The 91,486-nt window shown below is 63.5% G+C and carries 94 protein-coding genes and 3 pseudogenes; 42 read left to right on the top strand and 55 right to left on the bottom strand.

Annotated features, from left to right (window positions below):
• On the bottom strand, window positions 1-1,187 hold a 1,187-nt coding region (locus tag X741_RS143080; RefSeq protein WP_023779712.1), incomplete at its 3' end, for an AI-2E family transporter.
• A complete protein-coding gene (locus X741_RS143085; protein WP_031250385.1) occupies window positions 1,159-1,716 on the bottom strand; it encodes a CDP-alcohol phosphatidyltransferase family protein in 558 nt (185 codons plus the stop codon). The genes X741_RS143080 and X741_RS143085, both read right to left, overlap by 29 nt.
• 205 nt (window positions 1,717-1,921) lie before the next feature.
• Between X741_RS143085 and purM the strand changes: the two genes are divergently transcribed.
• The 3 genes from purM to X741_RS143100 are packed head-to-tail and all read left to right on the top strand — an operon-like array spanning window position 1,922 to window position 4,254.
• A complete protein-coding gene (gene purM, locus X741_RS143090; protein WP_023779710.1) occupies window positions 1,922-3,016 on the top strand; it encodes a phosphoribosylformylglycinamidine cyclo-ligase in 1,095 nt (364 codons plus the stop codon).
• Window positions 3,013-3,726 (top strand): phosphoribosylglycinamide formyltransferase, encoded by a 714-nt coding sequence (gene purN / locus X741_RS143095; protein ID WP_023779709.1) that lies wholly within the window; start codon window positions 3,013-3,015, stop codon window positions 3,724-3,726. The genes purM and purN overlap by 4 nt, the downstream gene beginning before the upstream one ends.
• A 15-nt stretch (window positions 3,727-3,741) precedes the next feature.
• Window positions 3,742-4,254 (top strand): histidine phosphatase family protein, encoded by a 513-nt coding sequence (locus X741_RS143100; RefSeq protein ID WP_023779708.1) that lies wholly within the window; start codon window positions 3,742-3,744, stop codon window positions 4,252-4,254.
• Between the two features lie 54 nt (window positions 4,255-4,308).
• Here the strand turns inward: X741_RS143100 and X741_RS143105 are convergent, their stop codons facing one another.
• Together X741_RS143105 and X741_RS143110 are read right to left on the bottom strand one after the other, a co-directional pair.
• Window positions 4,309-4,548 carry a DUF680 domain-containing protein gene (locus X741_RS143105; protein ID WP_031250384.1) on the bottom strand — a complete coding sequence of 80 codons (240 nt, stop codon included), beginning with the start codon at window positions 4,546-4,548 and terminating at the stop codon, window positions 4,309-4,311.
• A gap of 339 nt (window positions 4,549-4,887) precedes the next feature.
• Window positions 4,888-5,115, bottom strand: a complete 228-nt coding sequence (locus X741_RS143110; RefSeq protein ID WP_023779706.1) for a DUF680 domain-containing protein — start codon at window positions 5,113-5,115, stop codon at window positions 4,888-4,890.
• Window positions 5,116-5,614: 499 nt separating this feature from the next.
• Between X741_RS143110 and X741_RS143115 the strand changes: the two genes are divergently transcribed.
• Both X741_RS143115 and X741_RS143120 read left to right on the top strand, forming a co-directional pair.
• Complete coding sequence (locus X741_RS143115; protein WP_013896236.1) at window positions 5,615-6,292, top strand: response regulator; 678 nt, start codon at window positions 5,615-5,617, stop codon at window positions 6,290-6,292.
• Window positions 6,293-6,305: 13 nt separating this feature from the next.
• Entirely contained in the window at window positions 6,306-7,658 is a 1,353-nt protein-coding gene (locus tag X741_RS143120; RefSeq protein ID WP_023779704.1) for a sensor histidine kinase, read from the top strand.
• A 4-nt stretch (window positions 7,659-7,662) separates the two neighbouring features.
• Here the strand turns inward: X741_RS143120 and X741_RS143125 are convergent, their stop codons facing one another.
• From X741_RS143125 to X741_RS143165, 11 genes are all read right to left on the bottom strand, one after another.
• Window positions 7,663-8,541 (bottom strand): ABC transporter permease, encoded by an 879-nt coding sequence (locus X741_RS143125; protein WP_023779703.1) that lies wholly within the window; start codon window positions 8,539-8,541, stop codon window positions 7,663-7,665.
• An 11-nt stretch (window positions 8,542-8,552) separates the two neighbouring features.
• On the bottom strand, window positions 8,553-9,407 hold the full coding sequence (locus X741_RS143130; protein WP_051410503.1) for an ABC transporter ATP-binding protein: 855 nt from the start codon (window positions 9,405-9,407) through the stop codon (window positions 8,553-8,555).
• A 144-nt stretch (window positions 9,408-9,551) separates the two neighbouring features.
• Window positions 9,552-10,565: an ABC transporter substrate-binding protein gene (locus X741_RS143135; protein ID WP_023779702.1), complete on the bottom strand. Its 1,014-nt coding sequence runs from the start codon at window positions 10,563-10,565 to the stop codon at window positions 9,552-9,554.
• Between the two features lie 175 nt (window positions 10,566-10,740).
• Complete coding sequence (locus X741_RS01000000167120) at window positions 10,741-10,998, bottom strand: dihydrodipicolinate reductase C-terminal domain-containing protein (RefSeq protein ID WP_023779701.1); 258 nt, start codon at window positions 10,996-10,998, stop codon at window positions 10,741-10,743.
• A gap of 12 nt (window positions 10,999-11,010) precedes the next feature.
• Entirely contained in the window at window positions 11,011-11,133 is a 123-nt protein-coding gene (locus tag X741_RS1000000171555; protein WP_280940351.1) for a hypothetical protein, read from the bottom strand.
• An 8-nt stretch (window positions 11,134-11,141) separates the two neighbouring features.
• Window positions 11,142-13,235, bottom strand: a complete 2,094-nt coding sequence (locus X741_RS143140; RefSeq protein ID WP_023779699.1) for an ATP-dependent helicase — start codon at window positions 13,233-13,235, stop codon at window positions 11,142-11,144.
• Window positions 13,236-13,306: 71 nt separating this feature from the next.
• Window positions 13,307-13,495 (bottom strand): hypothetical protein, encoded by a 189-nt coding sequence (locus tag X741_RS143145; protein WP_023779698.1) that lies wholly within the window; start codon window positions 13,493-13,495, stop codon window positions 13,307-13,309.
• Window positions 13,496-13,724: 229 nt separating this feature from the next.
• The gene (locus tag X741_RS143150) at window positions 13,725-13,925 is read right to left on the bottom strand and encodes a hypothetical protein (protein WP_023779697.1); all 201 of its coding nucleotides are present in this window, start codon (window positions 13,923-13,925) and stop codon (window positions 13,725-13,727) included.
• A 287-nt stretch (window positions 13,926-14,212) separates the two neighbouring features.
• Complete coding sequence (locus X741_RS143155) at window positions 14,213-15,373, bottom strand: M20 aminoacylase family protein (protein ID WP_023779696.1); 1,161 nt, start codon at window positions 15,371-15,373, stop codon at window positions 14,213-14,215.
• A complete protein-coding gene (locus X741_RS143160) occupies window positions 15,366-16,610 on the bottom strand; it encodes a Zn-dependent hydrolase (RefSeq protein ID WP_023779695.1) in 1,245 nt (414 codons plus the stop codon). Before X741_RS143160 ends, X741_RS143155 begins: the two co-directional genes overlap by 8 nt.
• The gene (locus X741_RS143165; RefSeq protein ID WP_031250381.1) at window positions 16,607-17,851 is read right to left on the bottom strand and encodes a diaminopropionate ammonia-lyase; all 1,245 of its coding nucleotides are present in this window, start codon (window positions 17,849-17,851) and stop codon (window positions 16,607-16,609) included. Before X741_RS143165 ends, X741_RS143160 begins: the two co-directional genes overlap by 4 nt.
• Window positions 17,852-17,954: 103 nt before the next feature.
• Here X741_RS143165 and X741_RS143170 point away from each other — a divergent pair, with 103 nt between their 5' ends.
• Complete coding sequence (locus tag X741_RS143170) at window positions 17,955-18,428, top strand: Lrp/AsnC family transcriptional regulator (RefSeq protein WP_023779692.1); 474 nt, start codon at window positions 17,955-17,957, stop codon at window positions 18,426-18,428.
• An 81-nt stretch (window positions 18,429-18,509) separates the two neighbouring features.
• Window positions 18,510-19,652, top strand: a complete 1,143-nt coding sequence (locus X741_RS143175; protein ID WP_031250380.1) for an NAD(P)/FAD-dependent oxidoreductase — start codon at window positions 18,510-18,512, stop codon at window positions 19,650-19,652.
• A 33-nt stretch (window positions 19,653-19,685) separates the two neighbouring features.
• On the opposite strand, the gene X741_RS143180 is transcribed toward X741_RS143175, so the two are convergent.
• The 6 genes from X741_RS143180 to X741_RS1000000170525 all read right to left on the bottom strand — a co-directional run bounded on the left by X741_RS143180 (window position 19,686) and on the right by X741_RS1000000170525 (window position 26,508).
• Window positions 19,686-21,794, bottom strand: coding sequence for a molybdopterin oxidoreductase family protein (locus tag X741_RS143180; protein WP_023779690.1), 2,109 nt, complete (start codon window positions 21,792-21,794; stop codon window positions 19,686-19,688).
• An 82-nt stretch (window positions 21,795-21,876) separates the two neighbouring features.
• Window positions 21,877-23,754: an ABC-F family ATP-binding cassette domain-containing protein gene (locus X741_RS143185; RefSeq protein ID WP_023779689.1), complete on the bottom strand. Its 1,878-nt coding sequence runs from the start codon at window positions 23,752-23,754 to the stop codon at window positions 21,877-21,879.
• A 139-nt stretch (window positions 23,755-23,893) separates the two neighbouring features.
• Window positions 23,894-24,346 (bottom strand): MucR family transcriptional regulator, encoded by a 453-nt coding sequence (locus tag X741_RS143190; protein ID WP_013896252.1) that lies wholly within the window; start codon window positions 24,344-24,346, stop codon window positions 23,894-23,896.
• Between the two features lie 160 nt (window positions 24,347-24,506).
• Window positions 24,507-24,710: a hypothetical protein gene (locus X741_RS143195; protein WP_013896253.1), complete on the bottom strand. Its 204-nt coding sequence runs from the start codon at window positions 24,708-24,710 to the stop codon at window positions 24,507-24,509.
• Window positions 24,703-25,629, bottom strand: a complete 927-nt coding sequence (locus X741_RS143200; protein ID WP_031250379.1) for a DMT family transporter — start codon at window positions 25,627-25,629, stop codon at window positions 24,703-24,705. Before X741_RS143200 ends, X741_RS143195 begins: the two co-directional genes overlap by 8 nt.
• 45 nt (window positions 25,630-25,674) lie before the next feature.
• Window positions 25,675-26,508: a hypothetical protein gene (locus tag X741_RS1000000170525; RefSeq protein ID WP_023779687.1), complete on the bottom strand. Its 834-nt coding sequence runs from the start codon at window positions 26,506-26,508 to the stop codon at window positions 25,675-25,677.
• A 110-nt stretch (window positions 26,509-26,618) separates the two neighbouring features.
• Between X741_RS1000000170525 and X741_RS143210 the strand changes: the two genes are divergently transcribed.
• Complete coding sequence (locus X741_RS143210) at window positions 26,619-27,578, top strand: LysR substrate-binding domain-containing protein (RefSeq protein WP_023779686.1); 960 nt, start codon at window positions 26,619-26,621, stop codon at window positions 27,576-27,578.
• Between the two features lie 233 nt (window positions 27,579-27,811).
• Here X741_RS143210 and X741_RS143215 read toward each other — a convergent pair whose 3' ends face one another.
• Window positions 27,812-28,324 (bottom strand): DinB family protein, encoded by a 513-nt coding sequence (locus X741_RS143215; RefSeq protein ID WP_023779685.1) that lies wholly within the window; start codon window positions 28,322-28,324, stop codon window positions 27,812-27,814.
• A 67-nt stretch (window positions 28,325-28,391) separates the two neighbouring features.
• Here X741_RS143215 and X741_RS143220 point away from each other — a divergent pair, with 67 nt between their 5' ends.
• Entirely contained in the window at window positions 28,392-29,084 is a 693-nt protein-coding gene (locus tag X741_RS143220) for a glutathione S-transferase family protein (protein ID WP_023779684.1), read from the top strand.
• Window positions 29,085-29,173: 89 nt separating this feature from the next.
• On the opposite strand, the gene X741_RS0135675 is transcribed toward X741_RS143220, so the two are convergent.
• Window positions 29,174-29,419, bottom strand: a complete 246-nt coding sequence (locus X741_RS0135675; protein WP_245272773.1) for a DUF2934 domain-containing protein — start codon at window positions 29,417-29,419, stop codon at window positions 29,174-29,176.
• Between the two features lie 390 nt (window positions 29,420-29,809).
• Between X741_RS0135675 and ndk the strand changes: the two genes are divergently transcribed.
• Complete coding sequence (ndk, locus tag X741_RS143225) at window positions 29,810-30,232, top strand: nucleoside-diphosphate kinase (protein WP_008875017.1); 423 nt, start codon at window positions 29,810-29,812, stop codon at window positions 30,230-30,232.
• 197 nt (window positions 30,233-30,429) lie between these two features.
• Here the strand turns inward: ndk and X741_RS1000000171155 are convergent, their stop codons facing one another.
• The 7 genes and pseudogenes from X741_RS1000000171155 to X741_RS143250 form a co-directional block, all read right to left on the bottom strand.
• The gene (locus tag X741_RS1000000171155) at window positions 30,430-30,792 is read right to left on the bottom strand and encodes an META domain-containing protein (protein WP_245272774.1); all 363 of its coding nucleotides are present in this window, start codon (window positions 30,790-30,792) and stop codon (window positions 30,430-30,432) included.
• 99 nt (window positions 30,793-30,891) lie between these two features.
• A pseudogene (locus tag X741_RS1000000171150) lies at window positions 30,892-31,193 on the bottom strand (YbaY family lipoprotein); the annotation flags it as partial.
• A gap of 118 nt (window positions 31,194-31,311) precedes the next feature.
• Complete coding sequence (locus X741_RS143230) at window positions 31,312-31,788, bottom strand: molybdenum cofactor biosynthesis protein MoaE (RefSeq protein WP_023779679.1); 477 nt, start codon at window positions 31,786-31,788, stop codon at window positions 31,312-31,314.
• A 3-nt stretch (window positions 31,789-31,791) separates the two neighbouring features.
• Entirely contained in the window at window positions 31,792-32,043 is a 252-nt protein-coding gene (gene moaD, locus X741_RS143235; protein ID WP_013896262.1) for a molybdopterin converting factor subunit 1, read from the bottom strand.
• 1 nt (window position 32,044) lies between these two features.
• Complete coding sequence (pgsA, locus tag X741_RS143240; protein ID WP_013896263.1) at window positions 32,045-32,641, bottom strand: CDP-diacylglycerol--glycerol-3-phosphate 3-phosphatidyltransferase; 597 nt, start codon at window positions 32,639-32,641, stop codon at window positions 32,045-32,047.
• A 96-nt stretch (window positions 32,642-32,737) separates the two neighbouring features.
• A complete protein-coding gene (gene uvrC, locus X741_RS143245) occupies window positions 32,738-34,798 on the bottom strand; it encodes an excinuclease ABC subunit UvrC (RefSeq protein WP_031250377.1) in 2,061 nt (686 codons plus the stop codon).
• A complete protein-coding gene (locus tag X741_RS143250) occupies window positions 34,795-35,556 on the bottom strand; it encodes an SDR family oxidoreductase (RefSeq protein WP_023779677.1) in 762 nt (253 codons plus the stop codon). Before X741_RS143250 ends, uvrC begins: the two co-directional genes overlap by 4 nt.
• Before the next feature lie 413 nt (window positions 35,557-35,969).
• On the opposite strand from X741_RS143250, the gene X741_RS143255 reads away from it, so the two are divergent.
• Complete coding sequence (locus tag X741_RS143255) at window positions 35,970-36,629, top strand: outer membrane protein (RefSeq protein ID WP_023768528.1); 660 nt, start codon at window positions 35,970-35,972, stop codon at window positions 36,627-36,629.
• A gap of 170 nt (window positions 36,630-36,799) precedes the next feature.
• Here the strand turns inward: X741_RS143255 and X741_RS143260 are convergent, their stop codons facing one another.
• Both X741_RS143260 and X741_RS1000000168965 read right to left on the bottom strand, forming a co-directional pair.
• On the bottom strand, window positions 36,800-37,396 hold the full coding sequence (locus X741_RS143260) for a glutathione S-transferase (protein ID WP_031250376.1): 597 nt from the start codon (window positions 37,394-37,396) through the stop codon (window positions 36,800-36,802).
• Between the two features lie 419 nt (window positions 37,397-37,815).
• Complete coding sequence (locus X741_RS1000000168965) at window positions 37,816-38,184, bottom strand: hypothetical protein (RefSeq protein WP_198024001.1); 369 nt, start codon at window positions 38,182-38,184, stop codon at window positions 37,816-37,818.
• Between the two features lie 678 nt (window positions 38,185-38,862).
• Here X741_RS1000000168965 and X741_RS143265 point away from each other — a divergent pair.
• Window positions 38,863-39,201 carry a transcriptional regulator gene (locus tag X741_RS143265; RefSeq protein ID WP_023779673.1) on the top strand — a complete coding sequence of 113 codons (339 nt, stop codon included), beginning with the start codon at window positions 38,863-38,865 and terminating at the stop codon, window positions 39,199-39,201.
• A 34-nt stretch (window positions 39,202-39,235) separates the two neighbouring features.
• Here the strand turns inward: X741_RS143265 and X741_RS1000000168960 are convergent.
• The 4 genes and pseudogenes from X741_RS1000000168960 to X741_RS143280 form a co-directional block, all read right to left on the bottom strand.
• Window positions 39,236-39,382 (bottom strand): annotated as a pseudogene (locus X741_RS1000000168960) (LysE family translocator); the annotation flags it as partial.
• A gap of 298 nt (window positions 39,383-39,680) precedes the next feature.
• A complete protein-coding gene (locus X741_RS143270; RefSeq protein ID WP_023779671.1) occupies window positions 39,681-40,136 on the bottom strand; it encodes a hypothetical protein in 456 nt (151 codons plus the stop codon).
• A gap of 97 nt (window positions 40,137-40,233) precedes the next feature.
• Entirely contained in the window at window positions 40,234-41,082 is an 849-nt protein-coding gene (locus X741_RS143275; RefSeq protein ID WP_023779670.1) for a 23S rRNA (adenine(2030)-N(6))-methyltransferase RlmJ, read from the bottom strand.
• Entirely contained in the window at window positions 41,079-41,690 is a 612-nt protein-coding gene (locus tag X741_RS143280; RefSeq protein WP_023779669.1) for a hypothetical protein, read from the bottom strand. The genes X741_RS143275 and X741_RS143280 overlap by 4 nt, the downstream gene beginning before the upstream one ends.
• A gap of 108 nt (window positions 41,691-41,798) precedes the next feature.
• Between X741_RS143280 and X741_RS143285 the strand changes: the two genes are divergently transcribed.
• A complete protein-coding gene (locus tag X741_RS143285; RefSeq protein ID WP_245264319.1) occupies window positions 41,799-42,149 on the top strand; it encodes a carboxymuconolactone decarboxylase family protein in 351 nt (116 codons plus the stop codon).
• 8 nt (window positions 42,150-42,157) lie between these two features.
• On the opposite strand, the gene X741_RS143290 is transcribed toward X741_RS143285, so the two are convergent.
• Both X741_RS143290 and X741_RS143295 read right to left on the bottom strand, forming a co-directional pair.
• Window positions 42,158-42,607, bottom strand: coding sequence for a DNA polymerase III subunit chi (locus X741_RS143290; protein WP_023779667.1), 450 nt, complete (start codon window positions 42,605-42,607; stop codon window positions 42,158-42,160).
• 9 nt (window positions 42,608-42,616) lie between these two features.
• Window positions 42,617-44,128 (bottom strand): leucyl aminopeptidase, encoded by a 1,512-nt coding sequence (locus X741_RS143295; RefSeq protein ID WP_031250373.1) that lies wholly within the window; start codon window positions 44,126-44,128, stop codon window positions 42,617-42,619.
• A 364-nt stretch (window positions 44,129-44,492) separates the two neighbouring features.
• On the opposite strand from X741_RS143295, the gene lptF reads away from it, so the two are divergent.
• From lptF to X741_RS143330, 7 genes are all read left to right on the top strand, one after another.
• Window positions 44,493-45,695: an LPS export ABC transporter permease LptF gene (gene lptF / locus X741_RS143300; protein ID WP_013896289.1), complete on the top strand. Its 1,203-nt coding sequence runs from the start codon at window positions 44,493-44,495 to the stop codon at window positions 45,693-45,695.
• Window positions 45,692-46,777, top strand: a complete 1,086-nt coding sequence (lptG, locus tag X741_RS143305; protein ID WP_031250372.1) for an LPS export ABC transporter permease LptG — start codon at window positions 45,692-45,694, stop codon at window positions 46,775-46,777. The genes lptF and lptG overlap by 4 nt, the downstream gene beginning before the upstream one ends.
• Complete coding sequence (locus X741_RS143310) at window positions 46,777-49,215, top strand: LPS-assembly protein LptD (protein ID WP_023779665.1); 2,439 nt, start codon at window positions 46,777-46,779, stop codon at window positions 49,213-49,215. The genes lptG and X741_RS143310 overlap by 1 nt, the downstream gene beginning before the upstream one ends.
• A 91-nt stretch (window positions 49,216-49,306) precedes the next feature.
• On the top strand, window positions 49,307-50,239 hold the full coding sequence (locus X741_RS143315; RefSeq protein ID WP_023768542.1) for a peptidylprolyl isomerase: 933 nt from the start codon (window positions 49,307-49,309) through the stop codon (window positions 50,237-50,239).
• A gap of 31 nt (window positions 50,240-50,270) precedes the next feature.
• Complete coding sequence (pdxA, locus tag X741_RS143320; protein ID WP_031250371.1) at window positions 50,271-51,299, top strand: 4-hydroxythreonine-4-phosphate dehydrogenase PdxA; 1,029 nt, start codon at window positions 50,271-50,273, stop codon at window positions 51,297-51,299.
• 25 nt (window positions 51,300-51,324) lie between these two features.
• Window positions 51,325-52,149, top strand: a complete 825-nt coding sequence (rsmA, locus tag X741_RS143325; protein ID WP_023779662.1) for a 16S rRNA (adenine(1518)-N(6)/adenine(1519)-N(6))-dimethyltransferase RsmA — start codon at window positions 51,325-51,327, stop codon at window positions 52,147-52,149.
• Window positions 52,150-52,215: 66 nt separating this feature from the next.
• Window positions 52,216-52,509 (top strand): DUF1330 domain-containing protein, encoded by a 294-nt coding sequence (locus tag X741_RS143330; RefSeq protein ID WP_023779661.1) that lies wholly within the window; start codon window positions 52,216-52,218, stop codon window positions 52,507-52,509.
• A gap of 6 nt (window positions 52,510-52,515) precedes the next feature.
• On the opposite strand, the gene gmk is transcribed toward X741_RS143330, so the two are convergent.
• The 3 genes from gmk to mltG all read right to left on the bottom strand — a co-directional run bounded on the left by gmk (window position 52,516) and on the right by mltG (window position 55,315).
• Window positions 52,516-53,172 carry a guanylate kinase gene (gene gmk / locus X741_RS143335; RefSeq protein WP_049802478.1) on the bottom strand — a complete coding sequence of 219 codons (657 nt, stop codon included), beginning with the start codon at window positions 53,170-53,172 and terminating at the stop codon, window positions 52,516-52,518.
• A gap of 21 nt (window positions 53,173-53,193) precedes the next feature.
• The gene (locus X741_RS143340) at window positions 53,194-54,084 is read right to left on the bottom strand and encodes a YicC/YloC family endoribonuclease (RefSeq protein ID WP_023779659.1); all 891 of its coding nucleotides are present in this window, start codon (window positions 54,082-54,084) and stop codon (window positions 53,194-53,196) included.
• Between the two features lie 148 nt (window positions 54,085-54,232).
• Window positions 54,233-55,315, bottom strand: a complete 1,083-nt coding sequence (gene mltG / locus X741_RS143345; RefSeq protein ID WP_245272772.1) for an endolytic transglycosylase MltG — start codon at window positions 55,313-55,315, stop codon at window positions 54,233-54,235.
• On the opposite strand from mltG, the gene X741_RS1000000171145 reads away from it, so the two are divergent.
• Complete coding sequence (locus tag X741_RS1000000171145) at window positions 55,314-55,586, top strand: hypothetical protein (RefSeq protein ID WP_245272771.1); 273 nt, start codon at window positions 55,314-55,316, stop codon at window positions 55,584-55,586. The genes mltG and X741_RS1000000171145 overlap by 2 nt on opposite strands.
• On the opposite strand, the gene fabF is transcribed toward X741_RS1000000171145, so the two are convergent.
• The 4 genes from fabF to fabD form a co-directional block, all read right to left on the bottom strand.
• Entirely contained in the window at window positions 55,574-56,836 is a 1,263-nt protein-coding gene (fabF, locus tag X741_RS143350; protein ID WP_013896299.1) for a beta-ketoacyl-ACP synthase II, read from the bottom strand. The two genes, X741_RS1000000171145 and fabF, sit on opposite strands and share 13 nt — an antisense overlap.
• A gap of 34 nt (window positions 56,837-56,870) precedes the next feature.
• Window positions 56,871-57,107: an acyl carrier protein gene (locus X741_RS143355; protein ID WP_006203723.1), complete on the bottom strand. Its 237-nt coding sequence runs from the start codon at window positions 57,105-57,107 to the stop codon at window positions 56,871-56,873.
• A gap of 211 nt (window positions 57,108-57,318) precedes the next feature.
• A complete protein-coding gene (gene fabG, locus X741_RS143360) occupies window positions 57,319-58,056 on the bottom strand; it encodes a 3-oxoacyl-[acyl-carrier-protein] reductase (protein ID WP_023779657.1) in 738 nt (245 codons plus the stop codon).
• Between the two features lie 60 nt (window positions 58,057-58,116).
• Window positions 58,117-59,058, bottom strand: a complete 942-nt coding sequence (gene fabD / locus X741_RS143365) for an ACP S-malonyltransferase (protein WP_023779656.1) — start codon at window positions 59,056-59,058, stop codon at window positions 58,117-58,119.
• Window positions 59,059-59,301: 243 nt separating this feature from the next.
• Between fabD and X741_RS01000000167105 the strand changes: the two are divergent.
• The 14 genes and pseudogenes from X741_RS01000000167105 to X741_RS0135660 all read left to right on the top strand — a co-directional run bounded on the left by X741_RS01000000167105 (window position 59,302) and on the right by X741_RS0135660 (window position 73,873).
• Window positions 59,302-61,250 (top strand): annotated as a pseudogene (locus X741_RS01000000167105) (LTA synthase family protein).
• A gap of 470 nt (window positions 61,251-61,720) precedes the next feature.
• On the top strand, window positions 61,721-62,212 hold the full coding sequence (rpsF, locus tag X741_RS143370; protein ID WP_031250370.1) for a 30S ribosomal protein S6: 492 nt from the start codon (window positions 61,721-61,723) through the stop codon (window positions 62,210-62,212).
• Window positions 62,212-62,460 carry a 30S ribosomal protein S18 gene (rpsR, locus tag X741_RS143375; protein ID WP_006203718.1) on the top strand — a complete coding sequence of 83 codons (249 nt, stop codon included), beginning with the start codon at window positions 62,212-62,214 and terminating at the stop codon, window positions 62,458-62,460. Before rpsF ends, rpsR begins: the two co-directional genes overlap by 1 nt.
• 264 nt (window positions 62,461-62,724) lie before the next feature.
• A complete protein-coding gene (rplI, locus tag X741_RS143380; RefSeq protein ID WP_013896306.1) occupies window positions 62,725-63,309 on the top strand; it encodes a 50S ribosomal protein L9 in 585 nt (194 codons plus the stop codon).
• Between the two features lie 263 nt (window positions 63,310-63,572).
• Window positions 63,573-64,865 carry a cyclopropane-fatty-acyl-phospholipid synthase family protein gene (locus X741_RS143385; RefSeq protein ID WP_023779652.1) on the top strand — a complete coding sequence of 431 codons (1,293 nt, stop codon included), beginning with the start codon at window positions 63,573-63,575 and terminating at the stop codon, window positions 64,863-64,865.
• Window positions 64,866-64,958: 93 nt separating this feature from the next.
• Window positions 64,959-65,282, top strand: a complete 324-nt coding sequence (locus tag X741_RS143390) for a YnfA family protein (protein ID WP_023768556.1) — start codon at window positions 64,959-64,961, stop codon at window positions 65,280-65,282.
• 2 nt (window positions 65,283-65,284) lie between these two features.
• A complete protein-coding gene (locus tag X741_RS143395) occupies window positions 65,285-66,262 on the top strand; it encodes a small ribosomal subunit Rsm22 family protein (RefSeq protein ID WP_023779651.1) in 978 nt (325 codons plus the stop codon).
• A gap of 219 nt (window positions 66,263-66,481) precedes the next feature.
• On the top strand, window positions 66,482-67,972 hold the full coding sequence (locus X741_RS143400; protein ID WP_013896310.1) for a replicative DNA helicase: 1,491 nt from the start codon (window positions 66,482-66,484) through the stop codon (window positions 67,970-67,972).
• Window positions 67,973-68,235: 263 nt separating this feature from the next.
• Window positions 68,236-69,639 carry a DNA repair protein RadA gene (gene radA, locus X741_RS143405; protein ID WP_013896311.1) on the top strand — a complete coding sequence of 468 codons (1,404 nt, stop codon included), beginning with the start codon at window positions 68,236-68,238 and terminating at the stop codon, window positions 69,637-69,639.
• A 47-nt stretch (window positions 69,640-69,686) separates the two neighbouring features.
• On the top strand, window positions 69,687-70,349 hold the full coding sequence (locus X741_RS143410) for a CvpA family protein (RefSeq protein WP_023779650.1): 663 nt from the start codon (window positions 69,687-69,689) through the stop codon (window positions 70,347-70,349).
• 104 nt (window positions 70,350-70,453) lie between these two features.
• The gene (purF, locus tag X741_RS143415) at window positions 70,454-71,923 is read left to right on the top strand and encodes an amidophosphoribosyltransferase (protein ID WP_023779649.1); all 1,470 of its coding nucleotides are present in this window, start codon (window positions 70,454-70,456) and stop codon (window positions 71,921-71,923) included.
• A gap of 61 nt (window positions 71,924-71,984) precedes the next feature.
• Window positions 71,985-72,725, top strand: coding sequence for an SDR family NAD(P)-dependent oxidoreductase (locus X741_RS143420; protein WP_023779648.1), 741 nt, complete (start codon window positions 71,985-71,987; stop codon window positions 72,723-72,725).
• Window positions 72,726-72,848: 123 nt separating this feature from the next.
• Window positions 72,849-73,487: a hypothetical protein gene (locus X741_RS143425; protein ID WP_023779647.1), complete on the top strand. Its 639-nt coding sequence runs from the start codon at window positions 72,849-72,851 to the stop codon at window positions 73,485-73,487.
• A gap of 167 nt (window positions 73,488-73,654) precedes the next feature.
• On the top strand, window positions 73,655-73,873 hold the full coding sequence (locus X741_RS0135660; RefSeq protein WP_013896316.1) for a hypothetical protein: 219 nt from the start codon (window positions 73,655-73,657) through the stop codon (window positions 73,871-73,873).
• Window positions 73,874-74,015: 142 nt separating this feature from the next.
• Here X741_RS0135660 and X741_RS143430 read toward each other — a convergent pair whose 3' ends face one another.
• Entirely contained in the window at window positions 74,016-74,522 is a 507-nt protein-coding gene (locus X741_RS143430; RefSeq protein WP_031250369.1) for an OsmC family protein, read from the bottom strand.
• A 153-nt stretch (window positions 74,523-74,675) separates the two neighbouring features.
• Between X741_RS143430 and X741_RS143435 the strand changes: the two genes are divergently transcribed.
• From X741_RS143435 to X741_RS143445, 3 genes are all read left to right on the top strand, one after another.
• Window positions 74,676-76,187, top strand: coding sequence for an alpha/beta hydrolase (locus X741_RS143435; RefSeq protein ID WP_023779644.1), 1,512 nt, complete (start codon window positions 74,676-74,678; stop codon window positions 76,185-76,187).
• 171 nt (window positions 76,188-76,358) lie between these two features.
• Window positions 76,359-77,246: a DMT family transporter gene (locus X741_RS143440; protein WP_023779643.1), complete on the top strand. Its 888-nt coding sequence runs from the start codon at window positions 76,359-76,361 to the stop codon at window positions 77,244-77,246.
• Between the two features lie 54 nt (window positions 77,247-77,300).
• Complete coding sequence (locus X741_RS143445) at window positions 77,301-78,209, top strand: DMT family transporter (protein WP_023779642.1); 909 nt, start codon at window positions 77,301-77,303, stop codon at window positions 78,207-78,209.
• A gap of 195 nt (window positions 78,210-78,404) precedes the next feature.
• Here the strand turns inward: X741_RS143445 and X741_RS143450 are convergent, their stop codons facing one another.
• Window positions 78,405-79,268: a LysR substrate-binding domain-containing protein gene (locus X741_RS143450; protein ID WP_023779641.1), complete on the bottom strand. Its 864-nt coding sequence runs from the start codon at window positions 79,266-79,268 to the stop codon at window positions 78,405-78,407.
• A gap of 112 nt (window positions 79,269-79,380) precedes the next feature.
• Between X741_RS143450 and X741_RS143455 the strand changes: the two genes are divergently transcribed.
• Together X741_RS143455 and X741_RS143460 are read left to right on the top strand one after the other, a co-directional pair.
• Complete coding sequence (locus tag X741_RS143455; protein ID WP_023779640.1) at window positions 79,381-79,788, top strand: 4-oxalocrotonate tautomerase family protein; 408 nt, start codon at window positions 79,381-79,383, stop codon at window positions 79,786-79,788.
• Between the two features lie 257 nt (window positions 79,789-80,045).
• Window positions 80,046-82,268, top strand: a complete 2,223-nt coding sequence (locus X741_RS143460; protein ID WP_023779639.1) for an AMP-binding protein — start codon at window positions 80,046-80,048, stop codon at window positions 82,266-82,268.
• 27 nt (window positions 82,269-82,295) lie between these two features.
• On the opposite strand, the gene X741_RS143465 is transcribed toward X741_RS143460, so the two are convergent.
• The 3 genes from X741_RS143465 to X741_RS143475 form a co-directional block, all read right to left on the bottom strand.
• The gene (locus X741_RS143465; protein WP_245264322.1) at window positions 82,296-83,042 is read right to left on the bottom strand and encodes a phosphatidylcholine/phosphatidylserine synthase; all 747 of its coding nucleotides are present in this window, start codon (window positions 83,040-83,042) and stop codon (window positions 82,296-82,298) included.
• Between the two features lie 75 nt (window positions 83,043-83,117).
• On the bottom strand, window positions 83,118-83,816 hold the full coding sequence (locus X741_RS143470; RefSeq protein ID WP_023779638.1) for a phosphatidylserine decarboxylase: 699 nt from the start codon (window positions 83,814-83,816) through the stop codon (window positions 83,118-83,120).
• A gap of 288 nt (window positions 83,817-84,104) precedes the next feature.
• Window positions 84,105-85,370, bottom strand: coding sequence for a DUF4375 domain-containing protein (locus X741_RS143475; protein WP_031250368.1), 1,266 nt, complete (start codon window positions 85,368-85,370; stop codon window positions 84,105-84,107).
• Window positions 85,371-85,548: 178 nt separating this feature from the next.
• Here X741_RS143475 and X741_RS143480 point away from each other — a divergent pair, with 178 nt between their 5' ends.
• Window positions 85,549-86,412, top strand: a complete 864-nt coding sequence (locus tag X741_RS143480) for an SMP-30/gluconolactonase/LRE family protein (RefSeq protein WP_023779636.1) — start codon at window positions 85,549-85,551, stop codon at window positions 86,410-86,412.
• Window positions 86,413-86,414: 2 nt separating this feature from the next.
• On the opposite strand, the gene X741_RS143485 is transcribed toward X741_RS143480, so the two are convergent.
• From X741_RS143485 to X741_RS143495, 4 genes are all read right to left on the bottom strand, one after another.
• The gene (locus X741_RS143485; protein ID WP_023779635.1) at window positions 86,415-86,762 is read right to left on the bottom strand and encodes a hypothetical protein; all 348 of its coding nucleotides are present in this window, start codon (window positions 86,760-86,762) and stop codon (window positions 86,415-86,417) included.
• Between the two features lie 252 nt (window positions 86,763-87,014).
• Window positions 87,015-88,898 (bottom strand): ABC transporter ATP-binding protein/permease, encoded by a 1,884-nt coding sequence (locus X741_RS143490; RefSeq protein WP_023779634.1) that lies wholly within the window; start codon window positions 88,896-88,898, stop codon window positions 87,015-87,017.
• 25 nt (window positions 88,899-88,923) lie between these two features.
• Complete coding sequence (locus X741_RS0135655) at window positions 88,924-89,271, bottom strand: metalloregulator ArsR/SmtB family transcription factor (protein ID WP_031250367.1); 348 nt, start codon at window positions 89,269-89,271, stop codon at window positions 88,924-88,926.
• Window positions 89,272-89,338: 67 nt separating this feature from the next.
• Window positions 89,339-90,271 (bottom strand): LysR family transcriptional regulator, encoded by a 933-nt coding sequence (locus X741_RS143495; RefSeq protein ID WP_031250366.1) that lies wholly within the window; start codon window positions 90,269-90,271, stop codon window positions 89,339-89,341.
• Window positions 90,272-90,364: 93 nt separating this feature from the next.
• Here X741_RS143495 and X741_RS143500 point away from each other — a divergent pair, with 93 nt between their 5' ends.
• Window positions 90,365-91,162 (top strand): NAD(P)H-dependent oxidoreductase, encoded by a 798-nt coding sequence (locus X741_RS143500; protein ID WP_023779631.1) that lies wholly within the window; start codon window positions 90,365-90,367, stop codon window positions 91,160-91,162.
• Between the two features lie 14 nt (window positions 91,163-91,176).
• Here X741_RS143500 and X741_RS0135650 read toward each other — a convergent pair.
• Window positions 91,177-91,486: LysM peptidoglycan-binding domain-containing protein (locus X741_RS0135650; RefSeq protein ID WP_031250365.1), on the bottom strand; the 310-nt coding region annotated here is incomplete at its 5' end.

The following is a 91,486-nucleotide window of genomic DNA, read 5'->3' as shown; positions in this document are numbered from 1 at the left end:
CGGCCGCCGCCACGATCGGCGGGCAGCGGCGGCACGGGCTCTTTCGCATGGCCCTTGTAGAGCGGCGATTCGAGATAGCGGGCAATGGCAAAGCGCACCAGCACGGCGACGGCCGCCGAAGCCGGCACGGCGATCAGCAGGCCCACGAAACCGAACAGCGCGCCGAAGGCAAACAGCGCGAACATCAGCCATACCGGATGCAGGCCGACGCTTTTGCCGACCAGCCGGGGCTGCAGGATGTTGCCTTCGATGAACTGGCCGATGAAGAACACCACGGCGACGGCGACGATCATGGTCCAGTCCGGCCAGAATTGGACGAAGGCAACGCCGACGGCCAGCACCAGGCCGGTCAGTGAACCGACATAGGGAATGAAGGAGATCAGCCCGGCGAAGAGGCCGATGAGGATGGCGAAATTCAAGCCGGTCAGCGTCAGGCCGGTGGCGTACATGGCGCCAAGCACCAGGCAGAGCGTGCCCTGGCCACGCACGAAGCCGGCGGTGGCGGTGTTGATGTCGCGCGCGATGGCGCGCACCGTGGCGACGTTGTCGCGCGGCACCCAGCTGTCGATGACCGCGACCATGCGGTCCCAGTCGAGCAGCATGTAGAAGGCAACCACCGGCGTCACCACGAACAGGCTGACCACCGAGACCAGCGCCATGCCGGAAGTCCACAGCGAGGTGAACACGGTGGTGATCAGGCCAAAGCCGGAAGTCAGCAGCGAATTCAGCCCGTCGCGCAAGCCATTGGCGTTGACGCCGAATTTCTCTTCCAGCCATTTCGGGTCGAACGACGTGATCAGGCTCTGCAGCCGGGTCAGGTACTCCGGCAGTTTGCCGGCGAAGTCGGCCATCTGCGTCGCCAGCACCGGTATCAGAATGACGAATGCCAGCACCAGCACGATCAGGAAGGTGATGAGGATGACCACCGTCGCCATGAAGCGCGACAGGCCAAGCCGCTGCAGCCGGTCGGCGACCGGATCGAGAAAATAGGCAAGCACCATGCCGGCGACGAAGGGCAGCAGTATGTCGCTGAAGACATAGAGGAACAGCGCAAGCACCGCCAATCCGGCCAGCCAGAAGAATATCTGCCGGCGGAACGCCAGAGACGCAGTTTCGCCTGCCGCCGCAGCCTCAGCGGCCGCTTCGATGGATCCTTGGTCAGGTGTCCGGTTTGGAGCTTTCGCCATAGCCGCTCATATGCCTCAGCCAAGCCACGAGATAGGCCGCGGCCGAAGCCACGGTCAAGACCCCGGACAGCAATATGAGGGCCGGCCGCAAAGGGTCGAGTCGCACGGCAAGAGCCAGCTCGCCCAGCACGACCGCCGCCAGGACGATCTGGATGGCGGTGTTGGCCTTCGAGACGAACAGCGGCTTCATCTCGACCGGCTGGGCCATGACGGAAGACAACAGAACCGCGCAAACGATCAGCGCATCGCGCGCCACCATGGTGACGACCAGCCATAGCGGCAACTGTCCGATGAAGCCCATGACGATGAACACCGAAACCAAAAGCAGCTTGTCGGCAATCGGATCGAGATAGACGCCGAGCCTGGACGGCTGGTTGAAACGGCGGGCGATGAAGCCGTCGACACCGTCGGAGACGCCGGCGACGACGAAACCGACGAAGGCCCAGTCCCAGCGCTCCTGCAGCATGGCCAGCACCACGGCAGGCACCAGGAGAAGCCGCAGGCTGGTGATCAGGTTGGGGATCGTCAAAATGCGTGCCTGCCAGTTTGCTTGCTGATAGATGATGGAGACGAAAGCGGGGTGCAAGGGAGAACCGCCAATCCCCTTTGCCGCGCGGACTGGCCGGTGGGGGTCCGCTGTCCACGATTTTGTCACTTTGAACCGCGCCTCCGCCGCCGTTATCCTTGCCCCCCGAAACCATTCATGCGAAGAGCCCGCAAACAGGGAAATTGCGATGAGCAAGCGCGAAACGGGCCAGGACAAAACGGGCAAGCGCAGGAACGGGCTCACTTATGCCGAGGCCGGTGTCGATATCGATGCCGGCAATCTGATGGTCGAGAAGATCAAGCCGCTGGTGCGCGCGACGCGCCGGCCGGGCGCCGATGGCGAGATCGGCGGGTTCGGCGGCCTGTTCGACCTCAAGGCGGCGGGCTTCACCGATCCGGTGCTGGTCGCCGCCAATGACGGCGTTGGAACCAAGCTCAAGATCGCCATCGAAGCCGGCAAACACGACACGATCGGCATCGACCTCGTCGCCATGTGCGTCAACGACATCGTCGTGCAAGGTGCCGAGCCGCTGTTCTTCCTCGACTATTTCGCCACCGGCAAACTCGACCCCGACCAGGGTGCGGCGATCGTCGGCGGCATCGCCCTGGGCTGCCGCCAGGCCGGGTGCGCGCTGATCGGCGGCGAGACCGCGGAAATGCCCGGCATGTACCACGGCAACGACTACGACCTTGCCGGCTTTGCGGTGGGCGCGGCCGAACGCGGCCAGTTGCTGCCGACCGACGATATCGTCGAAGGTGACGTGCTGTTGGGTCTTGCCTCCTCGGGCCTGCATTCGAACGGGTTTTCGCTGGTGCGCCGCATCGTCGGTGTCAGCGGCCTCGCCTGGAGCGATCCGGCGCCATTCAACGACGAGGTGACGCTGGCCGAGGCGCTGCTCGAACCGACCCGCATCTACGTCAAGTCGATCCTCAAGGCGATCCGCAACACGCATGGCATCAAGGCGCTGGCCCACATCACCGGCGGCGGCTTCCCGGAAAACATTCCGCGCGTGCTGCCCAAGGACTTTTCGGCCGAACTCGACCTCGAGGCGATCGACGTGCCCGCGGTGTTCTCCTGGCTGGCCAAGATCGGCGGCGTTGCGCCGGAAGAGATGATGCGCACCTTCAATTGCGGCATCGGCATGATCCTGGCGGTCGCCTCCGGCCAGGCGGCGCAGGTCGCCGCCGTGCTGCAGGAAGCCGGCGAGACGGTGACGCCGATCGGCCGCATCGTGCCGCGCCGCGACGCCGGCGTCATCTATCGGGGCTCGATCGGCCTATGAATATGCAGAAGAAACGCACCGTCGTCCTGATCTCGGGACGTGGATCGAACATGACCGCGCTGATCGCTGCTGCCAGCGATCCGGCCTTCCCGGCGGAGATCGTCGGCGTCATCTCCGACAAGGCGGATGCCGCCGGCCTCGGCATCGCCAAAGCACGCGGTATCGCCACCCGGGTCATTTCCCGTGCCGACCATGGCAGCAAGCAGGCGCATGACGCCGCGATCGACGCCGCACTCACGGCCTTCAACGCCGATATCGTGGCGCTGGCCGGCTATATGCGCATCCTCACCCCCGGCTTCGTGCAGAAATGGCAGGGCCGCATGATCAACATCCACCCTGCCCTGCTGCCCGCCTTCAAGGGGCTTGATACGCATGCGCGCGCACTTGCCGCCGGCATACGCATCCACGGCTGCACGGTGCATTTCGTCACGACCGAAATGGATGACGGCCCGATCATCGCGCAGGCGGCCGTGCCGGTGATGGTCGGCGACAATGCCGACACGCTGGCCGCCCGGGTGCTGAAAGCCGAGCACCGGCTCTATGCGCTGGCGCTGGGACTGGTCGCCGAAGGCAAGGCGCGCATGGAGGCCGGCCGCACCGTGCTTGCCCATTTTGCCGACGATGCCGACAACGGCACGTCGGTGGTGATGGCGCCCGACCCGCTGCGCGAAGAAGCCGATCTGGAGCACCTGGCGCGCATTACGCCTTGAGTTGAGGAGGTGGCGATGAGACAGTTGCTTCTCCTTCGTCACGCAAAATCGAGCCGAGACGACCCTGGTCTCGACGATTTCAACCGGCCGCTCGCCGAGCGCGGGCTGAAGACGGCGCCGCTGATCGGGCGTGAGCTTGCAGCGCATGCCTGGCTGCCGGATCTGGCGCTGGTGTCGCCGGCGCTGCGCACACGCGATACCTGGCGGCTGGTGGCGGCGGAGTTGCCCATGCATCCTCGATCCGTGTTTGCCGAGGCGCTCTATGATGCTTCGGCGGCGGATATTCTGAGCCAGATTCGCCTGGCCGACCCGTCGGACGGTTGCCTCCTGGTGGCCGGCCACAATCCGGGCCTGGAGGATCTTGCGAAACAACTTGCCGGTTCAGGATCGGAAGCGAAAGCGCGCAAGCGGCTCGAGGAAAAGTTCCCAACGGCAGCCCTTGCACGCTTTGTCTTCGACGGCGACTGGTTCGGCCTGACGTCCGCGCGGCTGACGCATTTCCTGCGGCCGAGGGATCTGAGCCAGTAAGCTGATGTTGGCAGGAAGGGCGAGGCGAACCCTCCGCATATCTGCCCACGGACATCAGTTCCCCCAGATGCCCTGGCCGGGTTCGGGCCATTCCTTAGTGGGTTTCATGTTGGTGTCGGCTGCCTTGTGCCCAGCCATATCCGTGTCCCTGACCGCGCCGGTAACGGCGTGATCGACGCCGGCGACCGAGGCAACCGGCTGGTTGGCACCATCGGAGCTATAGTGGTCGCTGCCGGCAAAGGCAGCGCCGACCATAACGAAAATGGCGGCGGTAGCGAGAGCGATCCTGTTCATTTCAATCTCCTGTTTCATCCGTTGGGCGGCGTCTTGGGAGGACGGTTCCGCTAGAGCATTGATGCCGAAAATGTGAAGCAGCTTTCGGACGCCCTCATGCTCTATCTCTTTGATTTAGAGGCGAATTCAGATTTCAAATCATTCGACCTGAAATCATCCGGCTCTATGGACAAGACCCGAGGCCGCCGGGTTTTATTCCTGGAGATGGAAGCTTTTTTCTGGCGAGTGCGAAGACCGACGGCCCAAGACGGTGCCCGTCAGTGCCTGCGCCATGGGCACAAAAACAAGAGCGGCGGGCCAAGCCCACCGCTCTTTGTCGTCATGCAGGGTTTGAAGCTACTAGCGGCCCCAGATGCCCTGGCCCGACTGGGCAGGAACCTTCGCATTGGCGTCGGCCTGCGTCTTGTCGATCTTCAGAATCGAACCGGTGCGGAGCGTGTCGACGTTGGAAGTCGACTGGGTGGCGACCGGCTGGTTGGCATTGTTGGAGCCATAATTGTCGCTGCCGGCGAAAGCGGTGCCCGTGGCAACGAGGATGGCGGCGGCGGTAAGAGCGATCTTGGTCATTTTGGTTACTCCAGTTTGCTAGTCCTGTCCGGTCTAGCGGCGTGTCCTTGGGAGAAATTTCGCGTCGCTCGGACCACCCCGAAGTAGGGAGTGCCTTTTTTGATTGCCAGTCGGGTCGGTTTTACAGTCTTCCGTTATATTATGAACAATGCATATTGCACCGCAGCCAATGCGACTTTATTTCTTCAATTTTTTCAGCAGCTTAAGTTTTCGCCTTCGACGAAAGCGACACCAGTTCGCGAGCTATTGTTCACCGTTTGCAATACAATCCGTCAATCAGAACCGAACCGTTCGGTTCGATTCAATGGGGAAGTGGATGCGGAAATGGATGGATCGAGCCTGCGTAAAACCTTTCGCCGCCGGCCACCTGCCCGCATTTGCCTTGCGTCGAGATCGAGACTATCGCTCATTTCAGGTCTGATTGTCGGATGCGGCGGCCGTTCGAGCTCAGGGCAGCCGCCGAGACCGAGAAAAGACGGACGCAGGAACAGTAACAGACATGCGATTGCTGCTTGTCGAGGACAACCACGAACTGGCGGACTGGCTGGGCAAGACCCTGCGCCAGGCGCATTATGTCGTCGACATCGTGCATGACGGCGAGGATGTCGAGCATGCGCTGGCGGCCGGCGACCATGCGCTCATCATCCTCGACCTCGCGCTGCCGCGCATGGGCGGAATGGAGGTGCTGCGCATGCTGCGGGCGCGCGGCAACCGGGTGCCGGTGATCGTGCTCACCGCAAATGCCAGCCTCGACGGCCGCGTCAAAGGCCTCAACGAAGGCGCGGACGACTATCTGGCCAAGCCTTTCCAGATCGAGGAACTCGAGGCACGTATCCGCGTGCAGTTGCGCCGCGCCAATGACCGCACCGCGCCGATGATCACCTGCGGCGACCTCGTCTTCGACACCAACACAAGGCTGTTTTCGCTCGCGGGCGAAACGCTGGCGCTGACACCGCGCGAACACGCAGTGCTGGAACAGTTGATGGTCAAGGCCGGGCGCACCGTGAGCAAGGCGGCATTGTCGGCCGCGATCTACGATTTCGAGACCGACGCCGATCCCAGCGCCATCGAAATCTACGTGCACCGCGTGCGCAAGAAGCTCGAAGGGTCGCGGGTCCAGATCGCCACCTTGCGTGGTCTCGGCTACCTCTTGCGCCAAGACGATTTGGCGCCGTGACGACCCTGGCGCCATGAGGATCAACAGCCTCCGCCTGCAATTGCTGGCATGGGTGGTGCTGCCGCTTGCCGGGCTCGCGACCATCAACCTGTGGACCAGCCAGCGCAACGCACTGGCGACCGCGGACCTGGTGACCGACCGGATGCTGGTCGGCTCGGCGCGGGCGATAGCCGAGCAGGTCGCCATGGTCGACGGCGTGCTCGATGCCACGGTGCCGCCGGCGGCGATCGAGATGTTCGACACCGGCGACCGCGACAGCGTCTATTATCGCGTCGAGACAGCCGCCGGGCGGCTGCTGACCGGATACCCCGACCTGCCCGAAGCGCCGCGGCATGCCAGCGTCGAGGCCCCCTATCGCGATCATCAATTGCGACTCCTGACCCTTGGCCATGCGGTGATCGGCGCCGGCAACGACTCGCCGATAACGGTCACCGTGGGCGTTACCCTTGCCGGCCATGACGCCATGGTCAAACGGCTTTGGTTCAGCGCCTTTGCCCAGCAACTGGCGCTGGTGGCGATTGCCGGCGTGTTCGTGCTGCTCGGCTTGCGTCGCGGCCTGGCGCCGTTGATCCGTCTTCGCGATGCGGTACGCTCGCCAAACCGCAGCGACCTCGATCCCGTCGAAGTGCCCGGTGCGCAAAGCGAGATTCGCCCGCTGATCGACGCGCTCAACGCCTATATGGAGCGCGTGCGGGCGCAGATGGCGGCGCAACGCCGCTTCATCGCCAATGCGGCGCACCAGCTGCGCACGCCTCTGGCGCTGCTCTCCACACAGGCAAGCTATGCGCTTCGCGAAAGTGCCGCCGATGCTCGCCATGAGGCGCTGGTGGCGCTGCAGGCGAGTTCCGGCAAACTGGCACGGCTGGCCGAACAGCTCTTGACCCTGTCACGCGCCGAGCCAGGCAGCCGGCGGCCGCGCGCCGACCGCATCGACCTGGCCGAAGCCGCCCGCCACGTGCTGGAAACGCAGGCCCCGGCAGCGATCGCCCGCAACATCGATCTCGGCCTCGAGGAGGCCGGTCCCGTGCCGGTCACCGGCGACGGCACCATGCTGCGTGAGATGATCGTCAACCTCGTCGACAACGCGCTGCGTTACTCCCCGGTCGGGGGGCGTGTCACGGTCAGCCTGGCGGCCCTCGATGGCGAGGCCGTGCTGACCGTCGCCGACAACGGACCCGGCATCCCGGCGGACGAACGCGAGCATGTGTTCGAACGCTTCTATCGCGTCGCCGGTTCGAGCGAGCAAGGCAGCGGGCTTGGGCTCGCCATCGTGCGCGAGGTCGTCGAGAACGCCGGCGGCCGCGTCACCCTCGGGGATGGTGCTGCCGGCGGCCTGGTGGTCGAAGTGCGGCTGCCCCTGGCCTGACCGATCACGTTCCCTGCTCGTTGAACGGCGCCGGCCGCCACTTGACGACATAGTTCTCGAAGCGGGTGATGATGAACTCCACCACCAGCGCCATGACAGCCAGGATGATCATCGCGGCGAACACGCCATTGGCGTTGAAGGCGCCCTGTGCGGTCGAGATCAGCAAGCCCATGCCTTGCTTCGCGCCGAGGAACTCGCCGACCACCGCGCCGACCAGCGCGAAGCCGAAGCTGACATGCAGGCTGGCGAGGATCCAGCTCATCGCCGAAGGAATGATGACGGTGCGGGTGATCTGGAACGGCGAGGCGCCAAGGATCTGGGCATTGGCGATCATTGCCCTGTCGGCCTCGCGCACGCCCTGGAAGGCGTTAGCGAAAACAACGAAGAACACCATCACCACGGCAAGCGCCACCTTGGACGCCATGCCGAGGCCGAGCGCGATAATGAACACCGAGCCGAGCACGACGCGCGGCACCGAATTGGCGATCTTGATGTAGATCGAAAAGACATCCGCCAACAGCCGATTGCGGCCCAGGATGATGCCGGCGGCGATGCCGCCAAGGGCACCGATGACAAAGCCGAGGAAGGTTTCCTCCAGCGTCACGTAGATCTGCAGCCAGAGCGGGCCTTGCGAAGTGCCTTCGGTGATCCATGACCAGATCTGCTGCCAGATGCCAGACGGGCTGGCGAAGAAGAACGGGTCGATGATGTTGTAGTCGGCGCCGAGTTCCCACAGGCCAAGGAAGACGACCAGGATCGCCAGGCGCAAGGAGATCACAAGCGCATGGCGGCGGCGCAGCCTTGCCCTCGCCCGGGCTTCGGCAACGGCGATGGAAGCATCGCGGACGGCGGCCCGGTTGGCGGTCGGAGAGATTGCGGTCATGCTGTTTCTCCTCAATGTCCGGTCTGCAAGGTCCGGCTCTGGCCGAGCTGCACTTCCTCGCGCAGATCGTTCCAGATCACCTTGGCGATCTCGACGAAGTTCGGGTCGTAGCGGATGTCGGCCATGACGCGCGGGCGCGGCAGGTCGATGCGGTAGACGCTCTTGACCGTGCCCGGCCCAGCGGTGAGCACATAGACCTTGTCGGCCAGCGCCACCGCCTCCTCGAGGTCGTGGGTGACGAAGACAACCGAGGATTTCTGCTCCGACCACAGACCCAGCAATTCGTCCTGCATGGCGGTGCGCGTCTGCATGTCGAGCGCGCTGAACGGCTCGTCCATCAAAAGGATCTTAGGCTGGTTGATGAAGGTCTGCGCCAACGCGACGCGCTTGCGCATGCCGCCCGAAAGCTGGTGCGGATAGTGTTTTTCGAAGCGGCCGAGGCCGACGCGGGCGATCCAGTCGCGGGCGCGGTCGTAGGCCTGCGCCTTCGGCGTGCCGCGATAGAGTGGACCGGCGGCGACATTGTCGATGACACTGCGCCAGGGAAACAGCGCATCCGCCTGGAAGACAAAGCCGATGTCCCGGCTGATATCGGTGACCGGATTGCCCATGACGCGGACATTGCCGGTCGTCGGTCGCAGCAGGCCGGTGACCAGGTTGAGCGTCGTCGACTTGCCGCAGCCGGTCGGCCCGACGACGCAGGCGAACTCGCCGCGCGCCACGGTCATCGTGAAATCGCGGATCGCCGTCATCATGTGCCCGTCGGGCGTGACGAAACGCAAGGTCACATCATCGATGGCGATCGCGGCGTCGGCTTGTGGCGCGGCCTGAGACAGCTTCTCGGCCGCCATGGGTTGCACTTGCATGGCGCACTCCTGTCGCAATGGGGCAAGGGAGCCCGCGGCAGTGCCACGGACATCTTGCATGTTCGGGGAGGCTGCGCCGCTGCCGTCTTGATTCAAGCAGCCGGCGCAAACCCTTGTTATTCAATGAGTGGCAGGCTGGCGCCGCTATTTGGCGGCGTCGACGAATTCCGTCGTATAGGTCTTCGACAGGTCGATCTGCTTGCCTTGCAGGCTCTTCGAGAATGTCGAGAGAACCTTGAGCACGGTCGGCGGGCCATCGGCCGGCATGCGGCCATCCGGCGTGAACATCGCCTTGCCGCCGGCCAGCCCCTGCACGTAGAGGTCGCGGTTGCCGGCATAATAATCCTTCGGCATCTTGTCGACGATCTCTTCGGCCGAATGCGTGGCGATGAATTTCATCGTCTTGACGAAGGCGTTGGCGAGCTTCTGCGCCTCGTCCTTGTGGCCTTCCAGCCAGGAGGACTGGACATAAAAAGACGCTGCCGGATAGTCGCCGCCCAGCGCTTCCTTGGTCTTTTCGGGCGTGCGCATGTCGACCAGGATGCTTGCCTCGCCGGTCTTGAGCAGTTTGGCGATGGTCGGCTCGGTGGTCATGCCGGCCTGGATCTGGTCCTGCTTGACGGCGGCGATGAAGGTGTTGCCGGCGCCGACCGGCAGCAGCGTGTAGTCGCCGGGCTTCAGGCCGCCGCGCACGGCAAGATACTGGGTCAGGAAATCGGTCGAGGAGCCGAGACCGGTGACGCCGAGCGTGGCGCCCTTGAAGTCGGCGGGCGACTTGATCTCCGGGTGCTTGGCGGAGACCAGCTCGACCTCGCCAGGCGCCTGGCTGAACTGGACGATCGACTGGATGTATTTGCCCTTCGATTGCAGGTCGACGGTGTGATCGTAGAAGCCGACAACGCCCTGGACGGCACCGGCCAGCAGTTCATTTTCGGCCTCGACCCCGGCGCGCGAGTTGAGCAGTTCGACATCGAGCCCTTGGTCCTTGAAGTAGCCGAGCTGCTGGGTGAGCACGGCAGGCAGATAGATCTGCTTTTCCATGCCGCCGACGATGATGGTGATCTTGTCGGCAGCCGAAGCCACCGTGGCGCCTGTGGCCGCGATGGCAAGGGTTAGCGCCGCTGTGCGCAGGGCGCACTTCGAGATGAAACCGGTCACGAAACTTCCTCCACTTGGGCGGTGCGCCTTTAGGCTGCGCCGCATTCCTCCTTACCGGCCGCTCCCGCACCGGTCACACGGCGAACGCCGCAATGACTTCATGGCACGCCCAAGCTTTCAGCTGGCTTTCAGTCGTTTTAGCGGCCGTTGAAATGGAATCGGTTGTGGCTGCTGGTCACGAAGCGCCAAAACCGAGAACGTCGCGCATGTCGTATTCGCCGGGTTGGCGCCCCGCCACCCAGAGCGCGGCGGCGATGGCGCCACGAGCGAACATGATGCGGTCGCCGGCCGCATGCGACAGGGTAACCGTTTCGCCCTCGGTGCAGAAGCCGACGCTGTGCTCGCCGACGATGCTGCCGCCACGCACCACCGCGAAGCCGATTTCGCCAGCGCGACGCGCGCCGGTGACGCCATCGCGAACATACCGCGCCACCCGCGTCGAGTTCTACCTTGCGTCCGCCGGCCAGGCGAGCGCCAGCCGTGGATCGGCCCGCACGGCGTCCGTCATCTGGCGGCCCATGCGGCCGAGCGCGCCGGCGATTGCGATCCTGATCGGCGGCTGCGGCATGGCCTCGGCTATTTCCACATGCCGCGCATGCGTGCGCCGATGTCGACTCGCACGTCCGGCCGGGGCGCCCTGCCCTGCGCGGCCTGCGCGCTTGGCCACGACATCTGTTCGAACGCGGCGAGGATCGAGGCCGGGATGAAGCGGGTGCGCGAGGCATAGAGATGGCGGTCCCCGCGCGCCGCCTGGCCGTGAGGAAAGAAGCGCTGCGGCATGACCAGGTTGAGGTTGTCCTTGGCCCGTGTCATCGCGACGTAGAGCAGCCGGCGCTCCTCCTCGATGTCCTCCTTGGTGCCGACGCCGAGATCGGCCGGGATGCAGCCATCGACAGTATTGAGCACGAAGACATTTTTCCACTCCTGGCCCTTGGCCGAGTGGATGGTCGACAGGATCAGATAATCCTCGTCGCGATGCGGCGGCCCGGCCTGGTCGCTGGTCGCGTCCGGCGGGTCGAGCGTCAGCTCGGTCAGGAAGCGTTCGCGCGAGGCATAACCCGATCCGATCTGCTCGAGCTGCAACAGGTCGGCGCGGCGCGTGATCGCGTCCTCGTGGATGCGCTCCAGATGCGGCTCGTACCACAGCCTGACCTGTTCGAGATCGGCGGGCCATTTGGCGCCGGCCCGCAGGCCCGAATAGAGCGAGACGAAGCTTGGCCAGTCGTCCGCCGCGCGCTGTGGCGGGCGCCATCCGGCCAGGCCCATCGCCTCGTCCAGCGCCGATGTCATCGTCTCGACGACCTGCGCGGCGGCCGAAGGGCCAATCCCCGGCAAAAGCTGCAGCACCCGAAAGCCGGCGACGCGGTCGCGCGGGTTTTCGGCGAAGCGCAGCACCGCCAGCACATCCTTGACATGGGCGGCATCGAGGAACTTCAAGCCGCCGAACTTGACGAAGGGAATGTTGCGCCGCGTCAGCTCGATCTCGAGCGGCCCGCTGTGGTGCGAGGCGCGAAACAGCACCGCCTGGGATTTCAGCGCGGTTCCGGCCTCGCGCTCGGCCAGGATGGCGTCGCAGACGAAGTTCGCCTGCTCGACCTCGTCGCGCACGTTCACCAGTCTCGGCTTGCCCGTGGATTTGCGGTCCGACCACAGGTTCTTGGTGAAGCGTTCCGAGGCCTCGCCGATCACCGCGTTGGCGGCGGCGAGAATGGTCTCGGTCGAGCGGTAGTTGCGCTCCAGCATCACCACATCGGCGGCTTGCGCGAACTGCTTGGGGAAATCGAGAATGTTGCGCACCTCGGCGGCGCGGAACGAATAGATCGACTGCGCATCGTCGCCGACCACCGTCAGCCCGGCACCGTCGGGCTTCAGCGCCATCAGGATCGAAGCCTGCAGCCGGTTTGTGTCCTGGTATTCATCGACGAGCACATGGTCGAAACGCCCGCCCAGATGCGCGGCGATTTCAGGCTCGGCCGCCATCTGCGCCCAATAGAGCAGCAGATCGTCGTAATCGAGCACGTTCTGCGCTTGCTTGGCCTCGACATAGCCCGCGAACAGCTGCTTCAGCTGCTCGGCCCAGCCGGCGCACCACGGAAAGGCCGAACCCAATACTTCGCCCAGCGGAGCCTGCGCGTTGACGGCTCGCGAATAGATGGCGAGGCAGGTGCCCTTGGTCGGAAAGCGCGCCTCCGTCTTCGAGAGGCCGAGTTCATGCCGGACCAGATTCATCAGGTCGGCGGAATCCTCGCGATCATGGATGGTGAAGGCCGGATCGAGGCCGATCTCCAGCGCATAGTCGCGCAGCAGCCGGGCGCCGATGCCATGAAAGGTGCCGGCCCAGGTCAATGCATCCGTGATCACTGCCGCGTCGCGGCCGAGCACCTCGCCGGCGATGCGCTCGACGCGTCTCGCCATTTCGGACGCGGCGCGCCGCGAAAAGGTCATCAGCAGGATGCGGCGCGGGTCGGCGCCCTTGACGATCAGGTGCGCGACGCGATGCGCCAGCGTGTTGGTCTTGCCCGAGCCGGCGCCGGCAATGACCAGCAAGGGCCCCGCGATCTTGCCGTCGCCATGCTCGACGGCCTGGCGCTGGGCGTCGTTCAGCCGGGCGAGATAGGCGGGCGGGACGGTCGATTCCACAAAGGTCGAATCATGGGCGGCGAGGTTCATCGCCCATCAAGCATCGTTTCCGCTTTGTTCGCAACACAGAAGCGGCGCGATAGGGGACGACGGCTTGGGGACTATCGCTTGGGGGACTGCCGTTTCGGATCGACGCCCATCGCCGCCGATTGACGGCGCAGAGCCTCGCGGTCGCTTCTTGGCGCCGGCAGCAACAGCGGGTCGAAATTGTCGGGCACCTCATCGATCATCTTGCGAGCGAGGCGGTATGCGAGAAGGGCAAGGCTGGCTGCCAGAAGCAAACGGATCATGGAGCGGTTCTCCCGTGATCGGGATCAACCAAAGGAATGGCGTTTTGTTCCCTCACGCGAAATTCGCAACCAAACCGGCATCACCTCGTTTTGAGACAGGAGGCGATAGCGATGAACTGCCGCCAACGACAGCTCCCCGCGGCGAACAAAGCCTCGCCAGCAATCCGGTTGTGAACACGGACACCGTCGGCAAGTGAGCCAACGCTCGTGCAACAGGTTCCCGTCGGTTTTAGGGCATCGCCGAGATGCATTCCTCGAGCCGCTCGAGGCGGAACTTGGCATTGCGCAGTTCGTGCCCGGCTTCGTGCCGTTGCTGACGGCTTGGGGACGATGACGCCGCGGTCAGGTTTCGTTCGAGCTCGGCGATACGCGCACGCACCTGCCGCGCTTCGTCCTGACGCAACGCCTTTATCCAGTTCCGCCCGCGCATCTGTCTTCCCGCAAGTCCCCCAAAGACCAGCCGCTTTATGCCAGCAACACACTAACTTCCCGCAAGTGCGAATATTCCAAATTTAATGAGTGCTAATTTAGCAAGGCGGCGCCACGGAGAAGAAGGCCGGCGCCGCTTGGGAGGAGAAAGGCGCCGGCCAAGCGGATAAGAGGTCCGCCGCAAGGAGGAGGCTAGCTGAGTCTTGCCGCTACGTCATGCAGGATCGAGGATTTTGGCTCTTTCCGGGCGTTTTCCCCCGCAAAACGCACAAGAGAGTTATCGGCCCTTCAAACCCCAAGCCGTCGCCTGGCGATGGCGACATGGAAGTTGGCACCGAACAGCAAACCCTCATCATTGAAGTCATAGCTGGAATTATGGAGTGGCGCCGAGGCTTCGCCATTGCCGAGGAAGACAAAACAGCCCGGCACGTGGTCGAGGAAGCGGGCAAAATCCTCCGAGGCTGTCATCGGCTCAGCCGCCACCGCGATGTTGCCGGGTTCGAAGACGTCCCTGGCGGCGGCGAAAGCCGCGTCGACCAGTTCGGCATCGTTGCGCAGCGGCACGAATTCGCGGCTGTAGTCCACTTCGACGGAGACGTTGTAAGCGGCGGCGGTGCCTTCAGCGATTATACGCATCTGGCGTTCGATCCCGGCGCTGACCTCGGGGCGGAAGCTGCGCGCGTCGCCAAGGATGCGTGCCAGGCCGGGCAGCGCATTGCGGGTACCATCGGTGATCAGTTCGGTCACCGAAACCACCGATATGTCGGCCGGGCTCAGCCGGCGCGAGACGATGGTCTGCAGATTGGTGACCAGCGCGCAGGCGGCGACCAGCGTTTCGTTGCCCGAATGCGGCCGCGCCGCGTGGCCGCCGAGCCCGCTCAGTACGATCTCGAAGATGTCCTCGGCCGACATGATCGGGCCGGCGCGGGTCTCGAAATGCCCGATGGGCAGGCCGGGCATGTTGTGCAGCCCAAAGATCTCGTCAAAGGGGAAACGCCGCATCAGGCCATCGTCGAGCATGGCCAGCGCGCCCCTGCCCCATTCCTCCGCCGGCTGGAAGATGAAGCGCACGGTGCCGTCGAAACCACCCTCCGCTGCCAGCCGCTTTGCCGCGCCGAGCAGCATGGCGGTGTGGCCATCATGGCCGCAGGCATGCATGACACCGGGATTGCCGGACCGGTACGAGGCGGTCGATTGCTCCGCGATGCGCAGCGCATCCATGTCGGCTCGCAGTGCAACGGCGCGGTTGCCGCTGCCGCGCTTCAGCGTGCCGACGACCCCAGTGCCGCCGACACCCTCGGTGACATCATCCAGGCCGAATTCGCGCAGCTTGGCGGCGACGAAGGCCGCGGTGCGCTTCTCCTCGAAGCCGAATTCAGGATGCGCGTGCAGGTCGCGCCGCCATCCGATCATTTCCCGCCGCAGCGTTTCAGGATCGAGTTCAGCCATTCCCGCGCTCCTCCATCCCCGCTAGGTCGGCGACCACATCAAGCAGGATGTTGGCGCCGGCGACAAGCTCGGCATCTTCGGTGTGCTCGTGCGGACTGTGGCTGATGCCTCCGGCACTCGGCACGAAGATCATCGCCGCCGGCGCGATGCGCGCGATCATCTGCGCATCATGGCCGGCGCCCGAGGTCATGCGCCTCGAGACGAGCCCGCGCTTGCTCGCGGCGGCCTCGATCAGCTCAACGACCCGGCCGTCGAAAATGACGGGCTCGAAGCGAGCCAGCCTCTCGACCGTCACGGTCATGCTCTCGTCGGCGAGCCGTTCCAGAAAGGCGGCCAGCGCCGCCTCCTCCGCCTGCAAGCGCTGTTCGTCGGGATCGCGCAGGTCGACGGTGAAGACGGCGCGCGATGGAATGACGTTGATGGCGTTCGGCTCCAAGCGCATCGTGCCGACAGTGGCAACGGTTGGCGAATTGGACGCCGCTGCCCGGTCATGCAGGAAGGTGATCACGCGTGCCGCCGCATATCCGGCATCACAGCGCATCGACATCGGCGTGGTGCCGGCGTGGTTGGCGACGCCGTCGATGGTGATGCGCTGCCAGGAGATGCCTTGCAGGGTCTCCACCGCGCCGATCGGGATGCCCTCGCGCTCCAGGACCGGCCCCTGCTCGATGTGCAGCTCGACATAGATGTGCGGCTTGAGAAAACCGGGGGCGCGGTCGCCGGCATAGCCGATGCGGGCCAGTTCCTGGCCGAGCGTGCCGCCGTCGGTCCCGACAGCGGCGAGTGCCGCTTCGACGTCAACACCGCCGGCATGGACCAGCGATCCCATCATGTCGGGAGAGAAGCGCACGCCTTCCTCGTTGGTGAAGGCCGCGACGGCGAGCGGGCGCGATAGCGAAAGGCCTGACGCTTTCAGCGTCTCGATCACCTCCAGTCCGGCGAGCACGCCGTAGCAGCCATCATAAATGCCGGCGTCGATGACCGTGTCGATATGCGAGCCGATGAGCACCGGCGCGTGCCCGTTATTGTCCGCGTCTTGCCAGATGCCGAAGATGTTGCCGATGCGGTCGATAGCGATATCGAGCCCGGCCTGCCGCAGCCAGCCGACGAAGAGGTCGCGGCCGAGCTTGTCGGTGTCGGAAGCGGCCAGCCGGATCAGCCTGCTCTCGGCGTCGCGGCCGACGGCGCCGAGTTCACGGATGCGGCCAAGCAGGCGCTGTGCGTCGATCGCGATCATGGCATGGCCTCGACAGCAAGCTTGGCCTCGACAGCAAGCTTGGCCTCGACAGCAAGCTTGCCGGCCAGCACCTCGGCGGGGCTCATGCCGACGAGACCGGCATAACGGCTTGGGTCGGTGGCGCCTTCGGTGTTGATCACCAGCACGCGGGATTTGCCGTCAAGCCCAAGTTCGGCCTTGTTTTCGGCCACTGCCCGGATCAATCCGGCAAGGCCGACGCCGCCGCTTTCACCGGCGACGATCACAGGGTCGCCGCCGGCCGGCCGCGCCAGCCGCCGCATCACCGTGACGGCGTCATCCTCGTCCACGGTCATGAAGGCGTCGGCAACGCGCGCCAGCACACGCCAGGCGACCGGCGAGGCCTCGTAGCATTCCAGCATGGCCATCACCGTCGGCTCGTCATGCGCCACCTTGACCACGCGCCCGGCCACAGCGGCTGCGACGACGCACGCGGCGCGCGCGGGCTCGACGACAATGAAGGTTGGCCTGGCATCGCCGAGCACGATGGCCAGATGGCCGGCCACCGCGGCGGCAACGCCGCCGACGCCTGCCTGGACAAAGACGTGGGTCGGCGGTTCGCGGAGCTGGCGCAGCGCCTCGCGCACGATTGCGGTATAGCCTTGCATCACCAGGCCGGGAATACGCTCATAGCCCGGCCATGACGTGTCCGACACCACGGTCCAGCCCTTCTCGGCGGCGACCTTTGCGGCTTGCCTGACCGAATCGTCATAATTGCCCTCGACACGAACCATCCGGGCACCATAGCGGGCTATTGCCGCGATCCGCTCGTCGCTGACGCCTGCATGGACAAAGATCACGGCCTTAGCCTCGGCAAGCTCGGCACCTTGCGCAACGGAGCGGCCGTGATTGCCGTCGGTGGCGCAAGCGACCGTCATCGTCGCGGCGACCGAGCGGACATCGGGCCGGTCGAGATCACCGACATCGACCGGGCGGCCGAGCCGCTTTCCTGCCTCCTCCAGAACGAGGCGGAAGACGGCATAGGCGCCGCCCAGCGCCTTGAAGCTGCCGAGGCCGAGACGAAAGCCCTCGTCCTTGACATGCAGCGCACCGAGCCCGAGTTCGCCCGCCAGCGCCGGCAGCGCGTGCAGCGGCGTCACCCTGTGATTGTCGCGATGGGCAAGAAAGCGCTCGACCGTGTCCGCCCCGGCAATCCCGAGGGTTTCGGCATCGGCCGCATCAAGTGGTTGGCGATGCAGGTCATTGCGATTGGGCAGGAACACTGACGGCCTCCTTGGCGATCGGCGAGAATATATTGCAAGACTGGCGCAAAAAGCGCTGTATTTAGGCTCGTAAAATGCAAGTTTGTTTCGCTGGACATCGCCATTGCCTCAACCGTCACTCGACAGTTTCGATCTCGCCATCCTTGCCATCCTGCAGCGGGACAACACCACGCCGCAGCGACTGATCGGCGAAGCGGTGAACCTGTCGGCGCCGGCGGTGCAGCGCCGCATCAAGCGCATGGAGCAGGCCGGGGTCATCGCGGGCAATGTCGCCCTAGTCGAACCGGCGGCCGTCGGCCAGCCCATCACCATCTTCGTCGAGGTGGAGCTGGAGAGCGAGCGCACCGAACTGATCGACGCGGCCAAGCGGCAATTCTCGGCGACGCCCGAAGTGCAGCAATGCTACTACGTCACCGGCGAGGCCGACTTCATTCTCGTCCTCACCGTGGCCGACATGAGCGCCTATGAGGCACTGACGCGAAAACTGTTTTTCGGCAGCAACAATGTCAGAAAATTCCGCACCTTCGTCGCCATGGACCGCGTCAAGGTCGGGCTGACGGTGCCGTTGCCAAGTTGAGTCTTGGCGGCAGGGAGGCTCCAGTCCGGCCTGCCATGCTTTTGACATTCTCCGGACGCGAATTGATTGATGGAGGTGCACTTGGACGACACCACACCAGTAGCGATCATCGGCGCCGGGCCTGCGGGCCTTGCTGTTGCCGCTTGCCTGAGGCAGGCCGGCGTCGACTTCACCATCATCGAAAAAGAGCAGCAGGCCGCACCCGCCTGGCGGCGCCATTACGAGCGCGTCCACCTGCACACGACGAAGCGCTATTCGTCCCTGCCCTTCGTGCCCTTTCCCAAGCATTATCCGCGCTACGTGCCGCGCGCTCTCTTCGTCGACTATCTCGATGCCTATGCGCAACGCTTCGAGCTGCGGCCTCGGTTCGGAGAAACGGTAAAAGCGGTCACTCGGGACGGTCGCGGCTGGCGGGTCGAAGCGACATCCGGTCCGTTGCGCGCCAAGCATGTGGTGATCGCGTCAGGCTACAATGCGGAGCCCTTGCGACCCGAATTTGCAGGCATCGACACCTTCACGGGCAAGACGCTGCACAGTGCCGACTATCGCAATGCCACGGCTTTTGCCGGTCAGTCGGTGCTGGTCATCGGCATGGGCAACACCGGTGCCGAGATCGCGCTCGATCTGGCGGAAAGCGGCGCAAAACCGACGATTTCCGTGCGCGGCGGCGTTCATATCGTGCCGCGCGAACTGTTCGGCGTGCCGATCCAGATTGTCGGCATGGCGGCGCGGCTGGGACCGCAGCGCTTCAACGATGTTCTCTTCCCCATCATCCTCGACCTGGTGCTGGGCAGGCTGGAAAAATACGGGCTCAAACGGCCGGGACAGGGGCTGCTGGAACAGATCGCGATTGCATCGCGCATTCCGGTGATCGACGTCGGCACCATCGGCAAGATCCGCGAAGGCGCGATCAAGGTTGCGCCCGATATTGCCGACATTTCGGAACGCGGCGCCCGTTTTGCCGACGGCAAACACGGCGAATTCGACGCGATCATCTTCGCCACCGGTTACCGCCCGGGCTATGCCAAGTTCCTGGAGCCGGGCATCGAGCCGGACCGCAGCGGCGTTACCGCGCAAGCTTCGGATCTCGGCCTCTACCTTGTTGGTTTCCACAACGCCGTGACCGGCTTGCTGCGCGAAATCGGGATCGAAGCCCAGGCGATCGCCGACGACATCCGTCACCGGCTGAACAGGAAGAAGGCGGCCGAAATCCTGCCGGTGTGATTGGACGCGAGTGGAGCGAAGCTCCGTTCGGCCTCAACTTGCCTTGCGCAGCCACACCTTGTTGTCGTGGAAGGCAGCGCCGCCATAGGGCGCCGGCGCATCGGCGCCGGTCAGCACGTTGATGCCCTCGCCGCGCTCATGCGCGCTGTTCGGCCAGATGCCTTCGGCGATGACGACGCCGCGCTTGATGCCGTCGAACAGCTTGGCGTGCAGCACCACCTCGCCACGCTGGTTGCCGATCTCGACACGGTCGCCGTCGGCCAGCCCAAGGTCCGCCGCATCCTCGCGGTGCAGGAGCAGCACCGGCCTGCCTTCCTTTTCCTTGGACACCGGCGTCTCGGCAAAGGTCGAGTTGAGGAAATTGCGCGCCGGCGAGGTCGCCAGCCGGAACGGATGCGCCTCGTCGGCCACCTCGATCAGGTCGACATGGTCGGGAAATTCCGGCAGCCGGTCCACCGGGCCGAACAGGCCCATGCTCTTCGGCGGCCGGTTGGGGGCAGCCTGTCCGGTCCAGTCGGCGCGGAAGCGGAATTTTCCATCCGCATGGCCAAACCCCTTGATGAAATGTGCGGTCTCGAAATCCGGCTGCAGATCGACCCATTTTTGCTCCTTCAGGCTGTCGAAGCTGCCCAGCTCGCGCTTGCCGAGAATAATGTCGATATGCTGCTGTTCGGTCAGGCCAAAGCCCGGGCGGTCGGCGACCCCCAGGCGCACGGCCAGTTGTTCGATGACGAAATGGTTGGTGAGCGGCCCTTCCGGCGGCTCGATCAGCTTGGGTCCGAGCGTGATGTGCTGGTTGCCGCCGCCCTTGTAGAGATCGTCGTGCTCGAGGAACATCGTTGCCGGCAGCACGACATCGGCGAGTTTTGCGGTGTCGGTCATGAACTGCTCGTGCACGCAAGTGAACAGGTCGTCGCGCAGAAAACCCTGCTTCACCAGCCGCTGCTCGGGCGCGACATTCACCGGATTGGTGTTCTGGATCAGCATCGCCGTCACCGGCGGTCCGCCATAGAGCGCATCCGCCGCTCCGGTCAGCACCGGGCCGATACGCGAATGGTCGAGATGGCGGATCGAGGGATCGCGCATCCTGGTGCCTTCCAGCACCTCCTGGTTGAGCTTGAAGATGCCGGAATTGGAATGGAAGGCGCCGCCGCCCTCATATTGCCAGCTGCCGGCGACCGCGGCGATGCAAGAGGCGGCATGCATGTTGACGGCGCCATTGCGCTGCCGGGCAAAACCATAGCCTAGGCGGAAATAGGTTTTCCTGGTCGTGCCGACGAGGCGGGCGAAGGCCTCGATCTCGCCAATGGTCAAGCCCGTGATACCAGCCGCCCATTCCGGCGTGCGTGTCTTGAGATGCGCTTCGAGCCCCTTCGGGTCGTCGGTGTATTTTTCGAGATAGGCGCGGTCGGCCATGCCTTCCCTGAACAGCACATGCATGACCGCGCAAGCCAGCGCGCCATCGGTGCCGGGCTTGAGCACAAGACCCATGTCGGCCTGCTTCATCGTAGCGTTTTCATAGACGTCGATGACGACGATCTTCGCCCCACGTTCCTTGCGCGCCTTAATGGCATGGGTCATCACATTGACCTGCGTGACCACGGCATTGGTGCCCCAGATCACCACGCAATCGGACTTCGCCATCTCGCGCGGGTCCGGCCCACGCAAGGCGCCCGCCCCCATCATCCAGCCGGTCCAGGCGAGATTGGTGCAGATCGATCCGAAGAAGCCTGAATACTTTTTCGCGTGGCGCAGCCGGTCGATGCCGTCGCGCTGCACCAGACCCATCGTGCCGGCATAGAAATAGGGCCAGACCGTCTCCGAGCCGTATCTTGCCTCGGCCGCGATGAATTTCTCGGCGACGAGGTCGAGCGCTGCCTCCCAGCTCGCCTCCTTCCATGAGCCATCACCCTTGGCGCCGGCGCGGATCAGTGGCTTCAGCAGCCGGTCCGGATGATGGACGCGGTCGGCATAGCGCGCGACCTTGGCGCAGACGACGCCGGCCGTGTAGGTGTTGGCCTTGGCGCCATGGACGCGGCCGATGCGGTTGCCGTCGAGCAGCTCGACCTCGAGCGCGCAGGTCGATGGGCAATCATGCGGACAGGCCGAATGGCCGATGCGGAGCTTGGCGTGCTGGTTCATGGGGTTTGTCTAGCGGGTTTTGGCGTCGGCGTGTAGGGCCAGATGACTAGCCAATCTCCCCCACAAGGGGGAGATTACGCACTCACTCCGCGGTGCCTTCCTCGTACTCCGCCGACATGGTCAGCCATTTTTCCTCATGACCGGCCAGCGTCTGGGCGAGTTGCGAGCGTTCCTTGGCCAGCCGCGTCGCGGTAGACGGGTCCTTTTCATAGATCGCCGGGTTGGCCAGTTCGTCCTCGATGCCGTCGATGCGCTTGCGGATGCGGTCCATCAGCGCCTCGGTGGCGCGGATTTCCTTGGCCAGCGGTTCGAAGGCGGCGCGACGCGCGGCCGCGTCGCGGCGGCGGTCGGCTTTCGACGCCTTGTCGGCCTCGCGCTTGCCGCGCCGGTCGCCGGACACGCCGGTGACCAGCGTCTTGTAGTCCTCCAAATCGCCATCATACGGGTTGACCGCGCCGTCCTTGACCAGCCACAGCCGGTCGGCGGTCGCTTCCAGCAAGTGGCGGTCGTGCGAGATCAGGATGACGGCGCCGGGAAACTCGTTGAGCGCATGGATCAGCGACTCGCGACTGTCGATGTCAAGGTGGTTGGTCGGCTCGTCGAGGATGAACAGGTTCGGGCCCTCGAAGGCCGACAGGCCCATCAACAAACGCGCCTTCTCGCCGCCGGACAGGTCCTTGGCGGGCGTGTTCATCTTCTCGGTGGTGAGGCCGAACTGGGCAACGCGGCCGCGCACCTTGGATTCCGGCGCTTCCGGCATCAGCCGGCGAACATGCTCATAGGCGTTTTCCTCCGGGCGCAGATCGTCGAGCTGGTGCTGGGCAAAGATCGCCACCTTCAGCCCAGGCGCCACCGTCATCGTGCCGCTCTCCTGCTTGAGCCGGCCGGACAGCAATTTGGCGAAGGTCGACTTGCCGTTGCCGTTGGCGCCGAGCAGCGCGATGCGGTCGTCGGCGTCGATGCGCAGCGTCATCTTCTTCAGGATCGGCTGGCCCTCGGTGTAGCCGACATTGACGTTGTTCAAGGCAACGATCGGCGAGGCCACCGTCTTCACCGGTTCGGGAAAAGAGAACGGCCGCACCGAATCGTTTACGATGGCCGCGATCGGCTTCATCTTCTCCAGCGCCTTGATGCGCGACTGCGCCTGCCTGGCCTTCGAGGCCTTGGCGCGGAAGCGTTCGACGAAGGATTCCATATGCTTGCGGGCGGCTTCCTGTTTGACGCGGCCCTTCTCCTGCAATTCCTTCTGCTCGGTATACTGGCGCTCGAACTGATCGTAGCCGCCGCGCCAGAAGGTCAGCTTCTTCTGGTCGAGATGGACAATCGAATTGACGGCGCGGTTGAGCAGGTCGCGATCATGCGAGATCAGAAGCACGGTGTGGGGGTATTTCGAGACGTAGTTTTCCAGCCACAACGTGCCTTCGAGGTCGAGATAGTTGGTCGGCTCATCGAGCAGCAGCAGATCCGGCTCCGAAAACAGCACGGCGGCAAGCGCCACGCGCATGCGCCAGCCGCCGGAGAAGGACGAGGCCGGCCGGCGCTGCGCTACATCGTCGAAGCCGAGGCCGGCCAGGATGGTGGCGGCGCGGGACTCGGCCGAATGCGCGTCGATGTCGGCCAGCCGCATGTGGATGTCGGCGATGCGGTGCGGATCGGTGGCGGTCTTTTCTTCTTCGAGCAGCGCCGTGCGTTCGAGGTCGGCCTTGAGCACGATCTCGATCAGCGGTTCCTCGGTGCCAGGCGCTTCCTGCGCCACCTGGCCGATGCGCGTGTTCTTCGGCAGGCTGATCGAGCCGGTCTCGGAGGGAAAATCGCCGGTGATGGTCTTGAACAGCGTCGTCTTGCCGGTGCCGTTGCGGCCGACAAGGCCGGCTTTGGTACCGGCCGGCAGGGTCAGGGAGGCATGGTCGAGAAGCAGGCGCCCCGCCATGCGCAGCGAGAGGTCATTGATGATAAGCATGGCCGCGCTTTTGCACGGGAGATCAGTGCTTCGCAAGGCCTTGCGGACCAGTTGGTCGCGCAAGGCCTCAAAACGGGCACCCGCAAGTGCCCGTCAGTATCGCAGATCGGTGGCTTTCGTGCCGGCCGAGCCACCGCCCTCAGGCAGTGGCCTTGCCGCGCTTTGCCGTCTTGGCCACCGCGGCCGGTGCCACGGCCGGCTTACGGCCAAGTCCCGTCGACTTCGCCAGCGCCGACCGGGTCGCCGAGTAATTCGGGGCGACCATTGGATAGTCCGGCGGCAGGCTCCACTTGGCCCGATAGTCGTCCGGGCTCAAGCCATAGTCTGTCCTGAGGTGTCGCTTGAGCGACTTGAATTTCTTTCCATCCTCCAGGCAGACGATGTAGTCGGGAAATACCGACTTTTTCGGATTTACGGCAGGAACCAGGCTCGGGCTTTCAACGACAGCCGCACCGGCCAGCTTTCGAACCGAGGCGCTGACGCTGGCAATCAGGTCAGGCAGGCCGGAAGCTGGAAGTGGATTGTTGCCAACATAGGCCGAGACAATATCGGCCGTGAGCTCGATAACGGTCTTATCCTCGATATTTGACAATGCTTTCACCTTATTTGCGACAAAACCATCTACCCCAGTGAAGACTTTTGTCTATGTATCCTTCTAACCGCGCCCCCAACGGACTACCAAGCCCCAAAACGAATCAAGACTTGCCACCAACTATCTTTATGGAAAATGGGCGCCGCGCAAATTAGAAAATCTAATACTTGGTAGCGACAGACTTGGCTGTCCGGCTGTCGGCCAATATCTCAAGAATACGCTTCCAACGGGCACAACGCCCAAAATCCTTCTGTTCAATCGCCTTTTCGGCCTTCATCGCCGCGTATAAGGGCGCCTCGGCGCCGAATTCCTTAAGCAGCCAATGCGCTTCCCGCCTGGCGAGGCGCTCATTTTCATCAAACATAGTTTTCCGCCTCCGAGCGTTCCAGGCCGACCGCGACACAACTGCCGATGACAAGGACGGCTCCGGCAACGGCCGTCATCGTCAGTCGTTCGCCGGACAGGGTCAGCAGCAGCGTCGAAGCAATCGGCGTGAGATAGGCGACGACAGCAACCTTGCCGCTGCCTTCGAGTTTCAGGGCGCGCGACCAGAAATAGTAGCCCAGCCCCATCGGGCCGGCGCCGAGATAGAGCCCGAGAGCAAGGTCCGTGCCGGTGGGCAAGGCAACGCCATCGCGCGCGCACCACGCAAGCGTCAGGGCGACGCCGATCAGCGACGACGGCAGCAAAAGGCGATCCGGCGAGGTGGCGACCCGTCCCACCATCACCGAATAGAATGCCATGCACAGCGCGGACCCGAATGCCGCGCAATAGCCGACGAGATCGCCCTGGAACCAGGTTCTGTCGCGCCCGCCTGAAATCACCAGCGCGACACCTATGAAGCCAAGGGTCGCAGCGAGGCCCAACAGGGCAGGACGACGCGGGTTTTCAAAGATGATCACCACCGCGGCAACCATCAAAGGCCAGGTGTAGGCCACAAGGTTGGCCTCGATCACCGGCATCGAAGCGAAGGCGATGTATTGCAGCACCATGGTGCCGACAAGACCGATGAAACCGACCGCGAGCGGAAGCAGCGCGGCCCTCGCCGCGACCGGCGGAGCGCTCTCCCGGCTCGTGAACCGGATCAGGGCAAAGACCAATGCGGCTCCCGCGAATTGCAGGAACTGCACCTGCGACACCGAATGGTTCGCCAGCAGGGATTTGCCGACAAGGGCATTGGTGGACCACAAAGCCACCGCGCCGACGGCAAAGACCAGCGCGGATATCGAACCTGATCCATGCGGAAAGAACCGGTATGGGGCTCTATCTCCGTGCTTGACCATGATCTCGTCCGAGAACCGGTTCCCACTTTTCGGGATCATGGTTCCTTACCATGATTCCCTGTTTCCGCCCGGTACCGGTGCTTCGGCGGGAGCCGGCGCCGGATGTTCCGCCTCGAACCGGCGATAGGCCGGCAGCTGGTTCGTCCAGACATCCTCGGCCAGTTCGTTGACCCATTCGCGGTCTTGGTCGTTGTCGGCGGCGAGATAGAACATGCGGTTGTCGTCGACATAGGGCTTGGCCACCGAGCGCTGGTTGAGCACCAGCGTCACGCGCTCGCCGAACTGGATCGGCGCCGTGCGATGCAGGACGCCCAGAAACTGCCCGAGCGTGGCGTAGTTCATCTTGTGATCGATGCGCATGATGCGGTTGCGCGGGATCTCGTGGCCGGATTCGAGGATGGCACGGCCGGTTTCCGAGTCGTCGCAATAGATTTCGAGATGGCCGCCAACCAACGGATTGCTGATCGACAGCGGGATGAGCTCGGTGACCGGGACGCCGTCGCAATGCCAGTCCACGGCGCCATCCCTGGGATTCATGAAAGTGACGGTCGAGCCGACGATCGACAGCGGATAGGGCTCAAGCTTGGTGCCCATCATGTCGGACAGACGCTCCAGCCGCAGCTTGTCGTGCAAAAGCTCCTTGATCTCCGGAATATAACGATCGGCGCCGGTGATGAAGGTCAGATCGAGGTGCTTGTGCACGGCATGGCTGGCCTTGAGTTTGAGCGCCGCCTCTTCGATCGCCGCAAGCAGTGCCGGGTCATAGCCGTGCAGATATTGCGCGACGCCGAAGCTCGACACTTTCCAGGCGGTTTCGTGGCCGATGATGGCTTCTCGACTCATCGCATAACGCAGTTCGGGTATCGTATGGGCGTTCATTCTACTTCTCCAGGATGGGGGCAACACTTGGTAAATAGTCGATTAATTCACCCACCCCTGTAAAATTAGGAATGCTGGTGCTAGTGTAAGCCCAGCTTAAGGTCGAAACCGTGCGTCTGCTCAGTCAGGTCAACCTAAATTCGCTCAAGATTGTGGAGAGTGCTGCGAGGCACGGGAACTTCACGCGCGCCGGCGAAGAACAGTTTATCACCGCCTCGGCGGTCAGCCAGCGCGTCAAAAGCCTGGAGGATCAACTCCGCTTCAAGATTTTCCAGCGCGGCGGCAATGCGGTGTCACTGACGCCCGAAGGCGAAACCTATGTCTCGCGCGTTCGCGAAGCGCTGGAGCGTATCGTCGCCGCCAGCATGGAAGCGACCGGGCAGTCACAGGAGCATGTGCTGAAGATATCGGTGCTGCCGACCTTTGCCGCACGCTGGCTGTTTCCGCGCCTGCCGCTGTTCCAGCATCAACATCCCGATATCGTGATGCGGGTTTCGACCTCCTACGCGACACATGAGTTCACGACGTCCGATTTCGATCTCGAAATCCGCTATGGCGACGGCCACTTTCACGGGTTGCAGTCCGATCTGCTGTTCCGGGAGGACCTGACGCCGGTCTGCAGCCGCAAGCTGTTCCATGAGGTTCTCGGCAACAGGCCGCGGTCGACGGTGACGCCGGATGACCTCAAGCACTTCACGCTTCTGCATTCCGACACCTGCACCCAGAACTGGCAATCCTGGCTTGGATTCGCGGGCGCCAGCTTCGTGCTCAGCGAGACCAAGGGCATCTATTTCGATTCCTGCATGATGTCCTACGAGGCGGCCAATGCCGGAATGGGTTTTGCCGTCGCCAACCGCGCCTATATGGCCAGCGATATCCGCGCCGCGAGGCTGATCGCTCCCTTTGCCGTGCATCATCCGAACACGGCCGGCTGGTATTTTGTTTCCCCCCACAAGAGCCTCGCCACACGCAAGGTGCTGCTGTTCAAACAATGGGTGATGGCGGAAGCAGCTCTGACGCAGAGTCAGTTGGACAGTGAAATCAATGACTTGGCTCTTGAGAGCGCCTGAAATTCGGATCAGCTTGTATTATTCCCGATGACCGCCGGCCAGAAAATTGAGAACCATCAGTTAGTGGACGCCCAATCCAGGCAACCCACCCTGGTCGGTGAAATTGTCGAGTTCAAGCCCCTTGAGCCGGAGCATTCCGAGTGGCCTGAAGTGAAGGCCATGCTGCGGCAAAAATGCGACGATAGCCGGCGCGGGCTGCTCGCCTTCGAATCCGGAACGAAACGATCTGGAAATCAGGCGAAGGCCCTGCCCTCCTCGGTGCGCTGGAAATGCGTCAGATCGAGCGATACGGAAGGGCGGCCCAGGACCGTCAGGATCATATGCGCCTGGCCGCGGTGATGGGTCTGGTGGTTGAAGACATGATCCAGCGCCGGCGCCAGGCGCTGCGAGACGGTGCGCATGTCCGATATGGTCATGTAGGTGAAGCGGCCCGACAGCGCTTTGTCGCTCAAGCCGCCAACCCAGTCGACGATCCGCCGGTCTTCCGCCTCGCGCGCCGCCCGAAGGCCGGGCAAGGCCCGGTGAAGGATGACGTCGAGCGCCGTCGGAGCGTCGCCTTCGCCGGTGAAGCGCTTCATCCAGATGCGATCGGCGGCGAGCAGGTGGTTGAGCGTGCCCATCAGCGAGCGGAAGAAGGCGCCGACATCGCGATTGAATTCTTCCTCGTCGAGATCGGCGGCGCAATCATAGATGCGGCCATTGGCCCATTGATTGTATGCCGCAAACATCATGAAGTGTTGTTTCATCTCTTCTCCCGCCGGGCCTGTTTCGGGTATCGGGAGCGATACCTAGACCGCGAGGGAGCCGACGCCAATGACCATTCTGCTTTATGATCTCGTCGGGCATGACGAGAAGCGTCCGTTCAGCCCGCACTGCTGGAAGGCGGCGATGGCTCTGGCCCACAAGGGGCTCGATATCTCGACCGCGCCGACGCGCTTTCTCGATGTGCCCGCCATCGAAGGCGGTGTCTCAAAGACCGTCCCGGTGATCCGCGACGGCGACAAGATCGTCGCCGATTCCTTTGCTATCGCGCTCTATCTCGATGAAGCCTACCCGGATCGGCCGACGCTGTTTGGCGGCGAAGGCGGCAAGGCGATGGCTCGCTTCATCGAGCGCTGGTCGCAACTGACCATCCACCCCTATGTCACCACTGCGGCGATTGTCGACCTCCATGGCATGCAGGACGAGGAGAACGCCGCGTATTTTCGCCAGAGCCGAGAACAACGCTTCGGCAAGCGGCTGGAGGACGTCGTGGCCGCACGTGACACGGGGCTCGCAGCCTTCCGGGTCGCCCTGGAGCCGCTGCGCTCGATGTTGAGCTACCAGCCGTTCATCGGCGGGGCCTCGCCGCTGTTTGCCGACTATATCGTCTTTGGCGCGCTGCAATGGGCGCGCGTGGCTTCGCCCTATCGATTGCTCGAAAGCAGCGACGTGGTGGCGCATTGGTTCGACCGCTGCCTCGACCTGCATGGCGGTCTGGGACGAAAGGTTGAAGCCGCGGCGTGACGCCCTGTTGCCGGCGATGAACCATCACCCGCCCGCGAAAAACCGCCGGCGATAACGCCGCAGGCGATGAACAGCGGCCTACTTGGCCGTCAGCTTTTTGGCTTGCTGGGCTTCTTGGCCGCCTTCGCCTCCTTGGGCGCGGCTTTTGCCTTGTCGGCGCCAGCAGTCTTCTTGGCCGGCTTCTTGGTGACCGATGACGTCCCCGTGGCATGCTCGGCATCCACGTCGGCTGCCGCCTGGTGCCAATGGCGTTCGTGCTGACCGGCCGGTTGCCCTTCCTGCTGCCAGATCTGATGAGCCCGGTTGCGAATGCGTTCCTGACGATCGTCTGCCATGGTCATATTGTCTCCATGCGGGCCGACTTCAGCGCGGCGCCGACACGCGACTATAGCAAGCAAAGCGTTGCTGTGCAGCCATCCGATGTCACCCTGACCCGCACGTTTGCGGTACCGGCCTGACACGGAAACGCCACTGGACCTTTCAATCCGCTCGAAGCCGGACCGGGCTTTCACCGTTCGTCACACGGAAAGCCAAGCAATTGGCTTTCCGTCCGCTTCGAGGACCGGGCCAGCCTTCGCTGGCGATAAAACCGGACAACTCGCGTGCTACCTAATCCGGACAACTCATGTGCTTACGACAGACCCGTTCCTCACCCCTTGGCAATGGGCCGGGCGGCTTGTATAGAGCCCGCCACTCTCAATTCCATTCTCAGACAAGGACGACCCATGGCGCTCGAACGCACCTTTTCCATGATCAAGCCGGACGCAACCCGGCGCAACCTCACCGGCGCCATTACCAAGATGCTCGAAGATGCCGGCCTTCGCGTCATTGCCTCGCGCCGTGTGTGGATGAGCCGCCGCGAGGCGGAAGGCTTCTATGCCGTCCACAAGGACCGCCCGTTCTTCGGCGAACTGGTCGAGTTCATGTCGTCGGCACCGACGATCGTCCAGGTGCTGGAAGGCGAGAACGCCATCGCCAAGAACCGCGAAGTGATGGGCGCCACCAACCCGGCCAATGCCGCCGAAGGCACCATCCGCAAGGTGCATGCGCTGTCGATCGGCGAAAATTCGGTGCACGGCTCCGATGCGCCCGAAACCGCCGCGCAGGAAATCAAGTACTGGTTCTCCGACACCGAGATCGTCGGCTGAGCCGACACCGCCACATCCAATGCGAAGAGGCCGGCGTTTCGCCGGCCTTTTTCGTTGGATCCTCGATCCGGTTTCGTGCCCAACGACGTGACCTGGCGGAACTGCTCTGGAAATGCTGTTTCCAGCCGACGACGAGACCATCGAGATCGTCAAGGTCATGGTGGCGGAAACGGCTGTGACGTGACTGCCCCCGGCAATCAGCTCGCGGCGCTGAAGCGCAGGATTTCGCGGCCGACCTTGTCTGATATGGTGAGTTTGCCGGCTTCGACATTGTATGACGCCGCCCTGGCCAGGGCGTCGAACAGTGCCTTTTCCTCTGCCATCACCTCCGGCGCACAGGCCTTGTAGGTCGAGCCGATGCCGCTGATCGTGATCGCCTCGCCCTCTATCTTGGCGGTGGCGAAATAGCTGTTGCAGGGGCCGCTGCCGCCTGCCTTGCCGGCCTCGCTGACCTGGAAGGTCGCTTGCGGCGCGGCGACGGCGCCGATGCCATCGACATAATCGACGACCCACAGTTGGCCAAAGACGGAAGCTTTCGGCTCGGCGCGCTGCGTGACCATCTTGAGCAGGATGGTTTGCGGCGCGTCGGTCAGCGGATCGAGCTGATGGCGCACATCGGAGATGAACATCAGCCTGTCGTCGACGGTAATCCGGGCCTGCAGCGCGCAGGTCATCCGCGGCTGGATGACGGAGGGGTCAATTTGATCTCGAAACTGATCGGCACCTGGCCGGCCGGCTTGATCCTCTGCTCGCCGATGATCCTGGCGGGCGCGTCGGCCAACGAGACATCGGCAAGCTGGACGGAGAGCACGGCATTGGGCGGCAAGGCGATGCGCTCGCGATAGATCACCTCGCCCCTCACCGCCTTCTCGGCGGCCACGGACAGCTCCGGCACCGCCAGGATGCCGACCACCAGAGGCACGAAACCGAAGACGAGGAATTCCGCGAGCCTGTCCAGCATGACCATCTCCCTTGCCCATGACTTCCGCCAATTGGCCAAAGGAATGCGGTCAATGCATGACTGCTGCGGGGCATGACTGCTGCGGGCATGACTGCTGCGGGCATGACTGCTGCGGGATTTATTCCGGCGACTTCCAGCGTCCCGCCGCCCGGGCGTCGGTTTCCTTGGCCTCGACCCAGCCGCCCTCGGAACCATCGGCGCGGTGCTCCTTCTTCCAGAAGGGTGCGCGCGACTTGAGATAGTCCATGAGGAAATCGGCCGCCTCGAACGCGGCCTGGCGATGCGCCGACGCGGCCACCACCAGCACGATGTTCTCTCCCGGCGCGATCTTGCCATGGCGGTGGATGACGGTGAGGCCTTGCAGCGGCCAACGTTCGACAGCCTCGGCCGCGATACGGCCGATTTCGGCCTCCGCCATGCCGGGATAGTGCTCGAGCTCAAGCGCTGAGAGCGCACCTTGCTCGTCGCGGCAGAGGCCGGAAAAGGTGACCACGGCGCCAATGTCGGCGCGGCCTTGTGTCAATGCGGCGATCTCGGCGGCAACGTCGAAATCCTGGCGCTGAATGCGCACCGTCGGCAACACGGCGGCAGACATGTGTCAGCCCCCGGTCATCGGCGGGAACAGCGCGATCTCACGCGCGCCGGATATTTTCTCGCGGTGATCCACATGCTCCTGGTTGATGGCAACGCGGATCACGTCGGGAAACTGCAGCGCCTGCTCGTAGCCCTCGCCGCGCGACTGCAGCCAGCGCAACAGGTCGGCGACAGTGTCGATGCCGTCGGGCAATTCGACGTCTTCCTCCGATGTGCCGATCCGCTCGCGGACCCAGGCGAAATAGATGAGCCGCATCTCACTCGTCCATGATGTGTTTGAGGCCGGCACGGAAATAGTCATAGCCGGTGTAAAGCGTCACGAGTGCGGCGATCCACAACAGCACGAGGCCGGTCTGCGTGGTCAGCGGGAAGATCTTGTCGCCGGCCGGCCCCGCCAGCAGGAAGGCGATGGCGACCATCTGGATGGTGGTCTTCCACTTGGCAAGCTGCGTCACCGGCACCGAGACCTTGAGTGCCGCCAGATATTCGCGCAGGCCCGAAACCAGGATCTCGCGACACAGGATGATGATCGCCGCCCACAGCGACCAGCCGGCGATACCCGCATGGCGGTCGGTGTCGGCCGCCAAGAGCAGGAGACAGGTGGCGACCAGCAGTTTGTCGGCGATCGGATCTAGCATCTTGCCGATGTTGGAGGTCTGCTGCCAGGCGCGTGCGAAATAGCCGTCGAAGTAATCGGTGATGGAGGCCAGCAGGAATATGACCAGCGCCGACCAGCGGGCGAAGTCGCTCGACTTCAGATGCCCCTCGAGAAAAAAGCACAGCACGACCAGCGGCACCGCGATGATGCGGGCGTAGGTGAGCATGTTGGGCAGGTTGAACGCGCGCTGGGCCATGTCTGGGAGACTCTTTCTGCCTGCGTACTCAAATCAGAAGCGAATGTAGGGGGTCAACAGGCCAGATTCGACTGGCCAGATGAAAGTGCCGAATTTTCAACTTTCATGGAAGTGATGGTAGACCAGTTTCGCCACCTGTTCGGAAATACCGTCGACCTTCCTCAGATCCTCGATGGCGGCACGGCTGACCGCCTTGGCGGTGCCGAAATGCAACAGCAGAGCGCGCTTGCGGCCCGGGCCGATGCCGCTGATCTCGTCGAGCGGGCTCTTGACCATTTCCTTCTTGCGGCGGGCCCGGTGCGAACCGATGGCGAAGCGGTGGACCTCGTCGCGCAGGCGCTGGACGAAATAGAGCACGGGGTCGCGCACGGGCAGCGAAAACGAGTCCCTGCCCTTGACGAAGAAGCGCTCGCGCCCGGCATCGCGGTCCTGCCCCTTGGCGATGCCGATGGCCACGACGCGGTCCTCGATGCCGAGATCCGAGAGGATCTTGCGCACCGCTGTCATCTGGCCCTGACCGCCATCGATCAGGATGACGTCGGGCCATGCCGGGAAGCTGCCGGAGATATCGTCTTCGATATCGTCACCTGCTGTCGCAACGTCATCCGGTTTGACATCGCCATGTTCCTTGAGCAGCCGCGAAAAGCGCCGCTCCATCACTTCGCGCATCATGCCGAAATCGTCACCCGGCGTGATCTCGGTCGAGCGGATGTTGAATTTCCGGTACTGGTTTTTCACAAAGCCTTCCGGCCCTGCTACAACCATGGCGCCGACCGCATTCGTGCCCATGATATGCGAGTTGTCGTAGACCTCGATGCGCACGGGTGGTTTGGCCAGGCCGAATGTCTCGGCGAAACCGGCAAGCAACCGGCCTTGCGTCGAGGTTTCGGCCAGCCGGCGGCCAAGCGCCTCGCGCGCATTCTGCAAGGCATTGTCGGTCAGATCCTTCTTCTCGCCGCGCTGCGGCACCGAAATCGCCACCTTGCGGCCGGCCCGGGTCGACAGCGCCTCCGCCAACAGTTGCTGGTCCTCGACAGTCTGCGACAGAAGAATGGCGCGCGGCGTCGGCTTGTCGTCATAGAACTGCGCCAGGAAGGAGCCCAGCACTTCCGATCCTTCCAGCGCCGGATCGGCCTTCGGGAAATAGGCGCGGTTGCCCCAGTTCTGGCCGGTGCGGAAGAAGAACACCTGGATGCAGACCTGGCCGCCCTCCTGGTGGATGGCGAAGACGTCGGCCTCGTCGACCGTCGCCGGGTTGATGCCCTGATGGCTCTGCACGTGCGACAGCGCGGCCAGCCGGTCGCGATAGATGGCGGCGCGCTCGAAATCGAGATCTTCCGAAGCCTGCTGCATGGCGGCCGAAATCTCGGTCTTCACCTTCTGGCTGCGGCCGGAGAGAAAATCCTTCGCCTCCTCGACCAGTTCGGCATAGCCCTCATGCGAGATTTCTCCCGTACACGGACCGGCGCAGCGCTTGATCTGGTAGAGCAGGCAGGGCCGCGTCCGGTTCTCGTAGAAGGAGTTGGTGCAGCTGCGCAGCAGGAAGGCGCGCTGCAGCGAATTGATGGTGCGGCCGACAGCGCCCGCCGAGGCAAAGGGCCCGAAATAGTCGCCCTTGCGCGAGCGCGCGCCGCGATGCTTGTAGATGCCCGGCGAGACATGGTCGCCGGTCAAAAGGATATAGGGAAACGACTTGTCGTCCCGCATCAGAACGTTGAATCGCGGCCGCAAGCGCTTGATAAGATTGGCTTCAAGCAGCAGCGCCTCGATCTCGGTGCGGGTGACGACGAACTCCATCGTCGACGTTTCGCGCACCATGCGGCCGATGCGGTTGGTGTGGAACCTGCCTTGCGCGTAGTTGGTGACGCGCTTCTTCAGGCTGCGCGCCTTGCCGACATAGAGCACGTCGCCGGCGGCGTTCATCATGCGATAAACGCCTGGCGCGTTGGGCAGCCGCTTGACCAGCGTCTGGATCACCTCGGCGCCGACCATGCCTTCGGCGTCGCCGGCATGCGGCGTCCAGTCTATCGCCGTGAAGGCGACGTCCGGGCCGGCGGGTTCGACGATCTCCTCGAGCGCTTCGTCCTCGATGTCGATTTCGGGAGGAAGATCTTCAGCGCCGCCGCGCGCCTTGTTCTTGTTATCCAAAGGACTCATTCCGTCATGCCTGTCACATCGGGCGTCTGCCACGCAAGGTGCTGGCCGCCATCAAGCGCGATCATCTGGCCGGTGACCGAGCGCGCCTCCCAGAGATAGCGGATAGTGGCGCCAAATTCCGGCAATTCCGGGCCGCGCTTCAGGATCAGGCCGGCGACCTGCGCATCGAAATCGGAATCGTCCTGGCGCAGGTTCTTCAGCGTTGGGCCCGGACCGATCGCGTTGACACGGATGCGGGGGCCGAGCGCCTGTGCCAGCATCTGGGTCTGGGTCCATAGTGCCGACTTCGACAGCGCATAGGAAAAATAACGCGGGGTCGGCCGCCAGACACGCTGATCGATGATGTTGACGATCAGCCCCTCCCGTCCTTCCGGCAAGGCGCGGGCGAAATTCCGCGCCAGCAGCGCGGGGGTTTTCACGTGAATGGCAAAGTGGCGGTCCCAGGCCTGCCAGTCGAAATCCTCAACCGAATCGTCGACGAAGAGCGACGCGTTGTTGACCAGCAGCGAGATGGGGCCAAGCGCTGCTTCCGCCTGGCCGACGAGGTCGCTGACGGCGTCCATGTCGGTCAAGTCCGCCGCGACCACGGCGGCGCGGCCGCCAGACCGGTTAATCGCCGCGGCCAACGCGTCCGCCTCGTCGTGCGAGCGGTTGGAGTGGATGGCGACTGCAAAACCATGGCCGGCGAGATCCTCGACGATCGCCTTGCCGATCCGTTTCGCCCCGCCGGTCACCAGCGCCGCGGTGGCTTTGCTCATCTTCTGTCAATCCTCAATTTCGGCACGAAAAACGGTGCCCGGCAAAATATGGCCTGCCATCCGTTAAACAGCGTTTGCACCTGGGGCAGCATTGTGGCGAAACCGCCCGGCGGGTATTCCGACTCGCCGTGTCCCGAGGCCGGCAGCACTCCAATATAGGGCGCTGGACTCCTTGCACCAAGCGGTGTGCAGCGCAACATGACCGGGCTGCTGACATTTCGCTGTTGCGAAGATGCAACGTCAAGGTTCTGCCTCATTCGTGCCGGGGAATGACCCAAGTTCAGGTTCGGTTCAGCCGCATTTTGACACGACATTTGGAACCGACGAACGCCAGATCCGTTTCACCCCCCGGACGGGTTGATGGCGATCGTGAGAAACAAGCCTGTGTCCTGTGGCTTAAGGAGTAAAGAACAATGCAAGCCAATCTCAAATTCGCACGGCCGCTGGCCGTCGCGCTCGGGCTCTTCGCCCTCGGCGGAACTGCCTATGCCGCAGACGTCGTCCAGGAAGAGCCGCCGGCACCCGCCCCAGTTGCCGAACTGCCCGTCGCCTCCTGGGCCGGCCCCTATGCCGGTATCAATCTTGGTTATGGCTTCAGCGGCCGTACCAAGGAAAAGGATTTCGGCGTTTCGACCGACACCAAGGGCTTCGTCGGCAGCGTCTTCGGCGGCTATCAGTGGCAGCAGGAGAACTTCGTGTACGGCGGTGAAGCCGAACTCGGCTATAACGGCGTCAAGGGTGACGACAACGGCATCCACTCCAAGGGCGGCTTCGAAGGCTCGCTGCGTGCCCGTCTCGGCTACGCTGTGACCCCGGAAATCCTGCTCTATGGCACCGGCGGTCTCGCCGGCAGAAGCCTGAAGGTTGAGGACAGCGTCCTCGCCACCAGCGATACCGCCACCATGCTCGGCTGGACCGCCGGCGTCGGTACCGACATCAAGCTGACCGACAACGTGTTCGGCCGCGTCGAGTACCGCTACACCGACTTCGGCAGCAAGAGCTTCGACGGCGGTATTGGCAAGGTCAAGGCCACCGACAACCGCGTGACCTTCGGCCTCGGTATGAAGTTCTAAGTCGTTCAAGCCACGACACGAAAAAGCCGGGCCTCGTGCCCGGCTTTTTTATTGTCCACGCTGCGCCGCGCCAGCACCCCTCTGCCCTGCCGGGATCTTCCCCGCAAGGGGGGAGATTGGTTCGTCGCCTCGGCTTCGCTAATCTCCATTGTCGACGACAAGCCCGCCCGTCAGCCCGGAACCGCAGGTTTCAGTTCCGGGAATTTTTCGTCGAAGCGCGCGGCCCAGCGGGTGAGCCGGCCACGGCCCTTTTCCCACTTCCCGGCAAAGCGCAAGGAGAGATAGCCAAGGCAGGCCCGCAAGGCCATCTGCCCGGCGGTGATCTTCTTCGGCAGTTTGGGCGGGTTGGCATTGAGCTGATCGAGAGCAGCCGTGATCTTCGCCCACTGGCGATCGAGCCAGGGCTGATAGACCATCTCCTCAGGCCGGGTGCGGCGCTCATAGACCATCGACAGCGCGCAGTCGCAAATGCCGTCGGCCAGCGCCTCCAGCACCTCGGCCTCCAACCGCTTGTCGGGATTGCGCGGGAACAGCGCGTTCTTCGAAATCCTGTTGAGATGCTGGGTGATGGCGCGGCTGTCGTGGATGGAACGGCCGTCGTCGAGCACCAGCACCGGAATCTTGCCAAGCGGATTGGCGCCGATTAGGTCGGCCGGCCGGTCCTCGGTCTTGACCGGAACCTGCTCGATCGCGATCCCGGCATAGGCCGCGGCCATCCTTACCTTGGAGCTGTAAGGAGAGGTGGATGCGTAGAGCAGTTTCGGCATGATCGGTTTCCTGTTTGCAGACATCCACTGTCGGGTGACAGGTTCTTGCGATCAACCGCCAGAACGCGAAAAGATAGCAGCCAGTAACCGATTGCGGTTCCTGCCCCAAGCATCTCGACAAGCTACGGATTGGCACGTTGGAAAACGCGGGCGGACGTCGACGGCAGGCTGATGGGTCTCATACCTGCGTTCGCGTTTCATAGGTCCCGCGCATTGCATCGGGACCCTCTCCGCCAAGCGCGGCAAGGAGACAATCAGGCAGGCGAGCGAGGCAGCCAACCGGCGCCTCGCTTTGCTTGCCCTCTGCCCTTCCCCGACGTTCAGCCACCGGGGCCGAAGCCGTTGCCGAGATAGTTCATCCAGAGCGTCAGAGCGTCCTTGCCGAGTCCCGAAGGACGCGCGACGCCCCAACGGCCGGTCTACTTCTTGGCCGGAGCCTTCGCCTTCGCAGGCGCTGCCTTCGCCTTCGGCGCGGCTTTCTTCACCGCGGGCTTGGTCGAGGCTGCCGCGGCTTTCATAGCAGGCTTTGCCGCGGCCTTGGCCACAGGCTTCTTCGCCGGTGCCGGCTTCTTGGCCGCGGGTTTTGCCGCCGCCTTGGCCGCGGGTTTTGCCGCCGCCTTGGCCACGGGCTTCTTCGCCGGTGCTGCCTTGGCTGCCGGCTTTGCCGCTGCCTTGGCCGGCGCTGCCTTCTTCACTGCCGGTTTCGCCGCAGCCTTGGCCACGGGCTTCTTCGCCGGTGCCTTCGCTGCGGGCTTTGCCGCCGCCTTCGCAGGCGCTGCTTTTTTCACTGCCGTTGCGGCCTTCGCCGCGACTGCTTTTGCGGGTGCTTTCTTTGCCGGTGCCTTGGATGCCGGCGCTTTAGATGACTGCTTAGCCATGTCATGCCCCTTCACGTTATGCCGATGGCCGTGAATGACCCCGGCGCGCAATGCATATCTGACTCGCGGCTCGCTAGCCAGCGAAGCAATGGTATGATTTCGTCAGCTTAAATTTTGGTTGAGATCGACACACGATCTCACTCGTCATCGCAAAAATTCGCCGCTGATCTTCAGACATCGCCAGCAATTTGATATCGGCATTCTTCGCATGCAGCGAGACCAGTCGTGGTGTGAAGCTTCGAAGATCAACAACCAGCCTCGCGCATCGATCGTCAGCCGCAAACATCACGAGCCAATGCTTCGTCGATACAAACATCTTTGGTGGCTGCACGATCTACGCGGACCGTAAGAGCAATGCGATGACGATCTGTCCATCACCTTGTCAAGCTTGATTCCATCGCCCCACCTTTCGACTGATTGACAGATAACTCTGCATGACAGAGTATTCTGCGAAGAACAGAAGGCTGTTTCGATGCCGATCGCAGAAGAGGAAACGACGCCGTCGCTGCGGGGAAACGCGGGGGTGACGCTCCATGGCGACGGCATCGCCGTCGATGACCTGCGGCCTTGTCATGCCGGAGCCAATTCATGAACGCCGACGAGGTCATCCATCAAAGCACGCGGCTCAGGATCATGGCCATCCTGCACACGCTGGACAGGCGCGAAGCGCTTGAATTCACCCGATTAAAGGACATGGTCGAAGCCACGCACGGCAATCTCGGCGCGCACATCGAGACGCTTGCAAGGGCCGGCTACGTCGATGTCGAAAAGCTTTTCGTCGAACGGCGGCCGCAAACGCGGGTCTGGGCAACGACGATGGGGCGGCGCGCCTTTCGCAGTCATGCCGCCTGGCTTCGGGCCGTCCTCGATGAAGCGGAGCCGGCGGCGGATCGTCCTCAGCGCAGAACGCGGCGGCGCTCGTCGTAGATCATTGGCGATCGGTCGCGGCCGGCATACGCTTTCAGCGTGTGGCGACCGCGGCGATGCCGGCGCCAATCATCACGCCGCCAGCAGCGCGGTTGACGCGACGCACGATGCCTGGCGTGCGCAACAGTTTGCGGGCGCGACCGGCAAGCATGACGCGTCCGCCAATCACCACGGCCTCGACGGTATGCCAACCGAGTCACGGCGGGAGGCACCGCGCCGGCCGCCAGGGTGAACTGGCGCGCTAGGGGGACCGAGCATCGCGACGGCGAGTATGGCATGCAATCCATTGTCGATCGTGGCGCTGCTGCCGCCCGGTTCGACCGGCACGTCCATTGTCGTCATGGGTGGTAGCCGGGGCAGACGGCGCCGAGCGCAACGATGGCGAGATGGATCGCTTTGCCTGTCAACACAGTACGCGAAAGCGCCCGTAGCCGATCAGGCTGCGGGCGCGAAAAGGGATCGCGAAAGGAAGGCTGCGTTCAGCGCAGGACGCGGCAGCGGCCGTTGTAGACCATCCAGCGGTCGAAGCCCGAAACGCAGAATTCGACATTGTCGCCGATCGAAGCGAAGCCTTGCCCTTCCTCGATCAGGTACCAGATGGTCCGGTCGCGGCCGTCGGAGAGGCTGACGGTGGCGCCGCAATAGCGGCGGCCGATCGGCCAGGTGTCGTTGGCGGGCAGATAACGGTGCTGGTGGATGCGCCGGAAATCGGTGATCTGCACATCCGGCAGGTGCGGCACATGACGCACCTGGTAGGAGAAGCGGTGGGTGATCTTGTTCAGCACCCAGGGCTCGCCGCAGACGCCGCCATCGTCGTCGGGATAGACGCCGACAAGGTCGGCCGCCTGCACAGCCTGGGTGACACCGAGGGGCGCGGCGAGCGAAGTGCAGAGCGAAATCAGGGCAGCAAGTGCGGATTTGGCGAAGCGAGTCATGACAGCCTCTCAAGGTCGATTGCGCGCACTGTGCGGATTCGCTTGGCGTCGGTCAAGCGGTTGCCGAAACAATGGTTTCCCGGTTCGAAACCTCGACCTATTCCCCGGCCAGCCATTCCAGCGTCCAGTGCGCCGGCTTTGCCACGGCGAGCAATTTGTGCAGTGCCGGCAACACGGTTCGCAATTCGGCTTCCAGCGTGAAGTGCGGATTGACCACCACCATGCCGCTGCCGTCGAGACTGGCTTCCGACGAAGCCGGCCTGATCTCGAATTCTATGTCGAGGATTTTCGGGATGCCGGATTGTTTCAGCGCTTTCCTGAAGGCGATGATCGCCTTGCGGTCCTTGATCGGGTACCACAGCGCGTAGATGCCGCCAGGCCAGCGCTTGTGCGCCCTTATGAGCCCGTCGACGAGGCGGGCGAACTCGCCCGCTTCCTCGAATGGCGGATCGATGAGCACCAGGCCGCGCTTTTCCTTCGGCGGCACATGCGCCCCGAGCGCCAGCCAGCCGTCGAGTTCCATCACCCTCACCTGGAAATCGCCGGCGAATTCCGCCTTCAGCCTCGCGGCGTCCTTGGGGTGGAGTTCGATCGCCGACAACCGGTCCTGCTTGCGCAGGAGATTGCGTGCGAGCAGCGGCGAGCCTGGATATTTCTTCACACCGCCCTCGGGATTGAGCGACCGCACCGTCTCCAGGTAGGGCGCCAGCAGCGCCGCCGCCCCGGCATCGAACGAGGCGTCGATCAGCCGGCCGATGCCGCCCTGCCATTCGCCGGTCTTCTGGGCTTCGACTGACGACAGATCGTAGCGGCCAATGCCGGCATGGGTATCGACGACGCGAAACGCCTTGTCCTTCTGCTTCAGGTATTCGAGCAGGCGCGTCAGCACGACATGCTTGACGACGTCGGCAAAATTTCCGGCGTGGTAGGCGTGACGGTAGTTCACGTGGCCCCCCTGCCCCAGCGCGGCGGTGGCGGCTGCGAGTTCGGATTGTCCGGCCGGCCGCCGCCGAAGCGCAGGGACAGCAGGAGGCCGATCAAGCCGACCGCCATCAGGGAGAAGCCGACCGGCCGCGCACGGCTGTCGGTTTCGCCGACACCGGAGCGCAAGATCAGGTCGACCGCCCGCATCGGTATGTCCTCGGCATCGCCCGGGCCGACGGTGAAGAGGTAGGAACCGGTGCTGACCGCCGGGATCAGTCCGGCCTCGTCGCGAAAGATCTTGTCGGGCAGTTGCGGACTGGCCTGGCGCGGGTTGTCCACGTGGTTGAACTGCAGCGTCGAGGCGAGCACGGTGCGCCCATTGGTGGCCGCGGTCAGCGTCAGCACCGTACGCTGCTGTGAAACGATGCGTTCGGCCCTCGCGGTCAGGTCGACAAGCACCCGCACCGGTGCATCGCGGCTCTTCAGTGGCACGGTCAGCGGCCTGAAGCGGCCCTGCTCATAGACCCGCCAGATGCCAATCTCGCGGCCGGAAAAATTGGTCATCGCCCAGGGATAGATGACGCCGACGCCGGCGCCGGCCAGCAGGATCAGGACAAACAGAAAGCGCATTCGGACAGTCACCTTGTAATCGCACCTTGCCGGACAACTAGCTTGCGTTGGCGCAGGCGCTCGCCCCTTCGGCCTGCATCTTCTCGCTCGCCACGGCGCCAGTGTGATGTGACGATAAAGGATATCCAGTCGACCATGGGCGGCGTGCCCAGCTTCGTGAAGCAGTTTCCAAAAGCCGGTCTGCCCGGTGCCTGGGCCGAGGTCAAGGCCATCGAGCTCAGCGACAAGACGGCGCTGCCGCCAAAGGTCAAGTCGCTGATCTCACTGGCGGTGGCGGCGCAGATTCCGTGCAACTACTGCATATGGTCGGACACGCGGGACGCCAAGCGAGCCGGCGCCACCGAAGAGGAGATCCAGGAAGCGGTGGCGATGTCCGCGCTGACCCGCCACTGGAGCACCATCTTCAATGGCATGCAGGTCGATTTCGCGACATTCAAGAAGGAAATGGGCGGGCAATAGCCGCGGGGCTAAGCCTTGCGCTCCCAGCGCCGGTCCGGCGTCTGCTGCCAATAGGTCACGGCGTGGCCCGCGTCCTTCATCGTCTTCCAATGCGCCCGGGCCGCATCGACTTGGGCGGCGTCATGGCCGTCGAACAGGAACACGGCACGCTCGTAGCTGCTGAGGTCGGGCGGCGCCGCGCCATCGACAAGGAACCTTATTTTGGCTTCGTTGGGATTGCCGTCGCCGGTGGTCAACAGGATAGGCTGTTCGCCGGGATACGCCTCGCGATCGGTCGCGTGCGCCAGGAACGAATCGTCCCGGAAGGTCCACAGGTGCTGGTCTAGCGCGTCGCGCCGCTCCTCGGTGCCGGTCTGCACCACGGCGCGCCAGCCGCGATCGACGCTGCGCTCGAGCAGACCCGGCAGCGCATCCTCCAGCGTCGATTCGGTCAGATGGTAGAACAGCACTTCGGCCATGAATCGAGGTCAGCTCTCGTAATGATCGCGCACCAGGCGGTCGAGCAGCCGCACGCCAAAGCCCGAGGCCCACGACTGGTTGATCTCGTTCGACGGCGAGCCCATCGCCGTGCCGGCGATGTCGAGATGCGCCCAGGGCGTGTCCTTGACGAAGCGCTGCAGGAACTGCGCGGCGATGATCGCGCCGCCGTAGCGGCCGCCGATGTTCTTCATGTCGGCGTTTTTGGAATCGATCAGCTTGTCGTATTCGGCGCCGAGCGGCATGCGCCACAGCCGCTCCTGCGTCGACTGGCCCGCCGCCGTCAGCCTTTGCGCCAACTCGTCATTGTTGGAGAACAGGCCGGCGTAATGCACACCGAGCGCGACCATGATGGCGCCGGTCAGCGTCGCCAGATTGACCATGAATTTCGGCTGGAAGCGGTCGTTGCAGTACCACAGCGCGTCGGCCAGCACGAGGCGCCCTTCCGCGTCGGTATTGAGCACCTCGATGGTCTGCCCCGACATGGACGTGACAATGTCGCCGGGGCGCTGGGCATGGCCGTCGACGGCGTTTTCCACCAAGCCGATGATGCCGACGACATTGGCCTTCGCCTTGCGGGCGGCCAGCGCATGCATCAGGCCGGTGACCGCAGCGGCACCGCCCATGTCGCCCTTCATGTCTTCCATGCCCGACGCCGGCTTGATCGAATTGCCGCCGGTGTCGAAGGTGACACCCTTGCCGACGAAGGCGACAGGGCTGTCCTTGGGCTTGCCGCCGTTCCACTGCATGACGGCCATGCGGGCGCCGCGAGGCGAGCCTTGCGCGACGCCAAGCAGCGAGCCCATGCCGAGCTTCTTCATCTCCTTCTCGGCCAGGATCTCGACCTTGACGCCGAGCGCCTCGAGTTCCTTGGCGCGAGCAGCGAACTCGACCGGTCCCAGCACGTTTGCCGGCTCGTTGACCAGGTCGCGCGCCAGAAGCACGCCGTCGATCACCGCCTCGGCATCCGCGAAGGCCTTCTTGGCGCCTGCCGGGTCGGCGGTGTGGATGGTCACCTTGGCCGGCTTCCTGGGATCCGCCTTTGCGTCATCCTTGTCCTTCCTGGTCTTGTACTTGTCGAAGGAATAGCTGCGCAGGAGAATGCCGGCCGCAAGGCTGGCGGCATCCTTGCCATCGGGCGAGGCGCCGGCCAGGTCGAGCACCACGGCCACATCGGTTGCCTTGCGCAGCGACGCCCCAATGGTGCCGCCGAGTTTCAGCCAGGCATATTCGTCGAGGCCCGACGCCTTGCCGGCGCCGATCGCGACCAACCTGTCGAGCGAGGATCCCTCCGGAGCCAGAATTTCGACGACGCCGGCGAACTTGCCGGTGAACTCGGCCACCGGGAATGCGCGCTCCAGCGTCTTGCCGGGATCGTAAGCCCTGGCCGCCTCGGTCAAGCCGCCGTCATCCGCCGACAGCACGAGGACGGTGCCTTTCCTGCTCGCCGCCGTCTGGGGCGCGGCGAATTTTGCAAAGGCGATCGACGGTCTCGGGTTCATCATGTCCTGCTTTCGGGGAGTGTTTGACTGTGCGCGAAGCGGTTTGAAGCAATCCGCGACATTTGGTCGTTTTCCGGCATTTGGCAAGACTTTGCCAAAATGGCTACCCATATGACACATGGAATCGATGGCGATTCGTCGCGGCACGGCCCCGCTTCATGCCGCAACCTGTTGTTAACCATCGATGTTCGCCCTTTCTTATCCATTGCCGCCGACACTCCGGTCCACAGCGGCACGCGAGGTGGGACGGGAACCGGATCGCCTGCCTGATCGAGCCCATCGGAGCCAGTTGTGCGGTCGTCGCCGGACAGCTACCCTTAGTTTGGTGGCATGATGCCGTTCGAGAAAACCGAGTAAAGCCTTCATGACGGTCGTTGAACGCTACATCATGCGCCGCGCTTTCGTGGTCTTCATGGCGGCGCTGGTCTGGACGCTGGCCATCGTGTGGACGACGCAGGTGCTGGCCAAGATCGATCTGGTCACCGACAGCGGCCAGTCCGCCCTGACCTTCTTCGAGGTCGCATCCCTCATCCTGCCCTCGATCATCCCGATCGTCGTGCCCTTCGCTCTGGTGGTGGCTGTCGCCCAGACACTCAGCGTCATGAATTCGGATTCGGAGCTCGCGGTCGTCAACGCCTCGGGCGCCTCGCGGTGGACGATCGTGCGGCCGATCATGCTTCTGGCGCTGGCCGCAAGCGTCTTTTCCTTCGCAGTGGACAACGGCATCGATCCCTATGCGCGGCAGAAAAACCGCGCCCTGGTGGCGGAGTCGCGCTCCGACCTGTTGTCGCTGATCATCCAGGAAGGCACCTTCCGAAAGATTGAGGACGGGCTGTTCCTGCAGATCGGCGAGCGGCTTCCCGACAATAAGCTGGGTGGCATCTTCGTCGCCGATTCGCGCGAGGAAGGCGTCAATCTCGTCTATTATGCCAAGACCGGCAGCATCATCGAACGCGGCGGCGAAAAGGTGCTGATGATGAATGACGGCGTCATCCATCGCAAAACGCTGACCGGTGACCTCAGTGTCATCCGGTTCACCTCCTATGCCTTTGACATGTCGGCCTTCATGTCGGCGGCCAATCAAGTAACGCTGCTGCCGAAGGACCAGACCACCCAATACCTGCTCAATCCCAGCGCCAACGACAAGAACTATCAGCAAAATCCACAGGAGTACCGGGCCGAGATCGACCAGAGGTTTTCAGAGTGGACCTATTCCATGGTCTTCGCATTGATCGCACTGGCGGTCGCGGGCGACGCGCGCTCGCACCGGGAGGCGCGCGTCAATCCGCTGATCACGGCCATTGCAATATCGCTGTTCGTGCGCTGGCTGGGCTTCTTTGCCGCAAGCAAGGCCGATGAGATCCCGCAATACGGGTATATGGTCTATGGCGTGCCCATCGTGGCTTCGGCAGTGGCGATCTGGTTCATAGTCTCCAACCGGACCATGGAATTGCCGGTGGCCTGGGCGGACTGGATGACAAATCTGGCCAGCCGCATCGGTGATGGCTGGAATTCCCTCAAACTGCGTTTGTCCAGGCGCGACACTTCAGGTCAGAGGGTCGGCTGATGGGCTGGACGCTGGGCCGATATTTCTTCTTCCGCTACGTGGCGATCACGATCTGGTTCTTCCTCGGCCTGCTGGCGCTGGTGTTCCTGATCGATTTCACCGAGCTGTCCGGCCGTACCACCGGCTTGCCCGGCTTCACCTATGGGACGGCGATGGCCATTTCGGGCCTCCGGATGCCGATGATCATGCTGCAGACGGTGCCGTTCGTCGGCCTGTTCTCGGCAATGGCGACGCTGGTATCGCTCAACCGGCGCTATGAGCTGGTCATTGCGCGTTCGGCCGGCGTCTCCGCCTGGCAATTCCTTTTGCCGTGCTGCATCGGAGCGCTGCTGTTCGGCGTCGTATCGGTCGGGATCATCAACCCGCTCGCCGCGCACGCCTTCTCCTTGTCCGAACAGATCGAGACCCAGTTGCGCTCCGGAAAATCAAACACGGTTTCGGCCGACGCGGCGCCCTGGATTCGCCAAAAAACCAGTTCCGGCGACACCATCATCGGCGCGCGGGCTATCCTCAACCAGGGCCTGGAGATGTCCGACGCCGTCTTTTTCATCCTCGACCAGCAAGGCAATATCGCCGAGCGCAAGGATGCGGTGCGTGCCTACCTGCGGGACGGTTATTGGGAATTGCAGGACGTCAAGACCTTCAGGAACGGCGTCATCCAGTCCGCGGCGAACGATCGCGTGCCGACCAATCTGAAGCCCGAATTCGTGCAGGAGCGGCTGGCGCGCCCGGAAACCATTCCTTTCTACGACCTGCCCGGAAAAATCGAGGTTGCCCGTTCCTTCGGCCTCAAGGCAAATGCCTTTGCCATGCAGTTTGATTCGCTGGTGGCGTTGCCGTTCCTCCTCGTCGCCATGACGCTGATTGCTGCAACAGTTTCAATGCGATTTGCGAGGATGGGACAATCGGCAACGATGATTCTGGGTGGCGTCGTTGCCGGCTTTCTGCTTTATGTCGTTTCGGTGCTGGTGAAGGCATTCGGCGTGGCGGGATTCGTGCCGACTGCCGTAGCCGCCTGGGTGCCGGTCGTGGTAGCTATGTTCTTCGGGGTGACTTTCCTGCTATACAAGGAAGACGGCTAGTGAGGGAAGCGGTTTTGCCCAGCAGCAGGCAGGCCCATTTGGCGCGCCTTTATGCGGCGAGCGCCTTGGCATGCTTGTTTGCCTGCGCCGTCCCGCTGCCTGCGGTCGCGCAGGAGGTCGGTGACGTTGCGGCCAAGGTTCCGTCCGGCTCGCAAATGCTGCTGGCCGCCGACACGCTGGTTTACAACAACGACAACCAGACCGTGACCGCCGTCGGTGGCGTGCAGATCGATTATGGCGGCAACCGCCTGGTTGCCCAGAAAGTCGTATACGACCGCAACACCAAGCGGATGGTCGCCAGCGGCAATGTCGAAGTCATCAACAGCGACGGCACCAAGATCAATTCGGATCATATCGACATAACCGACGATTTCGCCGACGGTTTCGTCAACGCGCTGCGCGTCGAGACCATCGACAAGGCCTATTTCGCCGCCGAGAGTGCCGAACGCATGGGCGGCGTGCTGACCACGTTCCACAATGGCGTCTACACCGCCTGCGAGCCGTGCGAGGACAAGCCAAACAAAGCGCCGACCTGGCGCGTGAAGGCCAGGAAGATCATCTGGAACGGCGAGAAGAAGACGGTTCGCTTCGAGAACGCGAATTTCGAGTTCTTTGGCTTCCCGCTCGCCTACCTGCCGGCGTTCGAGATTGCCGACCCGACGGTCAAGCGCAAGAGCGGCTTCCTGATCCCCAGCATCAGCTACAACAGCCACCTGGGTTACAGCGTCAAGGTTCCCTATTATTTCGCACTGTCGCCGACCTATGACTTGACGGTGTCTGGAAGCGGCTACACCAAGCAGGGCTTCCTCGGAGAGGCCGAATGGCGCCAGCGTTTCAACAACGGCGAATACAGTTTGAAGATCGCCGGGATCCAGCAGCAGGACCCGGGTGCCTTCCTTGATAGCGCCGCTTTCCCTTCGACCGGCGGCCACAACATCGATTCGGGCGCGGCGGGCGATCCGAACAAGTTCCGCGGCATGATGGGCACGCAGGGCAAGTTCGCCATCAACGAACGCTGGAATTTCGGCTGGGACGTTCTGCTGCAGACCGACAAGAATTTCTCGAGCACCTACAACATCGACAAGTACAATGCCGCCGTCCACCAGTCGACGGTTTACCTGACTGGTCTCAACGGCCGCAATTATTTCGACGTGCGCGCCATGCACTTCGATGTCCAGGAGAACACGCCCAACAACTATATCTCCGCGCGAAGCGACCAGCAGCCCTGGGTGCTGCCGTCGTTCGACTATACAAACATCCCCGACGTGGCGGTCGCCGGCGGCCAGTTGTCGCTCAATGTCAACGCGCGGGTTCTCCGTCGCGATGAACTCGATCAAACCTACTTCACGCCTTACGTGCCCGGCTCGGGTACCCAGCGCGTGCGCGGCATCGAAGGTGAATCCGGACGCCTGACCGCCGAGGCCGAGTGGAAACGGTCATTCGTTACCGATGACGGGCTGGTGCTGACGCCGTTGCTGGCGCTGCAGGGCGACGTCGACTATCTCAATGCGTCATCGGCTTCGCTCGCCGCCGTCAACCAGATGGCGACGAATTTGGGCGAGCAGGACGATATGCGCTCGTCATTTGCCCGTTACATGGCAACCGCCGGGCTGGAGATGCGCTGGCCGCTGCTGTTTTCGATGGCCAGCGGGTCCAGCCATGTCATCGAGCCGATGGCACAGGTCTTTGTACGTCCGAACGAACAGTATGTCGGCGGCCTCGCCATTCCGAACGAAGACGCCCAGAGCATGGTGTTCGATGCGACCACCCTGTTCGAACGCGACAAGTTCTCCGGTTACGACCGTGTGGAAGGCGGCTCGCACGCCAATGTCGGCTTCCGCTATTCCGGCTCCTATATGAACGGCTGGGGCACCAACGCCATTTTCGGCCAGTCCTATCAGATTGGCGGCGAGAACTCCTTCGCGGCGCCGGATCTGGTCAATGTCGGCGCCTATTCGGGTCTTCAGGAAACCAAGTCCGACTATGTCGGCCTGTTTGGCATCAACAGCCCGAATGGTTTCGCGGCCTCGGTCAGCGGTCGCTTCGACGAACAGACCTTCGAGATTCGCCGCGCCGAGTTCAAGGCCGCCTATTCGGGGCTGCCGGTATCCCTGAGCGCCAAATATGCCTTCATCCAGGCGCAGCCGCTCTATGGTTTCACGACCGACCGTCACGAAGTCACGCTGGGTGCCTCGACGCATCTTGCCGAGAACTGGCGCGTCTTCGGCACGGGAACCTACGACCTGCAGGAAAGCCTGCTGGTCAAGGATGGCGTGGGCTTTGCCTATAATGATTCCTGCTTCACCTATTTGATGACGTACTCGCAGTCGCGCGACCTGAACACCAGGGAGGTGACGCAGAGCATCGGCTTCAACCTGTCGTTCCGTACGCTCGGCGACTTCGGCTCGTCGACCAGCGCCATCGACACGATCCAGTAGTCGGCGACATCGTTTCGCCGCATAGGGCTGGCACGGATTCTCGCACCCGGATGAGGACGAAATTGGGCGGAGCCGGGATGATAAAATTGGGATGCCAACGATGAGGAAGTACCTCTTTTCAGCAGGGTTTGCGCTGCTTGTGGCGGCGACATCCGTGTCGATGACCGTCATGATGCCGCCGGCTTTCGCCAGTGAGATCAAATACGTCGTCAACAACGTACCGATCACCACTGGTGATATCGCGCATCGTGCCGCCTTCCTGAAACTGCAGCGCAAGAAGGGCGATGCCGCCCAGGAAATGATCGACCAGACGCTGCGCCTCGCGGAAGCCAGACGGCTTGGTATCCGCATCAGCGACGCCCAGGTCGAAGCGGCCTATCAGCGCTTTGCAACCAGCAACAAGATGCAACTCAGCCAGCTTAACGGCGTCATGGAAAAATCCGGCGTCGGCAAGGACCACTTCAAGGAGTTCATCCGCGCCCAGATGGCCTGGAACCAGGCCTTGAGCGCGCGCTACCGTTCCGGTGAGGGCGGCAGCGTGACCGAGCAGGATGCGGTCAGGCGCATGCTCGACAAGGGTGGCGCCAAGCCAAGCGCCACCGAATACATGCTGCAGCAGGTCATCTTCGTCGTGCCGGCGTCCGAGCGCAGCGCCACGCTGGCCAAGCGCAAGCGTGAGGCCGACGCCATGCGCGCCCGTTTCAACGGCTGCACCACGACGCGCGAGTTCGCCAAGGGCTTGATCGACGTCACCGTTCGCGACCTGGGCCGGGTGCTGGCGCCGCAATTGCCGCCGGACTGGGCCGAGCAGATCAAGGCGACCAAGGTCGGCGGCGCCACCGTCACGCGCGAGACCGAGCGCGGCGTCGAGTTCATCGGCATCTGCTCATCGCGTGAAGTGTCCGACGACAAGACCGCGCAGATGGTGTTCCAGAGCGAAGGCTCCAGCGACAAGAATGCCGACGAGCTCAGCAAGAAATATGTCGAAGAGTTGAAGGCGAAAGCCCACATCGTCAAGCGCTAACGTGAGTGGCGCTGACGTGAATGGCGCTGACGTGGACGATGCGGTGACCGCGCTGGCGTTGAGCGCCGGCGATCCATCCGGCATCGGCCCCGAAATCGCCATCGCCGCCTTCATGGCGCGTGAAGCTCTTGGCGTGCCTGCCTTCTATCTGCTTGCCGATCCGGCACTGATCGCCGCGCGGGCAGGCCAGCTCGGCCTGTCGGTGCCGATCATCGAGACAACGCCCGCGCAATCGACACAGGCATTCGCCCAGGCCCTGCCGATCGTTCCGCTGACGGCGCGCTGCGTCGACAGTCCGGGCCGGCCGGATCCGGCCAATGCAGCCGGCACCGTCGAAGCCATCGATCGCGCTGTCGCTGCCTGCCTTGCCGGTGACGCCGCCGCCGTCGTCACGTGCCCCATCGCCAAGAAGCCGCTCTACGATGCCGGATTCCGCTTTCCCGGCCATACCGAATATCTGGCGCATCTGGCGGCCCGGCACACCGGCGTCGAGGCGCTGCCGGTGATGATGCTGGCGGGCCCTGACCTGCGCACGGTCCCCGTCACCATCCACATCGCGCTGGCCGAGGTGCCGAAGGCCCTGACCACCGAGTTGATCGTAGCCACCGCACGCATTACCGCCGCCGACCTCGCCAGCCGGTTCGGCATCGCCAGGCCGAGGCTTGCCATTGCCGGCCTCAATCCGCATGCCGGCGAAGGCGGCTCCATGGGCCTGGAGGACGAGCGTATCGTGCGCCCGGCCGTCGATATCCTGCGCGCCGAGGGCATCGACGCTTTCGGCCCCCTGCCGGCCGACACATTGTTCCATCCCCGGGCGCGGGCGGGCTACGACGCGGCGCTGTGCATGTATCACGACCAGGCTTTGATCCCGGCCAAGGCATTGGCCTTCGACGAGGCGGTCAACGTCACGCTCGGCCTGCCCTTCATCCGCACCTCGCCCGACCATGGCACCGCCTTCGACATCGTCGGCAAGGGCATTGCGCGCCCCGACAGCCTGATCGCTGCGTTGAAGCTGGCCAGGAAGCTGGCTGACACCGACGCAAGGGCCGCGGCCGCATGAGTTCTCCCCCTTCTGGCTTTCCGGCATGAGCATCGACGGGTTGCCGCCGCTGCGCGACGTCATCGAGCGCCATGAGCTGCAGGCGAAAAAGGCGCTCGGCCAGAATTTCCTGCTCGACCTCAATCTAACCAGCAAGATCGCGCGTGCCGCGGGCGACCTGACAAACACCACGATAATCGAGGTTGGGCCGGGGCCAGGCGGCCTGACAAGGGCGCTGCTTTTCAACGGCGCCCGACGGGTCATTGCCATCGAGCGCGACGAACGCTGCCTGGCGGCGTTGGCCGAGATTTCGGAACATTATCCGGGCCGGCTGGAGATTATTGCCGGCGACGCGCTGAAAACGGACTTTGCCGCGCTCGCCGCCGGCGGGCCGACGAAGATCGTGGCCAATCTGCCCTACAACATAGGCACCGAGTTGCTGATCCGCTGGCTGACGGTCACGGACTGGCCGCCCTTCTATGCCTCGATGACGCTGATGTTCCAGCGTGAGGTGGCCCAGCGCATCGTCGCCGCGCCCGGCAGCGATGCCTATGGCAGGCTTGGCGTGCTGGCCGGCTGGCGTACCCAGGCCAGGATCGCCTTCGACGTGCCGCCCCAGGCATTCACGCCGCCGCCCAAGGTCACCTCTTCGGTGGTGCACCTGGAGCCGCGCGCGACACCCCTGCCCGCCGACGTGAAAAAACTCGGCCGCGTCACGGAAGCCGCTTTCGGCCAACGCCGGAAGATGTTGCGGCAGAGCGTGAAAAGTCTCGGCGGCGAGACCCTGCTCGAGCGCGCAGGCATCGATCCGACCCGCCGTGCCGAAACGCTCAGCGTCGAGGAGTTCGTGCGGCTGACCAATTTGGTATAGCACCGGCAGGCCTGGAAACGCCTCGCTCACGGCATAGATAATCTGGCAAACATGCTGGAAAACTAAATGCCCGCCTACATCATTTCCGATGTCACCATCCGCGACGAAGAGGCGATCGATATCTATCGAACCCGTGCCGCTGCCTCCATCGCACAGCACGGCGGGCGCTATCTGGTGCGTGGCGGCCAGGTGGAGGCGCTGGAAGGCAAGTGGCATCCCGGGCCGCTGATCGTCGTCGAATTTCCTGACATGGAACGGGCCAGGCGTTGGTACGCTTCGGCTGAGTATGCGGCTGCACTGGACGTGCGCGACGCCGCGCTCAGCCGCAATCTGATCCTGGTCGACGGCGTGGCATCCTGAAACCGGTCAGCCGGTCTTCTCGTCCAACAGGCCAGAGACGAAATCGAACAGACCAGGCCGGCGATCGCGCCTTAGCCGCTCGGCGACGACGATGCCGCGCACTTCGGCGAAGGCGCGATCCAGATCGTCATTGACGATGACGAAATCATATTCCTTCCAGTGCTCGATCTCGTTGCGGGCGTTCTTGAGCCGCGTCTCGATCACCGCTTCCTGGTCCTCGGCGCGGCGCTTCAGGCGTGCCTTCAATTCCTTCATCGACGGCGGCAGGATGAAGATCGAGACGATATCGGCGCGCATCTTCTCCTTGAGCTGCTGGGCGCCTTGCCAATCGATGTCGAAAAGCATGTCGCGACCTTGCGCCAGCGCCAGTTCGGCGGGTTCGCGCGGTGTCGCATAGCAGTTGCCATGCACCTCGGCCCACTCGAGCAGCGCATCGGAATCGCGCAACCGTTCGAAGTCGCGCATCGTGCGGAAATGGTAGTGAACGCCTTCGATCTCGCTGCCGCGACGCGGCCTTGTGGTGACCGAGACCGACAGTTCGAGGCTGGAGTCGCTTTCCAGAAGGTTGCGCGCGATGGTCGACTTGCCGGCGCCGGACGGCGACGACAGGACGAGCATCAGCCCCCGGCGACGAATGCGGGAGCCCAAATCCCTGGCAACCATCGGTTCCTTGGCAACCATCGGCTACTCCAGATTTTGGACCTGTTCACGAAACTGGTCGACCACGGCCTTCAGTTCCAGCCCGATCGCGGTGACGGCCGCCGCGTTCGACTTCGAACACAGCGTATTCGATTCGCGGTTAAATTCCTGTGCCAGAAAATCGAGCTTGCGGCCGACGGCGCCGCCGCCCTCGATCAGCGCCCGGCCAGACGCGACATGCGTTTTCAACCGGTCGATCTCTTCGCGAATGTCGGCCTTGGTGGCAAGAAACGCCGCTTCCATGTGCAGCCGGCTCGCATCCAGATTGGCGGACGGGTCCATCAGCAGCCTGACCTGCTCGGCGATGCGTTCGCGGATCGCCGCCGCATCGCGCGACGGATCCGCCTCGGCGCGCAACGTCAAGGCCTCGATGGCATCGATATGGCCGGACAAAAGCAGCGCCAGTGCAGCACCCTCGCCCTGCCGCGCCTGTTCGAGCCCCTTCAATGCCACGTCTAGCGCCGCCATGATGGCAGTATCGAGCGCGGCGCGCGCTTCTTCGGTTTCGATAGTTTCGGGAATATCGAGCACGCCACGCAGCGAAAGCAGGCCGTCGGCCGTCGCCGGAGCAACGCCGAATTGCTCCTGCAGCCGCTTGGCAAGCCCCGCCAGATCCTTCAGGAACGCCTCGTTGACAATCGGCTGCGCCTGCGTGCCGGCGGCACGGCCGATGGTCAGCGTCGCCTGGAAATTGCCCCGGGCGAAACGCTTCTGCAGCGTTTGCCTGACCGCCGGCTCCAGCCGCTCGAATCCTTGCGGCAGCCGCAGCCGCACCTCGACGCTCTTGCCGTTGACGGACTTGACCTCCCAGGCGACCGAGGTCCCTTCATGCTCGGCGACGGCACGGGCAAATCCGGTCATGCTCTGCAAATTCATGTCGCCTGCACACCCCTGGCGCATTGCCCCGAAATCATTCCGGACAGGGCAAATGCTGCTTAAAAATGATCACGCCGCGGGACGTTGAAATCGGACGCGTGGCGTTGCTTCAAATGTCGGGGCTGTCGCCCTTCCAGCCTTCTTCGTCTTACTGGGCGGCGCCCGCATCGCCGCCGGCGTCGCCACCGTCGATGGCGTCAGCAGGTTTGTCGGTATCGCCGCTGGCACCAGCGGCCGCAGCGGCCTTGGCCGCCTCTTCGGCCTGCTTCTTCTGCAACGCACGATAGCGGGCGACGTTTTCATTGTGCTCGTCCAGCGTCGCGGCAAAAACGTGACCGCCAGTGCCATCGGCAACGAAATAGAGATCGTCGGTCTTCGATGGATTGGCCACGGCCTCAAGTGCCGCACGCCCCGGATTGGCGATGGGCGTCGGCGGCAGGCCGCTGATCAGATAGGTGTTGTAAGGCGTCTGCTTCTGGATGTCGGACTGGTAGATCGGCCGGTCCACCGGCTTGCCCTTGCCGCCGAACAGACCATAGATGATGGTTGGATCGGATTGCAGGCGCATGCCCTTGGCCAGCCGGTTCAGGAAGACCGCGGCCACCCGTGAACGCTCGTCACCCTTGCCGGTTTCCTTCTCGACGATCGAGGCCAGGGTGACGAACTCGTCGACGTTCGACAGCGGCAGGTCCGGCGCACGCCGCTGCCATACCTCGTCGACCAGCTTCTTCTGATCGCCCAGCAACTTGTCGATCATCTGCTGGCGCGTCGCACCCCGCGTGAAACGCAGCGTGTCGGTGGCCAGGCTGCCCTCGGGAGGCGTCTTGGCCGGCATGTCGCCGCTCAAGGCGGGCTCGCCAGCGATACGCTGCAGAGCCTGCTCGACAGTCAATCCTTCCGGAATCGTCAGTGAGTACATCACCGACTTGCCGCTCTTCAAAAGCTCCATGATGTCGCGCATGGATGCCCTGGGCTTGACCTCGTATTCACCGGCCTTGAGCGCGGAATCGTTGCCGAAGGCACGCACGCCAAGCCGGAAGATACGGGCGTCGCTGATCAGTCCGCGGCGCTCGAGCTGGTCGGCGATATCCTGGACGCCGGTGTTCGGCTTGACCAGGAAAGTGTCGCCATTGGCCGAGGGGCCCGGTTCGGTGAATTCCTGCTTGCCGAAGTAGACCGCCACGCCCGCCGCCAGCACCATCAGCATCACCGAGGAGATGACGAAGTTCATGAACACGACGACCTGGCTGCGAGAAGCGCGCGAGCGCTTCGGCGGCGGTGTTCCGGCTTCAGGCCGCAAGGCTTCGCTGGCTGTCTTCGGCACGATCGGCCCAGTGCTCGCCGGTCGTTGCCCGAATTCTCCGTTGCCTGCCGGATTTGTGTTCATTTCGCCCTACCGTTTGATCTCTCAACGAATCCCCTGCGGCAGAGTAGGGGCGAATATGGCAAAATTGACGATACGTCAAAGCATCGCCCGGCAACCGGACGATCAGCCATTGTAGCGCTGGAACACGAGCGATGCGTTGGTGCCGCCGAAGCCAAAGGAATTGGACAGCGCGACGTCGATCTGGCGGGAGCGAGGCTTGTTCGGCACCAGGTCGATCGCGGTTTCGCGTTCGGGGTTGTCGAGGTTGATGGTCGCCGGTGCGACATTGTCCCTGATCGCGAGGATCGAGAAGATCGCTTCGGCGGCGCCCGCCGCCCCCAGGAGATGGCCGATCGACGATTTGGTCGACGACATCGAAATCTTGGACGCGGCATTGCCGACAAGCCGCTCGACGGCGCCGAGCTCGATCGTGTCGGCCATGGTCGAGGTGCCGTGGGCGTTGATGTAATCGACATCGGCAGGCGTCAGCTTGGCCCGGTTCAGGGCCGCCGTCATGCAACGGAAGGCGCCGTCACCGTCCTCGGCGGGCGCGGTGATGTGATGGGCATCGCCGGTCAGGCCATAGCCGGTAACCTCGGCATAGATCTTGGCGCCGCGCGCCTTGGCGTGCTCCAGCTCCTCCAGCACGACGACGCCGGCGCCCTCGCCCATGACGAAGCCGTCACGGTCGCGGTCGTAGGGGCGCGATGCAGTCTGTGGCGTATCATTGTGCTCGGTCGACAGCGCCCGGCATGCGGCGAAGCCGGCGATCGACAGCCGCGTCACCGGCGCTTCGGCACCGCCGGCGACCATGACGTCGGCATCGCCCCACATGATCAGCCGGGCAGCGTCGCCGATGGCGTGCGCGCCGGTCGAGCAGGCAGTGACGACGGCATGGTTCGGGCCCTTCAGCCCGTGCCGGATCGAAACCTGGCCGGAGACCAGATTGATGATCTGGCCGGGGATGAAGAAAGGGCTGATGCGGCGCGGACCGCGCTCCTTGAGGATCATCGCGTTCTCGGCGATGCCCTCGATACCACCGATGCCGGAACCTATCAGAACGCCGGTGGCGCACTGCTCTTCATGGGTTTTGGGTTCCCAGCCGGAATCCTTCAGCGCCTCGTCGGCGGCGGCAATCCCGTACAGGATGAAGTCGCCGATCTTGCGCAGTTCCTTCGGCTCGAGCACGGCCTCGGGATTGAAGGTGGCATTGCTGCCGTCGCCACGCGGAACGACGTGGGCGATCTTGCAGGCAAGATCCTCCACCTCGAACTCGGTGATGCGCTTGGCGGCGCTGCGGCCGGTCAGAAGTTCCTTCCAGCTGTGCTCGAAGCCCATGCCGAACGGTGACAACAACCCAAGGCCGGTGACGACGACACGCCTCATCGCAGGTCCTCCCCGGTGGTGACTGCGGAAAGTGTCAGGCCGAAGCCTTGTCGATGTACTTCACCGCGTCGCCGACGGTCAGGATGGTCTCGGCCGCGTCGTCGGGAATCTCGACGCCGAATTCTTCTTCGAACGCCATGACGAGTTCGACCGTGTCGAGGCTGTCGGCGCCCAGATCGTCGATGAAGCTCGCCTGCTCCGTCACTTTGTCGGCATCGACGCCAAGGTGTTCGATGACGATCTTCTTGACGCGCTCTGCGGTGTCACTCATTTGGGCATCCTCGTCTTTTGTTTGTCTGTCTTCGTTAGCGGGCAGAATGCCGCTAATCAAGCTGAAAGATGGTCCTGCCGGAAACGCAACGGCCACGGACCGGTTTTTGCCCGAACCGCCGGGTTGCGGGCCGCATTACACGAAAAATAGCTGAGGTCCAAGGCGAAATGGTCTCTTTTCACAACCCGGCAGCGTTGCCGCCGGGCCTCGTTCAGATCATCGCCATGCCGCCATTGACGTGGACGGTCTGGCCGGTGACGTAAGCTGCTTCGTTGGAGGCGAGATAGGCGACCGCGGATGCGACTTCAACGCTGGTGCCCATGCGGCGCGTCGGGATGGCCGCCATGATCGCCTCTTTCTGCTTGTCGTTGAGCTTGTCGGTCATTGCCGATTCGATGAAGCCGGGGGCGACACAGTTGACGGTGATGTTGCGGGTGGCGATCTCCTGCGCCAGCGACTTGGAGAAACCGATCATGCCGGCCTTCGAGGCGCAGTAATTGGTCTGGCCGGGATTGCCGGTCACGCCGACCACCGAGGTGATGTTGATGATGCGGCCATGGCGCCGGCGCATCATCGGATGGGTGAGTTCGCGAGTGAGCCGGAAAACCGCGGTCAGATTGACCTCGAGCACGCTGTCCCAATCGGCGTCCGACATGCGCACGAACAGGCCGTCCTTGGTGATGCCGGCATTGTTGACCAGGATGTCGACACCTTCCAGATCGGCTTCCGCCTTCTGGCCGAGCGCCTTGACCTCGTCGCGGTTCGACAGATTGGCCGGAAACAGCTTGACCCGGTCGCCAAGTTCGTTGGCCAGCGTCTCCAACTTCTCGATGCGCGTGCCATGCAGGCCGACAATGGCGCCCTGCGCATGCAGCACCCTGGCGATCGCCTCGCCGATGCCTCCCGATGCCCCGGTAACGAGCGCCTTGCGGCCGGTCAATTCGAACATTTTTGTCTCCTGATTGAGAAGAGGACACCCTTCGCACGGGTGGGGTCAAATGGCATCCGATTATACGAGTGCCGCTCGTGCTGTTTCGACCTCGGCGGAACTCCCCACCGACGCGGTGGCGATGTCGCGGTTGATGCGCCGCGCCAGCCCCGACAGCACCTTGCCGGCGCCGATCTCGTAGAGCGCGGTGACGCCGCTGGCGCCGAACCATTCGACGGTCTCGCGCCAGCGCACGCGGGCGACCACCTGCTCGACCAGGCGCCGCGAAATCTCGTCCGGGGCGCTCGTCGGGGTGACTGTGACGTTCGAGACGATCGGAACCACCGGTGCGGCCTTGGCCACTTTGGCGAGCGCGTCGCGCATGATCTCCGCGGCCGGCGTCATCAACTCCGAGTGGAAAGGTGCCGAGACCTGCAGCATCAGCGCCCGCTTGGCGCCCTTTTCGGTGCAAAGCCTGGCGGCCAGTTCTACCGCGGCCTTGGCGCCGGAGATGACCAATTGGCCGCCGCCATTGTCGTTGGCGACCTGGCAGACAGATCCTTTGGCCGCTTCAGCGCAGGCAGCTTCGACATCCGCCTGCTCCAGTCCGATGATCGCCGCCATGGCGCCCTTCCCGGGAGGTACCGCCGCCTGCATGGCGTTGCCGCGAATGCGCAGCAGCCGCGCGGCATCGCCAACGGAAACGAAGCCCGCGGCGGCCAGCGCCGAATATTCGCCCAGCGAATGGCCGGCGACATAGGCGACCTTGTCCTTCAGCGAGAACCCACGCGATTCCAGCGCCCTGATGGCCGCCAGCGATACCGCCATCAGCGCCGGCTGTGCGTTGGCCGTCAACGTTAAGGCCTCTTCGGGACCTTCCCAGATCAGCTTCGACAGGTTTTCGCCGAGCGCGTCGTCGACTTCCTGGAAGACCCTGCGCGCCTCGGGAAAGCTATCGGCGAGATCCTTGCCCATGCCGACAGCCTGGCTGCCTTGTCCCGGAAAGGTGAATGCGACGGCCATGCGAGGCTCCCAAGGGCTGGTTTTGCTTGCCTGATAGGCGGGTTTTTCTTGCCTGTGACGCAAGGCAGGCCGCCAAGTCAAGTCCAGTTCGCCCCTGCCGGGCGGCTTCGTCAACCGCCGAGTGCCTGTTCCCAAAGGCTTTTTGGCGATCACTCCTGATGAAAACCGCTCACGAATCGTTTGCTGGCTCTTCTTATTTCCGCCACAGGCGCTAGCTTTGCGTGACAATTATATGACAATCGAGTGACGTGTTTGTCGCTGGGTGGGGAAGTTGAAGTGACAAAGAGTTCGAAACGTAGCGGTAAAGCCGTGCCGCAATTCCTGGAAGACGATCCGTCCACCGGCTACCTGCCGGGCCGGAGATGGCCGGTTGTCCGTTACGGGCTGATCAGCCTAGCGATCGCGGCCATCCTGGTGTTCGCCGTCGAACTGATCGTGCGCGGTGATTTCGCCGGCACCGTCTCTTTCTTCCTGCAGCCGCTCAAGCCGGGCTGGACCACGATCGTCGTGTTCGCCCTGATCCTGATCGGCCTCGACGCCGTGCTCGGCCGTAGCCACCAGAGCCTGATGATCGTGGCTCCGCTGACCCTGTCTTTAGCCTTTGTCGGCCATCAGAAGTCGCATTATCTCGGCGATNGGATTTCCTCTACGCCCGCCAGATCGTCGCCCTGCTGCCATTGCTGGTGCGCGACCGGCCAATGACCGCGCTCGCCATGGTCGTCGGCATCGTCGCCGGCCTGTCGCTGCTCGTCTATGGCTGGCGGCTGTGGCGCCGCAAGGTCCTCGCACTCAGCCGAAAGGGCCGCCTCGCCCGGCTGACGCTGGCGGTTCCGCTGCTCGCCTTCTTTGTCTCAATCATGGACTACGCCACCTTCTCGTGGACCAGGGACCGGCTGCAGATCATTCCGATCATGTGGGACCAGAAGGAAAACTACGCCTCCAACGGCTTTGCGCTCGCCTTCGCGCTCAACGTGCCGATGGCGCATGTCTCGGCGCCGGCCGGCTATTCCGACAAGGCGATCGCAGCGATCGAGAGGCCAGCGGTGACAGCCTCCGTGCCCGCCGAGAAACCGGACATCATCGTCGTCATGAGCGAATCGTTCTGGGATCCGACCAAACTGCCCGGGGTAACCATCACGCCGGACCCCATTCCCAATGTGCGGGCGTTGCGCTCGGGCTATATGTTCTCGCCCGAATTCGGCGGCATGACCGCCAATATCGAGTTCGAAGCGCTGACCGGCTTCTCGAATGCCTTCCTGCCGGCCGGCAGCATCCCCTACCAGCAATATGTGCGCACCCCGACGCCGTCGATGGCAACCTTCCTGAAGAGCGAGGGTTATCAGGCGCGTGCCATACATCCAGGCACCAACTGGTTCTGGAACCGTGGCGCGGTGTACGCCGATTTCGGCTTCAACGACTTCAAGTCTGAAGAGACGCTGCCGCCGATGGAGAAGCGCGGACCGCTGGCATCGGATGCGGCGATGACCGACGAGATCATCCGCGAAGCCGACGCCAGCGAGCAGCCGGTGTTCTTCTTCGCGGTCAGCCTGCAGAACCATGGTCCCTACGAGCCGAACCGCTACTACAACCCCACCCACAAGGTGCAGGCGCCGATCAGCCAGTGGGCGCGTGAATCGCTGCTGAGCTATGCGGAGGGATCCGCGGATGCCGATCGCGGTCTCGAGCGCCTCGTCGAATGGGCAAAGAAGCGCTCCCGTCCCACGGTGATCGCCTTCTTCGGCGACCATCTGCCGCCGCTGGGCCCGGTTTACGTCGAAACCGGCTTCCTCAAGGACAATGTCGCGCCGCGCAAGGAGGCGTCACCGCAGGATGCCCTTCAGCATCACGAGACGCCGCTGGTCATCTGGTCGAACCGCACCGGTCCGGCCGAGGACCTGGGTGCGGTCAGCCCCGCCTTCCTGCCTTATCATATCCTGAAAACGGCCGGCATCACCCATCCCTACTACACGGGCTTCCTGGGCGAGATGCGCGAACGCTACCGCGTCGTCGACCGCAACCTGTTGCTGACACCGGCCGGGGAAGCCACGCCCGACTGGGCGCGGCAGAAGGACATCGACCCGGCGATCCGCGACTTCCGCCTGCTGCAATATGACATGATGTTCGGCAAGCGGCACGCGGCGCCGGACTTCTTCCCCGAAACGGTCGACAAGGTCGTCGCCCACATGAGTTGAGCCTGGCAATCCCTCTGAGGGATCGAACACTCAATTCGTCAGTTGCAGCTTCGAGAACCTGTTGGCGATCTGCTCTCCTGAGAAGCATCTTATCCCCGGAAATGCTTGCCGCTGCGGGGAAGTCGCAAAGTCTTGCGGTTGTCGCCATTTGATCTTCCGCCACGACATCGCCCCCCTTGCGCCACAGGCCCCCCCTGCGACATCGCGAACGTCGCCCGCCCTTGCCTTCCCTGCGGATTGCTATATAGACGCCCGCAATCTGCCGGTCCTAGCTGGGGGCTGAACGGAGGGCCGGAGGTTTTCTCAAACCTTCGCGTGAAGCCAGAAGTGCTTCCGCCTCCCGTGTCTCCGCTCTCGACCGTCTCGTCATGCTCCTTTCTTCCCCGCCCCTCAAGGGATCCGGGTCAGAGAAGTTGCAGAGGCTTTTGCCGCCGGGAACCGGGAGAGAAACGAAGAAAGGCGAAGACATAATGGCTCTTTACGAACATGTGTTTCTTGCCCGGCAGGACCTCTCGCAGCAGCAGGTCGATGCGCTTGTCGAACAGTACAAGGGCGTCATCGCAGCAAATGGCGGGTCGGTCGGCCGGGTCGAGAACTGGGGACTGAAGTCCCTCACCTACCGGGTCAACAAGAACCGGAAGGCATACTACACGCTGATGGACCTCACCTGCCCGCCGGCAGCGCTCAACGAGATGGAGCGCCAGATGGGCCTGTCCGAGGACGTGCTGCGCTTCCTGACCATCAAGGTCGAGGCGCATGAGGAAGGCCCCTCGGCGATGATGCAGAAGCGCGAAGAGCGCTCGGAGCGCGGTGGCTTCGGCGACCGCGACCGTGGTGACCGTGGCCCGCGTTCGTTCGGCGACCGCGATCGCGGCGACCGTCCGCCGCGCAGCTTCGGCGATGCCGGTGGCGAGCGTGGTCCGCGCCGTCCGCGCGAAGGCCTTGAACGGGGTGCAGAATAATGGTCGACATCAACCAGATCCCGACCCGGCGCCCGTTCCACCGTCGCCGCAAGACCTGCCCGTTCTCCGGCGCCAACGCGCCAAAGATCGACTACAAGGACGTGCGTCTCCTGCAGCGCTACATTTCCGAGCGCGGCAAGATCGTGCCGTCGCGCATCACCGCGGTCAGCCAGAAGAAGCAGCGTGAGCTCGCCAAGGCGATCAAGCGCGCCCGCTTCCTCGGCCTGCTGCCTTACGTGGTCCGCTAAAATTTCTCCGAGCGGGCGGCTTTGTCGCCCGCTTTTCTCCACGGCGACGGGCGCCGCTGGAGTGTCTTGACGATGCATGTCGTTGTCCCAAAACCGGGAAACCACTTTTGGGCGACATGCAGGAAATCCCGGGTTGAGGCCAAAGCCTCTAACTGCCGACAGGCAGGACAGCGACACCGGCGGCAACGCCCCTTTGCTTCCTGACCTGTTCCCAAGAATCGGCAACGATCCCGAGATCGATGCCAAACTGAAAGGAAAAAAACCATGGAAGTCATTCTTCTCGAACGCGTTTCCCGCCTCGGTCAGATGGGTGATACCGTCAAGGTCAAGGACGGCTTTGCCCGCAATTTCCTCTTGCCGCAGGGCAAGGCGCTGCGCGCCAACGAGGCCAACAAGAAGAAGTTCGAAGGCCAGCGCGCCCAGCTCGAGGCCCGCAACCTCGAGCGTAAGTCGGAAGCCGCCCAGGTTGCCGAAAAGCTCGACGGCAAGAGCTTCATCGCCGTCCGCTCGGCCGGCGAGACCGGCCAGCTCTACGGTTCGGTGTCGACGCGCGATATCGCCGACCTGCTGACGGCGGAAGGTTTCACGGTCAACCGCAACCAGATCCAGCTCAACCAGCCGATCAAGACCATCGGCGTCACCAATGTGGCGATCGCGCTGCATCCGGAAGTCGAAGTCACGATCACGCTCAACATCGCCCGCACGGCCGACGAAGCCGAACGCCAGGCCAAGGGCGAGACGCTGACCACTGCAGAAGCCATTTATGGCGACGACATCAACGACAACGCCCGGCCGGAAAACTTCTTCGATCCGAACGCCGAGTTCGAAGGCGGCGAAGACAACGCCTGATCTTATCCTCGCAAGGGGTTGGAGCCAAGCTCCGATCACATTGCCGTTATCCGTCCTTTGTGGACCAACGCCCGGGCCTCTCGCCCGGGCTTTTTTGTGCCAAAAGGAACTTTCCGGGTCCCCATATATTGTTGCAGACTAGATCGTCGCGCGTCCTTTGGACGCGCAAAGGACGTTGTGGAATTGGAGTTCGGCGCATAATCCTGTCCGAAAGTCGATTGCGGTTTTCGGGCCATGCGTAAGGCACCCTGGGGACATTAGGCATGAATATTCTCTTGAAGCGCGTTCTCGATCGCCTGGTTCGCACCGGCAGTCTCAAAGTGACCGGGCCACAGGGCTCGACATTCGTGTTCGGCGACGGCAGCGGCGAGCCGGTGCATCTGCACATCAAGACCCGACATGCCGAACGCGCCATCACGTTCGATCCGATGCTGGCGGTGCCTGAATCCTACATGGATGGCGAACTCGACATTCTCGACGGCGGCGTGCTCGGTGTGATGCGCATTGCCTTCCAGAACATGGGCAGCGGCGGCATCGACGCGACCTGGTCGAAAGCCATCGAAGGCCTGCGCCACGCCTTCCGCCGCCTGCAGCAGATCAACACCGCCTCGCGCTCGCGCCGCAACGTGCAGCGCCATTACGATCTGTCGGGCGATCTCTACCGGCTCTTCCTCGACGAGGACATGCAGTATTCCTGCGCCTATTTCGAACAGCCGGACATGACGCTCGACGAGGCGCAGGCCGCCAAGAAGCGCCACATCGCCGCCAAGCTCAGGCTGAAGGCCGGCCAGACGGTTCTCGACATCGGCTCCGGCTGGGGCGGGCTTGGCCTCTATCTCGCCAAGGCTTTCGACGTCGACGTGCAGGGCGTGACGCTGTCGACCGAACAGCATGGCGTGGCCACCGACCGGGCGCACGCGCAGGGGCTGGAAAACCACGTCCATTTCGAGCTGAAGGACTATCGCGAGCTCAACGAGCGTTTCGACCGCATCGTTTCGGTCGGCATGTTCGAACATGTCGGCGTCAACCACTACCGCACCTTCTTCGACAAGTCCGCGACACTGTTGAAGCCCGATGGCGTCATGCTGCTGCACACGATCGGCCGCTCCGGTGTGCCGTGGGCGACCAGCGCCTTCATTCGCAAGTACATTTTCCCGGGCGGCTACATTCCGGCAATGTCGGAGGTGCTGCCGGCGATCGAGAAATCCGGCCTCGTGGTCACCGACGTCGAGATCCTGCGGCTCCACTATGCCGATACGCTGAAGCACTGGGGCCAGCGCTTCGCCGCCAACCGCGACAAGGCCAAGGCGATCTACGACGAACGCTTCTGCCGCATGTGGGAATTCTATCTGGCCGCCTCGGAAGCCGCCTTCCGCTGGCAGGACCTGGTCATCTTCCAGTTCCAGATCACCAAGAAGAACGACACGCTGCCGATGACCCGAGACTATATGGCCAAATGCGAAAAGGCGCTGGAAATGCGCGACCTGGGCCGCCGCGAGGCGGCTCCCGTCGAGAAGCCCGCCAAGCCTGCCCGTCGCCGCAAGGTGGCGGAATAGAAACGGGAACGTCCGTACGCTTTCGCCATTGGCGCTTGCCTTCGCACGCCCCTGCCCTGAAAAAGGCCTCGTGATCGTCGCGAGGCCTTTTTCATGAGCTATCTCCTTTATGTTGCCGCGGCCCTGGCCGAGATCGCCGGCTGCTTTTCGGTATGGGCATGGTGGCGGCTGGAAAAGTCGCCGCTCTGGCTGGCACCGGGCTTCGTCTCGCTCGTCCTGTTCGCCTGGCTCCTGGCACTGGTCGACATCAATGCGGCGGGCCGTGCCTATGCCGCCTATGGCGGCATCTACATCACCGCGTCGCTCGCCTGGCTGTGGCTGGTGGAAGGCGTGCGGCCCGACCGCTGGGATCTTGCCGGCGCGGTCCTCTGCATGGCCGGAGCCTCGGTCATCCTGCTCGCACCGCGCGGAGCCTGACCATGGAATTGCCAGCGCCACTTCGCCAAGGGGTCGAGCGCCTGCTTGAAAACGTTCCGCTCGCGACCCTGAAGCAAGCGGCAAAAACACTTTCCGACCGCTACCGTGCCGAGTTGCGCGACGGCCGCCTGCACATGGCGCAGGATTTGGCTGTGCACGCTTATCTCGCGACGCGGCTGCCAGCGACCTATGCCGCGGTCCGCGCCAGCCTCGATGCGCTGAATGAAGCCCGGCCTGATTTCGTTCCAAAATCCCTGCTCGATATCGGTGCCGGGCCTGGTACGGTGCTTTGGGCCACGATGGACCTCTGGCCCGATCTCGAACAGGCGGTGCTCCTCGAAGCCAGTGCGGCGGCACGCAAGGTCGGCGAGACGCTCGCCGCCGGCGCAGTCGCTGCCCGGACCAAATGGCTGGCCGGCGACGCCACCATCGACCTCGCCGATCTCGAGCCGGCCGAGCTGGTGACGTGTACCTATGTGCTGGACGAGATCATTCCGGCATCGCTGCCGAAGCTTGTCGACCGGCTTTGGCACCTCACGGCCGACACGCTGCTCGTGGTCGAGCCGGGCACGCCTGCCGGCTGGCAGCGAATCCTGGCGGTGCGCGCGCGGTTGATCGCGGCGGGCGCGCATCTGCTGGCGCCTTGTCCGCATGAGGCGCCTTGCCCGCTCGCCCCGCCCGACTGGTGCCACTTTTCCCGCCGCGTCGCCCGCTCGCGCCTGCACCGGCTGGCCAAGGAGGCGGAAGTGCCGTGGGAAGACGAGAAGTTCATTTTTGTCGCCGCCTCGCGCCAACCGGCCGCCGCGCGTGCCGCGCGGGTCATCGCACCGCCGAAATCCGGCTCGGGCAAGGTTCTGCTCAAGCTTTGCGAAACGGACGGCAGCGCCGGCGAAAAACTGTTGACCAAACGCGACGGTGATCTGTTCAAGGCGGCACGGCGCCTGGACTGGGGCGATACGCTGGACGAAGGAGGCGCCTGATCGCCAAGATTGTTCTTGATCTGTTCCAACGACTCGGGTAGGGACTGCGCCTTTCCGAGTCAATCGGAATCGGGGCTTGGAAGCACTCTCCTGTGGACGGTTCGCCGAGCCTGTGAACAACGGGCATCAAGGCTGGTTGGTCATGCGATGATGCAGAAAGGTCAGCATCGATTCGTCTCGTTCTGATATCGAGAAGCCGGGATCGACATCGGGGATATCATGGCAGAGGCAGCACGAAAATTCGGCGTGGCGGAGCAACCGCTATATCGCGAATCGCCCAACAACATCGAGGCCGAGCAGGCGCTGCTTGGTGCGATCCTCGTCAACAACGATGCCTTCTATCGTGTCTCCGACTTCCTGAAGTCCGGCCATTTCTACGAACCCTTGCACCGCAAGATCTTCGATGTCGCGGCCGAGCTCATCCGCATGGGCAAGGTGGCGACGCCGATCACCTTGAAGACCTTCCTGCCGGCCGACGAGAAGGTCGGCGACATGACAGTGGCGCAATATGTCGTGCGGCTGGCGGTCGAGGCCGTCACCGTCGTCAACGCCACCGACTATGGCCGCGCCATCTACGATCTGGCGACGCGCCGGGCATTGATCACCGTCGGCGAGGACATGGTCAACATCGCCTATGACGCGCCGGTCGACATGTCGCCATCCGAGCAGATCGAGGATGCCGAACGCCGCCTTTTCGAATTGGCCGAAACCGGACGCTACGATGGCGGCTTCGAGAGCTTCACAGACGCGGTCAAGACCGCGGTCGACATGGCCAACGCCGCCTATATGCGCGACGGCCATCTGTCGGGCCTTGCCACCGGCATGCGCGATCTCGACCGCCGCATGGGCGGCCTGCAGGCGTCCGATCTGATCATCATCGCCGGTCGTCCAGGCATGGGCAAGACGTCGCTCGCCACCAACATCGCCTTCAACATCGCCGAGATGTATGAGCCGGCGCAGCAGGCCGATGGCTCGTTCAAGGCGGCCAATGGCGGCGTCGTCGGCTTCTTCTCGCTCGAAATGTCGTCAGAACAGCTCGCCACCCGCATCATTTCCGAACAGACGGAAATCTCTTCCTCGAAGATCCGCCGCGGTGAAATCACCGAAATGGACTTCGAGAAGCTGGTCGCCTGTTCGCAGACCATGCAGAAGATCCCGCTGTTCATCGACCAGACCGGTGGTATCTCGATCGCCCAGCTCTCGGCCCGTGCCCGGCGGCTGAAACGCCAGCGCGGCCTTGACCTGATCGTCATCGACTATATCCAGCTGATGCAGGGTTCGAGCGCCAAGTCTTCGCAGAACCGCGTGCAGGAAATCACCGAGATCACCACCGGCCTGAAGGCACTGGCCAAGGAACTGGCCGTGCCGATCATCGCGCTGTCGCAGCTCTCGCGCCAGGTCGAAAGCCGTGACGACAAGCGCCCGCAGCTTTCGGACTTGCGTGAATCCGGTTCGATCGAGCAGGACGCCGACGTCGTGATATTCGTCTATCGCGAAGAGTATTACCTCAAGAACCGCGAGCCGAAGCTCGGCACGGAAGAATACGTCAAGTGGGAAAACGAGATGAACGAGATGCGCGGCAAGGCCGAGGTGATCGTGGCCAAGCAGCGCCACGGCCCGACGGGCTCGGTAACGCTCGCCTTCCACGGCGAATTCACCCGCTTCTCCGACCTTGCCGAGGAACACCATATCGCGGAGAGGTTTGAGTAGCCTCTTGCCAGCGGTCGCAACAGAAATAGGGAACCAAGGCGCTCTACGGCGCCCCCCTCTGGCCTGCCGGCCATCTCCCCCACAAGGGGGGAGATCGGCTGTCGCCCATGCCGGCGCTCATTTCTACAACGCTGAAAGCTGGCGAAATCCGACACGCAATTCGATCTCCCCCCTCGTAGGGGAGATGGCCGGCAGGCCAGAGGGGGGCGCTGTCCCGCCGGCCTGCCTGTCGTTTGCATTTTCCCCAAAACCGGCGCGGCTCCATGGCTAAATCGCGCGTCCAGTTCATCTGCCAGAATTGCGGCTCGGTGCATCAGCGCTGGGCCGGCAAATGCGACGCCTGCGGGGAGTGGAACACGCTGGTCGAGGAAGGCACCTCCGGCGGCATCGGTTCCGGTCCGGCCAACACGCGCAATGCCCGCAAGGGCCGCGCGGTGGTGCTGACCACGCTTTCAGGCGACATAGAGGACGCGCCGCGCATCGTCTCGGGCATCGGCGAGCTCGACCGCGCCACCGGCGGCGGTTTCGTGCGCGGCTCGGCGCTGCTGGTCGGCGGCGATCCCGGCATCGGCAAATCGACGCTTCTTACCCAGGCTGCCGCGGCACTTGCGTCCCGGGGCCACCGCATCGTCTATGTCTCGGGCGAGGAGGCAGTCGCCCAGATCAGGCTGCGAGCGCAGCGGTTGGGTGTTGCCGACACTGCGGTGGAGCTGGCCGCCGAAACCAATGTCGAGGACATTCTCGCCACGATCGCCGACGGCAAGCGGCCGGATCTGGTCATTCTCGATTCGATCCAGACACTATGGACCGATCTTGCCGATTCCGCGCCTGGCACCGTTACCCAGGTGCGCGCTTCCGCCCAGGCGATGATCCGCTATGCGAAGTCGACGGGTGCGGCGATCGTCCTTGTCGGCCATGTCACCAAGGAAGGCCAGATCGCCGGCCCGCGCGTCGTCGAGCACATGGTCGATGGCGTGCTCTATTTCGAGGGCGAAGGCGGCCACCACTACCGCATCCTGCGCACGGTGAAGAACCGCTTTGGACCGACCGACGAGATCGGCGTCTTCGAAATGTCGGACAAGGGCTTGCGCGAGGTCGCCAACCCGTCGGAGCTGTTCCTGGGCGAACGGCATGCGAAATCCCCGGGGGCTGCCGTTTTCGCCGGCATGGAAGGCACCAGGCCCGTCCTGGTCGAGATCCAGGCGCTTGTCGCGCCCTCCTCGCTCGGCACGCCGCGCCGGGCGGTGGTCGGCTGGGACGGCGCGCGTCTGTCGATGATCCTGGCAGTGCTGGAAGCCCATTGCGGCGTGCGCTTCGGCACCCATGATGTCTATCTCAACGTCGCCGGCGGCTACCGCATCAGCGAGCCGGCCGCCGACCTCGCGGTCGCAGCCGCACTGGTTTCCTCACTCACCGGTCTTGCCCTTCCCGCGGATTGCGTCTATTTCGGCGAAATCAGCCTTTCGGGCGCAGTGAGGCCGGTTGCGCATGCGCAGCAGCGCCTCAAGGAAGCCGAAAAGCTGGGTTTTGGTAGCGCGGTTCTGCCCTTGGGCAGCGAGGAACTTGCTGGGGGGATCGGGGCCGGCGCTTTCCAGCCCACCGAGCTTGCCGACCTCGTGGCACGCATAGCCGGCTCACGCCGAAGCCGTGTGGACGACGAAGAATGACGCGGCTCGTCGAGCCGTGAAAAAGAGATCGGAGTGGGGCGAAAGACATGCCGATTACGCTGCTTGACGGAATTCTCGTCGGCTTCACCCTGGTCTCGGCGATGCTCGCCATGGTTCGCGGCTTTTCGCGCGAAGTCCTTTCGGTCGTATCGTGGGCGGCGGCCGCCGCGGCGGCTTTCTTCTTCTACAAGCCGGTCCTGCCCTATCTGAAGCCCTACATCGACAACGAAAAGATCGCCATGGCGGCCTCCGCCGGTGTCGTCTTCATCATCGCGCTGATCGTCGTTTCGGTCATCACCATGAAGCTCGCCGACTGGATCATCGATTCCCGGATCGGCGCGCTCGACCGCACGCTCGGTTTCCTCTACGGCGCCGCGCGCGGCATACTGGTCGTCGCTGTCGCGTTGCTGTTCTTCAATTGGCTGGCCGGCGCCAAGGCACCGGCCTGGGTGACGGAAGCCAAGTCGCGGCCGCTGCTGGAGCAGATCGGCGCCAAGCTCGAGAGCCTGCTGCCGGAGGATCCGGAAAACGCCATCCTCAAGAAGCTCAATCCGAATCAGCCGGCCGCCGAGACGCCGGCAGCCCCGGACGCGCCGGCAGCGGATGCGCCTGCCGGCGGCGACGACGCCAATGCGCCAGCGCCCGACGACAACGACGCCGCTCCTGCCGACAACATGGCCAAGCCGGCACCGGCAGCGCCTGCAAACTGACGCCCGAAACGGGCGTCAGGACCGACGATGGTGTGAACGACTGCACGGCGCGCGTTGCTTTCGACGCGAACCCGCTCTATATGGCGATTTTAGCGGAGCTTAAGATGGCAGACGCAGACGACGTGCTTTCCGCCGAGGCCGACGACCATTTCCATGACGAGTGCGGTGTGTTCGGCATTTTCGGCCGGCAGGACGCAGCGGCCATCGTCACGCTCGGCCTGCATGCGCTGCAGCATCGCGGCCAGGAAGCGGCCGGCATCGTTTCCTACGACGGCACCCAGTTCCATGTCGAACGCCATGTCGGCCTGATCGGCGACACCTTCACCAAACAGCGCGTCATCGACAGCCTGCAAGGCAACCGCGCCATCGGCCATACGCGCTACGCCACAACCGGCGGCGCCGGCATGCGCAACATCCAGCCCTTCTTTGCCGAACTCGCCGATGGCGGTTTCGCCGTCGCCCACAACGGCAATTTGACCAACGCCATGACGGTGCAGCGCGCGCTGCAGAAACAGGGCGCGATCTTCTCCTCCACCTCCGACACCGAAACGCTCCTCCATCTGGTGGCGACCAGCAAGGAGCGCGACCTCAACTCGCGCTTCATCGATGCGGTGCGGCAGGTCGAGGGCGCCTTTTCGCTGGTGGCGATGACCGCCAAGAAGATGATCGGCTGCCGCGACCCGCTCGGCATCAGGCCGTTGGTGCTCGGCGATCTCGACGGTGCCTGGATCCTGGCCTCCGAGACCTGCGCGCTCGACATTATCGGCGCGCGTTTCGTGCGCGACCTGAAACCGGGCGAAATGGTCGTCGTCACCTCCAAGGGCATCGAAAGCCTGTTTCCGTTCGAGCCGCAGAAGACCCGCTTCTGCATCTTCGAATATGTCTATTTCGCTCGGCCGGATTCCTCGGTCGAAGGCCGCAACGTCTATGAGGTGCGCAAGCGCATCGGCGCCGAACTGGCGCAGGAAAATCCGGTCGACGCCGACATCGTCGTGCCGGTGCCGGATTCGGGCACGCCGGCGGCGATCGGCTTCAGCCAGGCGGCCGGCATCCCGTTCGAGCTCGGTATCATCCGCAACCACTATGTCGGCCGCACCTTCATCCAGCCCGGCGATTCGATCCGCCACATGGGCGTCAAGCTGAAGCACAACGCCAACCGCCGCATGATCGAGGGCAAGCGCGTCGTGCTGGTCGACGACAGCATCGTGCGCGGCACCACCAGCCAGAAGATCGTGCAGATGGTGCGCGATGCCGGCGCCAAGGAAGTGCACATGCGTATCGCCTCGCCGCCGACCAGCGCCTCGTGCTTCTACGGCGTCGACACGCCGGAGAAGTCGAAGCTCCTGGCATCGCGCATGTCGGTGGAGGAGATGGCCGAATTCATCCGCGTCGATTCGCTCGGCTTCCTCTCGATCGATGGGCTCTACCGCGCCGTCGGCGAGGCCAGCCGCGACAACGACCAGCCGCAATTCTGCGACGCCTGCTTCACCGGCCAGTATCCGACCCGCCTGCTCGACTTCGAAGGCCACGACAACGTCCGCACGCTGTCGCTGCTGGCGAACAGCGGGGCATAGGATTGCCAGGCCGTCATTTGCCTTCGGGGGCGTCTCGCACCTACCTCACGGACATTCTCGCATGACCCTCGACCTTACCGGCCGCGTCGCGGTCGTCACCGGCGCCTCGCGCGGCATTGGTTATTTCATCGCCAAGGAATTGGCCGCCGCCGGCGCGCATGTGATCGCGGTCGCGCGCACGGTCGGCGGGCTGGAAGAACTCGACGACCATATCAAGGCGGCCGGCGGCCAGGCCACGCTGGTGCCGCTCGACCTCGCCGACATGGCCGGCATCGACCGGCTGGGCGGCGCCATTCACGAACGCTGGGGCAAGCTCGACATTCTGGTCGCCAATGCCGGCGTGCTCGGTGTCATCTCGCCGATCGGCCATGTCGAAGCCAAGACCTTCGAGAAGGTGATGACCATCAATGTCACCTCGACCTGGCGGCTGATCCGCTCGGTCGACCCGTTGCTGCGGCTTTCGGATGCCGGCCGCGCGATTTTGCTTTCCTCCAACGCCGCGCATTCGGCACGCGCCTTCTGGGCGCCGTACGCGGCGTCGAAGGCAGCGGTCGAGACCATGATGCGCTCCTGGGCGCATGAGACGCAAAGCCTGCCGCTGCGCGTCAACGCAGCCGACCCCGGCGCCACCCGCACCGCCATGCGCGCGCAGGCCGTTCCCGGCGAGGATCCGGCAACACTGCCGCACCCCTCAGAGATCGCCAAACGGATCGTGCCGCTGGCAAGCCCGGACCTGAAAGAGACCGGGCTGATCTTCCAGGCAAAGCACAACCGCTTCGTCGCCTACAGGCAACCGGAATAAATTTACACCCTCGTTCGACGGCTCCCAGAACCGCTGCCCGCATTCAGGTGGCCTATCTCAGGGATTAAAAAGGCCTCCGGCTACGTTCTTCGAACGTAGGATATTCGAAATCGGAGGACCGATATGCGCAGACTTCTTCTTCTCGTTGCCGCCACCGCGGCCGCCCTCGCGGCGACTGCCGGCACAGCCCTGTCGCAAGATGCCAAGATGAGTTTCTTCGTCACCAGCGCCGGCCCCGGCAAGGGCGGCGATCTCGGTGGCCTGAAGGGCGCCGACGCACATTGCGCCTCGCTCGCCGATGCGACCGGTGTCGCCGGCAAGACCTGGCACGCCTATCTCTCGACCAGCACCGAGGACGCGCGGGATCGCATCGGCAAGGGTCCCTGGTTCAACGCCAAGGGCGAGAAGATCGCCGACGATGTCGCCTCGCTGCACAGCGACGCCAACGGCATCACCAAGCAGACCGCGCTCACCGAGAAGGGTGAGACCGTCAATGGCCGTGGCGATACACCGAACCGTCACGACATGCTGACCGGCTCCAAGCCCGATGGCACCAAGATCGCCGACCAGACCTGCAGCGACTGGACGATGAGCGGCGCCGAAGGGGCTGCCATGATGGGCCACCACGACCGCGCCGGGCTCGACGATTCGGCTGCGGCAAAGTCCTGGAATTCCTCGCACGCCTCGCGCGGCGGCTGCGGCCAGGAGGCGCTGAAGGGCACCGGCGGCGACGGCCTGTTCTACTGTTTTGCAACCGACTGAGGCGGTAGCCCTCAAGAACCGGAGCAGAGCCCGCCTTGTCATCACGCGGCTGTGATCTCCAGCGCAAAGGCTGCTCCGTGGTCATGCTTTCGTCATTTCCACGGAGTTGTTAGGATCGCAGCGACTCCCGCAACAAGCGCCCTCTCGGGCAGAATAAGGAAATCCCCATGGCTACGACCGCAGCGTTGGTCTGGTATCTGGTAATCGCCGGCCCGCAGGGGGGCATGGTCGTGCTGCCCAGCACCTTCGACAAGCGCGAGCAGTGCACCGCCGCCATCACCGAATATCAGAAGCAGCCGACACCGCAGGGCTGGTCGGTGCAATGCGTCCCAAGCGCCTCGCCCTTCACCGACGAAGGCGATGCCGAAGAGCCGTCCGCGCAGTGATGAGCGGGGAGATGGCTGGCAGGCCAGAGGGGGTCGCCGCGCGTGGAGCGCTAACCTCCTCCGCCGGCAAGGGTGTCGCGTCAGGACGTTCCGATCCCCCTATGTCGCCTTCGGCGACATTTCCCCCTCAAGCGGGAGATCTTCAGCGTCGTGCGCTCACCGTCAGCTCAGGTTTCTGGTTGATGGTCTGAAACACCACGCAATAGCGCTCGGTCAGCTTCAGCAGCGAATCGATACGCTCCTGCGGCTCGTCGGTGTCGAGACTGAAATTGAGCCGGATGGCACGGAAGCCGACCGGCGCATCCTTGGCGACACCGAGCGTGCCGCGAAAATCGAGGTCGCCTTGGGCCTCAACCGTAGCGGCCCCGAGCTTGAACTCGAGCGCCATCGCCACCGCCTTCAGCGTTACGCCGGCGCAGGCAACCAAGGCCTCGAGCAGCATGTCGCCGGAGCACAGCTCCAGACCGGAGCCGCCGGTCGCCGGGTGCAATCCGGCAATCGCAAGGGCCCTCCCCGTCTCCACCTTGCAGGCCACCGACTGGTCGTCGATCGAGCCTCTTGCCTTCAACGTGATCAGCGCCTGCGAAGCATCGTCGCGATAGGCCTGCTTCAGCGGGGCCTGCATGGCCTTCAGTTCCGTGGCGTCCATTTTGTTGCCCTTCCCGACCATTTGTTCGTGCCGTGATAATGGTCCGAAATCGGGCGCTTGTCACAACCGCAGCAAAAATCGTCGCCTATCCATGCCCTTTGACTTCGACCGCCGTGGCCATACCTATGCGGGAGTCGTTCTCGCGGAGACATCATGTCGCTCAAGCTGAAACTGATCGCCCTGCTGATGCTTGCCGCCTTTACCCAGCCTGTCCTGGCTGATACGGCGGAGCGTCCGGCGCCGTCGGGCGGCGTGCTGTCCCTGCTGCCGTCGCCGCAGACCACCAGGCATTCCATCACCCTCGCCGGGCGCAAGCTGGACTATCAGGCAAGGGCCGGCACCTTGCCGCTGCTTTCCGGCAAAGGCGACGTCACAGCCGCGATATTCTATGTCGCCTATACGCTGGAACCACCGGCAAGCGCGGCCAAGGACCCGCAGCGACCGATCACCTTCGTGTTCAATGGCGGCCCTGGAGCAGCGTCCGCCTATCTGCATATCGGCGCACTTGGTCCGCGCGTGATCGCCACGGGAGCCGGTGGCGAATTCCTGCCCCCGCCGCAAAGGCTCATCGACAATCCGGACAGCTGGCTCGACATGACCGACCTCGTCTTCGTCGATCCGGTCGGAACTGGATACAGCCGCGAGGCACCGGGCCAGGACACGCACGACTTCTGGGGCGTCAATCAGGATGCCAGCTCGATAGGCGCGTTCATCCGGCTCTATCTCGCGCAGAACGGCCGCACCGGTTCGCCGCTGTTCCTCGCCGGGGAAAGCTATGGCGGCTTCCGCGCGGCGCTTCTGGCCAGGACATTGCAAGAGGATATCGGCATCAGTCCGAACGGCATCGTGCTGATCTCACCGGCGCTGGAGTTCACACTGGTGCGGCCCGACGAATTCGAGCCGTTGCATTGGGCGCTCGAATTGCCGTCGCTGGCGGCCGTGCGCCTACGCGCCGAAGGCGTCAAGGGCGATGCGTTGCGGGAGAAGCTGGCCGAAGTCGAACATTATGCGCTAGGCGATTATCTGACGGCGCTCACCAGCGGGCTGGAGCAAGGCGGGCGACTGGCGAGCCAGCGCGTGGCCGACATCACCGGCCTGCCGCTCGATCTCGTGCAGCGCAACTCCGCCCGCATCCCGACCGACCTGTTCGCAAGAGAGTTCGCCCGCAACAGCGGCAAGGTGCTCAGCCCATACGACGCCATGATCGGCACCGCCGACATCGCGCCCGAAAGCGCCCGCGTCGTCGGTCCGGATCCAGTGCTCGACCGCAGCGTGCCGGCTTTGACCTCGGCTTTCGTCGGCTACGCCCGCGACGAACTGAATTTCCGCACCGATGTCAGCTATCGCCTGCTCAATAACGAAATCAGCCATGGTTGGGACTACGGGACGAGCGCCTCACGCCAAGGCTATGCCGGGGTAATGGACGACCTGCAGCGAGCACGCTCGCTGAATCCCGCGCTCGGCGTCGTGATCGTCAACGGCTACACCGATCTGGTTACGCCTTATCTGGCCTCGCGCTACCTGGTGAATCAAATCCCGTCGCTTGCCGATGCAAAGCCCATCCATCTCGAAGTTATCGAGGGCGGGCATATGATGTATTTCAGCCCCGACGGTCGACGCGCTCTGAAAGAGGCCGCCTCGGAACTCTACCAGGCAACGCAGTAAGCTTCGCGACAACGCGCGCGATCAACCTCTGCCCCAACGCAAGCTCCGGGCTGGCGCAGCGCCGCGCCGACTTTCGCCCGTATAGCTTGGAGCCGGGGCCTGACATTCCAGGCCGCTCGCACCGCTTCACAGCACTTGCTGTCGCTTCCTGCAACACTGGTCCCGCACCCTATGGCCGATGTCGCCATTCTCGAAACGCGTGAAAGGGTTCTCGCCGGGATCCTTTTGACCGGTGCGGCCTATCTCCTGTTTTCGACGCAGGATGCCTCGATCAAGCTCTTGGTCACCGGCATGACTGTCTGGCAGATCATGTTCTTTCGCAGCATCACCATTCTCGGTGCCTGCGCAGCAATCGGCGGACGAGCGCTGTTTGCCGACACGGTGCACTCGCCGGTCGTGCGGCCGATGCTGGTGCGCAGCGCCTTCACGCTTGCCGCCTGGCTCTGTTACTACAACGCCGCACGCAGCCTGCAGCTCGCCGAACTGACCACCGTCTATTACGCGGCCCCGATCATCGTCACCGTGCTTTCGGTGTTCCTGCTCGGCGAAAAGGTGCCGATGCTGCGCTGGCTGGCGGTCCTGATCGGCTTCGCCGGTGTCTTTGTCGCCTGTGATCCTACCCATCTCGGCCTGTCCGTGCCGGTGCTGCTGGTGCTGACAGCCGCCTTCCTGTGGGGCATTGCCATCGTGCTCCTGCGCAAGACCGCGCTTGCCGAACGCTCGATGATCCAGCTTCTCCTCAACAATTTCTATTTCCTGCTGTTTTCGGCAGTGCCGGCGCTGTGGTGGTGGCACACGCCGGACCTGCCCCAGCTGCTGCTTCTCGCCAGCGTCGGGGCGCTCGGCGGTCTGGCGCAATACCTCCTCTTCGAGGGCATGAAGCGCACGCCGGCCTCGATCCTCGCGCCGCTCGAATACACCTCGCTGCTGTGGGCGTTCGCGCTCGGCTTTGCGATCTGGGGCGATGTGCCGCGCCGTGAAGTCTTCCTGGGTGCCGCCCTTATCGTCGCCGCCGGGCTGCTAATCGTCGGCGGCGAGCATTTCCGCAAGCGGCTGTGATGCGCATCACTGCTGACGCTACGATGTCAGGTGGGAGCGGCGTAGGCTGACGGCATGACTGATGTGACAGGCACCACCGACACTGTCGCCGAGCGCACGCTGGGCATCGTTCTGGTGTCTTGCTCGGCGGCCGTCTTCGCGTTGACCGGCGTGCTGACAAAATCGATCCATGCCGATCCGCTGACCATCATCTGCTGGCGCGGCTTTGTCGGTTCGATCCTGATCAGCCTCTATGTGCTGTGGCGGCGACACCGCTCCGGCGGGCGCGAGAGCCTGCGATTGGGCTGGCGCGGCTGGCTGCTGGCGGTGGAAGGCGCGCTGGCCAGCATCGCCTTCATCTCGGCGTTCAAATTCACTTTCGTCGCCAATGTCACCGTCATCTACGCCACCGCACCTTTCGTCACCGCGCTGCTGGCCTGGGCTCTGACGCGTGAACCCTTCCGCATGCAGACCATGCTCGCCGCTGCCGTGTCGCTTTGCGGCGTGGCGATCATGGTCTGGTCCAGTTTTGGCACCGGCAACCTGTTCGGCGACGGACTGGCGCTGCTGATGACCATCGGCAGCGGCCTCTACATGATTATGGTGCGTGCCTTCCGCGACACGCCCGTGGTGTGGGCCGGAGCGGTATCGGCCTTCCTTTTGTTCCTGCTCGGCTGGTTCGTCACCGATCCGCTGGCGGTCTCACCAAGGGATGCCGTCCTGCTTGTCACCTTCGGCGCATCTTTCGCGCTGTCGTCGATCCTCTGGACGGAAGGCGCACGGCTCATCCCGGCCGCCGAATCCGGGCTGCTCGGCTCGGCCGAAGTGCCGTTCGCGATCCTGTTTGCCTTCCTGTTCCTGGGCGAGATTTCGCCGGCGGCCAGCCTGGTCGGGGGCGCCATCGTGCTCTGCGCGGTGTTTGCCCATGCCGGCCGCGATTGGCTGGCGGCCCGCGGGCAACGGACAGCGTCAAATATTTCTTAAAAAATTTTCGAAGTCATGGAACCATCATCGGGTTCAGGCATTATTGGTGCGACGGGCCACCCCCCAAGTCCCCCCAAACCCCTCGGCCCGTCTTACTCCAAGCCGACCGCAAGGTCGGCTTTTTCTTTGTTAAAAGGGCGCAAGGTCGGCTTTTTCTTTGCGTTTAGACAACGCCAAAGCCAACAACGTCCGTGTTCAGCCAAAGGCCCCGAACTGCGTCAGGTTGCCGCCGAGGAGTGCCGCCAGATCGCTTGCTGGGCCATCGGCGCCGGCGCGCAGCCGGATCGCGAACTCAGCCATCGGAACCTGCGGCAGGCCAAGCTCGCGCGGTGCCTCGACAATGCCGGAATGGGCAAAGCGCGCGGTTCGCAACGTCAGCGCGACACCGGCATTCACCGCGGTGCGCAGGCCGGCAAGGCTGGCACTGCCGGCAGCGATGCGGTAGCGCCGGCCAGCCGCATCGAGCGCCGCAAGTGCGGCCTCGCGGAAGCCGCAATAGGGATCGAGCAGCGCCAGCGGCAGTTCTTCCTGGCGCGAGGCCAACCCCTTCTGCGAGCATAGCCATATCATAGGCTCGCGCAGCACGCCGACCTCGTCCGCCATCGCCGACTGGCGCATGACGATCGCCAGATCGAGATTGCCGGCCTGCAGCGCCTGCGCCAGCTCGGCTGAGCGGCCGACCCGCAATTCGATCCTGACGCGCGGATGGCTGGAGGCGAAGGCGCGCAGCAGCTCCGGCAGGCCGCTGTCGGCGAAATCCTGCGTGGTGCCGATGGCGACGCACCCGGCGGCGCGCGCGCCCTTCAACGCCAGCCACGCCTCGCGATGCACGGCAAGGATGCGCCTGGCATGGCCGACGAGATCCTCTCCGGCCGGCGTCAGGCCACGTCCCCGCCCCTGCGGCGCCAGAAGTGGCTCACCGATGATCTCTTCCAGCCGCTGCATCTGTGCGGTCACCGCCGAGGGCGAGCGGCCGACGCTGGAAGCCGCCTGCGCCAGCGAGCCGCTGTCGGCGAAAGCGAGAAAGGTTCTGAGCAGGTCGGGATCGAGCGTTTCCATAATTCGATTTTATCGAACCTTCGATAAAAAACAATTCGATTTTTTTGATCCGATAATGATGACATGGTCCCTTCGACGGCGATCGGACGCCGCTCAAACCAGGAGAAGAAAAATGCCAATCATCAATGTCAGCGTCACCGGCAAGCGCGACGCCGCCCTATCCGCCAGGATTGCCCGGGAAGTGACCGAGATCACCGCCACGCAGCTGCGCAAGGATCCGACGATCACCGCCGTTGCCGTGTCCTATATCGATCCGCAGCATTGGTTCGCCGGCGGCAAGTCGCTGGCCGAGCATGGCACCAACACGTTCTGGCTCGACATCAAGGTGGTCGACGGCACCAACACCAAGCTTGAGCTGGAAGCCTATCTCAAGGCAATCTTCGATGCCTTCGGCGGCCTGCTGGGCGGCGTACATGAAGAAAGCTATGCCTTCGTACATGAGGTGCCGGCGGCCGCCTATGGCTATGGCGGCAAGACGCAGGAGTTCCGCTTCATCAGCGGACGGTTGAAGACGGCTTAGCGCCTTCTTTCCCTTCTCCCCTTGCGGGAGAAGGTGGATCGGCGCGCAGCGCCGAGACGGTTGAGGGGTGCGTGACGGAGCGCTGTCGGTGCCAAGCTGGAACACCCCTCATCCGTCGCCTCCGGCGACACCTTCTCCCACAGGGGGAGAAGGAAGACCGTCCTCATCCGCATTGACCTTGCTCCCACATCGTCTACGCTCTGCCCGACGCGGCCGCAAAAGAGCCGCGATGACAAGGTCGTTGGGAGAGACGCGGCATGATCCTGACACTGGCGTTGCTTGCGGGTCTTGTCGTGGCCTGGCTGCTGATCGGCGTGGTGGAGAAATTCCGCCTTGGCCTGCGCTTCGCCCAGGCGCTGCTCTATGTGCCGTTCAAGCTCGCCTACCGGGTCAGCGACAACCGCATCAGGATCGCACGCAAAGCGCAGGTACCGGTCATCTACGTCATCTCGCACCAGTCGCGCTTCGAACCGGCGCTGATGCTGTCGCTGCTGCCTGACGACACACTGCATATCCTCGACGAGGTCTCGGCGCGCTCGCCCTGGCTCGAACCCTGGCGCGAGCTTGGCCGCACCATCGCCTTCAACGCCGAACATGTCTTCGTCAGCCGCCGGCTGGTGCGCGTGCTGAAGGGCAAGGGGCGGCTCGCCGTCTATCTGCCAGATGCGGTCGAGCCCGACGTCAAGACGTTTCGGCTGTTTCGCGCCGTCACCCGCATCGCCATGCAGGCCGACGCCCGCATCGTGCCGATCTTCGTCGCCGGCACGCGTTCCCTGCCGGTGTCGCTGACGCCGGCGGACAAGGCGCCACGGCATTGGTTTCCGAAGCTGTCGATCAGCGTCCTGGAGCCGATGACCATCGCCGAACTGGTGGCACGCAACCCCGACCAGGCCTCGAACACCAATGCGCTTTTCGACCGTGTCGCGGAGGCTCGGCTTTTCGGGAGCAACCTCGATCGCGGACTGTTCCTGGCCATGCGCGATGCTTCGGATCGTGTCGGCGCCTCGCATCCCATCATCGAGGATGTCATCTCGGGCGTGCTGAGCTACCGCAAGATGTTCATCGGCGCGCGAGTGCTGGGCAGGCGCTTCGAGGCGATCACCGCGCCGGGCGAGGCGGTAGGCGTGATGCTGCCCAACGCCAATGGCGTCGTGCTGTCCTTCGTCGGGCTCCTGTCGGCAGGCCGCGTAGCGGCGATGATCAATTACACGGCCGGACCGGCGAGCGTCACCGCGGCGATGCGCACGGCGATGATCCGCACCGTCATCTCATCGCGCGCCTTTGTGGAAAAAGCTGACCTCGCCGATATCGTCGTCGCGGTCGAAAAGGGCGGCGCCAGGCTGCTGTGGCTGGAAGACCTGCGGACCAGCGTCACCGCGCTGGACAAGCTTGCCGCCGCCATGCTGTGGCGCTGGCCTTTGCAGCGGCAGGACGCGGCCAAGCCAGGCGTCATCCTGTTCACTTCGGGTTCCGAAGGCACGCCGAAGGCGGTTGTTCTGTCACAGAGGAACCTTCACGCCAACGCCATGCAGGCCGAGGCGCGCATCACCATCTCGCTGGCCGACATCCTGCTCAACGTGCTGCCGGTGTTCCATTCCTTCGGCCTGACGGGCGGCACCATATTGCCGCTGGTCACCGGGGTAAAACTGTTCCTCTACCCCTCGCCGCTGCACTACAAGATCATCCCCGAGGTCGCGCGCAAGGTGAAACCGACCGTCATGTTCGGCACCGACACGTTCCTCGCCAATTATGCGCGCACCGCAAAGGATGGCGATTTTTCCAGCCTGCGCTTCGTCCTTGCCGGCGCCGAGGCGGTGAAACCGGAAACCCGCCGCGTCTATCGCGAGCGCTTCCAGGCCGAGATTATCGAAGGTTTCGGGCTGACCGAGGCCGCGCCGGTGGTTGCCGTCAACACCGCTATCCACGGCCGTGACGGCACGGTCGGCAGGCTGCTGCCGGCGATGCGCATGAAGCTGGAGCCGATCGAAGGCATCTCGGACGCTGGCCGGTTGTGGCTCGACGGGCCAAACCTGATGATGGGCTACATGACCGCGGACCGGCCCGGCGAGCTGCAGCCGCTAAGCGGCTGGCACGATACCGGCGACATCGTTGCCGTCGACCGCGAAGGCTTCATCGCCATTCGCGGCCGTGCCAAGCGCTTCGCCAAGATCGCCGGCGAGATGGTGTCGCTGGGCGCGGTCGAGATGCTGGTGCAGTCGCTGTGGCCGGAAGAACGCCATGCGGCGGTAGCGGTGCCGGACAAGCGGCGTGGCGAGCGCATCGTTCTGGTCACCACCGCCGACGATGCCAATCCCGACGAATTGCGCAAGTTCGGCAAGCAGGCGGGTGCGGCCGAATTGATGGTGCCGAACGATATCGTCAAGGTCGAGGAAATCCCCGTGCTGGGGTCGGGCAAGACGGACTACGTCTCGACCCGCAAGCTGGCGATCGACAGGCTGGGGCTCGGCGTCGCGGCCTGAGACAGATCAGGGACTTCGGCGGACCTTCTATCCTATGTCCGAGGGCGGCACCTTCTCGCCCTCCAGCTTGGCGCGCTTGGAATAGGCGCGCACGGAAAACGGCAGAAAGATCAGGTAGCCCGCGACCGACGCGGTCAGCGTGTACCAGGGATAGGTCATCAGCAAGAGAACGTAGAGCACGACCGCCAGGATGACGGGCAGCACCCTGTCGCCGGGGATCTTGATGCTCTTGCCGGAATAGACCGGCAACCGGCTGACCAGGAGGAAGGCAACGAGCACGGTGAAGCCGGTGGCGATGAAGGCAGCCGGGCGGCTTGGCTCCAGCCCGAGCCGCAGGAAATAGAGATAGAGCGGCAGCATCACCAGCACAGCACCAGCCGGCGCCGGCACGCCGACGAAATATTCGGACTGCCATATCGGGCGGTCGGCCTTCTCGTCGTCGAGCACGTTGAAGCGGGCGAGCCTGAGCCCGCAGGCGATGGCGAACAGCAATGCCGCGATCCAGCCCGGCGAGCCGGCACGGTCGAGCAGGAAGGCATAAAGCACCAAAGCCGGGGCGACGCCGAAATTGACGATGTCGGCCAGCGAATCCATCTGCGCGCCGAATTTGGAGGTCGCCTTCAGCATCCGCGCCAGGCGGCCGTCGATGCCGTCGAGGAAAGCGGCCAGCAGCACCATCACCACCGCCGGTTCGAAGCGGCCTTCGAAGCCGAAGCGGATGCCGGACAGGCCGGCGCAGATGGCAAGCACGGTGACGAGGTTGGGCAGCACCATGCGCATCGGAATCTCGCGGATGCGGGGACCGCCGCTCGCATGGGCCTCGAACTTCTTATATTGCGTGCCCACGGCTCAGGAAATCCGCACGAGAGGCGTACCGGCGACGCCACCGAATTCGGCCAGCACGGTTTCACCGCCGACCGCGGTCTGGCCGACGGCAACGCGCGGCGTGGCGGTCAAGGGCAGGAAGACGTCGACGCGCGAGCCGAAGCGGATCAGGCCGAAACGCTCGCCGGTGCCGATCGAGCCGCCCGCCTCAGCCCAACAGACGATGCGGCGCGCCACCAGACCTGCGATCTGGACGGCGGCGATCGTGCCGTTGGGGCTTTCGATGACCAGGCCGTTGCGCTCGTTCTCGGTGCTGGCCTTGTCGAGTTCGGCGTTGAGGAATTTTCCAGGCCGGTGTTCGATCTTGACGATGCGGCCGCGTACCGGGGCGCGGTTCACATGGCAGGAAAAGACATTCATGAAAACCGAGATGCGGGTCATCTCGACATTGCCGAGCCCAAGTTCGCGCGGCGGCAGGGCAGGTCCGACAGCCGAGATGATGCCGTCGGCGGGGCTCACCACAAGGCGGTCGTCAATCGGGGTGACGCGCTCGGGATCACGGAAGAAATAGACGCACCAGGCGGTCAGGATCAGGCCGATCCAGAACAGGATCGACGAGAAGTAGCCAAGGAAAAGCGTCGCCGCGCCAAAAGCCGCGATAAAGGGATAGCCTTCGCGATGGATCGGTACGAACGCGTTCTTGACCGTATCGACAAGGCTCATCGGGTGTAAACGGGCTCCGTTTCAGGTGGGGCCTCAATAGCCGAAAGCCCCCCTCGCCGCAACGCAACAATGGCTGGCGCGGGCGAACGGGCAAGGGCCCGCTGTATCCGGATGGCCGGACACTCTGTCTTTCGTGAAGCCGCGACCGGCTTGCATGCCCATGCCATTGCCGTCAGAATTCCGGCCCACGTGGCACCAACGTCCATCTCCATGCAACCTTCTTCCCGAGCGAAATGCAGTGATCGCAGGGGCCAGGATGACGTTCCAGCCCGATCTAACTCGAACAGTTTATTCGCCAGCTGCGGCGCTCAGGTCGAAGTGTTCCTCAAGCTCATTTCGATAAGCTTCCACCAGACTTTGCTCATTGCCACCGCGTAACATCACGCCACGGTCTGGGTACGACTGGAAGAGAAACGCGTGACCACCTGCCATCACCACCCAATTCACCACCGGCCCTCCTTCGTTCTGCACGACAGAATTCGCCGACACGACTGCGTCAGTTGGATCGAATCCAGCCTTCCGCAGCAAAAGATCGACGGCTACTGGCGCATGATATTCCTCGGCCAGTTCGATTACCTTTGCTATCGTTTGCGCATCGGCTTGACCGAGCTTGCGACCGACGCGAGGCGCACCAGCAGCGAGTATATTTTCACCCGGTTGCGCAATTGGAGGAACTTCCGGAGCGATATATCCATAGACAGCCGCATGGGGGTCGGTGGAGACGCAAAGGCGAAGCTCCTCTGCGTTGGTGCGCAGTTGAAAAGCTAATTGGGTCTCGCCCTCGACATCCAACATCCTCGCCACGCCAAGCGATAGTTTGACCTCGGGCGGTAGCGCATTGGCGCACGCGAGGCCGACTCCGACATCGCGCGTGCGAAACATCTGACCGACCAGTTCGCTGACCGATCGATGGAGAAGCCGGGATTCGCGCAGAGGATTGGCCATTGCCAACTGGAGGATAGCTTCATCGTAATCATCGTCGTCGACAATCTGCAGATCGGGCCATGATGCGATCCAGAGCGCCAATAGATCGATTATCGGAGAAGCCTCATCGGCGCCGTAGAAAGCATCATCAAGCGTGTCGAGAAAATCGTCGCGCCCGCCCTCGAAGCCGGTCTCTTCCGAGGCTTCGTCAGGGTGTTCGGAGACCCAGACGGACATCTCTTCCAGAGTCGCCAATTGCCCCTTCGCGCCAATAGCAATGAGGCCGGCACGAGCGTTGGCGACCATCACATCGAACTCACGGTCGGCATTGTGGATGAATTGACTATGACCGCCGTTATTCACCTCGGCGGAATATTGATCGGCATGGGAGACGTGCATCGCCTTTGGGTCGATTTCAAAATGGCGGTAGAGCCCTTTAAAAACCATAGCGTGAATAAATTTTTCGACTGCCAAGACGAGTTGAAAAGGCTTCTCAACGGCTTTGTCCACGGTTGAACGAGGCACGATTACCAACAGCCCGGCTTTCGATGCCTGTCCTACGGCCGGAAGTGGGATTCCCGACGGCTTCTCGGAATTCTTCTTTGGTCTTCGCGAAAAAAAACCGAACATCCAAATACTTCCCTAAACTCTAATAGCGAATAATATCACCAGGTCAGAAAGATAAAAGGGCTCAAGATTGATCTGCCGCACTTGCATAGGAAGATTTGTTCCGAAATTCCTGACTGCGGTGTCGGCACCCCATCGGCTCGACCGTCCTTGGTAGGATAACCGGCAAGGAGTCCCTTACATGCAGCAGTCACCTGCCTCCCAAGCGCATCTCATCACCGCCGGCCTCGCTTTCGGCGAGTCGCCGCGCTGGCATGACGGACGGCTGTGGCTTTGCAACTGGGGCACCGGCGAGATCATCGCCGTCGATGCCGAAGGCAACCGCGAGGTCGTGCTCACCGTGCCGGCCGTCCTGCCCTACTCCATTGACTGGCTGCCGGATGGTCGTCTGCTCGTCGTCTCGGGCCGGGAAGGCTTGCTGCTGCGGCAGGAAGCCGATGGCAGTCTCGTCACCCATGCCGATCTGCGCGGCCTCTCGAAAAGTCCGTGGAACGAAATCGTCGTCGACGGCCGCGGCAACATCTATGTCAATGGCGGGGGACCGGCGCCGGCTCCCGGCCAGCATTTCGGCCCGGGCACGATCGCGCTGGTCACGCCGGATGGTTCGGTCCGGCAGGTGGCAGAGAATATCGCCTTTGCCAACGGCATGGCGGTGAGCCCGGACAACAAGACGCTGATCATTGCCGAATCCCACGCCAGCCTTCTGACCGCTTTCGACATCGCCGCCGACGGTACCTTATCCAACCGACGCGTCTGGGCCGAACTCGACGGTTATCCCGACGGCATCTGCCTCGATGCCGAAGGTGCGGTCTGGTACGCGGATGTTCCCAACAAGCATTGCGTGCGGGCGTGCGAAGGCGGTGAGGTCTTGCAGACCGTCACCATCGATCGCGGCTGCTTTGCCTGCATGCTGGGCGGTACGGACCGGCAAACACTGTTCATCGTCGCCGCGGAATGGCGCGGCTTTGAGCACATGGTCAGCGAGGACCGCACCGGCCAGGTACTCAGCGCCGAGGCGCCGGCACCCGGCGTCGGCTGGCCGTGAACTTATGCTTCGGGAATCCGCTGGTAGTTGGCGATGTCGGCCCGCACTCCGAGCCGGGTGATCGTCTCCTGCGGATTGAAGGCGATGCGCTCTTGCGCGGACTTGACGATCGGCACGACCTTGTCGACAGCAGCCTGGCTTTCCCATTCGACGATCGTGACGAGATTGAACTCGCCCGGCCCCGAAAATTGCTCGAGCAGGAAATCCTGCACGAAACCCTGCTGTTGGCGCAGCAATTCGTGTGTTGTCCTGACCTTGACGAGGATCTCGTCGCGGGCGGCAGCGGGGACGACGAACTTATCCACCCTGAACACGCTGCCGCCGTTAACATTCTGATTTATGTCGTTCATTTCGATTGTTCCGTTCCTGGATCGTGGTGTTTGCGGGCTCCTGGAACGGCGTACAATCTCAACTTAAGTTGAGGTCAAGCGGTGTTTTTGAAATCTTTTCCTTCTCCCCTTGCGGGAGAAGGTGGATCGGCGCGCAGCGCCGAGACGGATGAGGGGTGCGTGACGGAGTGAGGCGTTGGTGTTCCCTGGAATACCCCTCATCCGACCTCGCTTCGCGAGGCCACCTTCCCCCACAAGGGAGGAAGGAAAAACCTACGACACCTCCGACGTCCGCCGGCGAACGATGACGCCAAATTCGTCGCTCTCGCGGGCGCGACGCAGGCGCTCCTCGGCCTCGGTCGCTTCGCGCTGGCGATCCCACATCGACGCATAAAGGCCATGCTGGCGCATCAGCTCGATGTGGGTGCCACGCTCGGCGATCTGGCCATCCTTGAGCACGATGATCTCGTCGGCCGAAATCACCGTCGACAGGCGGTGGGCGATGACGATGGTGGTGCGGCCCTTGCTGACCAGGTCGAGCGCGGCCTGGATCTCCTGCTCGGTGTGGCTGTCCAGCGCCGAGGTCGCTTCGTCGAGCATCAGGATCGGCGGCGCCTTGAGGATGGTGCGGGCGATCGCGACGCGCTGTTTCTCGCCACCGGAGAGCTTCAGCCCGCGCTCGCCGACCATCGACTTGTAGCCGTCGGGCAATTTTTCGATGAACGGCCCGATCTGGGCAAGTTCGGCGGCCTTGCGCACCTCCGCCTCGCTTGCACCGACGCGACCGTAGCGGATGTTGTAGGCGATGGTGTCGTTGAACAGCACCGTGTCCTGCGGCACCATGCCGAGCACCGCGCGCAGGCTCTCCTGGGTGACATTCCTGATGTCCTGACCGTCGATCAGCACCTGGCCGCCCTGCACGTCATAGAATCGGAACAGCAGCCGCGAGATGGTCGACTTGCCCGCACCCGACGGCCCGACGATGGCAACCGTCTTGCCGGCCGGCACGTCGAAGCTGATGCCCTTCAGGATCTTGCGGTTCGGATCATAGGAGAAATGCACGTCGCGGAACTCGACCTTGCCCGCGCTGACGACCAGAGGCTTTGCATCGGGCTTGTCGACGATCTCCTGCGGCACGTCGAGCAGATCGAACATATGCTCGATGTCGGTGAGGCCCTGGCGGATTTCGCGGTAGATGAAACCGATGAAGTTGAGCGGCACGGAGAGCTGCACCAGCATGGCGTTGATGAAGACGAAATCGCCGACGGTCTGCGTGTGAGCCTGGACCTCCAGCGCCGACATGCACATGACGACCACCGTGCCGAGACCGAAGATTGCGCCCTGGCCGAAGTTCAGCCAGCCGAGCGAGGTCCAGGTCTTGGTGGCGGCGATCTCGTAGCGCGCCATCGAGCGGTCGAAGCGCTCGGCCTCCATGGCCTCATTGGTGAAATACTTGACCGTCTCGAAATTGAGCAGCGAGTCGATCGCCTTGGTATTGGCGTCGGTGTCGCTGTCGTTCATGTCGCGGCGGATCGAGATGCGCCAGTCGCTGGCCTTGACCGTGAACCAGACATAGACACAGACGGTGACCGCGACCACGGCCACATATTTCCAACCATAGGTGAAGCCGAATATGCCGGCGGTCAGCGCGAATTCGAGAATGGTCGGCGCCGTGTTCAGCATGATGAAGCGCACGATCGTCTCGATGCCCTTGGTGCCGCGCTCGATGATGCGCGACAGGCCGCCGGTGCGGCGCTCCAGGTGAAAGCGCAGCGACAGCTGGTGCATGTGCACGAAGGTGCGGAAAGCAAGCTGGCGCACCGCATGTTGTCCGACGCGGGCAAACAGCGCGTCGCGCAGCTGGTTGAAGCCGAGCTGAACGAGCCTCAGCACATTGTAGGCGATGACAAGCATCACCGGGGCAAGCAGGAAGGAAGGCAGCGGCGGCGGCGTTTTGAAGCCGCCAGCCAGCGCATCGGTCGCCCATTTGAAGAAGTAGGGGCCGGCGACCAGCGTCACCTTGGCGACGACCAGCAGCAGTGTCGCCCAGGTGACCCTCGCCCTGAGGTCAGCTCGGTCGGCCGGCCACATATAGGGCCACAAATTGCGCAATGTCGTCAGGGTCGAGGTGTCGGCGGAGACAGTTTTTTCGGCCAATTTTCTTGCCTTTTGGGTGAGAGGGTCAGCGGCCGGAGCAGCAGGAATCGACGAGTGCGCCCAGCGACGCCGATATTTCGGCAAGCGCCGCGCGATCGACCGCGTAGCGCGAGCGTTGGCGGTCGGGCTCGAACCGGACCAGGCCAGCCTCCACCAGTATCTTCAGATGCTGGGACACGGTCGACTGCGCCAGGTCGAAACGATCGACGACCTCGCGGCAGCAGCAGGAATTGCTGGCCGAGAGGTATTTTATGATTTCGATCCGCGCCGGATGCGACAACGCCGCAAATCGCGCCGCGACAGCGCGACTATCGGAGATGCAGTTGGGTAAAGCGACGGTGGCGCGGTCTGGTTCAAGGACGGATTCTGTCATCGTTCATCGGCGATAGACGATGGAGTGCACCGCCGCAAGCTACTCTTCCGGGCAGATCGGACAGCGGCTAGTTCTGTGAGGCGGATTTCTCGATCCCTGGAATCTCGGCAATCCGTTCAGCCAGAAACTCGACCAGCAAGCGGACCCTGGCGACGCCCGCGCGCTCTGGGACAATCAACATGTTGAGTGGAACGGAGGTCAGCGAATAATCCGTCAGGATCGTCTCCAGCGCGCCCGCGGCCAGAAGATCGTCCACAAGCCATCGATGTGCCGGCGCGATGCCCCGAGCGGCAACCAAGGCCTGCCGCGCGGCAAGTCCATGGTCGATCCGCAGTCGCCCCGCGAAAGGCACCATGTGGCGCTCGCCGCCGGCGCCCTGCAAAACGAGTGTTTCGCTGCCCGCCACGTTCGACATCCGGATGCCCTCGTGTCGAGACAGATCCGAAGGGATAGAAGGCCTTCCCCGCGCCGCCAGATAGGCCGGAGACGCCACGAGCAGACGCCGCGACTGGCCGAGCGCCCGCAGCTTCAACGAGCTGTCGGTGAGCGGCCCCAGGCGAAGCGCGATATCGATGCCCTCGCGGACGAGGTCCACCCGCTCGTCCGTGAGGCTGAGATCAATGCCGATGTCGGGATGGCGATCCTGGAAAGCGAAGATCAGCCGGCTGACGTGCAAGACACCGAAAGCCGCCGTACAACTTATCCGGATCGTACCGGCGGGCGCGCCGCGCGTGCTCCGGGCCTCATCGCTGGCCTGTTCGACAAGGCGCAGGATCTGAACGCTGTTGGCGTAATAGCGGCTGCCTTCAGCGGTCATCGTGACACGCCGGGTCGTTCTGCTGAGCAAAGGCACACCGACCGCTTCTTCGAGTTCCCGCACGTGACGCGTGATCGTCGACTGCCCGACGCCAAGCTCGCGCGCAACGGCCGACAGGCTGCCACGCTCGGCGACGCGAACGAAGGTGCGCATCCGCTCGAATGTGACGTCTGACTTATCCATTATTCGGCACAATGTTATTCATTGCCTACATATAGTGGATCATATCGCTGCTGGCTATCTTCACGTCAGTCCCCTCAATATTGGATCTGCCCCATGAAAGTTCTGCTTGTCTTTGCCCACCCCGAACCACGTTCGCTCAACGGCGCCCTTCGCGATGTCGCCATCAAGGAACTAGAGGCTCAAGGACATGAGGTGCGCGTGTCGGACCTATACGCCGATGGCTGGAAATCCGCGGTCGATCGCGCCGACTTCCCCTTGCTCGAACCTGATGCGCGGTTGATACCCGTCGCGGCCTCCAAGAAGGCGTTCGAAGCCGACGCGCTAACCGACGATGTAAAGGCCGAGATCGAGAAACTCCTGTGGGCCGATACCCTGATCCTCCAGTTCCCGCTTTGGTGGTTCGCCATGCCGGCGATCCTCAAGGGCTGGGTCGACCGTGTGTTCGCCTATGGATTCGCCTATGGCGTTGGCGAGCATAGCGACCGGCGTTGGGGCGATCGTTACGGCGAGGGCACCCTCGCCGGAAAACGCGCGATGCTGATCGTGACCGTTGGCGGCTGGGAAGAGCACTACACCGCGCGCGGGATCAACGGACCTATCGACGACCTGCTGTTCCCGATCAATCACGGGATACTCTACTACCCCGGATACGACGTGCTTCCGCCGTTCGTGGTCTACAAGGTCGATCGTCTCGGAGAGGACGGCTTCGAGCCCGTGGCTGAACGCCTGCGTGACAGGATGCGGACGCTGGCGACGACGCCGCCGATCCCATATCGTCGGCAAAATGGCGGAGATTATCTCATTCCAAGCATGAATCTCCGCCCTGAGCTCGGCGACCCGGGTGCAGCCGGTTTCGCGCTTCACTCCAGCCGCGCCGGTGATGCCGGCTGATCGATGCGGGGCTTCTACTGCGTCTTGGTCGGCGCCGTCGTCGCCTGCTCGCCCATTGCCTTGAGGTCGGCGGCTTCGCCTTCCTTCGACTTTTCCGGAACCATGAACACCTGCCCCGGCCAGATGCGGTCGGGATTCCTGATCTGGTCCTGGTTGGCGAGATAGATGGTCGAATAGCGCACCCCGTGGCCGTATACGCGCCGCGAAATCCGCCACAGCGTGTCGTTGCGGCGGATTATGACGGCGCTGTCGGCGTGTTCGAGCTTGGGTGCCACGACCTCGGGCACGTCGCTCGGCGGCGTGGCTGCCGCCGCGATGGCCGGA

It is taken from the genome of Mesorhizobium sp. LNHC221B00 (assembly GCF_000502935.1).
Taxonomy (GTDB): Bacteria; Pseudomonadota; Alphaproteobacteria; order Rhizobiales; family Rhizobiaceae; genus Mesorhizobium; species Mesorhizobium opportunistum.
This window is presented reverse-complemented; position numbering and strand designations above follow the sequence as displayed.

Coding starts and splice junctions, on each gene's coding strand:
- purM (WP_023779710.1), top strand. CDS start 1,922: ATGAGCAAGCGCGAAACGGGCCAGGACAAAACGGGCAAGCGCAGGAAC.
- purN (WP_023779709.1), top strand. CDS start 3,013: ATGAATATGCAGAAGAAACGCACCGTCGTCCTGATCTCGGGACGTGGA.
- X741_RS143100 (WP_023779708.1), top strand. CDS start 3,742: ATGAGACAGTTGCTTCTCCTTCGTCACGCAAAATCGAGCCGAGACGAC.
- X741_RS143105 (WP_031250384.1), bottom strand. CDS start 4,548: ATGAACAGGATCGCTCTCGCTACCGCCGCCATTTTCGTTATGGTCGGC.
- X741_RS143110 (WP_023779706.1), bottom strand. CDS start 5,115: ATGACCAAGATCGCTCTTACCGCCGCCGCCATCCTCGTTGCCACGGGC.
- X741_RS143115 (WP_013896236.1), top strand. CDS start 5,615: ATGCGATTGCTGCTTGTCGAGGACAACCACGAACTGGCGGACTGGCTG.
- X741_RS143120 (WP_023779704.1), top strand. CDS start 6,306: ATGAGGATCAACAGCCTCCGCCTGCAATTGCTGGCATGGGTGGTGCTG.
- X741_RS143125 (WP_023779703.1), bottom strand. CDS start 8,541: ATGACCGCAATCTCTCCGACCGCCAACCGGGCCGCCGTCCGCGATGCT.
- X741_RS143130 (WP_051410503.1), bottom strand. CDS start 9,407: ATGCAAGTGCAACCCATGGCGGCCGAGAAGCTGTCTCAGGCCGCGCCA.
- X741_RS1000000171555 (WP_280940351.1), bottom strand. CDS start 11,133: ATGCCGCAGCCGCCGATCAGGATCGCAATCGCCGGCGCGCTCGGCCGC.
- X741_RS143140 (WP_023779699.1), bottom strand. CDS start 13,235: ATGAACCTCGCCGCCCATGATTCGACCTTTGTGGAATCGACCGTCCCG.
- X741_RS143145 (WP_023779698.1), bottom strand. CDS start 13,495: ATGATCCGTTTGCTTCTGGCAGCCAGCCTTGCCCTTCTCGCATACCGC.
- X741_RS143150 (WP_023779697.1), bottom strand. CDS start 13,925: ATGCGCGGGCGGAACTGGATAAAGGCGTTGCGTCAGGACGAAGCGCGG.
- X741_RS143155 (WP_023779696.1), bottom strand. CDS start 15,373: ATGGCTGAACTCGATCCTGAAACGCTGCGGCGGGAAATGATCGGATGG.
- X741_RS143160 (WP_023779695.1), bottom strand. CDS start 16,610: ATGATCGCGATCGACGCACAGCGCCTGCTTGGCCGCATCCGTGAACTC.
- X741_RS143180 (WP_023779690.1), bottom strand. CDS start 21,794: ATGAACCAGCACGCCAAGCTCCGCATCGGCCATTCGGCCTGTCCGCAT.
- X741_RS143185 (WP_023779689.1), bottom strand. CDS start 23,754: ATGCTTATCATCAATGACCTCTCGCTGCGCATGGCGGGGCGCCTGCTT.
- X741_RS143195 (WP_013896253.1), bottom strand. CDS start 24,710: ATGTTTGATGAAAATGAGCGCCTCGCCAGGCGGGAAGCGCATTGGCTG.
- X741_RS143200 (WP_031250379.1), bottom strand. CDS start 25,629: ATGGTCAAGCACGGAGATAGAGCCCCATACCGGTTCTTTCCGCATGGA.
- X741_RS1000000170525 (WP_023779687.1), bottom strand. CDS start 26,508: ATGAACGCCCATACGATACCCGAACTGCGTTATGCGATGAGTCGAGAA.
- X741_RS143215 (WP_023779685.1), bottom strand. CDS start 28,324: ATGAAACAACACTTCATGATGTTTGCGGCATACAATCAATGGGCCAAT.
- X741_RS143220 (WP_023779684.1), top strand. CDS start 28,392: ATGACCATTCTGCTTTATGATCTCGTCGGGCATGACGAGAAGCGTCCG.
- X741_RS0135675 (WP_245272773.1), bottom strand. CDS start 29,419: ATGGCAGACGATCGTCAGGAACGCATTCGCAACCGGGCTCATCAGATC.
- ndk (WP_008875017.1), top strand. CDS start 29,810: ATGGCGCTCGAACGCACCTTTTCCATGATCAAGCCGGACGCAACCCGG.
- X741_RS1000000171155 (WP_245272774.1), bottom strand. CDS start 30,792: ATGGTCACGCAGCGCGCCGAGCCGAAAGCTTCCGTCTTTGGCCAACTG.
- X741_RS143230 (WP_023779679.1), bottom strand. CDS start 31,788: ATGTCTGCCGCCGTGTTGCCGACGGTGCGCATTCAGCGCCAGGATTTC.
- moaD (WP_013896262.1), bottom strand. CDS start 32,043: ATGCGGCTCATCTATTTCGCCTGGGTCCGCGAGCGGATCGGCACATCG.
- pgsA (WP_013896263.1), bottom strand. CDS start 32,641: ATGGCCCAGCGCGCGTTCAACCTGCCCAACATGCTCACCTACGCCCGC.
- uvrC (WP_031250377.1), bottom strand. CDS start 34,798: ATGAGTCCTTTGGATAACAAGAACAAGGCGCGCGGCGGCGCTGAAGAT.
- X741_RS143250 (WP_023779677.1), bottom strand. CDS start 35,556: ATGAGCAAAGCCACCGCGGCGCTGGTGACCGGCGGGGCGAAACGGATC.
- X741_RS143255 (WP_023768528.1), top strand. CDS start 35,970: ATGCAAGCCAATCTCAAATTCGCACGGCCGCTGGCCGTCGCGCTCGGG.
- X741_RS143260 (WP_031250376.1), bottom strand. CDS start 37,396: ATGCCGAAACTGCTCTACGCATCCACCTCTCCTTACAGCTCCAAGGTA.
- X741_RS143265 (WP_023779673.1), top strand. CDS start 38,863: ATGAACGCCGACGAGGTCATCCATCAAAGCACGCGGCTCAGGATCATG.
- X741_RS143270 (WP_023779671.1), bottom strand. CDS start 40,136: ATGACTCGCTTCGCCAAATCCGCACTTGCTGCCCTGATTTCGCTCTGC.
- X741_RS143280 (WP_023779669.1), bottom strand. CDS start 41,690: ATGCGCTTTCTGTTTGTCCTGATCCTGCTGGCCGGCGCCGGCGTCGGC.
- X741_RS143290 (WP_023779667.1), bottom strand. CDS start 42,607: ATGGCCGAAGTGCTGTTCTACCATCTGACCGAATCGACGCTGGAGGAT.
- X741_RS143295 (WP_031250373.1), bottom strand. CDS start 44,128: ATGAACCCGAGACCGTCGATCGCCTTTGCAAAATTCGCCGCGCCCCAG.
- lptF (WP_013896289.1), top strand. CDS start 44,493: ATGACGGTCGTTGAACGCTACATCATGCGCCGCGCTTTCGTGGTCTTC.
- X741_RS143315 (WP_023768542.1), top strand. CDS start 49,307: ATGCCAACGATGAGGAAGTACCTCTTTTCAGCAGGGTTTGCGCTGCTT.
- rsmA (WP_023779662.1), top strand. CDS start 51,325: ATGAGCATCGACGGGTTGCCGCCGCTGCGCGACGTCATCGAGCGCCAT.
- X741_RS143330 (WP_023779661.1), top strand. CDS start 52,216: ATGCCCGCCTACATCATTTCCGATGTCACCATCCGCGACGAAGAGGCG.
- gmk (WP_049802478.1), bottom strand. CDS start 53,172: ATGGTTGCCAGGGATTTGGGCTCCCGCATTCGTCGCCGGGGGCTGATG.
- X741_RS143340 (WP_023779659.1), bottom strand. CDS start 54,084: ATGAATTTGCAGAGCATGACCGGATTTGCCCGTGCCGTCGCCGAGCAT.
- X741_RS1000000171145 (WP_245272771.1), top strand. CDS start 55,314: ATGAACACGACGACCTGGCTGCGAGAAGCGCGCGAGCGCTTCGGCGGC.
- mltG (WP_245272772.1), bottom strand. CDS start 55,315: ATGAACTTCGTCATCTCCTCGGTGATGCTGATGGTGCTGGCGGCGGGC.
- fabF (WP_013896299.1), bottom strand. CDS start 56,836: ATGAGGCGTGTCGTCGTCACCGGCCTTGGGTTGTTGTCACCGTTCGGC.
- X741_RS143355 (WP_006203723.1), bottom strand. CDS start 57,107: ATGAGTGACACCGCAGAGCGCGTCAAGAAGATCGTCATCGAACACCTT.
- fabG (WP_023779657.1), bottom strand. CDS start 58,056: ATGTTCGAATTGACCGGCCGCAAGGCGCTCGTTACCGGGGCATCGGGA.
- fabD (WP_023779656.1), bottom strand. CDS start 59,058: ATGGCCGTCGCATTCACCTTTCCGGGACAAGGCAGCCAGGCTGTCGGC.
- rpsF (WP_031250370.1), top strand. CDS start 61,721: ATGGCTCTTTACGAACATGTGTTTCTTGCCCGGCAGGACCTCTCGCAG.
- rpsR (WP_006203718.1), top strand. CDS start 62,212: ATGGTCGACATCAACCAGATCCCGACCCGGCGCCCGTTCCACCGTCGC.
- rplI (WP_013896306.1), top strand. CDS start 62,725: ATGGAAGTCATTCTTCTCGAACGCGTTTCCCGCCTCGGTCAGATGGGT.
- X741_RS143385 (WP_023779652.1), top strand. CDS start 63,573: ATGAATATTCTCTTGAAGCGCGTTCTCGATCGCCTGGTTCGCACCGGC.
- X741_RS143390 (WP_023768556.1), top strand. CDS start 64,959: ATGAGCTATCTCCTTTATGTTGCCGCGGCCCTGGCCGAGATCGCCGGC.
- X741_RS143395 (WP_023779651.1), top strand. CDS start 65,285: ATGGAATTGCCAGCGCCACTTCGCCAAGGGGTCGAGCGCCTGCTTGAA.
- X741_RS143400 (WP_013896310.1), top strand. CDS start 66,482: ATGGCAGAGGCAGCACGAAAATTCGGCGTGGCGGAGCAACCGCTATAT.
- radA (WP_013896311.1), top strand. CDS start 68,236: ATGGCTAAATCGCGCGTCCAGTTCATCTGCCAGAATTGCGGCTCGGTG.
- X741_RS143410 (WP_023779650.1), top strand. CDS start 69,687: ATGCCGATTACGCTGCTTGACGGAATTCTCGTCGGCTTCACCCTGGTC.
- purF (WP_023779649.1), top strand. CDS start 70,454: ATGGCAGACGCAGACGACGTGCTTTCCGCCGAGGCCGACGACCATTTC.
- X741_RS143420 (WP_023779648.1), top strand. CDS start 71,985: ATGACCCTCGACCTTACCGGCCGCGTCGCGGTCGTCACCGGCGCCTCG.
- X741_RS143425 (WP_023779647.1), top strand. CDS start 72,849: ATGCGCAGACTTCTTCTTCTCGTTGCCGCCACCGCGGCCGCCCTCGCG.
- X741_RS0135660 (WP_013896316.1), top strand. CDS start 73,655: ATGGCTACGACCGCAGCGTTGGTCTGGTATCTGGTAATCGCCGGCCCG.
- X741_RS143430 (WP_031250369.1), bottom strand. CDS start 74,522: ATGGACGCCACGGAACTGAAGGCCATGCAGGCCCCGCTGAAGCAGGCC.
- X741_RS143435 (WP_023779644.1), top strand. CDS start 74,676: ATGTCGCTCAAGCTGAAACTGATCGCCCTGCTGATGCTTGCCGCCTTT.
- X741_RS143440 (WP_023779643.1), top strand. CDS start 76,359: ATGGCCGATGTCGCCATTCTCGAAACGCGTGAAAGGGTTCTCGCCGGG.
- X741_RS143445 (WP_023779642.1), top strand. CDS start 77,301: ATGACTGATGTGACAGGCACCACCGACACTGTCGCCGAGCGCACGCTG.
- X741_RS143450 (WP_023779641.1), bottom strand. CDS start 79,268: ATGGAAACGCTCGATCCCGACCTGCTCAGAACCTTTCTCGCTTTCGCC.
- X741_RS143455 (WP_023779640.1), top strand. CDS start 79,381: ATGCCAATCATCAATGTCAGCGTCACCGGCAAGCGCGACGCCGCCCTA.
- X741_RS143460 (WP_023779639.1), top strand. CDS start 80,046: ATGATCCTGACACTGGCGTTGCTTGCGGGTCTTGTCGTGGCCTGGCTG.
- X741_RS143465 (WP_245264322.1), bottom strand. CDS start 83,042: ATGGTGCTGCCCAACCTCGTCACCGTGCTTGCCATCTGCGCCGGCCTG.
- X741_RS143470 (WP_023779638.1), bottom strand. CDS start 83,816: ATGAGCCTTGTCGATACGGTCAAGAACGCGTTCGTACCGATCCATCGC.
- X741_RS143475 (WP_031250368.1), bottom strand. CDS start 85,370: ATGTTCGGTTTTTTTTCGCGAAGACCAAAGAAGAATTCCGAGAAGCCG.
- X741_RS143480 (WP_023779636.1), top strand. CDS start 85,549: ATGCAGCAGTCACCTGCCTCCCAAGCGCATCTCATCACCGCCGGCCTC.
- X741_RS143485 (WP_023779635.1), bottom strand. CDS start 86,762: ATGAACGACATAAATCAGAATGTTAACGGCGGCAGCGTGTTCAGGGTG.
- X741_RS0135655 (WP_031250367.1), bottom strand. CDS start 89,271: ATGACAGAATCCGTCCTTGAACCAGACCGCGCCACCGTCGCTTTACCC.
- X741_RS143495 (WP_031250366.1), bottom strand. CDS start 90,271: ATGGATAAGTCAGACGTCACATTCGAGCGGATGCGCACCTTCGTTCGC.
- X741_RS143500 (WP_023779631.1), top strand. CDS start 90,365: ATGAAAGTTCTGCTTGTCTTTGCCCACCCCGAACCACGTTCGCTCAAC.